The following is a 114,772-nucleotide window of genomic DNA, read 5'->3' on the forward strand; positions in this document are numbered from 1 at the left end:
GGCCGGTCACGGAGAACCGGGCGAGCCTGCCCGCCGCGCTGTGGGGCCCGTACGAGGGCGAGCTCTCGGCCGGCGCCAAGCAGCGGGTGGACGACCAGCTCATGGGCGTCGACCTGCGGTTGCCGCCGCCCGCCGAGGGCGACACACCGGGACCCGTCAAGGCCGGGGTGCTGGCGCACGACGACCGCAGGCCGGACGGGACGCTGCCCCTGCACCCGCCGGCGCGGGTCCGGCGGACCATCGCAGCCGAGCTGTTCACGGAAACGCCCCGTGACGTCGCCGACATGGGCGGTGCCACCCGCGCCACGACCGGGACGCTGATCGACCAGTCCCGCGACCGGCTGTTCGCGGCGATGGGCTACCTGGGCGTCAGCCCGGGCACCAACGGCAGGCTCACCGCCGGCGACACCCTGGTGGCGGGCGACGTCACGGCGAAGATCGCCGATACGGTCCCGGGCGAGCCGACCGTCAGCGAACGGCTGTACGTGCTGGGCGCCGGGCGGACCGTCACCCCGGTCGACGCCCAGGGGCTGACCGCGTACCCGGCCTTCACCCTGCAGCGCCAGGGTCCCACGCACCTGGCCGTCAGCCCCGACGGCAGCCGGCTGTGCGTGGTCGGTGCCGAGGAACGGGCCGACGCCTTCGACACCACGGCCGACCAGCCCGACAAGGCGGTCGCCCTGGACACGAGTTCCGTCTGGCTGGCGCAGAACGCGCGCGGGGCGTCGTTCTCGCCTGACAGCAAGTGGGCCTACGTCACCTACCCGCAACCGAACCAGATGGTGATCCTCGACCTGCGGGGCGACGTGCCCAAGAGGGTCCGCGAATACGGCACGGTGACGAAGGACTGGCAGCAGGCCATCCCCGCTGACGTGATCCCCGCCCTCCCGTGGGACGAGCAGCACCAGCTGGTGTACATCGCCCTCCCCGACAACGGCACCGTCGTTCGGGTCGACGTCTCGAACCTGGTGAACCCCACCGCGCGGGACTGGCTGCCCGCCGGCCCGTCCCCCACCCGCCTGGCCGCCGACCCCAACGGCCGCTGGCTCTACGCGCTCAACGCGGGCAGGTCCACCGTCACCGTCGTCGACGTCGCCTCCGCCACCCCCGGTGTGGTCACGACGCTGCGCACCGGCACCGACCCGAGTGCCCTGGCCGCGTCGTCCGACGGCACCCGGCTGTACGTGACGAGCGCCGTCACGGGCACGGTCTCGGTGTTCGACACCTCGGGTGACACGCCGGTGGAGGCGGGCGAGCCCGTGTGGGTCGGCCCGCAGCCCGTCGCGCTCGCCGTGTCCACCGCCGGTGACCGGCTCTACGTCGCCCTGGCGAAGGACCAGGAGCTCCGGGTCGTCGACGCGGCCGCGAACCCGCCCGCCCTGCTGCCCGGCACCGTCAAGCTCGACGGCGCCCCGCTGGCACTGGCCGTCACCCTCCCTGCCGCCGACAACTCACGAACCAAGGAAGGCGGTGCGGCGTGAGCCACCCCGAGCACCCTTCTGAGCCCGACCCCGCGCTGAACGTCGAGTTCCGCGACTCGCTCGTCCCGCGGATCACCGCGGGCGGCTACACCCTCACCGCTTACCAGACCCTGACCGGCGACCACGACCCGGTCTACCTGCCACCCGCCGACAAGCCGGTCACTCAGCACATCACGGTGCGGGCACCCCGCTTCGCCGTGGAGCCCGAGTGGGTGCACGGCGCCTACCCGCCGCCCGGCGCCACCGGCCTGTACGACGACGTGCTGCCCCATCTGACGCTCAGCCGGCCCACCCTGCCCTGGGAGCGGGAGGAGCACACCGACGGCGACGGGAAGCGGGTGCCCTGGCTCGCCCTCCTCGTCTTCGGCGAGGGCGAACTGCCCGGCGACCCGCACTGCCTCGGGCAGACCGACCAGAAGACCGTCGCCCAGCTGACCGGCCACGAGGGCGACGTCATACTGCCCGACTTCGACACGGCCACCGAGCCGATCGCGGACGACGAGACGAAGCGCGTCTGCCGTACCGTCCTCGTCCCCCGCGCCGTCTTCCATGCCGTCGCACCCACCCGGGACGAACTGCCCCTCCTGACCCACGTCCGCCACGTCAACCAGCAGCACCAGGGCGTGACCCTCACCGAGGACCGCATCCAGGTCGGCGACTACGCCGTCGTCACCGGCAACCGGCTGCCCGGCCCCGACGGCGGCCGCTACGTCGCCCACCTGGTGTCCCTGGAGGGCTGGCTGGACCGCCTGCCCGACGGGAGCGAGGACAAGGAGGCGTACACCGGCCCGGCCGAGCAGCTGCGGCTGATCTCCCTGTGGTCCTGGTCCTTCGAGACGCTCGCCGACCACGCCCCCGGCTTCGCCGCCCTGACCGAGCATTTCGTCGACACCGAGGGCAAGGACGGGACCGAGCTGCTGCTGCGCGTCCCCGTGACCGACCTGCCGTCGCCCAGCACTGAACAGCGGGAGGTCACCGAGCGGCTGCACGACGGATACCTGCCGGTCTCGTGCCGTACGGAGTCGGGGCGCGACACCTTCGCCTGGTACCGGGGGCCGTTCGTCGCGAGTCCCGTCACCCCGCAGCCCGCACAGGACCGGCGCCGCTGCGCGGCCGAGACCCTGATCCACCTGGAGCAGTACGGCGTCTTCGACGTCAGCCTGGCCACCGCCTTCACGGCGGGCCGGGGCGTGGCGCTCTCCGACCACCAGTTCGCCGCGGCCCTGCTGCGGCTGCGCGGCAAGGTGCGCACGGCGGCCGGGAAGGCCCTGACCCCCGCACCCGCCGGGGCCCGGGCGCGGGTCGGACAACTGGTGGCGGGCGGTCTCGTCGGCCACCTCCGCGAGCTCCACCAGCAGCCCGCCGCCTCCCTGGCCGCCCATGCGGCCCGTACGGCCACGGCCACGGCCACCACGCCGCGCCCAATGGTCACACCGGCGGCGGAGGCCACCAAGCTGCCCGCCCTCGCCGACATCACCGTCCAGCAACTGCGCACCGACGCCGATCTGCGCGCCCGGCTGGACGAGGCCGTCGGGGACATCACCGGCGGCAGCGGGAAGCCGGCCGGCCCGGACGAGGACTTCACCGCCGTGCGCGACTGGCTGCTGCGGCTGCGGAACCTCACGGGCGTACCGTTCGCCCACCTCGTGCCGGACGCCCGCATGCTCCCGGCGGAGAGCCTCCGCTTCTTCCACGTGGACGCCGACTGGACGACCACCCTGGTCGAAGGCGCCCTGAGCGTGGGTCTCGCCCACCGCTTCGACTTCACCGGCGACGACCTGCTCTTCGGCCCCCTGGGCGCGCTGCCGGAGCCCGCCGCCCCGGTCACGGGCCTGCTGCTGCGGTCCAAGCTGGTCAGCGGCTGGCCGGCGCTGGAGATCCGCCCGTACGCGAACCCCACCGAGACCGCCGGCGAAAGCCCGCTGCCCGTCCTGCGCCGGGAGGCGCCGGCCGAGGACGTGCTGCTCGTCCTCTTCGAGGGCGTACCGGGCCGGGTCGAGATCGCCGAACCCCAGCAGGGCGTCCACTTCGGCATCGACAAGCCCGACCACCACCGCCGCGGCGACGCGCCCCTGGACGAAGGCTTCATCCGGCTGCGGTCGGTCGCCCAAACAACCGGGCCCATCGGCCAGGAGATGAAGGACGCGCACTTCCCGAAGGACGGCGGGCTGCGGGACTACGTGCGCAAGCCGGGGGAGGGGAACCCCGACACCGTGCTGCGCACCGGCAAGCTCGCGAACGGGCTCGCCGGCGCACTGGGTCTGCAACCACCCCTGAGCCCCGCCCGGTTCGCCATCCAGATGATCAACGCCGCCCAGCGCCGCACCTTCACCACCGCACCCGTCACGACAGGAGACCACCGCAATGGCTGACCGCGACGACACACTCATCGTCCCGGTGACCGTGGACGCCCTGGTGGTCAATCAGACCTTGCGCCAGCGGGATGGGCAGGGCTTCCGCCGCTGGCAGCCGAACTTCAACCTGCTGCGCCACAACCTCACCCCCGAGCCGGACCCGTTCACCAACGATGACGCGTGGAACGCCCCGCAGGACGACCCCGGTCAGCGCGACGGCGTGTACGTGCGCTGGGAGCTGCCCGAGGCGCTGCGCCGGGGGGCGTCCCGCACACCGGGCGGCCGCACCGAATTCCCGCTCGTCCCCAACCGCTGGCTGGTGGTCCGGTACGTCAAGGACCGGCCCGAGCACCTGGCGGCCTGGGTGGTGGAGAGCGACTTCCTGCACCCCGAGGACGGCACCTCGCGCTTCGTGCACCCCTTCAAGCCGGGTGTCCGGGACGTCACGGTCACGCCGTACCGCTCCACGATCATCACGACGAAAGCCGGCCGGGCCCTCGACACCGGCCCGGACGGCACGGAGTGGCGCGAGCCGGCCGATGAGTCCCGCAAGGAGCTGTTCCTGACGGCGGTCGGCCCGGGTCTGATGACCTTCCACGCCTACCAGCCGTACCACGAGAACGTCTTCTCCTTCCACGATCTGCTGGAGGGCATCGACGAGGAGATCGTCGACTACCAGGTCATCGGCTGGTACTCGGACCCCGCGCGGGAGGAGCTGCGCCGCCTGCTCGCCGCGCCGGACGCGACCGTGAAGGGCGTGCTGGCCGGGCTCGGGTGGACGGTGGACGGACTGCCCCAGGGCTGGACACCCGGCAGCACGACCTACTGCGGCCGGGTCGCCGGCGTGGACTGGAAACGTGACGGCGACGCCCCCGACTCGGACCGCCCCGACAAGAACAAGAACAGCGTCACGATCGCCGTCGGCAGCAGCGCGGACGAGGCCCACGCGGCGCTGACGGCCCTTGCCCGCGCCACCCTGCCAGAAGGCTCCGGCAACGCCCTCGAGCACACCGACCACGCTCTGCTGCACGCGCTGGGCAGCGGCCTCACCGACACCCTGGACGGCCCGGACGGCCCGGTCCGTACCGCGCAGGAGCTGCACAAGGGCTGGTTCACCCAGGTGCCCGGCGGCCACGTCTGGCGGCTCGCCGACAGCACCGGCCAGGGCAACGCCTCCGGCGACCCGAAGTCGGTCACCTGGTCCGGGGCGGCCCCCGAACACGAGCAGTGGCTGGCGCGGCTCAACAGCCTCCAGCACGACTACGACAAGAAGGCACGCGAACTCTCCTACCTCCAGCAGCGCCTGTACGCGCTGTGGTGGATGCACGGCCTGCCCCTCATCCCGCGGCACTACACCCGCGAGCGGTTCCGCGCCGAGATCGACCCGGCCGGCGCGGACGGGCTCGCCGCCAAGGTGGCCGAGCGAAAGACGGAGCTGGCGGAACTGGAGACCGCCCTCACCGCGTACACGGCCGGGCGGCCCGACGGCTGTGAACTGCGCCGGGAGTCCCTGCCCCCGTTCTGGCAGGTGACCGACCCGTCGGTGGTGCTGTCCGGGACCAAGGACCACGCGGCACCGCACGCCGCGCTGTCGGGCAGCAAGGACGGGCTCCCGTGCCGGATGCCCGGGCAGATCACCGGGGGCGTCACCCCCGGCGGCGAGCTGCCCGCCCCCTTCGCCGCCCTCAAGGCCGGCGGACTGCCCCCCGTCGTACCCGCCCTGCTGGGCGAGTTCCTCCAGCTGCTCGACACGAAGGCGCTGCCGCAGTGGCGGCAGCCGTGGAAGCCCCTGCTGTACCAGTGGCAGGTCCGGCACTGGAACGTCCCCTACGGGGACTGGGAGTTCGACGGCACCCGCTACCACTGGCAGAGCGGCGAGATCGCCAAGGACAGCTACGTCGAGACGACCGGGCGGCGCTTCCTCGTACCCCTGCCCCAGCACAACCTCGGCGGCGCCCTCGAAGCCCACGGCGCCACCGCCGCCGCCGAGCAGGCCACGGACCTGGACCTGCTCTCGCAGAAGCTGGACGGCCTCACCGACAGACTCGCCTGCCGGGACAAGGCGCCCAACCTCAGCCCGCCCGGCGCGATCGGCGACCTCGTCGGCGACGTCCGCGGCCACCTGCCGCGCACGGGACAGGTCCCGGTGCCGTTCGAGGGCTGGCTGCCGTCCGGGTTCGCCCAGATCCGGGCCGGCCAGATTGCCATGGCCGCGCTGAGCGTCGTCGACGAGTTCGGCCAGACCCTGGACGTCCTGCTGCCCGGCGACCAGGACTACCTGCGCCCAGCCGTGGGTGACAGCTTGCTGCCCGGCGAGAAGCGTGCTGACCAGGAGCTGAAGGACCGCTTCGTCCAACTGCCGCCGCGTCTCCTCCAGCCCGCCCGGCTGCGCTTCGACTTCGTCGACGAGCGGCAGGACGACAAGCTCGTCGACCTCGAAGCCGGCACCACTCCGGTGTGCGCCTGGATTATCCCCAGCTACGTGGACCGCTCGCTGCTCTGCTACGCCCCCGACGGCACCCCGCTCGGCGAAGTGCGCCTGAAGCTGCGCGCGGACGCGGCCTCGCCCGACGGCGTCACCACCGTGCTCGGCTGGGACCCGCTGCCGGACTCGTCCGTCCGTACGCTCGACGACCTGGGCGCCGCGCGGCCGCAGCTGTACGCGTGCCTGCGAGAGCTCGTCGCCAAGGGCCCCGACGCCTTCGCGGACCTGCTGTCCACCGTTGACCGGTCGCTGACCGGCATCGACCCGGGCAACCCGTACGGCGACGAGGTGCTCGGCGCGCTCCTCGGCCGGCCCCTGGCCCTCGTCCGCGCCCGGCTCGGCTTCGAACTGGACGGGCCGCCCATCGCCGACCCCGGCTGGCAGTACGCGCTCGACTGGCGGACCCCGCTCGTGTGGGAGGAGGCCGGGACGACCGGGCAGCCCGTACCCCCGCAGATGGATCACTTGACCTACCGGTGGCCCGTACGGCTCGGCAACGCCGGGCAGCAGGGCGACGGCCTGATCGGCTACTTCACCGAGACCGACTACACGCAGTTCCACGCGGTGGCCACGCCGGACACCACCACGCCCACGGACTACGTGAGCGAGATCGGCGAGGCGAACTGGCCCCGCCTGGCGGCCGACTCCAAGCAGCACACGCACCTGACGCTGCTGCTCGACCCCCAGGCCGCCGTCCACGCGACGACCGACCTGCTGCCCGTCACCGACCTGCGCCTGCCGACCCGCTTCACGCGCAACGCGATGGCGGCCATGAAGCCCGCCCTGCGGCTCAGCCCCGTGCTGACCACGACGCGCAAGCTGCCGGCCGACCAGGCGCCCGCGCCCGCCCCGCTCGCCCTGCCGCACCCCACGTCCCCGCAGGGCACGTGGGACTGGGCCGAACTGACCGTCCCCGACGCGGCGGCCGGGGACACACCCGGCCCCCAGTGGGCCCACCGGTCCGTCGTCCAGATCGACCAGAAGGCCCGCCTGGACGAGGACGGCCCGGTTGTCCGCACCGGCTTCCTGCGTCTGACCAACCCCTTCGACGGCGGTGCCGCCCAGTGACCCCTTCCCCGAAAGGAACAGCACCTGTGAACGAGTCGGCCTTCGGCCAGCCGCTGCTGGACTACGCCATCATCACCGAGCCGTTCCCGCTGTACGCGGCGACCGACGGTGCCCCGCCGACCACGCTCCACATCGTCGTCTCCAACGGTGGCGCCGAATCCGTCTACTGCCGGGAGATCATCTTCTCCCTCCCGCACGGCGACCTCGCCCAGAGCCTGGTGGACGGCGACAAGGACGGCAAGGGCAGCGCCGACGGGTGGACCGTGGAGCAGCTCCAGCCGGGCGCGGTCTCCGCCCTGCCGGAGGGCGACTACGAGCACTTCCGCGCCACGCACCAGGACGAGAAGGCGGCGGTGGACCGCTCCGGCATCACCATCACGCTCAAGGACCTGCGCATCGGCAAGCAGCCGGGCACGGCCAGGGTCGAGATCCGCGAGACGGCCACGAAGGACTTGGGCAACTGGCCGCCCAGCGTGGGCTACACGACGTGCGCGATCACGAAGTTCCCGGCGCCGGCGCCTACGGCCCGGGATGTCTATGACTTCCACGCCGAGAAGCCCGAGGTCACCTCGGGCGGCGCCGTCCACCTCACCTGGCGCGGCCCGCGCACGCTCGACTACACCGTCTCGTACGGCTCGGGCGCCAAGGCGGCCGACGGACAGAAGGACACGGTCCGCGACCTGCAGTGGGACGGAACGGTCACTCGTGACACAACCTTCTACCTGACGTACGTCATCGCCGACGCCACGTACTGCCTGACGACGACGGTGACGGTGCCGGACCCGCAGCTGACGGCGCTGCATGTGGACGGTGACGCGACTGTCGGCGGTTCGACGACGCTCGGGGCGCTCACGGCGAAGGGCACGGTCACGGCGAAGGACACGCTGACCGTGGCGGGCGCGCTGACCGCGCAGGACGCCCTCTCCGCCGAGAAGGGCGTCAGTGCCGGCGGAAGCCTCACCTTCGGCAAGTGGGCGATCTTCAAGAACCAGTACGAGAACCTGAAGGTCCAGCACGACGGAACCGACATGTTCGACGTCCAGAGCAGCGACAAGCTGTTCACGGTCTACGGTCCGCTCCTGGCCTCCGACACCACGGACCTCGTCGGCCCGAGTCAGAGTTTCGACCTCACCTGGGGCTCCACGGTCCAGTTCACCGCTCCCACCTCCGGACTCCTCATCGGCGTCGTCAATTCGAATGGCGGGAGCAGGATCCCGAAGATCGAGATCTCGAGCGATGGGCACACGGCGTCGGCGAACGCGCGGCGTATCAACGACCCCGGCGCGAACGGGATCTCCAGCACCTCGCTCGCGATCCGCAAGGGCCACACGTGCACCATCTGGTTCGGTGACGAGGCCGGTTCCGACGGGGGCAAGGACTACAAGTACGCCCACGTCATATGGTGCCCGCTGGGGAAGGGCCCGATCACGCTCCAGCCGGCCTGATCACGGCGCGGAGGGTCCCGCCGTGTGCCCACGGCGGGACCCTCTGCGGTCTGCGGTCACGCTTCCCTGCGCCTCGATCCGGAACCGCAACCGGCAGATCACCGCATCCGTGCGCTGGAACAACTCCCACAGATTCTCGGGCACCATCCGCTTAACGAGCGAGGCTGCCACCACTCCAGACTGTCGCAAGATCACGCCAAACGAAATGGATTCTAAGATACCGAAATCTGCCGGTGCGGTAATTCAGGATTCAAGCGAGCCGGTCTTTTCCTGATCCATCGAACGCGGGTCCGATAATTAATCGGAGGGGGTCGATATCACTTCTGTGGAAGTGATTGACCCTGCTCACCGGGCACTGCTACCAACAAGGGGCACGAGCCCACCCCCCCCCCGCAGATGAGGAGCATCGGCATGCTGCGCATTGACGTCAGTATTTTCTCCGGCCGTCCCGACCCGTCCTGGATCATCACTGACGAGAGCGCGGCGAGCAGCCTGCTGTCGGATGTGGCCGATGCGGCGGAAGATGCGGTGGGGTTACCCGGGGCGGGGTTTGACGGCCTGGGATATCGCGAGGTCGTGGTCTCGGCTGTCAGCGACGACGAGCCCTGGCCCGAGGCCGTACCCCGCAGTTTCGCCCTGGGCACCCTGGGCGCCCGTGATCCCGGCCGCTCGGCCGAGCTGGCCCGCCGGGTCGTGGAAGGCATGACACGCCACGCGGACACGCAGCTGGCCGAGCACGAGCAGACGCCACTCGGTGATGACCTGCGCGACCTGGTGCTCGGCGAGATCGACGCCTTCGCGGCCGAGCCGCCGGCCTGGACCCGGTCCCCGGCGCTCCCCGCGCACCCCCTGCGCACGACCGCCCAGGAAGCCGGGCCGGCCGCCACCTGCTCCATCGAATTCGGCCAGTTCAACCCCGGCTTCTGGAACACCCCGCAAGTCCAGCCCCGCAACAACTGCTACAACTACGCGCGCAACCTCCGCACCGACACCTTCGCCCAGCCCGGCCGGGCGCACGGCGCCCAGGCCGGGACCATGGCCTGTCCGAACGTCACACAGGCCGCCCTCGCCGACGGGTTCGTCCGGCGCTTCCAGTGTCTGCCGGACAGCGAAAAACCCCGTTGGCTCACCGCGCTCGTTGTCTGGCCGGGTCGGGATTACCACTGGTACAGGTTCCACAGCGGAAATTTCTGGGGGCACAAGCCCGGCCAGACGCAGGCCCGGGACTACGACAACAGCGGTAACCGGATCACGAATCCGGAAACGTGCAACCGCGGGGGTTATCGTGATTTCTGCGGGTACTTCTACGCCGGACGCTCGGTCGTCATCAGGTGAAGGCGAGCCGGCCGGGCCGCACCGGCCGAATCCGAGCAGCCTGAGGAGAGCAAGCAGAACATGAAGAGAGACGACCGATGCTGGTGGAACTGGACCTGTTCAGCGGTCGCCCCAATCCTCGTTGGCGCCTCGATCCCGGGGATGCCGAGGAATTCCGCGCGCTGACGGCTGCTCTCCCGCCCGCGGGCCCGGTGGCCCGGCTCCCGTCTCCGGGGCTGGGCTACCGCGGCTTCACGGTCACGGACGCCGACCGCGTGATCCACGTCTTCGCCGGCCGGGTGACCGAGGGGACCACGTCCCGGACCGACCGGGACCGGTCCCTGGAGCACTGGCTGCTGACCCGGCTGCCCTCGTCGCTGCGCGACCTCCGCTCCTTGGTGGCCCAGGCGCTCGAGGACGGGCGGGACGACTGACGACCCCTGGCAGAGGAAGGCTGCGGCACGGAATCCGTTCCGCTGACTGTGCGTGTGCGACGCGTTTCTGAGAGGAGACGGTGTCGGTGTCGTCGTCCGGGGAAGCGGACGGGGTCAGGGCCCGGCACATCGGGCCCTGCGCCGGGCGGCCGGTCCGGAGTAGCCATACGATCTCCTCAAGAGGTGACCACGTCCACGTCCTCACCTCCAGGGTCCGTCCTACGCCCGCGGCGGGCGACGGCCGAACGGCCCCACCCGCACGATCCGGGCGTCGGCGACTGCCACTCCCCGGCCGAGGGATTCTCCGCTGGCCGTTCCGCCCCGACCGGATACACGCTGGAAGGTGGGAGGCGCGGGGACCGGACTCAGACCAGGCGATCCGGGTGATCGCGCGGAGGTGACCGATATGGAGCAAGCACCCATCACCGTCGGACTGGACGGTTCCCCGGAGAGCCTGGCGGCCGCGCACTGGGCGGCGGCCGAGGCCGATCGGCGTGGACTGGGACTGCGCCTTCTGCACGCGTGGATCCTCCTGGCCACCCAGCCCGCCGACGTCCCGCCCGGCAGGGACCAGAACTACTGGGCGAAGCGCATTGTGCGTGCGGCCGCGACCGCGGTCCACGACGGGTACCCCGGTCTTTCCGTCACCGAGGACCTGGTGGCCGAGGAGCCCGAGACCGCGCTGCTGCGGGCCGCCGAGGAGTCGACGATGGTCGTCCTGGGCTCCCGGGGGCTGGAACGCGTGGAAAGCTTCTTCCTGGGTGACGTCAGCCTGCAGGTCGCGGGCAGGGCCGAGCGGCCGGTGATCCTCGTGCGGACCGGAATGGGAGAAACGCAACGGCCGACCGCTGCCCACGAGGGAGGCGTCGTGGTCGGCCTCAGCTTGCACGGGCCCTGCGACAGCCTGCTGGACTTCGCCTTCGCCGCGGCGGGCGCACGGCAAGCGCCCTTGCGGATCATTCACGGCAGTCCCCTGCCGGTCCAGGCGTACGCGCCGTGGGGAGTCGATCCCGACGTGGCCAAGGAGATCAGGCAGGACGTCGAGGCGAAGCTCTCCCAGGCCGTGCGACCGTGGGCCGAAAAGCACCCTGACGTGACCGTGATCAGCACAGTCCGGCTGGGAAGCCCGGCTCGGGTGACCGTGGACGCGGCGAAGAACGCCGATCTTCTGGCGGTCGGCCGACGCAGGCATCACCCGGCGCTGACACCGCGCCTGGGCAACGTGGCCCAGGCCTGTATGCACCATGCTCCGTGCCCCGTCGCGGTCGTCCCGCACGACTGAGCCGAGGCAGCGCTTCGCCGGTCCGCGGCGCGTGAGGAGAGAGCCGGTCATGGCAGGTGACGGTGCCCCTGCCCGAGCAGGCCGAACGGGCCGCAGTCGTCACCGTCCACACGCGCGGAAAGAACCTCGGCCCCGGGGCCGGCCGGGGCGCCGTCGTCCGCGCCACCCCGCCGCGGACCGCCCGTGCTGAGCCTCAGGTGCTCCCTTCCCCGTTCCGGTCGGTGTGCCGTCGGTCCGGGCGCTCGCTCGCGGGGCTCCCGTACCCGCCTCCGCCCGGTGTCTCCACCACCAGGACGTCACCGGGCAGGACTTCGGCGGAATCGCAGCCCGACATCGGGGTGGTGGTGCCGTCGGCCCGCTCCACGCGGTTCGAGCCCAGGGCCCCGGGCAGACCGCCGGCCATGCCGTAGGGCGGGATCCTGCGATGGCCGGACAGGACGCTCACCGTCATCGGCTCGCGGAAGAGGATTCTGCGCACGGTGCCGTCGCCGCCGTGCCACCGGCCTTCGCCCCCGCTGCCGGGACGGACGGCGAACTCCTCGAGCAGGACGGGAAGGCGCCATTCCAGGACCTCGGGGTCGGTGAGCCGGGAGTTCGTCATGTGGGTCTGGATCGCCGAAGCCCCGTCGAACCCCCGGCCCGCGCCGGAGCCCGAGGCTACGGTCTCGTAGTACTGGTGCCGGTCGTTGCCGAAGGTGACGTTGTTCATGGTGCCGCTGCCCTCGGCCTGCGCGCCCAGTGCGGCGTAGAGGGCTCCGGTGATCGCCTGGGAGGTTTCGACGTTGCCGGCCACGATGGCCGCGGGGTATTCGGGCGCGAGCATCGATCCGGCGGGGACGACGATGCGCAGGGGCCTCAGGCAGCCGTCGTTGAGCGGGATGTCCTCATCGAGGAGTGTCCGGAGGACGTACATCACGGCCGCGTTCACCACGGCGGTGGGTGCGTTGAAGTTCGTCTCCAGCTGCGGCGACGAACCGGTGAAGTCGATCGTCATCGATCGCCGCCCACGGTCCACCGTGACCCGTACGGAGATGATCGCGCCGGAATCCATCTCGTAGCGGTACGCGCCGTCGGTGAGGGAGACGACCGCCCGGCGGACGGATTCCTCGGCGTTGTTCCGAACGTGCCGCATGTATGCCTGCACGACGTCCAGCCCGAAGTGGCCGATCATCCTGCCGACTTCCTCGACGCCCTTGCGGTTGGCGGCGATCTGGGCGCGCAGGTCGGCGAGGTTGGCGTCCGGGTTGCGGGAGGGGTAGGGCGCCTCGGTCAGGAGCCGCAGGGTTTCGGCTTCCCGGAGTCTGCCGTTCTCGACGAGCAGCCAGTTGTCGAAGAGCACCCCTTCCTCGTGAATGTCATGGCTGTTGGCCGGCATGGATCCGGGCGTCAGCCCGCCGATCTCCGCGTGGTGCCCGCGGGAGGCCACGAAGAACAGGATCTCCGTGCCGGGGGGTCCGCCGCCTCGTTCGTCGAAGACAGGAGTGACCACGGTGATGTCGGGGAGGTGTGTTCCGCCGTGGTAAGGATCGTTGACCGCGTAGGCCTCACCCGGCCGCATGGTTCCCGACCGGCGGCGAATCACCTCTCTGACGGCGGTTCCCATCGAGCCGAGGTGTACGGGGATGTGCGGTGCGTTGGCGACGAGATCGCCGTCGGGAGCGAACAACGCGCAGGAGAAGTCCAGCCGTTCCTTGATGTTGACGGACTGTGCCGTGGACTCCAGCCGTGCCCCCATCTGCTCGGCGATCGAGACGAAGAGGTTGTTGAAGATCTCCAGCATCACCGGGTCGGCCTCGGTTTCCACGCCGGCCTGTGCGGGCGGAGCCACGCGTTCGACGAGCAAGTGCCCCGTGGCCGTCGGGGACGCCTGCCAGCCGGGGTCCACGACCGTGGTCGCGTTCGCCTCGGTGATGACGGCGGGGCCCGCCACGACGGTCCCCGGGCGCAGGTGTTCACGCTCTCGCAGGGGGACGTCGTGCCATGCCCCGTCCGTGCAGAGGGGGACGGTGCCCGTGACCGCGGCCGGCCCGTCGCCGGCCGCCGGACCGGCTTCGGCGATGAGGTTGAGGTCGGGCTGCCGGGTGAGCCCTGTCGCTTCGACCGAGAGGGCTTCGACGATGACGGGGCGGTCCAGGAGGAACGAGTACATCGCCCGGTGACGTGTTTCGAACTCCTCGGTCATGGCGGAGGGATCGGACAGCGTCACCTGCACGGCCGTGTCGGTGCCGTCGTAGCGCAACCGCGCGCGCCGAGCCGCCCGGATGCGCTCGGCGGGGACGTCCTCGTCGTGGAGGACAGTGCGGGCCGCCGCCTCCAGTTCGTCGGCCAGGTCACGGATCCGCTGCATGCTCGCGTCCTCGAGAGGCAGTTCCACGGATCGTTCACGCATGGTGGTGGTGTCGGCGAGACCGATGCCCAGTGCGGAGAGCACACCGGCCATGGGCGGTACGAGGACGGTGCGGATGCCGAGGGAGTCGGCGACGGCGCAGGCGTGCTGGCCACCGGCTCCTCCGAAGGTGGTGAGGGCGTACTCGGTGATGTCGTGGCCCTTCTGCACGGAGATCCGTTTGACGGCCGCCGCCACGTTCGCCACCGCCACCCGCAGGAAGCCTTCGGCTACCTGCTCGGGCGTGCGCCGGTCGCCGGTGCGCGCGCGGATCTCCTCCGCCAGGCCGGTGAACCGGAGCCGTACGACGTCGCGGTCCAGGGGCCGGTCGCCGTCCGGCCCGAAGACGCGCGGGAAGTAGGCGGGCTGGATACGGCCGAGCATCACATTGGCATCGGTGACGGTCAGCGGGCCTCCGGCGCGGTAGCAGGCGGGGCCCGGTTCGGCCCCCGCGGAGTCCGGGCCGACGCGGTACCGGCTGCCGTCGAAGTGCAGGACCGACCCTCCGCCGGCCGCGACCGTGTGAATGTCCAGCATGGGTGCCTGGAGCCGGACCCCCGACACCTGGGAGGTGACCACCCGCTCGTACTCACCGGCGAAGTGGGACACGTCAGTGGAGGTGCCGCCCATGTCGAAGCCGATGACCTTGTGGAAGCCGGCCAGTTGCGACATGCGCGCCATGCCGACGATGCCGCCCGCCGGGCCGGACAGGATGGCGTCCTTGCCACGGAAGTGGCCGGCCCCGGCCAGACCGCCGTTGGACTGCATGAACATCAGCCGGACGTCGCCCATCCGGTCCGCCACCTGCTCCACGTACCGGCGCAGGCCGGGGGAGAGATAGGCGTCGACGACGGCGGTGTCTCCGCGCGGCACCAGCTTCATCAGCGGGCTGACCCTGCTGGACAGCGAAATCTGCGGGAAGCCGATCCACTCGGCCAGCTCCGCAACCTCCTCCTCGTGCTCCGGGTGGAGGGAGCTGTGCATGCACACGACGGCGACAGCCCGGATGCCGTCGTCGTAGGCGCGCTGCAGTTCGACGGCGAGGCCGCGGATGTCGGGCGGACGCAGCACCGTTCCGTCAGCGGTGACGCGCTCGGAGACCTCGATGACCCGCTCGTACAGGGCCTCCGGGAGGGAGATCTCCCGGTCGAAGATCCGGGGCCGGTTCTGATAGCCGATGCGCAGCGCGTCCCGGAAGCCACGAGTGATCACCAGTGCCGTCCGCTCGCCCTTGCGCTCCAGCAGCGCGTTGGTCGCCACTGTGGTGCCCATCCGTACCGCCTCGACGGCACCGGCAGGAATCTCCTGGTGCTCCCGCAGACCGAGCAGCTCCCGGATTCCCGCGACCGCCGCATCGCGATAGCGGGCCGGATTTTCGGACAGGAGTTTATGGGTCAGCAGGCGGCCGTCCGGGCGCCGGGCGACGATATCGGTGAAGGTGCCTCCCCGGTCCACCCAGAATTGCCAGCCGTGACCGATGCCGGACGCCATGTCGCCCCTTCCTCCGCTGCTCGCCGCCGACCGAGGCACGTAATGAGCATGGCCCGTCAGCCGTGCTCATTCGCGCTGCAACTCATTTCACAGGGGATTCATGCTGAAAAGCGGGATGCTTCGGACGGAGGCAGGCCGGCCATGACCGGTATGACGGTGGGCGTCCGCAGGGAGACCTTCCCGGGCGAGCGGCGTGCCGCGCTCGTACCGGAATCCGTCGGCGCCGTGCAGGGCTCGGGGCTGGACGTGGTGGTGGGATCGGGGGCCGGTGCATTGTGCCGACTGCCCGGCGACCTTTACCGGAGTGCGGTGCCGGCATCGTTGTGTCCGACGGACTTCTCGACCGGGCGGACATCCTCGTGGGAGTACGCCCCCAACGCCGTCGCCTCCCAGGCACGGCTCACCGGCCACAAGGCCGCACTCCTGGCCGCCGGCTGCCTGGACCGGCCCCTGCCGGACACGGTCGGTCCGGTGCCGTCCGGACCCGCGCGGGCCCTCGTCCTCGGCGCGGGCGAGGCGGCGCAGCTCGCGGCCGACACCCTCCGGAGCCTGGGAGCGGCAGTGAGCATCAGTGATCGCTGTCCTCCGGAAATGCCGGCGGCCCACGAGGCGGAGACGGGATCGCCGGCCGACGCCGACATCCTCATCACCACCGTCCGGCCCCGCTCGGGACGGCCGCCGCCAGTGCTGGTGACGGCCCGGGAGCCGGCGGGCATGCGGGCGGGAGCCGCGGTCGTGGATACGGCCGCCGGACCGGACGGGGGAAACGTCGAAGGCCGACGTACATGTCGGTGATGACGGAACGGACGTCCGCCTCCGGTGCCGCTCCCGTGGCCAGGCCTGACGAGGTGCTCTCCTCCGCTTCCTGCCACAGTTCACTCAAGGCCCTGTCGACGGCGGTTATTCCCTTCTCCGCCCGTGCTCGGGAAGCGGGGAGTACGGCTGTGGCCCGGGCCAGTGCGGTGTGGGCCAACCGAAGCACGTGTGCCACGCGACGGACGGCCTCGTCCGCCTCTGCCCGGCCTTCCTCGTCCACTGCGAGCTCCTCATGCCAAGATGGACTGACTGGTGGCTTCCGCAACCGCAAAAGAATGTCAGAGGACTCGTACCCTCCGAATGGCGGCACGCCGCCGAGATCGCACGACGGCCGAGTCACGGTGGACGCCTCGGACGACCTTGCGTCGGCCTACCGGCTCTTCCGCCGTCAGGACATCCGTCGCCTGCCGGTGCTCGACGACGACCGTCTCGTGCGTCCTGACCATCGACGATCTCTTCGGTGACGTCCTCCAGCGCCTGACCGACCTTCTGGGGCCTGTGTCATGGAGTGCGCTCCGCGAGCGGGCGTACACCGACCGGCCGGAACACGACGGCCCGCCCGTGCACGAGGCCGAACTGCACGCCTCAATCATCAGACGGCCGTCGCCTCCAAGTGCGCGCGGTGCGTCATCGCCGCCGCCGGACACCCGGTCGTGGACTTCTTCGTTGCGGCGCACCCACGGCGCCGGCGCCGGATATCACGCCACCCGGCTGGGCGGGATGGTCGGCTTCGCCGGAACCAGCAACGTGGCAGCTGCCCCGCTCTCACCGGTGCGGGATGACGGCGACAGCTTGCCCTCGGCGTCGACGATAGGGCGCCTCCCGGCTGACGGCCACGATCGTCCGCGTCATCACGTCGCTGACGGTGCGCGGTGCGTCAGATATCTCCGGCTCCCCGGGTGAACCCGCCTCCCGTGTCGTCGCCCATGTACGTCAGGCACTGGTGGACGGAGACGACACCGCACTTGGCGCCGGTGTCCGTGCGGGGAGGGTGACGGCGAACGTTCAGGTGCCCGCCCCCCCCCGCCGAAGGCTCGGCGCAGGGCTTCGGTGTGTCGGTGGTTCGGGCGATGCGCGGGCCCTCAGGCCGGCACGGGAGGAATGGAAGCGAGAGTTACCGTCGCGCCCGCCAGCGTCGCGCTGAGGGCCAGTGCATTGTCCTTGGAGGTGTAGAGGAGTTTCACCTGTGAGGAGAACCCGTCGGCGGACGGGGCGAGCCCGGCGAATTCCTTGACGAGGTCGGGGACGCCGAGTGCCTGGCCGATGTCGGCCGGTGTGAGGCCTTTGCCGGACCATGCCACGGAGATCGAGGTCCTTTCCTCGGCCGAGTGGATCAACGTGCCACGGAATTCCAGACGTTGGGCAGATGATCTCTTGAAGATCAGACGCGTGGCGGCGGAGAACTGGCGGCTCTGCCCCTGCCGGACGGGCTTTCCCCCGCTCTCCTTGCACTTGAACTCGATCACCAGTTGTGCGGGAGTGTCGTCCAGGGGGAACTTCACACCCACATCGAAGGAAAGCTCCCATTGCGTCTTGTCGGCGATCACTGTCACATCGAGGCGCTGGAACGTGAGCCCGGACACCTCGCCGGGCACGGGGACGTTGTAGCGGTCCTGCAGCCACTTGGCGAGCTTGAGGAAGTCCAGCCCGGTGGTGATCCCGCCGGTGCCCTTGGACCGCCCGTCGGGAAGCCGGCCGGGCTTCAGCGGGACTGTACAGCCTGCCACATCGATCGACTCGGGGATCCGGATGTCTTCCGTCATGCGTTTCTCCTGGATTGCGATCGGGTCAGAGCCAAGCACCGCCGACAATTCCGGGTGCCGACATTTCATTGATGCTGAAATGGTCCCAGTGCACCTCACGCTTCGCCGGGTCAAGGCCGAGCAGCACCTGATACCCAGCATTTGGCCAGGTGATGGCGGCGCAGAGGAGACGCGGTTCGAGGTGACGGGTCAGGACCACGGGGGTGGTCCCTTTCGTAGGCGAGTCCAGGAATTTGAGTACGTCGACCTCGATCACATTGTCACGGGAGATGGAATTCGTCGTGGTGTCGAAGCACAGGAACCCGATCTTTCGGTTGTCGTCACGCATGATCAGGGGGTAGCAGGCGTAGTCCGCGCCTCCGTTGCGGGCGAAGCCGAAGCGGGGGCAGTTCTCGTAGCTCGGGCCGACCCATGGACCAGGAACATCGAAGGTTCTCGTACTCGCGACCTCGCCCTGCGATCCGTACGTGAGCCGGGTGATGTTGCTGGCGTAGTCACCCCTGGCGGAGTGCGCGACGAAGACGCGCTTGGGGTCGGGACCCACCGCTACAGAGGTGCCGTACGCGATCGGGTAGCTGAGATACGTACCACCGTCGTCCGGCCCCTGTGACGAGGAATTCCGTGTCATGGTGAAAGTGATGAGCTTCTTCGCGGTCGCCACGTAGAGATGGCTCTTCGGTGACGGGCCGCCTTCATAGGAGACATCGACGGCGATTCCTCGCTCTTCGAGTTTCTCCTCCGCCGGGGACACCTGGGCGCGTGACCCTTTCTCGGCACGATAGGCGAGTGCCCGCGGAGTGTCGCTCCAAGGCCCCCGCATGAGGTAGAGGGTGTCCGACCCCGGCACGTAAGCGGCTGGGTGGGTGCCGCTCCCGAGGCTGATCGGGCCCATCGCCACGCCGAGGTTGCCCATGTTGCCGACCCAGGTCAGTGCTCCAGTGTCCCGATCCAGACGATATTCGGCAAGATATTCCATGTCCCCCCGTGGATGCCGGGCCTTGTCCACCCGATAGAGGCGGGCGTTCCTGGAGTCGTAGACAGGGCCTCCGTACATGCTCCGGGAAGAATCCGTAAGCGTGCAGTAGTTCTTGACGCCGACGGTGTGGGAGCTGTCAGTGATCTTGTCGAATCCACTGACGATGCAACCCCCGTTCCACCCCCACAGGAACATGTCGGTGCCGCTGCTGAGTTCTTCGGTGGGCTGTGCGTTCACGGTCATGACCTGCCTGTAGTGGGTCCGGGCTGCTGGGCTGCTGTCAGGTGGGGATGTCGAGGGAGCCGGTCCCGATCGGTGACCACTCCGCGTGGAGCCGGTAGTTGATGAGTGTCTTGCGTGCGTCGTGGCGCTCGCCGGTCGCCATGAGGGTGACGCGGTGCCCGTGCGGGACGGGCATCACAGCCCGGTCGCGGCCTTCCTGGTCAGTGCCGGTGAGTTTGAGGATGTGCAGCATGCCGCCGTCCGGTCCGAGCAGGTGGATGTGCAAGGTGGTGGCCGTGCCGGGCGTGAGGTTGCGGACCTGGGCGGTCAGGAGTCCGTCGGACGTGGCCTGGAAGGTGGTTTCGCGTACGAGGGTGAGGGAGGAGCCGTGGCTGAAAGAAGCGCTCCGTGACGCGCCGAGTCCGAAACCCCGTACTTCGGTGTGCCGCCGGCCGAAGAGGCGCGTGGCGTGCCCGACCGTGAGTTCGGTCGCGGTGAGGCGGGGTTCGGCAACGGTGACGAAGGTGTTCAGCGAGTGGGCGAGGGGGCGCCCTCCCGGCCCCGGGAGGGTGGCGGTCAGGTTGAACGCGGTGTCGTGCCACACGGATACTTTGTGCGCCTGCTTCGCCGAGACATTCTCCTCGTGAAGGGTGTCGTCGGTTCCCCAGGAGAGCTTGCACAGCGGGGTGAGGCCGGCCTTCTCGATGTACCAGCGAAGATCGACATTGATGTCGCGTTCGAGGTCGATGAGGTATTCGGAGGGCCGGAAGTCCTTGAGCGTGAAGCCGGCGGCGAACTTGGATACCGGGATCTTGTGTTCTCCGGGGTTGCCGCCTCTTGCCGTCTCGACGATCGTGACGTTCGGGATTCCTGTCCGTTTGTTGACGCGGATGTTCTTCAGGGTGAGCCGGAGCTCCTGGCCCTCGTCGACGCGGATCCCGTCCCTGCCTCCGGTCGCGACGGCCACATACCGGGTTTCCTCGTCGTCGTCCTTCGTGAAGTGGACAGTGCCTGTGGCATCGCGTGTGACCTCGGTGCTGATGGAGTTCGGATCCGAGGTCAGGTCGTCCGCACCTGCGCCGACGGGAAGGCGGACGGAAATCTCTTTGACGGTCTGAGTCGAGGATGCGGTGACGTTCAGCGTCAGGGCTGCCTGGGTTCCGGCGGTCACCGCCGTGGGGAAGAGAGTGTAGGTCAGCAGGGTCTTTCCGGTGACCGGCATGAGGAGTCGCTCGCTCTCTGTCGCTGTGCCCGCTACTTGACGGACAGCCGGCCCTTGTCCGGGGCGCTCAGGCAGCCGAAGGGGAACCACGTCGCGTCGAGTTTCGCGGTCGGGCCGGTGTTCTCGACGCTGACGGTGATCCTTACGCGGTCGCCGTCGCGGACCACGGCGGTCAAGTGGCCTTCCCTGCGCGCCGGAAGGGTGATGGTGTGGTCCGTGGCACTGGAGGGGGCGATGACGGTGAGTTTGGCTTTGCCGGACGCGCCGGACGGCCCTTCCGTGCGGAGGGTTGCGAGCAGCAGGCCGCTTGTAGGCGCCGGTGCCGATTCCAGGGGGGTTTCCTGGCCGGGGTCCGTGCTGCGTTTGGCTTCCGGGACCAGTTTCTGCGGGCTCCCGAAGATGCGGGTGGTGCCGTTGACGGTGAGCTTCCCGACCTGGAGATCCCCTTCGGCCACGAGGACGAACACGGCTTTTGTGTCCGTGCGGCTGTTTTTCTCCGCCGTCAGCACGAAGACGGTCCGCTCCGTCAGCTGGTCGGTTTCGTACGTACACAGGCCGGAGTCCGGATCCCGGTAGTAACGAGGTGTGCTCTTCTGGGCCGGCTTGGTCCTCCTGGCCTTGCCCCCGGCGGTCCAGGTGAGGGTGTAGTCCGGTGAGGGCTCTTTGGGTTTGTCGTTCCAGGTGAGCTTGACGCTCTTGCCCCGCTCGGCGTTGAAGGGCGTGGCCTTGAGGTTCTGGATCAGGGAGCCGACGGTGCCAGGGCCGATCAGATGGCTCTCCCTGGCTGTAGTGGCGGACTGGCCGTCGACGGCACCCGCCACGGTGGTGACGGCCTGGACGACGGCTTCGGTGATGCGGGGCAGGGCCAGGGTGAAGTCGACCTTGCCACCGGCAGGGATGACCCGTCGCGAGGGCCCGGGCGTGGCGGTGAAGCGGGCCTGTTCGTCCTCGGCCGTAATGCTCCAGGTGTCGGTACCGCTGTCCTCCTCACCTTGGAACGCAACGCCATCGGTGCCGAAGGGCGTGCATTCGCCGTCGTCCTTGCCGTCCCGGGCGAGCGTGAGGGTGACCTGGTCGCAGCGGAACGGCTCCGCGTCGTGGTTGGTGAACGTCACGGTGTACGTCGCGCTGTCGCTGCCGTCTCCGTCGTCCGGGTGCGGGGCCAGCTCGCAGAAGATCCGGGGCGGCCTGGCGGCGGTGGTGGTCATGGCCGGGGCTCCTGCTGGGGGGTGGAGTGACGCTTGGCGGGCGCGGGTGGCGTGTGGGTGAGGTAGCCGCTGGTGGCGACGGGCGGGGAGTCCCCGTAGGCGACCAGGGCGTCGGCGGCCTCCACGGGCCGTTCGGTCCAGGCCGGCGGCAACCAGGGCTGCGGCAGGGGCAGGTGTTCGGGGGCGGTGCGTTCGCCCCAGGACCACGTACCGGGCCGGCCGGCGGGCACGGGGAGGACGGCGGAGGCCGGGGTGGAGTCCGGAAGCTCCGGCGGCGCGGGGCGGGTGGTGAGGAGTACGGGTCCCGCGGGGATGCCGATCCGAAGCCGTGCGAGGACCTCGGTGACCAGGGCGGGCGGCAGGCGAAGGCTGCCGGTGGGCAGGATCCCGGTGTACGCGCCGACGGACGCGAAGGGATCCATCAGCAGAGTCGGATACGCGGCGGTGAGCGGGTCGGTGTCCTCGCTCGTGGCCATCGGCGCCCAGCGCGCGAGCACCGTGAGGGGGTCGTCGTCGATCCACTTGAGCCAGGTGGAGGCCTTCGGCGGCTTGTGCACGACGTGCAGGTGGGTATAGCTGGGGATGGCGCGGGGGAGGTCGCCGACGGTGGCGTAGTAGCCGATGAGTCCGTCACGGAGGTCCCAGCCGGCGCCGAGCACGACCGGCCACGCACTCGTCCACAGCGGGTGGCCGTCTCCCGGCTCGGGCGTCTTGAGCGCGGCTTTCCAGCCGTCCTCGCGGGGATTCGCGAGCGGTGGCCCGTCCAGTTCCAGGCCGACGCGGGCGCGCACGAGGGCCAGCGGTCGTCCGGCGAGGACGCACAGGGTGCGGTCGCGGTCGCCGACAGGTGGTGCGACCGTGTGCAAGCCGCGGTCGATGGCGGCCAGGAGTTCACGGAACCGGTGGGGCTTGACCCGCTCCCCGGAGGGGAGGCTCCGGCCGGCTCGCCGGTCGGCGTCCTTGTCGATGAGGTCGCGCAGGAAGCCGGCGAGGTGCGGGTATTCCACGGCGAAGCCGGCGCTCAGGACATCGGCCGGGGTCAGCCAGGGTGACCCGGGCAGCGGCAGCCAGCCGACCGCCTGTTGTTCGGGTTTCCCGGTGGGACCGATGAGCCGGACCTCGCCCAGGCCTTGTCCGTGCGGGCCGTGTACCAGCAATGATCGCGTTGCCATGGCGTGGGGCGTGCTGTGCGCCAGCAGCCATCCGCACACCGGTGTGTCCTCGGTCAGGGCGGGGTCGGTGTGGACGTCCAGGACGGGTGTGGGGGCGGTCGACCGGTGAGGCAGGAAGTCCAGGCGGAGCCGGGCCGGTTGTGCGAGCCGGGGGGAACGCTGGATGAACCGGTGCGCGTTGTCCGACTCCGCCGGGTAGCGCGGTGTCATGCCGGGCGACCGGCGCGGGATGAGGCTGAGCGCGTCCTGTTCGTCGCCGGGTCTGATGATGTCGAAGGCGTGGCCGAAGCGGTCGGACACCGCCAGCCTGGTGAGCGTCAGCTGGCCCGCGCAGACGGGCTGGAAGCGGCTGTCCCTGCCGCGTGGGTCGGGGACAGCGATGTTGGGCACACCGAGCAGCGGGTTCAGGTCCTTGTGCGCCGGCAGCGGATCGCCGCCGGAGCCCCGGCGACGCTGCGTACACCAGGCGTGCAGGCCGTCGAGGCTCTGGGAGAGCAGGTCCCATCCGGCGACGCGGTCGTTGAGCGCGTTCAGCTCCTTCGAGGGCGCGTCGGGGTAGGTGCTGTGATGGTCCTTGATGCGTTTGTGCCAGGTGAACAGTGGTACGGACGACAGCAGCACCTTGCCCTTCGCCACCTCCTTGAGCCTGGCGGGCCGGTGCTTTTCGGTCTGGTGGTGTTCGACGCCGTCGAGCTTCCAGTGCTCCTTGCCGTGGGGGAGGGGGTAGTAGTCGACCTGCCAGTGCAGGTGCAGTGGTTGCCAGGGCTGCTGCCACAGGAACGTCCGGGCCGGCCAGGCAGCGGCCTCGGGGATCACGGCGTTGTGTTCGGCCATCACGGTGTCCAGGGCGCGTCGCGCTCTGGGCAGCACACTCTTTGACGCGTTTCCGAACCCGGCAGCCGTCTCGCTGATCACGGTGAACTCCGTGAGCAGCTTCTGCAGCGCGGAGAAGGGCAGGCGAGTGGTGGGCGTCTCCAGAGCCTGTCGCAGCGCGGCGAAATTCGGCGGCTCGGGGGCTGCTTTCCCCGTAATGTCCGTGCCCTTGACAGTGATCTTGTCGATGAGCTGGCGGGGCAGCCTGCAGGGCAGGGGTTTCTCCGCGGCAGGCGAAAGTTCCTTCTCCAGCCCTGCTCCGCGGACGAGGAGGACGGGGTCGGCGGCCTCGAAGAAGGAGGGCCGGGGGACACGCGTGAGTGTCCAGCCCTTCCGCAGCCACTTCGGCCGGGTTTTCTCGCCACCGGTCAGCAGTTCCCGGACGGCTCCGGCGGCAGATCGCGTGGCCTCGGCGGCGTCTTTGGCCCTGCGCGCCACAGTGCCGGTCCCGGCGGGGTCCAGCGCGCGGGCGCACTGCGCGGCGAAGTCCTTGGGCGGCTGTCCCAGCCCGGACATCCACCACAGGTCGTAGAGGTGCCGCCGGAGCTCGGCTTCCTTGCGTTCGGCTCTGTCGAGCCGTTCCTGCCGCTGGTTGAGTTCCGCCAGCGTCGCCTGCTCGTGCTGGGTGAGCCGCAGTTGTTCCGGCCCGGCGTCGGGATCGACGGGCGGGGCGGCCTGCCAGGCGTATCCGCCGTGCCCTGCGTGGAACCCGGTGCGGTGCACGGCGGCGTCCAGAGCCCGCACACCGTCGTCCATGGCGGTGTCCAGCGTCTCCAGCTCTCCGGTCTGGAAGGCGTTGAGCAGGAGCATCGCATCCTGCAGTGCCTTGCCCTGCCACTGCCCGGAGGTGGACTTCCTGTCCTCGACGCAGTCCTTGACCAGCGCTGCCATCGCGTCCGCAGGGCCGTGACCGACAGCGATCTTGGTCGCTGCCGAATCGGTCGGCCTGCGGGACGGCAACGGCAGGTCGGCCCCCCAGCGAAGCCCCACCACGGACCCGACGTACAGCGATCGCTCGCGTACCGAGGCGTCCGGGGCCTGCCACTGCAGCAGGTTCAGGAGCTGGGTATAGCGGTCCGACGCCCCGGCCAGTTGCTGCCAGGCCGCGGAGTCCTGGTCCTCGGCCCCGAAGTAGAACTCCAGCAGATCCGTGGCCTGCCCCTGATGCAGCGGGTCGTCCTCGGCGGCGCTGTGCCAGCCGACGACCAGGTAGTCGATGCTGCCGTCCGGCAGGCTTCCCGGGGAGGACGCGTCGCCCCTGCCGGTGGCGAGGTCGTGCAGGGAGAAGACGTCGGCGTTGTAGGGCTGGTAGGCCGCGAACTCCGGGATGCCGGGCCCCATGGAGGTCAGGCGTACGCGTGGGGCCCGTGGGTCTTCCTGCCAGGGAGCCTTGGCGAGGTCGTGCCGGCGGCCGATGTAGCACTCGTGACCGAACGGCGAGGTGGCGCCGTCGCTCGCAGGGGTCTTCTGCCGGGTGCTGGTGTAGTCGCTCTCGATGACCCAGCCGGTGACCACAGGCTTGCCGACCGTGTCCCCGGAGGGCCGGAAGTGGCGCACCACCAGCCACCGGTTGGGGGCCGGCGGGTGGACGGGAGCAGCCGCCGCGCGGTCCCCGGCGCGCATCCGCCCCGCGCACAGGGCATCCGGGAGCTGCCAGTGCACGTAGACGCCCAGCCCCGGGGCCGTGTTGCTGAAGGGATCCTGCTGGGGATCCTTGCGCTTCTTCTGCTGGAAGAACAAAGGGGCCCTGTAGAACGTGTGGCCCACGACAGGCCGGCTGACGACCAGCGCCTCGACGTCGACAGGGACGACGAGCGGATCCGGGTGGTCAGCCATGATCTCCTCCGACAGCGGTATTGACGATCAACTTCTGTGCTCCGTTGAAGAACTGGAGCCCGAGGCCTGCGGGCGTCAGCGTCGCCTCGGGTGACAGGCCACCGTCCTTCCGGAGCAGGGCTTCCATGACCTGTACCAGCGTTCTGCCTTCGGGCGGGGGCTTGGCGCGGTCGTCGATGTTCAGCACCTCGGTGCTTCGGGAGGGGGCTGCGCCGGTGCTCGCGGCAGGGCCCCGTGTGCAGGCGTACACGCCGGCGAGTGCGCCCGCCGGGGTGCCGACGCCCTTGTCCGCGCCCGCGGCGGTCACCCGCCGGAGGTGGAGCGTGCCGTTGCCCTCGGTGGAGTCGATGCCGAAACTCAGTGCCTGTGGAGGCTCGGACAGCACCACACGGTCGGGCCGGCCGGTGAACAGCAGGAGGAGGACGTCGGGGGCGGGCCGGCGGGTGAAGAGCTTCAGGTGGGGATCGGGCTCTTTGCGGGAGACTTCGCAGGTCAGCTCGGGCCAGTGACTGATCAGGGCCGAACGGACCAGCATGCCCATGACCGGTGCCCGTTGCCCGTCCCGGATCTCCAGCAGTCTCCGGGCCAGATGCCGGTCCAGCGAGGTGGCGATTCCCAGGCTCAGGGCTCCGGCGCGCAGTGCGTCCAGCCAGTGCCGGTCGACGTGGAAGAGGCGCAGACTCTCGGGCGGCAGCATCCGCAGGTTGGGTACGAGGAAGTGGAACGGCACCGCGTCCAGCAGTTTCGCGCGGTCGCTCCCCGCGGCGGCGAGGTCGGCAGAGACGTCGTCAGCGGTCTGCGCCAGGACGGACGCGTACGCCTGGTTCAGGACGGCGTCCTCGGACGGGTGCGAATCCGGGGCCTGCTCGCCGGGGCCGTCGCGGAGCAGAGCCGACAGCGCCGCGGTCCAGTCGCCCTCCGAGCCGCCCGGGTCGCCGGCCGCCACGCTGACCGTCTTCTCCGGTACGGATCCCTTGCGCCCGAGACCGCTGGTGATTCTGGCCCCGACGTCGTCGGCGGTGAGCAACTTGCGGAAGCGTGAGAGGGCGGGCCCGGTCCCGCCGACGCCGCCGTCGACCGCCACCGCGGCAACGAGGCGCTGCATGGCGCTCATGGCCTTGCCCCGCGCGCGCCCCAGGGCCGTGGCCAGGTCGATATTGGCCAGTGCCAGCAGGCGCCCTGCCTCGAAGGCACAGGCGTAGCTGGTGTCGAAGACTCCGTCTTCCTTCACGTAGATCAACGACGAGGCAGCGGACGGGAGGGGCGGTGGGTTGCTCCCCGGGCCCTGTGCGGGTGACGGGGTGAACGGTCCGCGGTACCAAGCGGTGGTCTCCTCACCCGATGGCAGCCGGGAGGCCAGCGCCACGTAGCCGTGGGCCCGGCGCTGCCGTACGCGCTCGTGGACCGGCTCCTTCCCTGAGGATGCGGGGGTGGGCAGCCGCAGCGACGGTTCCTTCTTCGCGCTCTTGAGCAGGCCCTTTGCCAGTGCCTGGAAGTCGGCGGCCTTCGCGGTGCATTCGAATGACCAGGACCACAGGGAGACGAACCTGACCGCCTCGAACGTCGTGGATCTCGTCGGCCCCTGGAGGAAGTCGTAGGTGCCATGGCCCTCCAGAGAGACCAGGTGCGCGGTGTAGCGCACACCCTGGCTGCGCGGGAAGCGGTTGCCGATCACCACACCGAAGCGGCCCTCTTCCAGTTTTCGTTCGACGGCCTGGTACGTGGAGTCGGCCTGCGCCGCCACGATCTTCACGTCCCGGACATGGGCGAGGAAAGGCAGTTCGTTCCGGCGGGGGAGGAGCTCGCCGAGCGCGTCCCGCTTCACGTCGATCGTGCGGCAGGCCGTGCCGGCCGCCGCCGGGGGGAGATCGCCCAGCAGCGGCAGCAGGACCGGTCCCTTCTGCCGCGCGGTACCGGCCACCTCGGCAACCGGGCGTACGGGGCTGAACTGCTTCCGCGTCGGGTCTTCGCGCAGGTCGTGCTCGGTCACCAGCATCACGGCCAGCCAGGGCTCTCCCTTCGCGGGCTGCCTGTCGCCTCCGATCCGTCGTGCCCAGGGAAGGGAAGCCGACCTGACCGTGATGTGCGGCAGCACCAACTGGTAGCTTCCCGCCGTGTCGGCCGGCGGATACACGCCGAGCACTTTTTGCGGGTCGAGGCCGAACCGGGGAGCGTCCACCACGACCGGTTGCTCGGCCACAGGCAGCGGCTCGGCACCGCCCTGGGGTCCGACGGCCACGGTGTGCGCCGCTTCGATCGTGTAGGTGCCCGCTGCCAGGCTCGGCGTCAGGTCGTCCCGGAAGTCCACCTGGAGCTGCCTGGCGGTCGTGCTGGGGGACATGGTCATCACCTCGTGCCTTCGACAAGTGCCGGGTCGGCAGGCAGATAGGTCCACAGGCGGGACGAGTAGTGCTCCAGACGGCCGGTTCCCGGCCGTCCACCGGCTCCGCCTCCGGGCGCCATTCCTTCCTGGTCGAGTGCCTTGACCAGTTCCGTACGGGCCTTCGCGGCGGCTGTGGTGCTCAGTTGTTCCGCGAGGTCCCCGCGCCTGGCCCGCACAGGCGATTTCCACGGCGGCGCGGCGTCGCCCACCGGGACCTTGTCCTCCGCGACCCCCTTGCCCATCAGGACCTTCTCCGCGGCAGGGCCGACCGAGGCGCCCCTGACCTCCGGTCCCGGAACACTGATCCGCACGCCGAGGATCCGGTCGTCCAGCAGCTCCTTGGCGTCTGCTCCCGGGACCGGCGGCCTGGTGCCGGGCTTGTCGAGCGGTGCTCCCCACAGACTCGTCGGCACGTTGCCGGTCACAGGAGTGACGGCCCAGTTCTTGATGTCCGCGATCTCGGTGCCGCCGCCTCGCTTGTGGCGGCGGACCGTCAGAGTGTGCACCGAGGCCCGGTCGGCCGCCCCCATCGGCCGGATGGCGATCGGCGGACGGGTGAGCCCGGGGGCGAGGTCGAGCTTGCCGCCCGAGCGCGAGGTGCGTTCGACGGCGGAGATCGGGACCTTGGAGGACGTGGCGAAGCTGAAACCGTCCGTCGAAGCCAGCCACGCACCCGCGGGCGCGGTGGTGGCGCCCGACTCGGGGACCAGCCCTGTCAGTGCCGCCACCTGTACGGGATGTTCGCCGAGCGTCGTGTCCCGGAACGTGCCCCAGGGCAGCCAATCCGGCCTCGAGGGGTAGTCCTCACCGAAACGGATCCGCACCGTGCCCACCCCTGCGGGCAGCCGCAGCTTGGCAACCCCACCGGTCGGCGGCCCCCATACGTTCAGATCGACGTCGAGACTGAGCCGGATCGTCGCGAGCGCGCTGATCTCCACGCCCACGGACACGCCGACGTCGAGGTCGAAGAAGAACGGCTGCCACTGGACCATGGCATTGACCCGGGCACTGAACCACGCCTTCACCCGGCCCCGGTGGAATTCCGCCCGCCACAGGCCCCCGATCATGAACGCGGACGGGGTCACGGCCGCGTAGCACTCGCCCCGGATCGAAAGGGAGGAGGCGACCGCCCATGCGTAGCCGATCCGCCGCACCTCCGGGTAGTGCGGACGCCTGGCGTAACCCGGGTGATAGCCCCCCAGCGAGACGACGAAATCACCAGTGTGCGGGGACGGATCGGCCCAGGTGTAAAAGGCGAATCCGCCCTTGAGCTTGCACTCCTTCGAGATGAGGTACGAGTCCTTGCCGAGCTGCCCCTCCAGTGAGAGCTCGCCGCGCCGTGCCGCGTATTCGGCCTTGAGCTGGAGGGTGGCCTTCGCGTAGGGGCGTTTCGCGTCCTTGGGGAACTGTGCCGTGGCCGTCCCCAGCAGACTGAGGACGAATTCGTTGCCCGCTTGGAGGATCAGCAGCGCCCTCCCATCGATGAACCCGAAGCAGTTGAACGTCATTCCGGCCATCAGACAGATCTGACCGGGGGCCGGGTGGACGACCTTCGAGAGCTTGCGGAGCACCTCGGTAGGTTCAGGAGGCTTCTTTCTTCCCTTCGTCTTGCCGGTCAGGCCGTCGACCAGCGGGAACTTGGCGACCTGTTCGAGCGGAGGGCGATCGACGCGCATGTTGTAACCGAACCCGCCCATCAGGCCCGTCACCTGGAAAGGCGGTGGCCCTACGCGTAGTCCGCCCAGCTCGCCGAAGACGAAGAGGGCGACACCATCGGGACCGTGGGCGTAGAAACCGGCGGCCCCGACGGTCAGCTGGGGAATCCGTGCACTGACGTTGGACACCGTGGCCGTCGCGAGCCCGCCCAGCATCAATGAGTAACCTGCCGGTGGCTTCTGTCGCAGGAAGGCCCCGGACAGGGTCACGGGGCCTGCGGAGAACGCCAGGCCTACGCCGTCGAGACACCCGACAGTGTCGTAGCGGCCGTCGAGACTGACGCCCATGCCCAGTCCCACCGACTGCAGTGAGATCACCGACAGACCGATGCTGCCGTCCACCAGCAGCCACATCCGGTTTCGCGCGGCTGCCAGCCCGACCCGCCGCACCCGCAGCGGACCCAGCGTCGCGTCGACCTTTTCCCACACCGCGCCGGCCGTCGGCGCCGGCTCGACGCCCACCGATCCTGGGCCGGCCCCGTCCGGATGCCCCGCAGCAGCACCCTGTTTCGTGCCGAGCGGAGCGAGCAAGGGGTATTTTCGTTCCAGGAGCTTGACGGTCGCCCCCAGCCCTCCCCTCCCGGCGAGCCCTTCTTCCGGCAGCAGAGGCGCCTTCCGCTCCCCGATTCCTCCGTGCGCGGCCTTCTTGATCAGCGCGTTGATCTTCTTGACGTCGCGGGGAGCGACACCCTTGTCGGATGAGCTCACCATGAGCTGCAAGGACTCCAGCCCGGCGGTTCCGTCGGGGATCTGGGGTCCGACCACCGGGAGTTCCGACAGTCCCTTGCCGACGTCGATGCCGGCCACCAGCACCCAAAGGCGCTTACCAGCAGTCTCGCTCATCCGTCACTCCTGCCGACCCGGCAGAGCCCTTCAGCCGGCTCAGCCGATGGAACTTCCAGGGAACTCCAGAACTGATCTGTGCCTCAGGCTGGCGTATGCCAAGGCAGGCTTCGGCTTCCCCCAGACGACAGAGCCTCGTATTCACCAGGACGGCGGTCCTTCACAGCCCCGATGGCCCATTCCGTCACCCGGACGGACTGCGGGCGGCTTGAGTCCGCGGTATCTACGGCACACTGACGAGATCTGCATTCTCCGTCGACGCAGCGAGGGAAACGGCATATGGCCATGGAAGCGGAACCCACCTCGGTGTCCGTCACCTCGCGCCCGAGCGGGTGCGTTTTCGGGATTCCCCGCACCCCCGGCGAACAGCGTTTCAAGAGCCCTTGGTGCTACCCCGAGGTCGTCGGCCAGCGTGTCGGGTTCTGGTATCAGAAGAAGGTGGGTGAGAACGGAGTCTGGCTGGCCCGAGGGGAAGAGTACGTGAACGGGGACAACGAGCCCCAAGTTGCTGTCGTCCCGCCCAACAAGGATTTCTGGTCGAAGTTCTGGCCGCGTATTGCCACGTCACTCCCGGACGCGGGGGCTGCCGCCACATTCGTTCTCCATCAGCTGTTGCATCTTGTGTACTGGGACGCCGGGCAGAAGCGGTACGCGTATCTGTCCATCGATCCGCACGACCTGCGGTCCCCAGGAGGGAACCTCGCCTGCAATCCGCTGACAGGCCTGCTCGACCGGAACGGTACGGACAAGGAGACCCTCGACAAGCCCGGCTTCGTCACCGCGATCGTCGAGAAGGACGAGAAGAGCGACTGGGTCTTCCTCCTCAGCAACGACAAGAACCCGGGCATGCCGGTCCGCTACTACTGCTGCAACACCCAGACCGCATCGGGGCTGGGCAAGGCCCGGACCCTGCCGGGCCTGACAGGCCCACTGACCACGGCCTACCGCGATGCCGCCGGCACCATCATCCTGAGCACCGAGTCCGCCGACTACACCTGCAGTGTGCGCGGCAACGGCGACAGCGGCTACACGCTGACTCCGAAGAGGAAGGCAGGCTGAGCTCGGCGCTCGTCAGCGATGCTCATTACGTTCGGTAACCATCCACGGATACGGGCCTCAAGCTGACGGTGCGTAGGCCGACCGGCGCTGCGCCGTCCGTATCTGTTCTCGCTGTCGTCGCTCCTCGTACAGAGGTGACCACTCAGGGTGTCGAGCGTTGAACCCTCCATGGGAGGCCAAACATCTGTCCGGGCAGCCTCTGTCCGTGCTCGCGTCGCATCCGCTTCATCGGCGAGTGACACGCCGATCTTTCACGAGCTCGCGGCGCGCTGGAACGCCGCAGGGCGGTTGGTGCCCGGACGCGACGATCCCGAGTGGGACCGGCTCGCCACGGCCGTGCAGCTGCCCAAGTGCCGGCCGGGAAGATGGGAGCGGGTGCAGCGGCTCGGGTGACGACACTGTTCGCGACTCCGGACCGGATGCTGTTTCTGTGGCCGGGGTGATGTGGATGTTGACGGTGGTGTTCGGATTCCCGTGCTGGTCTGGTGCTGACTTTGGGGCCCGTAATGAGGAAATCCGCAGGCCCTAGCCCTGTGCGGATGGTTTGTCGCACTACTCGCCAGTGATGCCGATGGGGCTCGCGATGGCGATCGGAAGGGGTGATCAGGAGACGCGCTTGAGGGCCCAGGCGTTGTTGCTGAAGCCGGAGTTCGGGAAGGCGACGCACGAGCCGCTGTAGTACGAGCTGGTCTGGACCCAGCCGGTCGGGTAGTACGCGGACCCGCAGGCCTGGACGACGGTGCCTATGGGCAGGCCGGTGAGCTGCTTGATCTGCTTGATGTTCGGGGCGAAGTTCTGGCCGCCGCAGCTGTTGCTGTAGCCCCAGTTGACGTCGACGTAGCCTGGCGGGGTGGCGGTGCTCGCGCAGGTGGTGGTCACGTCACCGGGGGCTGCCTGGGCAGGCGCGGCGGTGAGGGCGAACACCGCAGCAGCACCGGCGAAAGCGATCACGGTGGTGCGCAAACGGGGCATAGTGGGCTCCTTGGATAGGAAAAAGACCAACGCGAAATGACATCCCGTTTCTACGGCCTGGCCACGAACCGCAACAGCCGGTTTCCGGCCTGCAAGATCACGCCATCACCTCGAAAAGGGCGATCGCCACATCGGCCGGGTCGCCGTACCGCGCCATGTCGTTGAGTGCTTCGTCGAGGGTGGTGGGGGTCGGTGGCCGGGTATCGGCGTAGGCATTGCCGGGCGCCGGCGTCGGCAGACGAGGTTTTGTCTGGTCAGGAAAGGGGCGGTCGCAGGGTGTGATCCAGCAGGCGTTCCATGGCGTGCCGATCAGGCCCCGGGGCGAAGTGCCGCAGTGCGGCTCGTGCCTGTTCGGCGTGCTGGGACGCCAAAGTCCGTGCTGCTGTGTCGCCGTGGCCCTCTTCGATGAGCCGGATGACGGGACGCGCGTCTTGGTTCGTGCCGGGGCGTCTGACGATCAAGGTCTTCAATCGGGTGCTGAGTTCGCTGTCGTTGTGCAGTACATGGAGGACGGGGATCCCGAAGATTCCGGATGCCAGGTCAGAGGCCAGTGTTGTGCCCAGCCGGGTTGGTTGACCGGTTGCGCTGCGGGCTTCCTCGGTGAGTTGGAAAGCCAGTCCGAGGTGGCGACCGTACGCCTCCAGAGCGGCGGCTTCGGCTGTTGTGGCGCCGGCGAGCAGGGCGCCCAACTTGCAGGGAAGCGCGAAGAGCGTAGCGGTTTGCTGGGTCAGGATGGAGAGGTGTTCGGCCTTGGTCAGGTGGAGGTCGTGTGCGTGGCGCACGTGGCGGATTTGACCTTCGGTGGCGGTAGCGAGCGATTGGCCGAACAGCCGGCTCACGGCGGTGCCTGCCCGGGCCGCAAGCTCGTTGGCTTTGCCGAGCAGGAAGTCACCGACCATCAGGGCCAGCATGTTGCCCCAATTCGCCGGCTTGTCATCATGCTGGGGATCCCCGTCGCGGATCTCCTCGACGACGCTGAGTCCAGCCAGGGCAGCCAAGTGACCGAGTTCGACCGAGGCCGTGGCCAGGACGGCGGTGTCCGGCGTGCGGCCGGGGACGATGAGCCGACCGGCGAGCAGAACGAAGAGGGCCGGTCGCAGGGGGATGGCGGGCATGCTTCGCCCCATCGCGGTGATGCGGCCGAGGAACGGCCAGTCGGCACGTACGGCGTCAAGGAGTACCTCGCTGACGGCGAGCAGATCCGCTCGCAGCCGGGGCGCCTTGTCGGCAAGGAGGCTCGTGGCGTCGTCCAGGACGCGGGTCACCCGGGCCTCGTCGAAGCCGTCCGGGAAGAGGAGCGCCTGCCGGCCCAGTGTGAAGAGGGGCCGCTCGCTGTCGTAGGTGCTGTGCAGCGTCCGCCAGACCAGCAGGTGGCGGCGTGCGGATCGGTTGCCGTCCTCGAAGTGGCCGACGTAGCTGTTCTTGAGGCTGCGGATGTAGTTTGAAAGATCCGGTGCGGACGGTGCCCCGGGGCGAAGCCGGGCGTGGATGGCGAGGGCTGCCAAGCGGCCGGATTCCATCGCCGGGCCGATCCCCTGGCCGGTGAAGGGGGACGTCATCCCCGCAGCATCGCCCACGAGCAGCAGGCCCGGAGCGGCACACCGTTCAGGGACGAAGTCGAAGCGCATGGGAGCGCTCTGCGGGGAGCCGTCCTGACGCAGTCCCGTGAACCGCGGGTCGGTGTCGCGCAGCGTACGGACGAAGGTGTCCCAGAGGGTGGTCAGGTGGTCGTCCGGGCATGGTCCGAGGACTCCGACGCCGGCATTGGCGGTCGATGAGCCGGTGGGGAAGACCCACCCGTAGGAAGGGGGAAGCCCGCATCCGGACGGGGACGTGACAGGGGTGTGGATCTCCAGCATGTGGGTGAGCCCGGTCAGGCCGGACAGATGGCCCCGGACGGCTTGTCCGCGGCCCGCTGCGGCGCGGGCGGACGCGGTGGGGATCAGGGCGTCGACTGCGGCCCCGCAGGCAACCACCACGACCGGGGCCCGCAGCCGGGTCCGGCGGCCGGCCCGCAACACCTCCACACCCACCACAGTGCCCTTGTCCCGCAGAAGGCGGACGGCTCGTGTGCGGGGCAGCATGGTGGCTCCGGCAGTCACCGCCTGCTCCCGGACGGCCTCGTCCAGGATGATCCGTGGCACGAGCAGCCCCGAGCGCCCTCTTTCGTGAGTGAAGGTGCGCCATCGCTGGTGCATGCGCACCCGCGTGCCACGGATGTGCCGCATATCCCCGTGCTCGTTCTGCAGGCGGTGCAGCACTCCCATCTCTTGCAGGAGGTTTACGGCCGACGGGCCGAGCGCGTCCCCGCAGGTCTTGGGCCGGGGAAACTCCGCTCGGTCCAGCAGCAGCACGCGCCGACCGTAGCGCGCCAGCCAGTACGCCGTGGTGGCTCCGGCCGGTCCCGCACCCACCACGATGACGTCTGCATCCATGCTGTGACCCGCCCGTCAGCTCGATCTGATGAGGACGTGCCGGGCAAGGTTCTCCAAGGACTGGCGTGGTGGCCCCTCGGGGAGAGCCTGGAGGGCCTCAAGGGCCCTTGTCGCGTGGGAGCGGGCCACTTCGAGTACGGCTGAGCCGGCGTCGGTGCTTTCCACCAGCCGGTATACCTCGGCCACCTGCTCTGCGGTCATGTCCTCCCGGCCGAGCAGGTCTTTGAGCCGCGCGGCGATGGCACTTCCGGTGCGTACGGCGCGCAGCACCGCCAGGCAGTAGACGCCCTCGCGGACGTCGGTGCCCGCCGGCTTGCCCGACTCGCGGCCTCGACCCGGCAGGTCCAGCACGTCGTCGGTGAGCTGGAACGCCAGGCCGAGGTCCTGTCCGTAGGCCTGGAGCGCGGTCGCATACCGCCGTGGTGCATTGCTCAGCAGAGCACCCAACACGCACGGCAGCTCGAACAGCGTGGCGGTCTTGCGGGCGAGGATCTCCAGGTGCGCCGCTTCGGTGAGGTCGGTGTTGTAGACGTTCTCCACTTCTTGGAGTTGCCCGGTGCACAGCTCCAGGAAGGCCCGGGCCGCGACGTGATGGGGCTCATTGCCCAGGTTCACGAGCAGGCTGTTCGCCCGGGCGAACAGGTAGGTGCCGGTGAGAGCGGCCAGTTCGTTGCCCCAGCAGGCATTGACGCTGAGCCCGTGCCGCCGCATGGACGCCCGGTCCATCACGTCGTCGTGATAGAGGGAAGCGATGTGCACCAGTTCCAGGGCCGCTGCCGCGCGCAGCAGCCGGGTCCGCTGGTACGAGCCGTAGGAGGCGGACAGCAGCAGCAGGGCCGGTCTGAGCCGTTTGCCGCCTCGTTGCAACAGATGGCCGGCCATCATGCGCAGCAGCGCGTCGTCCGCGGCGGTCGCCTCGCGCAGGATGCCGTCGAGCCCGGTGAGGGCCGTTCGGGTGCGTGCGCATGCGAGCCAGTCCTCGCCGGTGGTCCGGCTGGTGGTCACGGTTCGGGCTGTTGGAGGAAGTCGATCCGGGAGACCAGTTGTTTCACCTGGTTGTACACGCCGGGGTTGTTGAGCGCCTGGAGGACCTCTCCGGGCTTGAGTCCCTGGGCGCGTTTGGCGAGGTCGAAGAATCCGTCCGCGACCGCGGCTTCCTGTGCGGTCATGTACTTCTTGGTGAGTTCCAGGGCCTGCCGTGCTTCGGTGAGATGCTCGGCCGACAGGCGCGTCTCATCGGCGTAGGGCCGGGCCATGATCCGTGTGATCAGCTCGGAATAGCGGTCGTACAGACTGCGCGCGTGGGCCCGGTCCTCTTCGCTCGGCCGGACCTGCCGCGCCCGGTTCACCAGCCGTTCCTGGTTGTGGAAGAACACGTCGATCAGGTATTTACCGACGCGGGTCTGACTGAGGTACCGCTCCCGGAACTCCTTCTCCAGTTGCTGGTGAACGGAAAGGTCCTCACCGAGCATGCTGGACGCCATGGAGGTGAGGAAGCAGCCACCGCAATGGTCTTCGTTGCCGCCCGCACCGCCCTGGCAGACGAGGGACCCGGAGTCCCCGCCGTCGCTGAGCCAGGCGGTGGCGATCTGGCCGTCGAACGCCGCCTGGCCGAAGTTGTAACTGACCTTCGTGGTGACGTCGATTTCCTGGACGGTCGAGGTGGTGTACTCGGTAGTGCGCCCGACCTTCTCGACGTTCATCCCGAGCTCGGCGGTGGCGGTCGAGTCGGCGCCGGCGGGGAAGGCGATGTTCAGCTTGGTCAGGACGTCCTGGATCGGGTTGAAGAACGTACGGTTGCAGCCGCCGGCGAAGAGCAGGCCCACGGCCGGGTGACGAGGGCTCGGGACGGGCATCAGGTTGTTCATCATCTGGTCCACGACGTCGCTCGGGGTCGTCACCTGGGCGATGGCGGCATCCACTGTGTTGCCGGACATGCCGATGGTGATGAAACGCTTGAGCGTGGCGATGGTGTCGTCAGGCGTGGTGCCGCCGTCGTAGGCGCCCGGCTGGACGATCGCGTCGCCGGGCGTGGCCGCGTTCTCGTTGGCCAGGATGTGGTTGTTGCTGAGGATGCACAGACTTGAGTCGGTGTTGTCCCGTACCAGGCACCCCAGGGTCCCGGCGGTGACGAGGGGGTGACCGATGCTGGTCCCGGAGGGTGCCGGCCGGGTGCGTCCCGTGAACGCCAGCGGATAGACGGGCCCGGTCTCCACCACGTCGACCTCGATGTGATCCCCTCCCACGGGCAGTCGCTGAGGCAGCTGACGGGAAGGAGGGAGAAACCGAGAGGAAATCTTCCGGGCAACGTAGATCAAGACGGCTGGTTCGTCGGTCCGCTGCCCGGCGGTGATGCGCTGCCCGAAAGCCATGCCCACGATGTTGGGGTCTTGCTCGTAGGCAGGCCAGTACGTCCTTTTCGCGGCCTGGGACAAGGACCGGGCTTTCGCATATCGCTCGTCCACGACGGGTCTTCTCTCGTTTCCGCCCACTGCTACCGGCTTAAAGCATTACATTCAGCATATTTCGTGACTTCTTTTGATCGACCATGCTAGTGACGGCCTCGCATATCCGCTACGTCCCGGCCATCCGGGCAGCACGACAAGACGGCCGGTACGCTCGGAAGCCAAGGCCCGCAGGTCCGTCGCAGGCCAGGCCGGAGAGCCCCCGCATGAGCGAGCCGAACACCCTTGACCACGTCCGCCGCGTGCTCGACCGGCACAAAGCGCACATCCTGGCGACCTATCGGGCCGTCGGAGTCGGGATCGGACAGGCGACCTCGCCCGGCACCGCGTACGTCATCACCGTGTATCTGCAATCGAGCACTGACCGTCCCCAGGAGCCGGTGACCATGGACGGAGTGCCCCTGCGGTTCACTGTCACCGGCCCCGTCCGTCCGCTGCACCCGGGTGAGGCCTCGGGATAGCCGGTGGCGAGCGGATGACAGTCCGCGCGCCCCAGTGCAACAGCATTCAGGCTGTCCACCCGTCCTCGGGACGCAGGGCCGTGGAGACGAGGTGGAGACGAGCGGGGCGCCCACTCGTTGGTCGTAGCATCCTCCTGGCCCGGTAGGCGGACAGCTGCATCCGGGGCACCGTGCGGGCCGCTGGCCGCCGCGCGGGCACCCGAACGGACGCAAGCGCGGCGACCAGAACCGACCCGGGTCGTTACCCATGCCATGACGGACTTCACCGAGTGGATGACCGAGGTAGCAGCGCAACCCGGCCCGGGCGAAGCACGCCTCGACCAGCTGCGCGCCGGCGGCAACCTGACAGACGACGAGGCCGCGGCCTGGCTGGTGCAGATCATGGCCGACTATCACCGGCAGCCCGTCGGCTGGAAGGTGGACGTGGCGGTGGGGCGGCACGAGGGACCGGAACGCACCCGGTCCATCTCGGTCAACGGCCGGCTCCCGCAGATCGTCGCCGCCGTCATGGACCAGGCGCAGACCCTCGCCAACACGACGCGCAGGCCTGTGAAAGTGATCCATGGTGTGGACAGCAAGCCGGAGCATTTCCTGCGCACGCTGGCCGAGTGCGGCGCCGACACGGACACCTTCACCTCGCCGGTCTGGGTAGCGCTCCCCGAACCGCTGCCTCACGACGACGAGCACACCACCACGCCGGCCTTCCAAGGACTTGCTCCGGCGGCGGAATGACCGGCCGCAGGCCGGTGGCAAGCATCGTATGCACCGCTGCCTGCCCGGGTGCCTGCCTGGGTGCCTGCCTTGGAACTCGCCGATCCGCGTACACCAAAGGGGCGGAGCGGATCCGGATCGCTGTCGGCCGGGTACAGGCCGACGCCGCACGGGGACGAGTCGGGGCCGATGCTCAGGAGCAGGCCCGGTTGGGCGACTTCTTCGACTTCTTCTTCGACTTCTTCTTCGACCGTGCCATCGGCCCGGCACACGAGTGGGTGACCGGCTCGAATCAGGTTCAAAGCCGGATGGGATGCGGTGTGCCGCAGTTCGCCATAGACGAGTGAGACGAAGCATTCCTCGCCGGCCGTCCGATCCGTCAGAGCGGCGTTGACGGCGGTGACCATGGCCGCCGGGTCTTTGAAGAGACGGGCGGCGGCGCGTGCGCCGTAGCAGGATCAAGCTGTGCCGGCATGACCGATCAGGCTGTCCGGCATGACAGGGAAACCCTCTCCCGCGTCTTCACCCGCGCCGTCGCGCTGTACCTCCGCTCTGACACATCGCTGCGCGGATTCCCCGGGCCCGGTCCCGGGCCGGTGGAGCGCGGACCATGACGTGCTCACCGGAACCATCAGCCTCCGGCCGGCGCCGACGAGGTGCGCCCGCCACGGCTTCTTGCTGTCGTCACCCGGACGACCGCGAATGTCCCCCATGCGGCGACCCGCACCTGCCCGGCGCGTCATCGCTTGGCGGACCTGATCGACCACGGGGAAAATAGTGATCATGAGCTCTCTCGGGGACACGAGCTCTCCAGGCGAGAAGCGGAGATGAATGCAGGGGTGAAGCTCATCGGTGGTCCGGCCGAGTCCGCCGCGCCGCTCGCGCCCGGCCCGGGCGCGGGCGAGAAGGGGCTCAAGGCAGGTGCCCTGGGACTGGCCTCCTCAGTCGCCATGGGCCTGTCCTCCACCGCCCCGGCGTACAGCCTGGCGGCGACGCTCGGCCTGATCGTCGCGGGGGTCGGCCTCCAGGCCCCGATCATGACAATGCTGGCCTTCGTCCCGATGCTGCTGATCGCGTACGCCTACCGGGAGCTCAACGCGGCCGACGCCGACTGCGGAACCACCTTCACCTGGGCCTCCCGCGCCTTCGGCCCGCGCATCGGCTGGATGGGCGGCTGGGGCATCATCGTCGCCGACGTCATCGCCATGGCGAACCTCGCGGAGATCGCCGGCATCTACGGCTTCCGGCTGCTGGGGTTCGACTCGCTCGCCGAGGACCGGCTGTGGACCACCGCCGCGGGGGTCACCTGGATCGCCGTGATGACTGCGGTCTGCTACGTGGGCATCGAAGTGTCGGCGGTCCTCCAGCGCTGGCTGGTGTGCGCCGAGCTTGCGGTGCTGGTCTTGTTCGCAGTGACCGCCCTGGTCAGGGCCTACACAGACGGGCCGCCGACGGCGATCCACGTCTCCGTCTCCTGGTTCAACCCCCTCCATGTGCCGTCGGCCAAGGAGCTGACCGCGGGCTTCCTCGCCGCGGTCTTCATCTACTGGGGTTGGGACACCGCCGTCGCGGTCAACGAGGAGACCGCCGACAGCAGGAACATCCCCGGACGGGCGGCGGTCGTCTCCACCGTGCTCCTGCTGGGCATCTACGCCCTGGTGGCGACCTCGGCGCAGGCGTTCGCAGGGATCGGCACCGAGGGCACCGGCCTGGGCAACACGGCGAACTCCGGAGACGTGCTCTCCGGCCTGGGCGGTGCCGTCTTCGGCACCACGGGCCCCGGCTGGTTCTTCACCAAGTTGCTCATCTTCACGGTGCTGACCTCGGCGGTCGCATCCACCCAGACCACCATCCTGCCGCTGGCCCGCACCGTCTTCTCCATGGCCGCCCACAAGGCCGTCCCTTCGCGCTTCGCCCGGGTGCACCACAGGTTCCTCACCCCGACCTGGTCGACCGTCGGCATGGGCCTGATCTCCATCGGCTTCCTCGTCCTGCTGACCGTGATCAGCCACGACGTACTGGCCGACTCCATCAAGGCGGTCGGCCTCGCGATCGCCTTCTACTACGGCCTCACCGGCTTCGCCTGCGTCTGGTGCTACCGCGGGCGGCTCACGCGCAGCCCCCGGGACCTGCTGTTCAAGGGGGTGCTTCCGGGGCTGGGCGGGCTCCTGATGCTCAGCCTGTTCTGCTACGCCGCCTTCGTCGTCTACGCCGCCCCGGAGTACGGCTCGACCTCCTTCGACCTGCCGCTCCTCGGGCGGACCGGCAGCGTGAGCGTCGTGGGCCTGAGCGCCCTGCTGGTCGGTGTCGTCCTGATGTTGGTCATCACGCGAGAACACACCGCGGCCCTCAAACTGCAACGCGGTCTGCTGCCCCACGACCTGCCGTCGCTGACCGGTGCCGAGGCGGCCAGCCGCTACGTGCCCGCCGACAGCCGCTCCGGGGTGGGCGGCGACTGGTTCGACGTCATCCCGCTGTCGAGTTCCCGGGTCGGCCTGGTGGTCGGGGACGTGCTCGGCCACGGGCTGCGCGCCGCCGCCACCATGGGCCGGCTGCGTACGAGCGTACGCGTCCTGGCCCGGCTCGACCTCGCCCCGGACGAACTGCTCGCGCGCCTGGACGACGTGGTCGGGCGGACCGCCGAGGAACACGCCGCCGAAGAGCGGGCGCACGGCCGCGGCGGGGGCACGACGGGGGCCGGCGGCGACGAGGCCCTGGGGGTCACCTGCCTGTACGCCGTCTACGACCCGGTGTCCGGGCAGTGCAGTATGGCGCGGGCGGGCCACTCGCCGCCCGTCGTCGTCGACCCCGCCTGCGGTGCCGTCAGCCTTCCGGGCCTGCCGGAGGGGCCGCCCCTGGGCATGGGCGGCGCGCCCTTCCAGAGCGTGGAACTCCAGCTGCCCGCCGGCAGCCTGCTCGCCCTGTTCACCGACGGTCTCGTCCAGGCCCCGGGCCACGACGCCGAGACGGCGCTCGGCCTGCTCACCGGCGTCCTCACCGAGTGCCGGCGCCCCCTCGAGGAGCTCTGCGACCGCACCGTGGCCGAGCTGCTGCCCGGCCCGGTGGACGACGACGCGGCCCTGCTCCTGGTCCGTACCCGGATGCTCAGCGAGCACCAGGTGGCCGTCTGGGAGCTGGACGCCCACCCCGCGAGCGTCGCGCGGGCCCGGTCCGTCACCAGTGGGCAGCTGAGCGAGTGGGGGCTCGAGGACCTGTCGTTCACGACCGAGCTCATCGTCAGCGAGCTGGTCACCAACGCCGTCCGCTACGCCTCCGGCGGGCCGGTCCACGTCCGGCTGATCCGCGACCGTAGCCTCGTCTGCGAGGTCGCCGACACCGGCCACACCTCGCCCCACCTGCGCTACGCCGCCGCCGACGACGAGGGGGGCCGGGGCCTCTTCATCATCGCCCAGCTCACTCAGCGCTGGGGCACTCGCTACATCCCCACGGGCAAGACCATCTGGACCGAGCAGCCTCTGCCGACTGCGGAGTGAGCTCCCCCGGGGCAGTCGTTGCGGCGAAGACGTCCTGGTACTTCGGCCCAGCTGACGGTTGGCTCCGTCGTCCAGTAGCCATCAGCCCATCCCGCTCCGCGAGGTGTGCCGGGCGGGGGGCGGAGCGGTACCGGCCCCACCGACCCCGTTCACGCCGGTCCAGGGCCTGGATCTGCGACTTCTCGTCCACGCACAGCACCAGGGCCCGCTCCGGCGGGTCGAGGCGTTCGGTCCAGAATGCCCCGCTGCCCGAGCCGGAGCACCAGGAGGCGGGCGAGGGTGAGGCGCCGCTGGTGCTTGAGGAGCTGACCCGGCAGCAGGTCATTGGCCGGCGGGCTCGCGCCGAGCGCGACCACCAGTTGGTGTTCGACCACATCGGCGAGTAGGGCAAGCTCTCGGCGAGGCGGCTGTTCACCAGCCGGTTCGTCGACCAGGTCCTGCGCCTGGCGGGCGCCCGTCACCTGGTCCTCGGGCACACCAGTTGGGGGAAGGCGTGAGCGGCAGCGAGATGTCCGGGTCGGCTTGGCCCGGGTCGCGCTGCGGGCCGTGAGGGAGGCGGCGCCCGTCGCCGGCCACAAATCTCTCACCATGCTCGCCCTCTTCGACCACGACGCCGAAGGCGACATCAAGTCGACCATCGCGGCCTGCGAAACACCGGTCAGTGACCTGTTGTGGCACGCCACGGCCCCTGGTCTTCGCACCGACGGAGGTCGTCGGCACACTGTGGGACTCTCCGGCCACCGAAAACGCCCGGGCCCGCGGCACTTCCACCAGCATCACCCCGGCCACCGTCGCCGAGGCGACCAGGCCACTGCCCGACGCAGGCTGGAAACACGTCCTCGACGGACGCTGCGTCACGTGGGAAGCCCCCGTCGCCCTTGCCGCCGGCGAACAGTCCGACGCCTCCGCCTCCAGCAGACCAACGGCCCTCTTCAGCCGCAGGGCGCACACCCGCTGGCGAACCCGAACAGAATCCGGCCGCACGGATCAAGAGGTTCTGCCATGCGCGTCTTGGCCGGGGCGGCGTCTTGAGCCTGCCGCGGCCGCCTCGCTGGATCTCCTACAGCCGGGTGACCGCCGCCCGAATGGGGCTGTTCATCCCGGTCGGCAACGACGACATCGACCGCGCCGTGGAGCTCCCGAACAACATCGGATCCCCCATGCCGGGCCGGACCGGATGCATGGCCAGAACCGCCTTAGTGGCAGGTTGGCCGGTTTCAAAGCCGTGATGTTGCCGGGGAGTTAACACGGGGACATGATCACTGTTCGTATCGACCTGATCACTAATCCAGGGAGTGAGAAGTGATACGCAGAACCGCTCTCCGAACCCTCACCACCCTCGCTGTGACCGCAGCCCTCGCCCTGCCCCTCACTCAGGGAGCCCAGGCGGCCACCCCGGCCACGACCGCCCCGGCGACCGCCGCCACCCCCGCCACGATCAACGCGGACGACAACCCCTTCCGCTGGATGGAACTGGACGGCCTACGGGCCGACTTCCGGTTCATGTGTCCCGCGGGCCACTGTGTGGGCTTCTGGTCCCTGGTCCTGACGGACGACATCGCGCAGCAGAAGTTCGAGGGCGGCAAGTTCTTCGTCTACGCCCCGGCCACGGGCGAGTTCAGCTTCTTCCTCGACACGGACATCGCCGTGCGCACGGTTGACCACCCCGAACAGGTCCGCCTGGTCGACACCGTGTTCATGCGCTCCCACCCGCGCGTCGAGGTCCGCTACGGCGACCCCGGCCACCCGGACCGGGCCCGCGTCGTCGCTTCGGCAACGACGCTGATGTAGCGCCGGCCCCGCCCGGCCCCGGCCGACCAGCCCACGCCGGGCCGGCGACCGAGTCGCGCCGGCCCGCTCGGCGACCACCGCGGCCATGACCGGCGACGAGCGCGCCGCCACCGCCATCTCCCGTATTGCCGCATCTCCTTCCGCCCCGCGGCGGCGGCCTTCCTGTCGTCGGCACAGTGACGCAGGCCAGGGCGGCCAAGGCCCTGAACGGCAGATCTCCAAACCCCCTCCAATGCGCCGTGCTCTCGCATGCGCCCTCGTTTCACGAGATTCACCACAAGGGAGTTGTTGATTTTCATGTACAAACGTCGGAGAATTCTCACCTTCGCCACTGCGGGTGCAGTCATATGCACCGCCGGACTCATCCCGTCGGTCAGCCAGGCCGCCGGCAGCGGCGACAGGGGAGAGAAAGGGTCCTACGCCGAAACGCACGGCCTGACGGCGGATGACGTCAAGAACATCAACGCACTCAACGAGAGCGCCCTGACTCCGGAGCAACCCGGCAGGTCACCAGGGGAATTGCCTCCGAGTGCCAGCCCGTCCTCCCGGGCCCCCGGCTCTACCGACGACAGGGAAACCCCTCCGGCCGAGCCGCTCGAAAGGATGCCTGATGCGTACCGGGCCTACGGAGGCAGGGCCACTACGGTCATCAACAACTACATACGCAAGTGGCAGCAGGTCTACAGTCACCGCGACGGCAAGAAGCAGCAAATGACCGAAGAGCAGCGAGAAAAGCTGTCCTACGGTTGCGTCGGCGTCACCTGGGTCAATTCGGGTCCCTACCCGACGAACAAATTGGCGTTTGCGTCCTTCGACGAGAACAAGTACAAGAACGACCTCAAAAACATCAGCCCCCGACCCGGGGAAACGCGGGCAGAGTTCGAGGGCCGCATCGCCAAGGACAGTTTCGACGAGGAGAAGGGCTTCAAGCGGGCGCGTGATGTGGCGTCCATCATGAACAAGGCCCTGGAAAGCGCCCACGACGAGGGGGCGTACATCGACAACCTCAAGACGGGGCTCACGAACAACAATGACGCTCTGCTCTACGAGGACAGCCGATCGAACTTCTACTCGGCACTGAGGAACACACCGTCTTTCAAGGAAAGAGACGGAGGCAACTACGACCCGTCCAAGATGAAGGCGGTGATCTACTCGAAGCACTTCTGGAGCGGGCAGGACCAGCGGGGCCCTTCTGACAGGAGGAAGTACGGCGATCCGGAAGCCTTCCGCCCCGCCCAGGGTACCGGCCTGGTCGACATGTCGAAGGACAGAAGCATCCCGCGCAGTCCCGCCAACGCCGGCGAAAGCTGGGTCAATTTCGACTACGGCTGGTTCGGGGCTCAAACGGAAGCGGATGCCGACAAGACGGTATGGACCCACGGCGACCACTACCACGCGCCCAATAGTGGCCTGGGCCCCATGCACGTATACGAGAGCAAGTTCCGGAACTGGTCTGCCGGGTACGCGGACTTCGACCGCGGAACCTACGTGATCACGTTCATACCCAAGAGCTGGAACACCGCCCCCGCCAAGGTGCAGCAGGGCTGGCCGTAACAGAACCGGGCGGGAGGGCCGGGTCGCCCGGCCCTCCTCCCTCATCTGGGCACGACGATGACCAAGGACAGAGGCGGTCTAGGAATCGGGCGGCTTGGGGATGACTTCGCGTAGGCGGTCGAGGAGAACCCGGGCCGCGGGGCTCGAAGGACCGCCGGCCTGCCAGGCGAGCGCGATGCGGGCACGCATCTCGGGCCGGACGATTCGCAGCGTGCGAAGCTGCCCGTCGAGGGGGGACTCGTCCTCGCCGGCAGGCAGCACGGCAATGCCCAGGCCCCGCGCGGCAAGGCGCGAGAGTACGTGTGGGGCTGCCGCCTCGAAGGCAACGCGGGGACGGAATCCTGCCTGCGCGCAGCCGCGTTCCAGCGCCGCGCGCACCCCGGTGCCGCGCGGCAGGCAGATCAGCGGCCGATCGCGCAGATCGGCAAGTGGGACGCTCGTACCGTCGCCGTGGTCGAGAACCGGATCACCGGGCGCGACGACGGCAACCAGCGGGACGTCGATCACCGTCTGGAAGGCTATTCCGGGCGGGGGCACCTCCTCGGCCGTTCCGAGGACGGCGATGTCGAGCTCGCCGGTCAGGAGCGCGGCCAGCATCCGCTCCGTGGTGTCCTCGGTGAGGGCCGCCTCCACCGAGGGGTGGGCGTCGTGGAAGTCCGCGAGTAAGGCGGCGATGTCGAAGGCGTGGCTGGTGGCGCCGGAGACCAGCCCGAGCCTGACCCGGCCGCGCAGCAGCCCCGTGTACGCATCGACCGTCTGCCGCACCGACTCCGCCGCCGCCAGTGCGGCGCGGGCGTACGGCAGGACCGCCCGGCCCACCTCGGTCGGCGTCACTGACCGGCCGGAGCGGTCGAGCAGCGGCTGCCCCAGTTCCTTCTCCAGCTGGCGGATCTGGGCGCTGAGGCCGGGCTGGGCCATATGCAGCCGGTCGGCGGCTCTTGTGAAACCGCCCTCCTCGACGATGCAGACGAAGTAGCGCAACTGACGAAGCTCCATAAGCGGTGATTCTAGATGGCAGCAGAACTATCTACTGGCCCTATCGATCCGTCGGTCGCAGACTTGATCACATGGAGAACGAGACAGCCCGCAAGCGGAAGAAGGACGAGGTCAGGGCGGCGATCGCGGCGGAACGCCGAGAGCTGGCCGACCTGTTCGACACTTTGCGGACCGACCAGTGGAACGAGCAGAGTCTCTGCGCGGGATGGCGCGTTCGCGAGGTCGCGGCGCACATGACAATGGGCTTCCGCCTCTCCTTGCCCGCGACGCTCGGCGAGCTGGCCAAGGCGCGCGGCAACCTTCACCGCATGACCGACAGGGTCGCGCGCCGGGATGCGGCCGCCCATTTCACCACCACGCTCGCCGCCTTCCTGCGGGACAACGCTCACCATCCCTGGACGCCACCGGTCGGCGGGCTCGCGGCGGCGCTCGGCCACGACGTCGTGCACGGGCTGGACATCACCGTCGCCCTCGGCCTCGACCGGCGTGTCCCCGAGAACCGGCTGCGCATCCTGCTCGACGGCATCCGGCCCAGCAGCCTGAAGTTCTTCGGCGCCGACCTTGACGGAGTGCAACTGTGCGCCGAGGACCTCGACTGGTCATACGGCTCCGGCTCGCCCGTGTTCGGCGCCGCCCAGGACCTCCTGCTGCTGGCCTACGGCCGCAGACCTCCGGACGGCAAGCTCCGAGGAGCATCCAGCAACCGCTTCACCCAACCCGCCGAGAAAGCATGAACCAGATGCGCACCCGCCTCCTCCTGGGCCTGTCCCTGCTCTCCACCGGTCTGCTCGCCGGAGCCTTCGGCTACGGCGCCGCCAACCTCGTCCCGACCTTCAACTCCGTGCCGATCGAGATGAGACTCGACTTCCACACCGAGCTGATGAAGATGAACGGGATCACCATGCAGGGGGCGATGGCAGTCTCGGCCCTCAGTGCCCTCGCTCTGGCCGCCCTGACACGCGAACGGGCCCGAGTCCTCGCAGCCACGGCAGGGCTCCTCACCATCGCGTCCTTCCTGATCACCCGGTTCGGGAATGTCCCGATCAACGGCCGCATCAAGCAGTGGGCCGCCACCGCGCCACCAGCCGACCATGCGAAGATCCTGAGCCGCTGGGAACTGTTCAACGATGCCCGTACCTGCACTGCCATAGCCGCCTTCGCCGTCCTCATCTCTGTTGCCCTGCGCCAGGCGGGCAAGCGAGCGACCGAACACCACTGAACTCACCGCAATCATCACTGGATTTCCAGGCCCAGGCGCCGCCGCCTCTGTGTCGCGGTCTCGCAGGAGGAGGGAAGCGTCGTCTCCGGCTGCCAGAGCCCAGGCCCGCAGGATGCACACCCCGGCCTGCGACTGCGCTATGGGACGGACGGCTGCCGGCTACCTGCGGGCCGCGGTGTCGGAGGGCAGTTCGGCGAAGCGGCCGCGGTACTCGGCCGCGAAGCGGCCCAGATGGGAGACACCCCACCGGTAGGCGATCGTGCCGACGGAGTCGGTGGAGGCGAGGATGTCCGCACGGATCCGGTCCAGCCGCAGGTTGCGGACGTACGACAGGGGCGAGAGGCCCAGCCGGTCGCGGAATGCGGAGCTGATGGTCCGCGGGCTGCATGCGGCGGCCTCGGCGATGTCACCGAGGGTGATGCGCTCGGCGAGGTTCGCCTCGATGAAGGCGAGGGCCGTGCGCAAGGAGCGTGGATGACCGGGGTACGAACCGTCACGCAGCTCGTCGGTGTGCGAGTGCGGTTGGGCCAGGAGCAGGGCGGTGACGATGCACCGCAGCTGGCTTCGCTGCAGCTCCTGGCGCTGGAACAGGGGGTCTCCCGAGTCCAGTTGTTCCAGCAGCGAACGCACTAGCAGCCGCACCGCCCGGCCCTGGGAGCCGGCCACATCGAGCGCGAAGTCGAATCGGACGGTGGACATCGGCGGATGCCCGGTCAGCGTGGTGAACTCCTGCTCCACGAGTGCGGCGTCGATCCGCAGCCCCACGAACCCCGTCCGTGCGCTCCGCACGGGCCGCAGCTCCTGGGTGTCACCGGGATTGACGATTCCCGCCGTCGTCCTGTCGAGGGTCGCCGGCAGGCCGCCGCGCGATGCCGCAATCGCGCCGGTCACCCCGAGGTTGACGAAATAAGAGCTGCGGCCGCCGGCGGAGGCGATGCGCACATCGAGTGGCGAGGCGAAGTAGCCGACCGCGAAGTCATCGGCGACCACGCCGCGTAGTTCGTGGTCTGCGCTGTTCAGGCCGTTCAGGGGCGACGTGGTGATCGAGCCGCCGAACAGCCGGGTGGCGGCGTTGAGCAGGTCGACGGGGTTCCGGGACTTGGCAATGAGGTGGTTGCGCAGCAGCTCCGGCACGGCGTTCACCTCCCTTGGGGTCCTGCCGCGGCGCTGAGGAGCGGATACGACGGACGAACAGAATCCAGTGTGTCAGGCATGGTCGACCGGCCAAGTCGATATGGCCTGGGTGCCTTTGCGCAGCCACAGGTTGATGACCTGCGCACCGGCGGTGGTCTGCAGATGGGGAGCAGTCGTCGTCGACGGCCGGTCGCCGGCGGTGTGCCCGGTGACGACGCATGGCAGGTGTGTGCGGCGTAGCAGATGATCGCGCTGCAGGCGTCGGCCTTCTCGCGTGGGCTGCCATCGTCGAGCGAGGGAGCCGACGAAGCGAACCCGGTCCGTCCGCGTCGGGTGGGCGCTCATCGTCTCGCACATGCTGCCGCGGGCCTACGTCTGTGATCGGACCGCACCGCAACGTGTGGTGGCTCTGTCAGGAGGTGAGGATGGAGATGCCGTCTCCGAGCAGTTTCAGCCCGAGGACGAAGAAGAGTACGGCCATCACTGCGACATTGTGCTGAGCTGCCCAGTCTTTCCAGTTTCCGAGCGTGGTCCTGGCCCGCGTTCCCCCGAGGAGGAAGACTCCGAGCGGGACCAGCAGGCCGAGCGTGGCGATCACGATGAAGATCGCCAGTGATGCGATCTGCTGCCCGACCGGCAGTCCGGCCGAGCCGATCGCGGCGCCCGCGGCGATGGTCAGCGGGGCGTTCTTGGCGTTGAGCGCGGCCAGGGCCGTGCCGAGTCCGAAGACCTTGACCGGCGTGAGGCGGTCGATCGCGCTCATCCACTTCGGCAGTTTGGCCTGCGAGGGGTCCTTCGGGCGCCGACGCCACTGCCGGGCGCCGAAAACGAGGAGCAACACGCCCAGAGCGAGCTTGAGCGCTCCCACCCAGGTGGCCGGGTGCTTGTGGGCGGAGGCACCTGCGGGGGAGGCGATCGCCAGCATCACCGCGCCCAGTGCCGCGAGTCCGAGGATCCAGCCGACGGTGAAGAGGAATCCGTTGAGACGTCCCCGAGGCGTGGCGAGGATGAGGATGACGGCGATGATCGGAAGCGGGCTGACCGCGACGCCGGCCGCGAAACCCAGCACGTCACCGAGAACTGCGCCCATGGTTGCCTCCAGCTGGGGTCAGGGTGGCGATCCGGTCGAGCAGAGGTCCGGCGGAGGCAGATGCCCCGGCCGCCCGTGCGGCGCGACGGGGAGGGGCTTATGCGATCTTATGCGATAGGTTGCGCCGCGGCTTCACGGCCACGTGGGAGCGGCTGACCGAGCGGGTGACGATGACGATCCCGTAGTCAGCACGCACGGCCCAGCTCCATCTTCCTGCGCCTGGCTCGATCTGTCCTCGGGAGCGCCTCAGGGCGCGGAGACGGCGGCATCGCCCTGTCGCACTCGCGTTGCCCTCTCAGGGGCCAAGATGCGGGGCCGCGCATCCGCGGTGAGGATTGGGTTGTGAGGGCGATGGCGCCCCGTGCTCCGGCGCTTGGTGACCCTCGCGCCGATCCGTGGCAGGGAGTCTCACGATGACTGCAAGGACAGGTGCAACCCAATCAGCTCACCCCGAGCGCCCGGGCAGGTCGGACGGGGTCTGCAACGAGTTCACCGTCTTCACCGAGATCAAGCCGGGCCATGCGGATGCCATGCGTCAGGATCTCGCCATGCTCGCGGACGCGACGAATGACGAAAGAGTTCACGCGGCCTTGCGCCAGATCGGCACCCTGCACGACGCACGGCACGTGATCTTCGACAATGACACACGGCACATGTTCGCCAGCGTCTTCGACGGCTCCTGGGACACCTACATCGACGATTTCGCCCAGACGGACGTCGGGGACCGCTTCGACAAGGTCTTCTCGCACACCGAAGGGTTCCCCGGCGTCAAAGATCCGGGGGTGAAGGACTGGTTCGTCTCCCACCAGGAGCCCGCAGGAGTCTTCGTCAGTTCCTATCCCGATCTGACCGTTCAGCAGGTCTGGAAGGATCAGCGCGTGAGCGAGGCGTTCCAGGCGGTGCTGGACACCCCCGAGTTCCGGGCGGCGCTGGACAACCCGGCCAACGCCGAGTTGATGGCCACGCCTGCCTTCCAGAAGCTGCTGGAAGAAGCCTCCGCCTGAAACCCGGACGCTCCCAACCCCCAGAGCCGACCCACCATCGGTGAACTGCGTCGGCTGGTGCCGGTCAGCCAGTGCAGGGCTTGTCCGGGCACAGACCGATGCGGAGACACAAGCGACCATGAACAGCGCGGACAGCAGCAGCGGGGCCAGTGTGCGCGTCGAGATCGGCGACGTCCAGAGCGGGGCACTGCGCCCGCGGCCCGTCCCGTACGAGGGGAAGTTCATCTTCCTGCGCGTCGACGACCGCCACGCCGGACGTGCCCTGCTGCGGCGGCTGCTCCCCGTGACCTCAGGAGGTCTGCCGAGTGCGAACCGGAGCGGGGACGCCTGGGTCGCTGTGGCGTTCACCTATCAGGGGCTGAAGGCCCTGGGGGTGCCGCAGGAGTCGCTGGACAGCTTTCCACGCGCGTTCCGTGAGGGCATGGCCGCCAGGGCGGAGCTGATCGGCGATGTGGGCGAGAACGCCCCGGCCCACTGGGAGGCGCCGTTCGGGACGGGCGATGTCCACATCGCGTTGAGCGCCCTCTCTTCAGATACGGCGCAGCTGGACCAGGAACTGGAGCGGGCCCGGGTCGCCTATCAGGAAACCCCGGGTGTCCAGGTGATCTGGCAGCAGGACGTCCACCAGCTCCCGACCGGGCGCACCACCTTCGGCTTCCGCGACGGCATCAGCCATCCGAACATCGAGGGCGTCGGACTGCCCGGCTCCAATCCGCAGGAAGCGCCCATCAAGGCCGGCGAGTTCATCCTCGGCTACCCCGACGAAACCGGGAACCTTCCGCCCATGCCCAGCCCCGACGTGCTGGGGCGCAACGGAACCTACGTGGCCGTCCGCAAGATTCACACCAACGTGGCGGCCTGGCGCCGGTACCTGCGCGCCAACAGTTCCAGCGCCGAGGAGGAAGCACTCCTGGCGGCGAAAATGGTCGGGCGCTGGCCGAGTGGGGCACCGCTGACGCTGACGCCGGAGCACGATGACCCGGAGCTGGCGGCGGATCCGCACCGCGTCAACAACTTCCTGTACCGGGAGCACGACGACCGCGGCCTGCGATGCCCCGCCGGCGCGCACATCCGCCGGAACAACCCCCGCGACTCCACCATCATCGGCGACGCACGGATGCACCGCCTCATCCGCCGCGGCACCACCTACGGTCCGCCGTTGCCCGAGGGCGTACTGGAGGACGACGGTGCCGACCGGGGACTGGTGGGAGTCTTTATCGGGGCCCACCTTGAACGGCAGTTTGAATTCATCAAGGCCGAGTGGGTCAACGACGGCAACTTCATCGGCTACCCCGGCGAGAAGGACCCGGTGGCCGGGCACCACGACGGAACCGGCAGCGTCACCATCCCCGACAAGCCGGTCCGGCGCCGCCTGCACAACCTGCCCAGCTTCGTGGTCACCCGTGGCGGCGAGTACTGCTTCGTGCCGGGGCTGCGAGCCCTGCGCTGGCTCGCCGAACTGGAGGACTGACGGCAATTCCTACCCGCTGAGGCCCCATCGCGGTCTTCGAGGAAAGGTCGACGCCATGGCAGCACAGTTCGTCCGCTACACGCCGGACGTCGAAGTCGATGACCCGGACTTCGACCAGAACGTGCAGACGGTGATCGAGAAGACCGAGAGCTACATCGCCGAGTCCGTCGAGGCCGGTGGCACCGGACGGGCTCTCCGCGACGCCCATGCCAAGGGCTACGGGCTGGTACGCGGGGAAGTGGAGATCCTGGACGGGCTGCCCCCCGAGTACGCCCAGGGCATCTACGCGACGCCGGGAACCCACGACGCGCTCATCCGTTTCTCCAACGGCTCGCCGCACGCGGGAGCCGACGCGCGACTGGGCGCAGCCACCGGACTGGCGTTGAAAATGTTCGGCATCCCCGGCCCGACCCTGCTGGAAGACGAACCGGACACGGGCACCTTCGACTACGCCAACATCAACGGACCGATCTTCTTCTGCAACACGGTCGAGCACTACCTGTTCATCCAGGAACTGTTCCTGAACGCGCCGGCGTACTTCTCCCAGGGCCGGCCCGGAGCACATCGCTTCTTCACCGAGTTCGTGACAGGCAAGGGAACGCTGGGCCAGGACGACTGGGCGTGGGACGAGTTCCTGGCCTTCCTCCGCCTGTCGAAGACTCCTCCCGCCAACCTGCTGCTGTCGAGCTACTGGACGATGGGCGCGGTCCGGCACGGAGACTACATCGCCAAAGTGCGCATCACCCCCGACCCCGACTCCGCCGCCGCGGTGGTCCGGCGCACCATCGACCCGGCCTCCGCTCAAGAGGTCTTCCGACCGGCCCTGCAGGCCGAGCTGCAGGAGCGGCCCTACGTCTTCGACATCCAGGTTCAGCTCTGCACCGACCTGGAGCGGATGCCGGTGGAGGACACCACCGTGGAGTGGCCCGAGCAGCTCTCGCCGTCCGTCACCGTGGCCAAGCTGCGGCTGCCGCAGCAGGACATCTCCGGCCCGGAGAACCTGGCGAAGATGGACTCACTGTCCTTCACACCCTGGCGGGTCACCGCCGAGCACGCCCCCCTCGGCAACATCATGCGGGCCCGCAAGGAGGTCTACCGGCGATCCTCCATCCAACGCCACAAGCTCAACCAGCAGCCCCGCACAGAGCCCCGCAGCGCCGACGAGGTGTTTGACGCGCCCCATGAGCCTCAGTGAGCCTCCGCCCAGCTTGACCGGTCACGCCAACTCGTGAGCAGTGTCTCTGAGTTGGCGGAGGATCAGTCCGGTGCATCGTGCGGCCGGGCCGGGCGGTGGAACGATGGGGCGGAGGTGAAGACCTTCCCATCGGTCAGTTGCCGGATGCCGGCGAGCCGGGTTGCGCTGTCGTTCCACGGTGGCTCTCCCCTTCGGCTGTCGCTGCGGGCGCCGTCACATCGGCGGGGCGTCGAACAGCCCAGGGTCGGCGTCGTTGTGGGACTTGGCGGCGATGAACTCGTCCATCTCGTTCGCCGTACCCCACTGATCAGCGTTGGCGGGGTCGCGCAGGTCGTAGAGGTGGGGGTGCCAGGTGTCCTCGTCCAGGACCTCCAGCTCGGTGGTGTACTCGACGGTGTTGCCGGCCCGGTCGAGGAAGTAGCTGAAGGCGTTGTCACCGGCACGGTGCCGCCCCGGCCCCCACAGACTCTCGACGCCCAGGCGCCGCATCCGGCCGGTGCCGCGCATGAACTCGTCGATGCCGCGCATCTCGAAGGAGGCGTGGTGGAAGGCCACGTGCGGCCCGCGCACGATGCCGAAGCTGTGGTGGAAGGCGTTGCATCGCAGAAACCAGATGATTTCGCCGCGGCCGCCGAGGCACATGGTGTCCGAGAGGCGGAACCCCAAGTACTTGATGTACCAGGCGACCGTGGCCTCGGGGGCGGGGGAGTTCATCAGCACATGCGACAACCGCACCGGGACCGGCTCGCGGGCCTCGACCCTGCGGTGCCGGCGCGGGGTTACGTCGGCGGAGACCTCCACCACGCGGCCCTCGTTGTCGAAGAAGCGGACCCCGTAGCCGCCTCCCGGGGTGTCCAGCGGCTTCGGCTCGTGGACGAGCCGAACGCCCCCGGCGGTCAGTCGCGCGGCCAGGGTGTCGACGTCGCCGACGCCGGCGGCACCGAAAGCGATGAGGTCGGTGCGCTTGCGGGCGTCCTCGCGCAGCCGCACCACGTACTGCTCCGGTGAGCCCTCCGCGGCCAGGAACGAGACTCCGGTGTCACCGGCGGTTTCCGTCAGCCCCCACAGTCCGGTGTAGAAGCGGCGCTGCTCGGCGAAGTTCGGCATGGCGATGTCGATGTGCCGCAGGTGGGTGATCAGGCTGCTGTTGTTCATGGTGTAACTCCTCGTCATCATGCGGGTTCGGACATCTGCTGGTGGCAGGCATCGACCAGCGCATACGCGTCGTGGTGGCGCTGCGCCTGCTCCAGGCCGGCGATCGCCACGGAGGTCTCCACGAGCGTCCGGCACCGCTGCCGGCGCCGGCCGGTGAACGCCGCAAGCCCTTCGCCGACCGACAGGTGCCGCCCCAACTCCTCTGCCAGCACGAGGCCGTCCTCGATGGCCAGTGCCGCGCCGCTGGCCATCTGCGGGGCGGGCGCATGCGCGGCGTCACCGATGACGACGCCGTTGCCGCGGTGCCAGGGGCCCTCCAGGAACGTCGTCCGCACCGGGCGGCGTACGACCGACTTCGACACGGCAACCAGGTGGCGGAGCTCCTCGACCCGGCCGGGAAACGGTTCCAGTAGCTGCTGCAGCCGCGGGGCGAGCTCGGCATTCGGAAGGTAGCTCTGCTCCACCCCGTTCTCCGTCAGGAACACATACGCCAGGCTGCCCGAGATGGGTACGAAGCCGGCCGTGTTGGGCTTCCCCGCGAACTGATGGATCCCGGTGGCCCACGGCGGGCGCGGCACCAGCGCCCGCCACACCATCTGCCCGTGGTAGTCGACCGAGGCGTCGAGACCCAGCCGGGTCCGCACCGACGAGCCGATCCCGTCCGCGCCTACGATCAGCCCTGCCTGCCTGATCGTCCCGTCCGACAGCCGCACGCGGACCGGCTCGGACGGCGCGGAGGCCGCCGCCCGCGCGTTCTCCACCTGCTCCACTGCCACGACCGTCAGTCCCCGGTGCACCACCACGCCGCACCGTTCGGCTTCCGCATGCAGGATGCGGTGCAGTACGGGGCGCGCGATGCCCGCCATCGCCGGCCGCCGCGCACCGATCAGGCGCGGCAGCCGGATCTGGTCCACGGGTTCACCGGTCACGTCCACGTGCGTGACCGTGGTCATGCCGTGGCCCTCGGCCAGACATGAGTCCGCCAACCTCAGTTCGGCCAGCGCGCGCAGCGAAGGACCGGTCAGGCACAGCCCCCAGCCGGAAGTCGCCTCAGCCGGGCTGATCTCGGCGATCTCGACTTGCCACCCGCCACGCGCCAGGGCAGTGGCCGCCGTCAGCCCGGCAATGCCCGCACCCACGACCACGGCTGTCCGTGCAGCACGACTGCTGTCCATACACGCCTCCCGAGCGCCGATTTCCCCGAAACCGTAGGACCGATCGGCACCCGGCCCTATCCGATTCGGGAAGCGACCATCCGTATTCGGCAACCACTTGCGCTGGCCCGCGAGCATCTTCCTTGTCGGGCAAGGCCCTCTTCCATGTCGGCGGCGATCAAGCGCATGGCCAGCGGCTAGGTCGCCGGGATCTGCTCGGCCTCGAACTGCGCGATGACGGGCTCCGCCACCCTGTTACTCACCGTCAGCTGAGTGCGGTGCGGCCCTGGGCTGTCAGGATCTTCTGCATCCGCTGGATGAGCCCGAAGGCCTCCATCGGCCTCAGGGCGTCTGCCGGCTCGGGGCGCTCCTTGCGCCACTGCTAGGTGCTCAGGTTCACCGCATCGGTCATTGAGGATCTCCTCCCGCGCCATTTGTTTCAACGCTAAGAAACTTGCCGTCGAAGGATAGACGTGGTTTTATTTCAACGTCAAAAGACCGTGGTGTTGAAGCACTTGCCCGGAGCGCCACCATGCAGCAACCCGCCCCCGCCGCTCACGCACCATGACCAGTTCCAAAACCCTTACGGAAGGCCGCAATGTCCTACCCCACCCCCCGCTACCACGGCGACAAGGGCGAAGTGAATGCCTCCTTCCGTGCCGCAGACACCCCGCCGGACCTCACCTCGCCCCGCGGCGACGCCTACCGCTACCTCGCCACGCACGAGTCCACCGGTGGAGAGTACGGGCTGTACCAGGTGGACCTGGCAGCACGGGCCGCCGGTGCCAAGACCCACTTCCACAAGGCGATGTCGGAGGCCTTTTACATCCTCTCCGGCGAACTGGAGCTCTTCAACGGCGACAAGTGGGTGACGGGCCGCACCGGCGACTTCCTGTACGTTCCGCCCGGCGGCCTGCACGCCTTCAAGAACGTGACGGACGAGCCCATGTCGATGCTCATGCTCTTCACCCCGGGCGCCCCGCGCGAGGAGTTCTTCGAAAGGGTCGCGGAGATGTCGCAGCGCGGCAGCGAGGAACTCAAGGAGTTCCGTGTGCGGCACGACAGCTACTTCGAGGAGGACTTCGGGACGGGGGCGGTGTAGTGGACTGCGGTTAAGGATTTCGGCGGGAAGGGCAAAGTACCGCCACCGCCTCCGGGAACCGGGCAACCGGCACCGTACGAGCTGTCAGCGTCTCGACCGGCTCGCCGCGGCCACGGCCACCGAAGTGCAGGACCTGGTCCGCGACGGCTTGTCGAAGTCGGTATCGCTACGGTCGCGAGCCCGGAGCGACCGGGGGGCCTGATTCCGGCATCGGAATCAGGCCCCCGGAGCTGCGGTGGCGAGGGTCAGGGCGTGGTGGTGAGGGTGGGCCAGAGGGTGGTGGCGGTGAGGGGCCGGGCCAGGCGGAGGGCCCAGTAGGTCTCGTCGCCGTCTTCGTCGCGCCAGGACCACAGGCGGGTGGTGGCGAGGTGGAGCGGGCTGAGCAGGGTGATGCCGATGGCGCCGTGCAGTTGGTGGGCGATCCGGGCGATCTCGGCGGCCGAGGCGGACGCCTGGGCCTTGGCGGCGGCGACGGCGAAGTGCGCGGCCGGGCCGCCGGTGTCCAGCGGGGCGGCAGCGGCCTGGACGGCGGCGCGGACCAGGGCGGCCTCCTCGATCAGTCGTGCTTCCTCCTGCTTGACGGCTTGGAAGCGGCTGAGCGGACGGCCGAACTGGGTGCGGGCGGCGGTGTGGGCGACCGTCAGGTGGACGCAGCGTTCGGCGGCTCCGGCTATCAGGGCGGAGCGGGCCAGGGCCGCCCGGAGCCGGGCCTCGGCCAGCAGTTCCGGGGAGATCCGGCGGACCTGGGAGGCGGGGATCTCAAGGGCGGCCAGGTGCAGGTCGTCGCGCGGTTCTCCGGCGAGGTTGCCGCCGGGAGTGAGGACGGCCTGGTCGGGGGTGAGCGTGAACAGGACGGGACCGGAGGGGGCGCCGGCCAGGACGACCACCGCGGTGGCGGCGCGGGCCCAGGGCACGCGCCGCAGGGTGCCGGTGACCAGCAGGGTGTCGTCGTCGCCCAGACAGCCGGCAGAGCCGACGGGGGAGGCGGCCGGGTGGGCGTAACGGATGACGAGCTCGGGGGCGATGGCGTAGCTGAGCGGGCCGTCCGGGACGGGCAGACCGGCGCGGCGCAGCAGCGGGCCGGCGACCAGGGCGGTCTCGGCGAACGGGGCGGGGACGGCACGGCGTCCTGCCTCCTGGGCGGCGGTGAGGAGTTCGGCCGTGGAGGCGTTCGGGGCCGGGAGGGGCACGGCGTCGGCGGCGGTGGTGTTGGTGACGACGGCTATGGCGTCCGGGTCGGCGTAGAAGGCGGTGGTGTCGTAGGCGTCGGCGGGGATGACGGGTGTGCCGGTGTCGATCGTGCGGGAGTTCATCAGCGCTGCTCCAGACCGCGTGTAATGATGCCGCGAAGGATTTCGTTGGTGCCGCCGCGCAGTGTGTAGCCGGGGCTGTGCAGCAGGGCGAAAGCGAGCAGTTCGGGGTGGCTGCCGGGGGTGGCGTGCGGGTCGGCCGGGGTCGGCAGGACACTGCGGACGGTGTCGACCAGCGTGACTTCCAGGCGGGTGCCGAGGTCCTTGACCAGGGCGGCCTGGGTGTCGGGCGAGGATCCGGCGTCCAGGGCCGCGGCCACGCCGAGGGACAGCCGCCGTATGCCGTGCAGACGGGCCGTCAGGATGCCGACCCGGGTGAGCTGTTCGACAGTGGCCGAGCGCTGCTCCAGTTCACGGAGCAGGGAGACCAGTAGGGGGAAGGTGGACAGATAGCGTTCGGGGCCACTGCGTTCGAAGGCGAGTTCGCCGGTGACCTGCTTCCATCCGTCGCCCCGCTGCCCGAGCAGCATGCCGTCGGAGACGCCGACGCCTTCGAGGTGGAAGGCGTTGAACCGGTGCTCGCCGCTCATCAGCCGGATCGGCTCGACCCGTACGCCCGGGGCGCGCAGGTCGACGATGAACTGGCTGAGGCCGGAGTGCTTGTCCTCGGCATCGTCGGTGCGCGCCAGCACGATGGCGTAGTCGTTGACGTGGGCGCCGCCGGTCCACATCTTGGTTCCGGTCAACCGCCAGCCGTCGGAGGTGCGTTCGGCACGGGTGGCGACCGAGGCAAGGTCGGAACCGCTGCTCTTCTCGCTCATGCCGATGGAGAAGAAGCACTGCCCGGCGGCGATCCTCGGCAGGAAGAAACGGCGCTGCTCCTCGGTGCCGTGCCGGAGGATGGACGGGCCGGCCTGCCGGTCGGAGACCCAGTGGGCGCTGACCGGGGCGCCGGCGGCGAGCAGCTCCTCGATCACCACATAGCGCTCCAGGAAGCCGCGGCCCGCGCCGCCGTACTCGGTGGGCAGGGCCATGCCGACCCAGCCGCGCTCGGCGAGGCGGCGGCTGAAGCCGGGATCCCAGCCGGCCAGCCAGGAGTCGGGACGGCCGAGCACGGTGCCGCGTGCGCGCTCCTCGTCGACGAAGGCGCGGACCTCGGCGCGGAGCCGGCGGGCCGATTCGGGCAGGGTGACATCGGGGAATGCGATCGGTGAAGGCGTAGAAGGAGACATGGGTTATTCGCTCCCGGGTCAGGGAATCAATTGATGCATTTCTTTTCGCTACGGAAATCGGTCAGCCCGTGGGGCGCAGCAGGGAAGGGTCGAAGCCGGCTTCACGGAGCACCTCGTCGGTGTGCTGGCCGATGCCCGGGCAGGGCCGCAGCTCCGGCTCGGGGTCGGCCGAGTAGCGGACCGGGCGGCCGATCACCCGGTAGGGGCCCTCGGTGGGGTGGTCGGCCTCGTGCAGCAGGCCGCCCTCTTGGGCGTAGGCGGTGGTGGCGGCGGTCTCCAGGTCGAGCACGGGCGCGGCGGCGATGCCCGCCCGTTCGCAGAATTCCTGCCATTCGGCGCTGGTGTGATGCCGTGTCAGCTCTGCGAGCAGCGGATAGAACTGGTCGGCGTTACGAGCCCGGTCGGGTCCGGTGGCGAAGCGCGGGTCCTCGGCCAGGTCGGGGCGGCCGACGAAGGCGGTGAAGTCCCGCCAGTTGCGGTCGCTGTGCGGCAGGATGCACATCCAGCCGTCGGCGGTGCGCTGGGCGCGGCGCTCCGGGCTGAGCGAGCGGGCCGAGCCGAACGCCCCGTCGGCCTCCAAGGTGGCCGCGCCCAGGTGTTCGACCAGGTTGAAGGCGAGCATGGTGTCCGCCATCGGGACCTCGATGTGCTGGCCGGTGCCGCCGTGCTCCCGGTAGTACAGCGCGGCCAGCACCGACAGGGCGATCTGCATGCCGCAGACCTTGTCGGCCAGTACGGTGGGAACGTAGTGCGGCCGGCCGGAGACCTGGTGGTTGAGCCAGACCAGGCCGCTGGCCGCCTGGATGATGTCGTCGTAGGCGGCGCGGGTGCCGTAACGGCTGTCGCTGCGGAAACCCTGGGCGCTTGCGTAGATCAGCCGGGGATTGACGGCCGCGACGTCGTCGTAGCCGAGGCGGAGCTTCTCCAGAGCCTGCGGGCGCAGGTTGGTGATGAAGACGTCGGCGGTGCGCAGCAGGGCGAGCAGGGCGTCGTGGCCGTGCGGGGCCTTGAGATCGATGACGGCGCTGCGCTTGTTGCGGTTCAGGTTGAGCGCCGTGCCACCCATGCCGGGGTGGCGCCGCGGAGGGTAGTGGCGCGTCATGTCACCGGCGGGCGGCTCGACCTTGACCACGTCAGCGCCCAGGTCGCCGAGCTGCTGGGCGGCGTACGGCGCCATGATCACACTGGCCAGTTCGATGACGCGGACTCCGGCGAGGAGTCCACGGCCGGACGGGCCGCTCGGCTTCTGGGACATCTTCCTGTGCCTCCTGGAGTATCGGGTGGGACGGGTAAACGGTGGACCGAGCGGGCCTGACGAAGTCCGGTGCGGTTCGGCAGCGCCCCGAAGGGGCGCGGGGAACTGCGCGACCAGCCACGACGTACCCGCAGTTGACGTACCGGTTTTGCAGCGGAGCGCTTAGCGCCACCGGAGCGCAGCAGACCCGAGCGGGGAACGCCGGCCGGGCTGGGGGACCGCGCGCCCGCTGTACGCGAACGGCGTAGCCGGTTCGGTGAGCGGGCCGAAGTCGGTTTCGGTGGTCGACAGCGCGGCGAACGGCGCGCGCCCGGGCCGGGGCAGGCCGAGTACGTCCTCCCGTGCCAGCAGCCCGAGTTCCTGCACCCAGTGACACACCCCGGCCAAGGTCACGCGGATCCGCCATGAGCCGCCCTCCGTCGCACGCCGGCGCAGGACCGTTGCGACGGCGGCGGCCCCGAGGTAGGCGGCGAGGTAGTCGTTGAGCAGGTACGTCGGCGGCAGCGACGGCCGGTCGGTCCACTCCTCGATGGCGAATCCGGTTGCCGCGCAGGCGAGTTGGTCGAAGCCTCCGCGTTCGCCCCAGGGGCCTTCGGTGCCCCAGGCGTGGTATTCGAGGGTGATGAGTCCGGGGCGGCGCCGGACGAGTTCTTCGGTCGACGCCCCGTGCCGGGCGAGTCCCCGGTAGGCGTTCACGAAGACGTCCGCGTCCTGGAGCGCGTCGTGGAAGGCCGCACGGTCGTGAGCGTCGCGCAGGTCGCAGTAGGCGTTGCGCTTGCCGCCGCCGGTCATGGCGATCATCGGGATCGGGTCGGGGCGGTCGGGACGCGTCAGGTGCAGCACGTCGGCGCCGAACTGGGCCAGGAGTCGCGTCGATACGGGACCCGCGATGACATGCGTGAGATCGAGTACCCGTACGCCCGCGAGCGCCTCATCGGCCTCACCGATCGGCGCCAGAGGCCGGACCGGTCCGTCACCGACGCGTTCGATCTCGACGACCGGGCGCTGCGCGACATACCGCCCCGCGGGGTGCGCGAGCCACTCGTCCCGGCTGCGCACCGCGCAGGCGACGCCGCCCCGCGCGCAGATGGCCTCCTCCAGCGTGAAGGCGTCCCAGTCGGCCGCGGCCTGCGCGATCCCCACCTTGTCGAGCCCGCACTTCAGCACGGAGCAGACCGCGTCCCGCAGATGCGGATAGGTGGTGATGATGAAGATCCACCGGCCGTCGCGCGCCCGGTAGAAGTCGTTGTTGCCGAGCAGCGCCGGATCGTCGAGCAGGACACCGATCGGGCGCCCCGACAGCGTCGTGTGATACGTCGCCATGAGCTGGTCGATCGCGGCTCCGGCTTGCACTTCCACCTTCTGGTGCCGGTGACCGCGCTGTTCGCCGAGCGCCGCCGTCTGCCGCCCGAAGACCCCGATCGCGGCGGACATGGCATCGGCGAGGCGGTGCACCGAGGGCACCAGGGGATCGGCCCCGACGACGGTGATGTCCTCGGCCCCCCGGGCCGGATCGAGGTCGCCGAGGGTGTGCAGCAGCCGGGAGACGATCTCGCCGGTGGGTATCGGAGGCTTCGGCTTGGTCGTGGTCAGCGTGTTCGAAGTCATGCCGGGATGCTCGTTCGCAGCAGTGCACGAGCGCCCGGATTCACGGATATCCGTGAACCGATGCGGACGTCACGTCCGCCTCTCCTGGATGTGCGCCAGGAGCCGGGCCGCCGCCCGGTCCAGGCACAGCCGCTCCGAGCGGCCGCGACGCCGGTGCATCAGAGCGAGGGCTCCCGTGACGACGGGGCCGTCGGTGACGGGGATCGCGAGTGCGCTGACCTCGGGGTCGGCCAGCCCCTCGCTGCGGCTGATCCGCGACGCGCGGATCGCCGGAAGGGCGGAGCGGAACTCGGCGACCGCCTCGGGGTCGTGGCGGGCGAGCTCGTCGAGCAGCCCGCGGCGCTCCGCCTCGTCGGTGAAGGCCAGCAGCAGACGGCCCGCGGCGGTGCGCAGCAGCGGCCGGGCCATGTGCCGGTCGGCGAGCGGCACGAGGCGGGGAATCTCGTCCTCGCCTCCGCGCGCCAGGTACACGGCGTCGAGCCCGACCCGCACCGTGAGCAGCACCGGGGTACCCGCGACGCGGCTCAGTTCGCTGAGCTCGGCCTGACTGATCCGCGGGACGACCCGGCCGGCGATGAGGTTGAGGACGTGCGGGGCGGGCCCGAGCCTGAAGCGCCGGTGCTGTTCCAGCAGAAAGCCGGTCGCGACGAGGCCGTTGACCAGGTCCTGCACCGAACTCGCCGGCGCCCCGGTCGTCCGCGCCAATTCGGCCACGGTCACCCCGCCCGGTGCCCGCGCGGCGGCCTCCAGGATCCACGCGACCCGGTCCACCGTACGGTGACGCTGCCGTCGGCCGTGCTCGCTCATCCCGCCCCACCTTGTCCTTCTCGTGCATCGCCGGCCGCTCGCGCCGACACGGCCCGCCGATCCCTTTCCGCACCGCACCACCCCGACGAGTTCAGCGACCACCCCGGGACCCGGTCCGGTGATCTGCTGACTGCGAAGGATTCTGGACGCGTTTGGTCACCCACCACGCGAACCATTGTCGATGATCAAGGTTCGGCGTGCCACCGCCGACCATGCACGAGCTGGCTGGAAGAAGAGCCTCAGCAGCAGTTGGGGAAGTCCCAAGTCCACCAGTCCGCCCCGAGGTCGCGGCGCGTCTTGCTCACGGTGGCGCCGTTGCTGTTGCGGAGGACGATGGTCGTTCGGAATTCACCCTGGGACGGTGCATCCACCACGTTGATAGCGCTCGCGGCGCGGGCAGAACCGAGAGGATCGGGCTTGCCCATGGACACCCATCCGGTCCACTGCTTGCTGATGGTCCAGCGCGTCCACACCGCATAGTCGAGGCCGACCAGGAACTGTTCCTTCTCGCCGTTCGGCAGCGCGTGGTCCTTGATGCCGTAATCACATATGTACTTGCCGCCGCCCCCCGCAGTGCAGGTGTCGGCTGCCTGCGCCGGTGCGCCGGCCACGGCCAGTCCTGCCAGGGCGGCGATCGCGACCACGGCGGTCTTGATTCTCTTCAAGCTGAGCATCCTGTTCTCTCGGTACGACCCGCGCGGGCCAGGCACCAGGCTCTGACCACGACGTCCCGTCAACTTACGGATACCGGCTAACTACTCGCTAACGCAGTGCTGACGTCGCCCTGATGTCCCGCTGAGGTTCGTTGATGGGCTGTCAATCGAGCGGTGAACTCATCCACCTACGGTCCGGGCACCACCACCCGCACTCGTAGATGGATGGAGCATCCGTTGCGCAGACATGTCGTCACGCTGGCGCTCGCCACAGCCGGTCTGGCCGCCGTTCTCCCCATGGCCCAGGTGTACGCCGCCACCCCGCCGCCAGGTCCCGCGGCATCCGCGCCGCGCACGGGGGACGGCGGGGTCCAGGCCCGGGCCACGGGCACCGACGCCCAGCAGCGCGCCTTCTGGGCCGAGCACGAAAAGAACGGCTCCCTACGGCAGTTCACCGGGAAGCTGCCGGACTGGAAGCCGAAGGCCGATCCGCCGCGGCCGAAGGAGCCGGGCGCCGGGCGGACCGTGGAGGCGCCCGCTGCCGCTCCGCAGCAGAAGGGGAAGAGCCGGTTCGCGGCCGGCTCCCCGGCCGAGACCAGGTTGCGCGCCACCACCGGCCGCATCCAGATCTCCTGGCCCGACGAGGAGAACCCCTCGACGTGGTGGGGCAGCGCGTGCACGGGGAATGTGATCAACAGCGAGAGCAAGGACGTCATCGCCACGGCGCGCCACTGCATCCCCCACGACAAGCAGGGCCGGATCATCTCCAAGGCGCAGTACCAGTTCATCCCGGGCTACTCCAAGGACGCCGACGGCACCGAGCACGCCCCGTACGGCACGTGGACCTTCCGCTCCGTCGGTGTCGTCAGCGACAGCGCCGGCCAGCAGTCCACCGACACCGCGTTCCTGGCGTTGAACACCCAGAACGGCACCCACGTCCAGGACAAGGTCGGCGCCTCCGGCTACCGGTTCGGGACCACCTCCCTGCCGAACCAGGTGGTGATCGCGGGGATACCCGCCAATTCGAATCAGTTTCACACCTGCGTGAGGCAGCCGTACTGGGGTCCGGACAACCCGCCGCAGATCCTGGGACGTGGCGGGCCCTGCAATGGTGACAGCGAGCTCTCCGGCGGCGCCAGCGGCGGCCCCCTCCTCGACGGCGACACCTTCGACAGCGGTCCCGTCCAGATCGGCGACTTCTCCGGCAGTCGGCTGGACGACGCGGCCGCCGCGGTCTGGCGCGACGCGGCCCTCGCCGTCTTCCGCTCCGTGCAGGGCACGGACGGCGGACAGCCGGGCCACGACAAGGTCACGACCCTGACCAACGCGAACAACAACCTGGCCGACCTCTACGCCTACCGCACGGACAGCGGCGCGCCCGTCCACACCTACCACGCCACCGGAGGCCAGAACCAGCAGTGGCACCTGTGGGACAAGGGCGAGGGCTACTTCCTCATCGAGAACCGGTACACCGAGCAGCAAGGTGTCACCGGGGCCGAAGCCCGCGTTCTCGACTACAACTTCTCCAACGGCACCGCTTGGTCGCACCGGGTGAACGGCACCGGATCCGACAACCAGCTGTGGCGGTTCCGCGCCACCACCGGCCGGCCCGGCTGGTACACGATCCGCAGCAAGCGGGGCGATCTGTGCCTGGGCGCCCCCGAGGGCGAGGGCCAGTTGACGGTCGCCCCCTGCGGCACCACGGACGGCCTCGACTCCCAGCAGTGGAAGCTCCAGTAGCGGAGCTCGACGCCCGCCCGTAGTCACACGTACGGGTCCGGTACCGGCCGGACCCGCTTCCGCCGGCGCCCTTCGTCCGCAAAGGGCGTTCTCTCTCCCTCCTCTCTCCCTCCTCGCCGAAAGGCACGTTCATGCGCATGCGCAACCTCTCGGGCACGGCCGCCGTGCTGGCCGTCGCCGCCGGTCTCACCGGGGGCCTCACCGCCACGGCGGCCCACGCCGCCGAACCCCTGCCGGAATCCGGCGGCACCTACCGGATATCCAGCCACGCGGGCGGAGCCCTGCAGTGGGACAGCCCCCTCAACGGCGCGGGCGTGCGCGTCAGGGACTGGAACGAGAACCTGACCGAACAGACCTGGACCGTCACCGACGACGGCACCGGGAGCTGGAGCGTCAGGATTCCCCGCACCAACTACGCCGTCGACCGCGACCTGGGCAACAACTCCGTCGCCGCCTGGAACGACATCGGCAGACCCAACCAGCGGTGGTGGCTGCAGAACCTCCCCGACAGCCGCGCCTGGCTGCTGCACAGCGGCGACCGCACCGGCGGTGACACCTGCCTGACCCGCCTCCCCGACCTGGGCACCGCGGCCCGCCCCTGCAACGCCGGCGACCAGGCCCAGCAGTGGAACCTCGACAAGGCCACCGCCCAACCGCCCACGCCTGCCGTCCCCGTCACGCTGCAGATGGTCGACTCCGGCGGCTACGACCCGAACGCCCTGCGCTCGTGGTTCGACAGGAGCAGAGGTCTCCTCCAGGACCAGTACGGGAAGATCAAGCAGTTCATGACGGGCGGCGCGTACGAGGTGAAGCCCGGCATCAACGTCGTCTTCGACGCCCGGCACGAGAGCTTCAGCAACCCGGGCGTCGCGGCCGTGTTCGAGCCCAACGCCAAGCCCCGGTACAACAACGAGAAGTCGATCATCCTGCGCCCCGGCTATGTGATGAACAACCCGGGCGACACCGGGTCACTCATCCACGAACTCACTCACCAGGTGCAGGACGCCGCCAACGGGGGCTGGCTGAACGAGGGTCAGGCCGACTACTACCGCAAGTACGTCTACAACGTGAAGGAAAAGCCGGGCCTCGACCGCATCCGCGGCACCGACTACAACCGCGGCTACGACTCCACCGCCTACCTGCTCAACTACATCGCCCACAAGCACCCGGCGGGCGAGAACGTCATCCAGAGGATCAACAACGAGGTGCGCCGGCAGGGCTTCGGTGCCGACGGCGACCGCGTGCTGTCCGCGATCACGGGCAAGGGCGGCCGGCAGTGGTGGACCGAGATGTGGAACGACATCCAGGCCAGCCCGACCAGGTGGACCAACCCGGCCTTCCGCGACTAGGCCGTTTCTTTTGGATCAGCGTGCTGACCAGAGGAAGATGCCTGCGAGGTGGAGTCCGGCGAGGTAGACGGTTGCGGTCTTCTCGTAGCGGGTGGCGATGCCGCGCCATTGCTTGAGGCGGTTGATGCAGCGTTCGACGGTGTTGCGTTGCTTGTATGCCTCGCGGTCGAAGGCCGGTGGCCGGCCGCCGTGGCTGCCGCGTCGCCGGCGATGGGCCTGCTGGTCGGCGGGGATGGGGATCACGGCCTTGATCCCGCGCCGTCGCAGATGATCGCGGATCGCGCGCGACGAATACGCCTTGTCGGCCAGGACCGCATCCGGCCTGACGCGCGGTCTTCCGACGGGCCGCGGCACCCGGATCGCGGCCATGACCTGTCCGAAGGCGGGTGCGTCGCCGGCCTGTCCGGGTGTGAGGACGAAGCACAACGGGCGGCAGCGACCGTCGGCGGCCAGGTGGATCTTGGTGGTCAGCCCGCCGCGGGACCGCCCGAGGGCACGATCGACTGGTTCGCCGGCCGGGGCCCCTTTTTGCGGGCCCCGGCCGCGTGCTGGTGCGCGCGCACGATGGTCGAGTCGACCGCGACCACCCACTCCAGGTCCTCATCCGCGTCGGCCTGGGCGAGCAGAGCGGTGAAGACGCGTTCCCAGGTGCCGTCGATCGCCCAGTTCCGCAGCCGCGTGTAAGCGCCCTTCCACGAGCCGTACTTCTCCGGCAGATGGACCCACTGCGACCCGGTCTGGAACTTCCAGGCGATCGCATCGATCACCTCACGGTGATCACGCCACCGACCACCCCGTTTCGGGGCCCGGTCCGGCAGCAGCGGCTCGATCCGCGCCCACTGCGCGTCCGTCAACGGCACACCGGACCAACGATCAGATGATCCGAAAGAAACGGCCTAGAAGACCGATGGCCGAGGCAAACACCCCGGGCCGACCGCGCCCCGGGGCCACCCAAGGAGTGAGGAACGGGCCAGTGCAGATATCGACCAAGAAGTCACCCACCAAGCCGCTCAAGAAGTCCCACATATGGGGCGCCCTCGCCCTGGCCGCGTTCGGCCTCGCCGCCCTGCCGGCGCCGGCGCAGGCGGCCGCACAGTCCGGGCCGCTCGTCGGGCTTGCCGGCAAGTGCCTGGACGTGCGCGGCGGCGTCCGCGACAACGGCACGCCGGTGCAGCTCTTCGGCTGCAACGGCACGGAGTCCCAGAGTTGGATGTACGTCGAGCAGCCCGGTGACATCGGCGCCACGATGACGGCGTTCGGCAAGTGCCTGGACGCCGCGTCCAGCGGCACCGCCGACGGCACTCCCGTCCAGTTGTGGGACTGCAACGGCACGGGCGCCCAGAAGTGGGTCCGCTACCAGGGCGACGTCCTCGTCAACCCGCAGTCCGGCAAGTGCCTGGACGTCCGCGGCGGCAACACCGCCGACGGCACCCCCGTCCAGATCTACAGCTGCAACTACACCGCCTCCCAGGTCTGGAGATTCGACGGGGGCAACCCGAACCCGAGCCCGAATCCGGGCACGACGCTGCAGCGCCAGGTCTTCGACCTCGTCAACGACTACCGTGCGCAGCACGGCAAGGCGCGCCTGGAGTACGACCCCGTCGTCGAGCGCGCCGCCCAGGACGAAGCCGACGAGCAGGCCCGGCGCCGGCAGCAGGGCCACTTCATCAGCACGCAGGACTCGCTCAGCAAGTACGGCTACTCGCGCCCGTGGCACAGTGTCGCCGAGAACGCCGCGGGCGCCCGCGGCTTCTGGAGAGACGCCCGGTCGGTGGTCGACGCCTGGATCAACGAGCCGCTGCACGAGCGGAACATCCTGGGCGACGGGTACAAGTACACCGGCGTCGGCGTGACGATCGACGGGGACGGCACCCATTGGTGGGCGCAGGACTTCGTCGGCTGACCAGCGGCTCGGTGTCCGGCCGGGGCGGGGACCCGTACTGCCGCTGGGCAGCCGGCAGCAGCAGCCCCGTGTACGAACGTCACCCCTTCGCGCCGTGGGGCGCGGCGACTGCGGACGCGGCCTTGTGCGCGGAGGGCGTGCGTGCGGAAGACGTGCGCGCGCTGGCTGACGACGGTCCGCCCGCCGGGTCGGCCGACTGGGCGAAGTCGTAGACGGCCTGCTCTTCGGCACCGAGGTGGGTGGAGCTCAGGTTGGGGCCCTGCAGCCAGCCGAGGATGCCGATGATCTGCCCCGGGTCGTCGTAGCGGGAGAAGACCCCGACCTGGACGCCCTCGCCGGTGGCGGGGTCGAAGCCGCCCAGCAGGGGGCCGCCGCTGGTTCCCGGTGACAGCGCGCCGCGCATCACGTCGCTGTAGTAGACCGGGTCCGCCCAGGAGGTGCCCTGCGCCACCATCAGGGAACGGCCGTCGAAGGTGCGCTGGAGGGCCGAGGACACATTGCCGGGACGGTAGTAGTTGCGCTCATTGATGGTGGGGTAGCCGAAGATGTGGTGCCGCTGGTTCTGCGGCTGGTCGAAGGCGATCCGCTGTGCGCCGGTGACCTGGGCGATCGGCCGCGGCTCGGCGGGGTTGTCCACCAGGATCGCGGCCATGTCGTGCCCGAGCATCCAGTCGGCGCTCTGACTCCAGGTGTTGGTGAAGAACTCGCGCGTCACGCCCCAGACCCCGTACGGCGCGATGTCCTTGCCGGGAAGTGCGGTGCTGGTGGTGCGGCGGGGCAGGTTCGCCCCGTTGAACCCCGGCACGAAGACCATGTTGGTGACGACCGTGTTTCCCCACCCCAGGCCGAAGGGGGTGTGGACGCGCACGCAGTGTGCGGCCGTGAGCACGGTGCTTTCGTTGGCGCCGGCGACCACGTTGCCGGAGCAGGCGGACCGGGCGACGGTGCCGTTGTCCAGGTCCTTGGTCTCCAGGAAGATCTTGCCGGCGGTGCGGGAGATCAGCCCGGCCTTCCGCGGCCACGGCTTGCTGAGGTCGTCCCAGCCTCCCGGTGGCGGGGCCGCGTCCTGGTCCTCGTGGTTGAGGCCGGCGGCGGCCATCTTGTCCAGGGTCCAGTACTCGACCTCGGCCCTGAGCCGCTGGTCGTAGTCCGCGCCGGCCGGGACCAGCGGACGCAGCTCGAAGGCCGGCACGGCGGCACTGGCGGGCGGCGCCGCTGTGAGCAGTGCGGCCATCAGCCCGAGCGCGCCGAGCACGCTCGTTCTCGTACGTCTTGACCATTTCCCGAGGGACATCGTCTTTCCCTTCGAAGGGTTTCCGGGGTTGCTGCGGGCGGGTCAGGCGGCGGAGGCGAAGGCCGCTTCCGGGCGCGGGCCGTGGTCCATGAGGCCCTGTGCCCGGCAGGCAACGGCAGACCCGGCGGAACGAGAACCGCAACGGCCACTGCGGCGACGACGACAGCCACGGCATCCACCGCCCCCGCGCACGAGGCGGCCGGAGGAAGGGAAGCCGGGAGACATGAGCCAAGAGGGCAGGACTGATCTCATCGGAGTCCTCGCGTTGGGCGGGGTGCCAGGGAACGGTGGTTCGACCGGACACCGGGAATCTCATCGCAGCGGTCGGCTCCGCGCCATACGAGGGGGCGGCCTACTTGGGCCACTGGCGCAGGTGTGCCACTCCGTCTTGCCACGCAAGTCGCGGCGGGTGACCGCGTAGGTCACGGTCGTGGCCAGGCCGGGGCGAAGGACGGTCGGGATGAGGGGGGCGGACCGGCTCCTGCCGGGCCGGGCCAGCATGATCGTTCGCGTCCACATGCCCCGTACGTCCCGGGCGGATGCCGCGGAACGGACGCGCGCAACCAGCACGCGGCATCCGGTATCTGGAACCCGGGATGGCGCTGCCTCCGCGGCTGTGTCCCGCGGGGTTCCGGATCCGCGGGACACAGGGCTCAGCGGGACGCAGGGCTCAACGGGCCCGGGCTCAGCGCACGAACTTCCAGGTGATGCCGTTGACCACGCCCCGGTCGAGTGGTGCCAGCTTCTGGAAGGCCGGCCGGCCGAGGTCGATGTGGGTGCGGTCGCACGAGAGGCACTTGTCCCTGACGGGCACCCTGATGGTCTTGCCGTTGTAGCTGACCTCGACCGATATGCCCTGGCAGAGCGGGTCGTTGTTGGGATTGGCGGAGGTCCACCACGAGGGCGAGACCGCGACCAGGTCCTGGGAGTTCGCGTCGATGGCCGTCCCGCAGGCGCCGTACCCCTTGTCGGTGTAGTAGGTCATCTTTCCGTTCACCGGCTGGCCGATCGGAACGTCGGCGGCCGCCGGTCCCGCGGCGACGGCAATTCCGGTGGCCGCGGCGGCCAGGACGACGGCCGCGGAGCGCACAGCTCTGCTTCCACGCATGGTCTCTCCTCGTTCGGGAGTAATGGCGGGCGGGTGTACTCCACGGACCCGTGGAGCGAGCGCCCCGGAAACCGGCATCACGGAGCCGTCACGGCTCGCCGGTCAGGAAGATGAAGGACAGCGGCATTTCTTCGGCACGCGTCCGGCTTTCGGTCCATGAGTGCCATGCGGGACGACGCGGACGCAAGTCCCTGCAGCGACAGTTGTCCGGAACCGATTGCCAAATGCACCTGGTTTGGCCGCCCATGATGCATGTCGTTGACAACGATGTTGAAGAGTTATTCACTGCGCAAGGGCGACGGCCGCAGCGCCTTCCCTCCGGCCCCGTCGCGCCTTAAGCAAGCGAGTGCCACCTCAGCGATCCGACCCCACAGGAGCCGCCGTGAGAAGAAACCGCTTCGTCACCCTGCTGCTGGCCGTACTGGCTCTGGTCGGTGCGGCCCTCCTCGTGCCGTCCGGCACGGCGAGCGCCGCCGGCCCGTGCGACAACGCGTCCAATTGGACGGCCGGCACCTGGTATCCGGCGGGCACGGTCGTCCGGTACACGGACGGCAAGTACTACGTCGCCGAGCACGACAATCCCGGCTACGACCCGCTCATCAGCACGTGGTACTGGGACCCGTATACCTGCCAGGGAGGCGGGACCCCGGGGGCCGGAAAGTTTCCCGTGACGGAGGCCCAGTTCCAGCAGATGTTCCCGGGCCGGAACGCCTTCTACACGTACAACGGGCTGATCGCGGCGCTGGCCGCGTACCCGGGATTCGCCGGCACCGGCAGTGACCAGGTCAGGCGGCAGGAGGCCGCCGCCTTCCTGGCCAACGTCGACCACGAGACCGGGGGCCTGGTCCACATCGTGGAGCAGAACACGGCCAACTATCCCCACTACTGTGACGGGAACCAGCCCTATGGTTGCCCGGCCGGTCAGGCCGCCTATTACGGCCGCGGTCCGCTCCAGCTCAGCTGGAACTTCAACTACAAGGCGGCGGGCGACGCCCTCGGAATCAACCTGCTGAACAATCCGTCGCTCGTCCAGACCGACGCGGCCGTCTCCTGGAAAACCGCCCTGTGGTACTGGAACACCCAGCGCGGCCCCGGCACCATGACGCCGCATGACGCGATGGTCAACAGCCGCGGATTCGGGGAGACCATCCGCAGCATCAACGGCGCCGTGGAGTGTGACGGCCGCAACCCCGCCCAGGTGCAGAGCCGGGTGAACAGCTACCAGCGATTCGCCCAGATGCTGGGTACGGCTCCGGGCGGCAACCTCTACTGCTGAGTCCGGCCGGCAGGTCTATGACGGCGACGGCTGGGGGCCCGGGAACAGCAGGGCCTCCTGACGTCTTCCCGATTGAGTGTAACTCCCCGGCAGCAGCTAGGCTTTGGCTGTTCTTGGGAAGGGGCGCTGATGGGCACCAGATTCATTGAGGTAGACGAATCACGGCAAGGCGAGCCGGGCGTGCGGAAGGGAGGCAGAACATTGACAGTGGGGGACCAGTCCGTCACCCAGGAGACATGGGTGAAGGTAGAAGCTTACGACGACCTTGATCCGACCGTGACGGGGGACGTCCATCTGCACACGTTCGCAGTCCCCGGTATGGAAGTGCGGGTTGGGGCCGCGAAGGACGACGAGGACGAAAGCAGCGAATTCGAAACCAGGCTGGTCCCATCTGTCCAGTATTACCAGATCGAGCTCGGGCCCGACTCGCTGAACGAGCTCCATGATGCGCTCAAGCCCTTTATAGCGGCCGCGCGGGAATGCGAGCCGCCGAAGGGTCGCAAGATACGCGCCAAATAGCCCACAATGCCCCCTCGTATGAGGGGGCATTGCCATGTGTAAGGCCGAGGCGGAGCAGAGTGTGGTTCGCCGCTCACTCAAGGCCTTCCAGGAACGGGACGAGCGCATCGATGAAGGGCTCGTTCCGGTCACCGGCCACCATGTGCCCGGCGTCGGCCACATCGACGTACCGCGCGTGGGGAACCCTGTCGCAGAACTCCTCGGCGATGTCCTCGCGCACCACGTCGCTGAGCCCGCCGCGGACGAGCAGGATCGGCACGTCGGCGTGGTGGGCGGCGTCCAGGAGACGCTCCGCCCTGCCGGGCGGGTCTATCCGGCCCTCGAAGCTGTCCAGTATCCGGGGGTCCCAGTGCCAGAACCAGCGATCGCCGCGGCGTCGCAGATTGTTGCGTAGTCTCTCGGGGTCGTCCGGTCGCGTGCGACGCGGCAGGTAGGCGGAGACCGCCGCGGCCGCGTCCTCGACGCCGGCGAATCCGTCCGGCCGACAGCGCATGAACTCGAGGATCCGGCGAACTCCGCAGGGATCCGGTCGATGGGCGACGTCGACGAGCACCAGGCCGCGAACCGCCGCCCGGGGCGCCTCTCCGGCGGCGAGCAGCGAACTCAGACCGCCGAGCGAGGCTCCGACGAGCAGCGGGCGGTCGCCGAGTTCGGCGACGAGTGCCCGGACGTCCCCGGCGAACAGGCCGAGGTCGTAGTCTCCGTCGGCTGACCATTCGCTGGTGCCGTGCCCGCGCAGGTCCGGAGCGATGACCCGCCACCCCAGCGTGGCCAGCCGGGGGCCGGCCCGGTCCCAGGCGTGTCGTGTCTGGCCGCCGCCGTGCAGCAGGACAAGAGGTGGCGAGGACGCCTCGCCCCACATGTCGGCCGCGAGCAGGATCCCGCCATGGCCCACGAAGGTTCGGGGCCGTGACGGTGCGCCGGCCGTCATCCCGTGCCTCGGGTCCGCAGCGGCGCCAGCAGCTGGTCGCGGTGGGGGTCCGCGGCCGCCGCGGCGAGCACGACGTCCAGTGCGAACAGAGCACGCGCGAGGAACCGGTCGTCGTCTATCAGGGCGGCGACCCACTGATGCAGTGCGCCCACGCACGAGGTGCCGACAACGGCGGCCAACGCGTCAGTATTGACGTCGGCGCGCAGGATGCCCTGTGCCTGCGCCCCGGCCATCGCCCGGCGGAGCTGGGTGAGGGGACTGCGGTCGAGCACGAGGCCGCTCTCCTCCCACTCGCGCACCATGCGGCGCGACACGACCGGGTCGCTCACGAAGAGATGGACGGTCGACCGGACGACCTCACGCGGGTCACCGGCTCCCAGCGCCATCAGGCGGTGTTCGAGTTCGTCCGTGAACCCGGCGGCCAGCGCCTCCCAGATCTTCTCGCGCGGTCCGATCAGGTTGTAGACAGTGGCCGGGGCGACCTCCGCCCGCTCGGCGATCCGCTCCGTACTGATCACTGATTCCGGGTTGTCCCGCAGGAGTTCGCGCGTCGCTTCGAGGATCCGGATCCGTCGCCGGGCCTTGTGCTGCTCACGCAGCCCTCCTTCGGCCGTCTGCATGCGCGCCCCCTTTCGTGGAAACTTAGAGAGACCTCTAAATTTAGAGAGGTCTCTGAACGGGGGCAAGTGCTGTGGCGGCGCAGACCGCTGGGACGGAAAGCCGCTACCCGGCCCTTGGGGAGGACCAGAAGGAGGCGGGCAGCATGCCGACTTCGCGGGCGGCCTGGTCCAGGTCGGCGGCAACCGGCTCCAGCGCCGTGTAGACCGGGTCGCCGTCGGCGGCCATGCGGCGGATGACCTCCGCGTTGGTCCTGGCCCGCGCGGCCACCACGGTTCCGAACGCCGAGCGGTCGCCTTCGTACCCGTAGGCGTCGAGCAGCAGGTGCAGCCGCCGGGAGCGGTCTTCGAAGGCGGTGAAGCCGGTCCGCTCGGCAAGCCGGCGCGCGTGCAGGGGAACCCAGGTCAACGCCATGAAGGCCAGGTCGAACTCACGCGTTGACGGGCCGGCGGTGTCCCAGTCGAAGAAGCCCGCCACGCGCCCTTCGCGCCGGACCGCGTTCCACGGGGCGGCGTCATGGTGGCCGATGACCAGACCGGGCCGCCACGACTGCCCGGCGAGCCAGCGCGCATCCTGTTGCGGGACGAACGACCGGGTCGCGTCGTGCAGCCTCCGGGCCCACCGGCCCACGTCCTCCAGCGCGGTCGTCGAGTACACCCAGGCGGGCCAGGGAAGGTCTTCGCCCGCCGTCTCGCCGTCGAGACGGGTCAGGACCTCACGCCCTTGGCCGTCCACCCCCAGGACCCGGGGCACGCCCTCCAGCCCGACCGCCTCCAGATGGCGCAGCAGCGCGTGCACTGCGGGGGTCCACGGCTGGACGGGCCGGTGGACCGCGTCACCGCGGCGCACCGCTCCCACCGTCCTGCCGCCGGGCAAACGCTCCTCGTCGTCCATGAGTCGGTTCTAGCGCGGCCCGCCCGCTCGCGCAGCTGCATTTTCCGGGGCCCCGCGTGCCGGCGGATTGCGAAGCGACCCTGCCGACGACGGGGTGTCGACGGGGTGCCTGAAAGCCCCGGCCTGCGGCGCAGGCGCGTCCGGGGCGTTTGGTGCCCCCGGGACTCCGGCATCCTGGTTCTTTCTTACGAGGAGGCTTTGGATCCGTGGAATTCCGGCTGCTCGGCACGGTGGCGATCTGCACCGAGACCGGCGACATCCCGCTCGGCCCCGCCAAACGGCGCAGCCTGCTCGCCGCACTGTTGCTGAGGCCCAACTACCCGCTCTCGGTCGAGCAGCTGACGGCGGCTCTCTGGGACCATGAACCGCCGCTCCACGCCCGCGGAGTCATCCAGGGCCACGTGTCGAGGCTGCGGAGCTTGCTGACGGCCGCCGGCGCCGGGACGTACGGGGCCGAGCTGATCACCCAGGGCGCGGGCTACGTCCTGCGGATGCCCGAGACGCTGCTGGACGCGCACCGCTTCGAAGAGCTGGTGGCCCTGGCCCGAGAGCAGCGCGCCCCGGCCGATGCCGTGGCGACGTACCAGGAGGCGCTGTCGCTGTGGCGGGGGCCCGCGCTGGCCGACGCGTATCCGAGTCCGCCCCTCCAGGCCGCCGCGCACGCGCTGGAGGAGCTCCGGCTGGCTTCGGTGGAACAGCTGGCCTGCGGTTACACCCGGCTGGGCGAGCACGCCCGGGCCGCCGCCGTGCTCCGCGCGGAGGCATGCGCCCATCCGCTGCGCGAATCGCTGTCCGCCGCCCTCATGGGGGCGCTCCAGAGGGCGGGCCGCCGCTCGGAGGCGCTCGACTGGTTCCATCGCACCCGGCGGTTGCTCGCCGACGAACTGGGCGTGGACCCGGGCCGGGAACTGGCGGACGCCTACGCCTTCGCCTTGCGCGGCGGGGAGGGAGACGTATCGGGTGACAGGACGACGGCCGCCACCGCGGTTCCGGATCCGTGCCCGGCCACCGCGGCGCACGCCCCGCTCCCCGCCCCCGTACCGGCCGCCGTTCCCCATGCCGGTGCGCCCGATCTGCTGCCGCGCGCGCCGCGCGGCTTCCACGGGCGGGCGGCGGAGCTCGCCGCCCTGTCCCGGGCCACCGCGGGCGAGGCGCCCGTCTGTCTGGTCACCGGGCCCGCCGGGGTCGGGAAGACGGCCCTCGTGTTGCATTGGGCACACCACGGCCGCGCCGGATTCCCCGACGGGCGGCTCTACGCCGACCTGCGCGGCTTCAGCGACACGGGCGAGCCGGCCCTCATCGAGGTGCTGCGCGATTTCCTGCCGGCGCTCGGTGTCGCGCAGCACCGGATACCGGAGTCGGCGAACGGCGCGGCCGCGCTGTTCAGGTCGCTCGCCGCCGGCCGTCAGCTCCTCGTGGTGCTCGACAACGCGCGCGACTCCGAGCAGGTCAGGCCGCTCCTGCCGGGCGGTCCCCACTGCGTCACCGTCGTCACCAGCAGACACCGGCTGCCGGGGCTGATCGTCACCGACGCCGCCCGTTCCGTTCCCGTGGACGTGCTCGGGCCGGAGGACGGCACGGCGCTCCTCGCCGGTGTGCTCGGCACGGAACGGGTGCTCGCGGAGCCGGTGGCCGCGCGACGGCTGGCCGAGCTGTGCGGCGGGCTGCCGCTCGCGCTCCGGGTGGCCGCCGCCAGACTGGTGCAACGGCCCGGCTGGTCGCTGGGCGCGATGACCGCCGAGCTGTCCGACGAGACGCGCCGGCTGAGCCTGCTGGACGTGGAGGACACCGGCGTACGAGCGGCGCTGCGCCTGACGCTGCAGCAGCTCCCCGGGCACGTCTCCCGTCAGTTCGCCCATCTCGGCCGCCACCCCGGCACGCACGTCGACCGGTACGCGGCGGCGGCCCTGGCGGGCACGGACCCGGCAGTCGCCGAGACCGCCCTGGAGCGGCTGGCCGTCGCACACCTCGTCACGGAGACGGCGCCCGGCCGCTGGACACTGCACGACCTCGTACGGCTCTACGCCCGTGGCCTGGACGCCGGGCCCGACGCGCTCAAGCGCCTGCTCGACCACTACATCGTCACGGCCCTCGCGGCCGTGGCGGCGGCCGAGCCCGGCAACGAGGATTGCTTCCCGCTGCCGGCGGACTTCCTGCCGCCCGCCGCCGTACGGGAGTTCGGTGACCGGTCCGCCGCCGTGGCCTGGTACGCGGCCGAGCGGGACGACCTCGTGCAGGCGGTGGCCGCGGCGCGCGCCGCCGGACTGCACGGCAGGATCTGGCGGATCGTCCTGACGCTGTGGCCGCTGATCGTGTGGCGCGTGCGGGACGGCTGGGTCCCGCTCCTGGAGACCGGGCTCGAGGCGGCACGGGCCGACGCCGATCAGTACGGCGAGTCGCGGGTGCTGAACGTGCTCGGCTGGGTGCTGATCGAGGAAGGGCGCGTCGAGGAGGCGCTGACCCGCATGGGGGCCGCCTCCGCGCTCGCCTCCCGGGCGGGCGACCTGAACGCCGAGGCGAACGCGCTGATCGTCCTGGCCATGGCGCAAGCGGCGCTCGGCGCCCCGGACGAGGCGGCGGAGGGATGCGAGCGGGCGGTGGAACTGGCCCGCGAGGCCGGCGACCGGACCATCGAGCGACTGGCCCTGCAGCACCTCGCCCGGCACCGGGTCGACGCCGGCGAATGGCGCCCGGCCCTCGACACGGCGACCGAGGCCCTCGCCTTCGACGACCGGTCGCCCACGGCCGACGTGCCCCGGATGCTGCTGCTCATGGTGAAGGGAGAGGCGCTGCTCGGGCTCGGCGACGAGGCCGAGGGCATCCGTCAGCTCGACCTGGCGGCCCGGCTGGCGGAGTCGTCCGGCTACGAGGACGGAGAGGTACGGGCACTCGGTGCGCTGCTGCGGGTGTCGGCGGACGAGGGGTTCCGGGCACGGTACGACGCGGCGCTGGGGCGGCTCACGGCCCGTCCGTGACCGCGCGTCGGTGGGGCGGCGGGGTGGCGAGGGAGGCGGGGCCGTGGGACGCGCGTGGACGGAACACCGGTCCGTGGGCTCCTGGGCGTGGTGCGGCGCGGCGCCGGCGCGGCTGACGGCCCCGAAGGGGAACGCCGCCGGACGTGAGCGGGACATCAGCCGAACGTGAGCGGAACATCAGCGGGCCGGGCAAAGATGAACGGATCGCGGGAACGCACCGCGAGATCCACATCTTTACCCGGGGGCCCCGCGCTTTTGGTTAGGGTCCGGGTTTGGATGAAGTCGTTCGGTTTCCCGACCGGAAAGCCGAATTTCAATGATGGTGCGGGCACTCCTGTTTCGTCGTGCCCGTAATCCTGGGAATGGAGGAACCATGAAGATGGTCAAGGCGTTTGTGAAGCGGTTCAAGAAGGACGAGGACCTCGCCAACCACGCGTGGGTGCTGCACGTCATCTGACGCACCGCCGCCGGCGGAGGCCGCGGCCGTGCCGCTGCCTCCGCCGGCGCTGCTCTCCGCCTGCCGCGGGGGAACGCAATGCATCGCCAGGTCAATGGAGACGGGATTCTCGTGGAAGAAATGGCACCGGCGGCAGTGCGCGGCCATTCCGTCGTGTACGCCCCGCGGATTCAGGAACTGCTGGCCAGAGAAGAGAAAGTGTTCCGGATCGACGCGACCACGGTCGGCGTCTCCGACTGCGACCTGATGGCCGAGATCGTCGCCGCGCGCCCCGTGCTGGCGACGGAGCGCTCGGTCTACAAGCCCGCCGCAGGGGCCGAGATCCACCACGACAGCGCGACACGGACGATCCGCGCGCTGGGGCAGGACGTCATGGCGGGCATCCGGACTCCGCCGCCCCCGGCGCGCGGGCTCTCCGGCGCCTGGCCCTACGCGCCCACCTCCTACCTGAGGCGGTGGCTCTTCTCGTCCGACCCCCTGCCGGTCTCCCTGTTGTCGAAACGCGGCGTCACGCGCTCCGACACGCTCTCCCGGATCGTCGACCGCGCCGTCACCGTCTGGCCCGGATCCCCTGCCGGGGGCGGGTGCACCGCGCTGGCCGAGCAGATACGCGGCGCTTCCGGCACCCGGGACAGGAAACAGGCCATCGCGCTGTACCGGCGAGCGACGGCCACCCTCTGCGACGGCGTGGCCGCCCTGGCCGGCAACGCCCTGTGGCTCATGGGGCCGGCACGGGAGGAAGAGGGAGCCCGCGCCGATCTCACCACGGTCCTGTGGGAGACGCTGCGGCTCCTCCCGCCCGCGTGGATGCTGTATCGCAAGGGCGGGGACGCGTACACCGGACTGCACCCCGAGATCCGTCCCACGGACAACGTCGCGCTCTTCCCACTCCTGATGCACCGTCATCCGGACTACTGGTCCGACCCCCTGGAGTTCCGGCCCGAGCGGTGGGCCGGGGTGGCGGACCCGGAGAAGACGCCCGGGTTCATGCCGTTCGGCTTCGACGGTGCCCGCTGCTGGGCCAAGCACCTGGTCGTGCCCCTGGCCGAGCGCCTGCTGACCGTCGCCTTCGACAACCGGCTCGTCATCCGCAGCCCGCAGCGGGACGCGGAGGTCCCCCTGCGCTCCCTGCTCTCCGTGCGGTTCGACGCGGCAACCGGGGCGTGACCGGCGCCACGCCGCCCGCCTCCCGCCGCGAGCACCGAACACCCTGACACCACGGGAAACACCATGGAATCGCCCACGCTGGCCGGCTGGGTCGGCGACGTCACGAGCTTCACCGGCCGCCAGTGGCAGCGCGAGCCCGCCGTCTTCACGCCGGAGACGCTCGCCTCGCCGTTCGGCCTCGACGAGCTGGACGCCGCCTTCGACGGAGGACTGCTGCGCACCCCCTACCTGGAGATGGTCCGCTCCGACAAGGTCGTCGTCCCGCCCGCTGCCTACACCACATCACGCGTGGTCAACGGCACGACGCACCATGGCTTCGCCGACCGCGCGAAAGTCGTCGCACTCCTGCGCTCAGGGGCGACGCTGCTCCTGCGCTGCGTCGATCAGTGGCACCGCCCGACGGGCGACCTGGTGGCGCGGTTGACCGAGGAGCTCGGCCGCCGCGTGGAGGCATTCTTCTTCGTCACACCCGCCGGCGGTCAGGGGCTCGCGGTGCACCGTGACGACGCCGACGTGTTCGTCCTCCAGGCGGCCGGACGCAAGACCTGGTACGTCCACGACGCACCGGCGGTGGCGGACTGGTCGCTGGGAGAGCTCCCGGACGACGAACGCTCCCCGCTGCTCCTGCACAGCGTCCTCGAGCCCGGCAGCGTGCTCTACGTCCCGCGCGGCTTCGCGCACCGCGCGGTGGGCGCCGCCGGACTGTCCGCCCACCTGTCGCTGACGATCCGCGACGTCTCCCTGCAGGACCTGCGCACGGCCCTGGAGCAGCAGTTGTCCGAAGGGCTGGACCTCCCGGCGCGCCCGCTCGGCGAGACGGCGATCGCCGACGCCTGCGCCACGCTGCTCAGCCACGCCCGGGCGAGGCTCGACACGATCGCACCGGAGGACCTGCTGGCCGCCGCACGGGCCGCGCAGGCGAGGCAGCCGGTCGCGACGCCGCAGACGGAGACGTTCGCCGAGACGGCCCGGAACTGGCCGGACGGCGGAGCCGGCGCCGGGCGTGCCGGGCCGGCGTCCGTCAGCCGCACGTGGCGCCGGTTGCGCGACGCGGCACGCAGCGCGCGCTGACGCACAGCCATGGCGTTGGCGGCCGACGGCGGAGCCACCGCCCTGGGGCGGGGCCGGGAGCTCGTGTCCGCCGACGGCGTGACGCGAGACGGCCGGGCCGGGCGGTTCGGCGGGGGACCGTTCGGATGCTCAGCTCGATACCGGCTACCAGAACTGCGGGCGCCATTCGAAGAGCAGGATGGTCGCGTCGTCCCGCAGCTGGTTGCGCTGGTAGTCGAGGATGGCGTGGATGAGCAGCCGGAGGACCTCGGCAGGGCGCTGGCCGGCGGCGGAGGAGCGGATGATGAAGTCGGTGAACCGGTCCAGGCCGAACTCCGCACCGTCCGCGTCGCGGGCTTCCACGACGCCGTCGGTGTAGAGCAGGACGCAGTCGCCCGGTTCCAGTGTCGTCTCGTGAACCTGCCGGGTTGCCGGGACGAGCTGGCCCGCCAGGCCGATCGGCGGCTGCGGAGGGCTGTCCAGCACCCCGCCCAGCACCCGCTCGGCCCGGATCAGCAGCGGTGGGGGATGACCGCAGTTGACCCAGCGCAGCACCCCGGTGAGCGCGTCGAGCCGGCACAGCACGCCGGTGCAGAAGTGGTCGGGCAGCCACTGGGCGAGGGCCTGGTCCACGGAGCCGACGATGTCGGCCAGGTCGCCACCGCCGCGGCGGGCGTTCCGCGCCGCCGCCATGGCGACCGACGTGGTCAGACCGGCGACCAGATCGTGGCCCATGGAGTCGAGGATCATGGTGTGCAGTACGTCCTTGACCACCGAGTGGTCGAAGGCGTCGCCGGCGACGTCGTACGCCGGCTCCAGGACCGCGGTCGAGACGCACCTGCTGCTGCCGATGGTGTGGGACGGCAGGAAGGCCCGCAGCATCTCGGTGGGCAGCCGCATGGTCGCGGTGCGGGCGCGGGCCGCGAGCCAGTCGCTGTAGGTGCGCTTGGAGGTGATCAGCATGGCGAACAGAAAGGCCAGCATCCGGCTGCGGCGCATCCGCACCCCGTCGAGCGAGGGCATGCGCACCCCCAGCACGCCCAGCCGCTCCGCACCGTCGACCAAGGGCATCCAGACCATCACGTCTTCGTCGGCATCGGCCACTCGCGGAGTGACCGTGCGGTACGCCCAGCCGGCCAGCGAACGGTCCACCGGCAGCGGCTCCAAGGCCTCGTCGAGCGGGATCAGGAGCTGTTGCTGCAGGTCGACGAGGTAGACCAGCGCGGTGCCCAGGCCGAGGGCCGAGGCGCACCGGTTCGCCAGGTCGGGCAGTTCGAACGGCAGGGCCGTCTGCGCCTCGGCGATCAGCTCTTCCAGCCGGTTCTCGTCGACGGCGGTGTCGGAGCCGGCGGACGCATGCGGCGGGTCCGGCACGGAGATCACCCCTTCCGTTCCCAGTCTCACACCGATCCCGGCCGCTCTCATGTCGGGCACGATCCCACTGATCACGGTGAGTCGTAGCGCCGGATCCCTCCGTTACGCCCGCTGCCCGCGCCCGAAGACTCTGAAATTCCGTAGCCCGCTCCGTGATTCCGTGAGCCTGCCGACCGTTGGGTGAGGACTTGCGGCCCTCGACCGGCTTTGTCCGTGGCAGTGAAAGGGGACCGAATGTCCAAGCGCGCGCTGATCACCGGAATCACCGGCCAGGACGGCTCTTACCTCGCCGAGCATCTGCTCGCCGAGGGCTACCAGGTGTGGGGCCTGACCCGAGGGCAGGCCAACCCGCGCAAGGACCGGGTGGCCAAGCTGATACCCGATCTCTCCTTCGTGGACGGCGACTTGATGGACCAGGGGAGCCTGGTGTCGGCCGTGGACCTGGTGCAGCCGGACGAGGTCTACAACCTCGGGGCCGTGTCCTTCGTGCCCATGTCCTGGCAGCAACCGGAGCTCGTCACCGAAGTCAACGGCACCGGGGTGCTGCGCATGCTCGAAGCGATCCGGATGGTGAGCGGGCTGGGCAAGTCCACGGGCGGAGGCGACGGCCACGGCCACATCCGCTTCTACCAGGCCTCCTCCTCGGAGATGTTCGGGAAGGTGGTGGAGTCGCCGCAGAGCGAGCAGACCTCCTTCCATCCGCGCAGCCCCTACGGGGTGGCCAAGGCCTACGGCCACTACATCACCCAGAACTACCGCGAGTCCTACGGGGTGTTCGGGGTCTCGGGGATCCTCTTCAATCACGAATCGCCCCGCCGCGGTGCGGAGTTCGTGACCCGGAAGATCTCCCTCGCGGTGGCGCAGATCAAGCTGGGCCTGCAGGACAAGCTGCTGCTCGGCAACCTGGACGCGGTGCGCGACTGGGGCTTCGCGGGGGACTACGTCCGCGCGATGCACCTGATGCTGCAACAGGACAAGCCCAGGGACTACGTGGTGGGCACCGGCCGGATGCACTCGGTGCGGGACGCCGCGCGCATCGCCTTCGAGGCCGCGGACCTGGACTGGGAGGAGCACGTGGTGGTGGACCCGGCGCTGGTGCGGCCCGCCGAGGTCGAGACGCTGTGCGCCGACTACGGCGACGCCCGCCGGGAGCTGGGCTGGGAGCCCGCGGTCGGCTTCGAGGAACTGATGCGGATGATGGTGGAGTCCGACCTGCGGCAGGCCGGCCTCGAGCGTGACCACGGCGAGCTGCTCGCCGCGGCGAGCTGGTAGGGCTCGCCGGAAGACACCTGCTCACCCCCATCGCGCAGCCGGAGCCGGAGCCGGAGCCGGAGCCGGAGCCGGAGCCAGGGCCGGAACCGGGACCTGGACCTGGACCGGGACCGGGACCGGCCGACTCTACGGGTTTCCGTGGACACGCCCGCCGAGACTGGGCGCGTGGTGTGAGGGAAGCCGAGCAGTGCCCCGTGCGGGGCCTCCAGATGACTCATTCGCTGTGGGAAAGCCGTCCCGGGTACCGGATGCCCACATCGAAATCCCCTGCTGTCCGTCGGTCTTGAGATGGGTTGAGTTGAACGTGGCGAAGGTGGACAAGGAACAGAAGCTCCGGGACTACCTGAAGCGGGCGAGCGCGGATCTGCGGCGTACGCGGCAGCGGGTGGGCGAACTGGAGGCCGCGGCCCGTGAACCCATCGCGATCGTGGGCATGAGCTGCCGTTTCCCCGGGGGCGTGACGACCCCCGAGGAACTCTGGTCCATGCTCGCCGCCGGCGAGGAGGGCATCACGGAGTTCCCCGCCGACCGCGGCTGGGAACCGCTGACGGAGGACGCCGGGGAACCGCAGGAGTTCTCCGGCGGGTTCCTGCACGACGCGGCCGAGTTCGACGCCGGATTCTTCGGGATCTCCCCGCGCGAGGCGCTCTCGATGGACCCCCAGCAGCGGGTGCTGCTGGAGTCCTCCTGGGAGGCCTTCGAACGGGCCGGCATCGACCCGGCCGCGGTCCGCGGCACCAGGACGGGCGTGTTCGTCGGGGCCATGCCCCAGGAGTACCGGGTGGGCCCGGACGACGACGCCCAGGGCTTCGTCCTGACGGGCGGCGCCACCAGCGTCCTGTCCGGCCGGCTCTCCTACTTCTTCGGGGCCGTCGGCCCGGCGGTGACGGTCGACACCGCCTGCTCGTCCTCCCTGGTGGCCCTGCACCTGGCCGCCCACTCCCTGCGCCAGGGCGAGTGCTCCCTGGCGCTGGCCGCGGGCGTCACGGTGATGTCCGCACCCACGACGTTCGTGGAGTTCAGCCGTCAGGGCGGACTGGCCGCCGACGGGCGCTGCCGCTCCTTCGCCGACTCCGCCGGTGGCACGGGCTGGGCCGAGGGCGTGGGCGTACTGGTCCTGGAACGGCTCTCGGAGGCCCGGCGCAACGGGCACGAGGTCCTGGCCGTCGTCCGGGGCTCCGCCGTCAACCAGGACGGCGCCTCCAACGGCCTGACCGCCCCCAACGGCCCCTCCCAGCAGCGGGTGATCGAGCAGGCGCTGGTCAACGCGCGTCTCTCGGCCGACGAGGTCGACGTCGTCGAGGCGCACGGCACGGGCACCACCCTGGGCGACCCGGTCGAGGCCCAGGCGCTGATCGCGACCTACGGCCGGAACCGCGCCGCGGACCGCCCGCTGCTGCTGGGGTCCGTGAAGTCGAACCTCGGCCACACCCAGGCGGCGGCCGGCATGGCCGGCGTCATCAAGATGGTGCTGGCCATGCGGCACGACACTCTGCCCCGCACGCTGCACGTCGACGCGCCGTCCTCGCACGTCGACTGGACGGCCGGGACCGTACGCCTGCTGACCGAGCAGGTCCCGTGGCCGCAGGGCGGACAACCGCGGCGGGCCGGCATCTCCTCGTTCGGGCTCAGCGGCACCAACGCGCACACGATCCTGGAGGAGGCGCCGGACGCACAGGTCACCGAACCCGTAGACGAGGGCGCGGAGGAGACGACCGCGGCCGCCGGCCTCGCCGGCCCCGCCGCGGCTGCCGGGCCCGCCGGTCCCGCCGAGGCTGCCGGCCCCACCGGCCCCACCGGCCCCACCGGCCCCACCGGCCCCACCGGTCCCGCCGAGGCCGTCGCCGCAGGCCCCGCCCCGTGGCTGGTCTCCGGCCGCACCCGGGAGGCCCTGCGCGCCCAGGCCGCCAGGCTGCTGGACCTCCTCACCTCCCGCCCCGGCCTCGCGCCGGCGGACGTGGCCTACTCGCTGGCCACGACCCGCTCCGGCTTCGAGCACCGCGCCGCGTTCATTGCGGCCGACCGCGACCGGGCCCTCGAAGCCCTCGCCGCGCTGGCCGGCGGCGAACCGGCGCCGAGCGTGGCCCAGGGCACCGTGCAGGGCCGCGCCAAGCTCGCCTTCCTCTTCGCCGGCCAGGGCTCCCAGCGGCCGGGCATGGGGCGTGAACTCCACGCCCGCTTCCCCGCCTTCGCCGCCGCGCTCGACGAGATCCTCGACCACTTCGACCAGAGCCCCGACCAGGGTTTGGAACGTCCGCTCAAGGACGTGCTGTTCGCCGCCGAGGGCACGCCCGAGGCCGAGCTGCTGAACGAAACCGGTTACGCGCAGCCCGCCCTGTTCGCGATCGAGGTCGCGCTGTACCGGCTGGCCGAGTCCTTCGGCGTCAAGCCGGACTTCCTCGCCGGGCACTCCATCGGTGAAATCGCGGCCGCGCACGTGGCCGGGGTCTTCTCGGCGGCCGACGCCGCGGCCCTGGTGCTCGCCCGCGGCCGGCTCATGCAGGCGCTGCCCGCCGGCGGCGTCATGGTCTCGCTGGAGGCGACGGAGGACGAGGTCCGGCCCCTGCTCCGCGACCGGCAGGACCGCGTCTCGATCGCGGCGGTCAACGGCCCCGCTTCCGTGGTCGTGGCCGGCGAGGAGGGTGACGTCGAGGCCGTCGCCGCGCACTTCGCGGAGCTGGGCCGCCGGACCAAGCGGCTGCAGGTCTCGCACGCCTTCCACTCCCCGCTCATGGAACCGGTGCTGGAGGAGTTCCGCGCGGTCGTCTCCGGCCTCGCGCCGCAGGCGCCCGTCGTTCCGGTCGTCTCCGGCCTGACCGGCACACTCGCCACGGTCGAGCAGCTGACTTCCCCCGGCTACTGGGTGGACCACGCCCGCCACGCCGTCCGCTTCGCCGACACCGTGGCCTGGCTCAGCGGCCACGGCACCGGCACATTCCTCGAACTGGGCCCCGACGGCGTCCTGTCCGCCATGGCCCGGGCATGCCTCGACGGCACCGGTGACACCACCGCCGACGGCACCTCCGTGACCGCCCCCGCCACGCTCGCCGTGCTGCGCCCGGGCCGCCCCGAGGCCGAGACGCTCACCACCGCGCTGACGGACCTGCACGTCCTGGGCGTGCCCGTCCAGTGGGAGCCCTGGTTCGCCGGCACCGGCGCCCGGCGCACGGACCTCCCCACGTACGCCTTCCAGCGCCGCCGCTACTGGCCCAAGGGCATGCCCGCACAGGGCGCCGACGTCCGCGCCGCGGGCCTGGGCGCCGCCCGCCACCCGCTGCTGGCGGCGGCCGTGTCGGTCGCCAACTCCGACGGCCTGCTGCTGACCGGCCGCCTGTCGCTGCGCACCCACCCCTGGCTGGCCGGCCACGCGGTGCGCGGCACGGTGCTGCTCCCGGGCACCGCCTTCCTGGAGCTGGCCGTCCGAGCGGGGGACGAGACCGGCTGCGGCCGCGTCGAGGAGCTCACCCTGGCCGCACCCCTGGTCCTGCCCGCGGAGGGCGGTGTCCAGGTGCAGGTGTGGGCCGGCAGCCCGGACGGGTCCGGCCGCCGCGCGCTGAGCATCCACTCCCGCCCCGACGGGCCCGAAGAACTCCCCTGGACGCAGCACGCCGCCGGCACCCTCGCCGCCGGTGAGCAGCGCGCCGACTTCGACGCCACCGCCTGGCCCCCGGCCGGCGCCCAGCCGCTCGACCTTGAGGGCTTCTACGACCGCATCGCCGACGGCGGTTTCGCGTACGGCCCCCTGTTCCGCGGGCTGCGCGCCGCCTGGCGCAGCGGTGACGACGTCTACGCCGAGGTGACGCTGCCGGAGGCGGGCGCCTCCGACGCCGCTTCCTCCGCCGGGTCCTTCGGCATCCACCCGGCCCTCCTGGACGCCGCGCTGCACGCCACGGCCTTCGCCGGCCTCGGCGAGCAGGGCCACGGCGGCCTGCCCTTCTCGTGGCAGGACGTGACCTTGCACGCGAGCGGGGCAACGACGGTCCGGGTGAGGCTGACCCGGGCCGACGACGACGCGGTGGCGATCGCCGTCGCCGACACCACGGGCGCCCTCGTGGCCTCCGTCGGCTCGCTCGTCCTGCGCACGATGCCGGACGAGCGGCTGACCGCCGCCGCTTCCCTCGCGCGCGACGCCCTGTTCGAGCTGCGCTGGACCCCGCTGCCGGAGCCCGCCGCGCCGGAGCCCGCCGCGGTCGCCGTCCTCGGCCCCGACCTCTTCGGCCTCACCGAGGCACTGACCTCGCCGGGCCGCACGGTCACGGCCCTGCCCGGCCCGGACGCCGCCACCGACGTCCCGGACGTCGTGCTCGCCCCCGTCGCCGGTACCACCGGTGACGAGCCGGTCGCCTCCGCGCACGCCCGCACGGCCCACGTCCTGGAACAGCTGCGGAGCTGGCTGGAGAACGAGCGGTGCGCCGGCTCGCGGCTGGTCTTCGTCACCCGCGGCGCGGTCACCACCGACAGCCGTCAGGCGCCGGACCCGGCGGCCGCCGCCGTCTGGGGCCTGGTGCGCGCCGCACAGGCCGAACACCCAGGCCGCTTCGGCCTGCTGGACCTCGACCCCGCCGACCCCACTGACCCCGACAACCCCAACGACCCCGCCGCGCCGCAGCTCGCCCGGGCCCTGGCCACGGAAGAGCCGCAGACCGCCCTCCGCGGCGGTGCCGTGCTCGGCGCCCGGCTCTCCCGGGCCCAGGCCCCGGAGAGCGACGCACAGTGGAACCCCGAGGGCACCGTCGTGCTGACCGGAGCCACCGGCGGCCTGGGCCGCGTACTGGCCCGGCACCTGGTCGCCGAGCGCGGCGTACGGCACCTGCTGCTCGTCAGCCGCCGCGGCGCCACCGCCGAGGGCGCCGGCGAGCTCGTCGCCGAACTGGCCGGGCACGGCGCGCAGGTCGCTGTGGAAGCCTGCGATCTCGCCGACCGCGCCGCCGTGGAGCGACTGCTGGCCGCAGTGCCCGCCGAACACCCCGTGACCGCCGTCGTGCACAGCGCCGGCACCCTCGACGACGGCGTCATCGAGTCGCTGACCCCCGAGCGGATCAGCACGGTGCTGCGGCCCAAGGCCGACGCCGTGTGGCACCTCCACGAGGCCACCCGGGGGCTGGACCTGGCCGCCTTCGTCGTCTTCTCCTCCCTCTCCGGCACCGTGGGAGCGGCAGGCCAGGGGAACTACGCCGCCGCGAACGCCTTCATCGACGCCGTCGCCCGGCTGCGCCGCGCCGAAGGACTGCCGGGGCTCTCCCTGGGCTGGGGCCCCTGGGCGCCCACCGGCGGCATGACCGGCGGGCTCACCGAAAGCGACCTCCAGCGCCTGGCCCGCATGGGTACACCCGCGCTCACCGAGGAACAGGGCGTCGCGCTCTTCGACGCCGCGACCGCCACGACGGCCGCCGTCCTGCTGCCGGTCAGGCTGGACCTGTCCGTCCTGCGGGCCCGGGGCGACGTGCCGGCGCTGATGCGCGGCCTCGTCCGCACCCCCGTCCGCCGCGCGGTGGTCTCCGGGTCGGAGACGGCCGTGAGCCTCGTCCAGCAGCTGTCCCGGCTGGAGGAGGCCGACCGCGACGAGGTGGTGCGCGACCTCGTGGCAGGTCAGGTGGCCGCCGTGCTCGGCCACTCCGCCGCCGCCGAGATCGACGCGGAGCGCCCCTTCCGTGACCTGGGCTTCGATTCGCTCACCGCCGTGGAACTGCGCAACCGGCTCCGCGCGGCCACCGGACTGCGCACCGCGGCCACCGCGATCTTCGACTACCCGACCGTCGCCGCGCTCGCCGCGCACGTCCTCGGCGAGCTCATGGGCTCCGAAGCCGCCGCCACCGCGGCAGCCCCCCGGGCCGCCGGCGACCAGGACCCCGTCGTCATCGTCGGCATGAGCTGCCGATACCCGGGCGGCGTCGCCTCGCCCGAGGACCTGTGGCGGCTCGTCAGCGAAGGCACCGACGCCGTCTCGGGCCTGCCCGCGGACCGCGGCTGGGACCTGGAGGCGCTCTACGACCCGGACCCGGACCACCCCGGCACCTCGTACACCCGCTTCGGCGGATTCCTGCACGAGGCGCCCGAGTTCGACCCCGCCTTCTTCGGCATGAGCCCCCGCGAGGCGCTGGCCACCGACTCGCAGCAGCGGCTGCTTCTGGAGGCGTCCTGGGAGGCCTTCGAACGCGCCGGCATCGACCCGGTGTCCCTGCGGGGCAGCCGCACCGGCGTGTTCGCCGGCGTCATGTACAACGACTACGCCCAGGCCCTCGCCGGCGGGCAGTTCGAGGGCCACCAGGGCAGCGGCACCTCGCCGAGCATTGCTTCCGGCCGCGTGTCCTACGCCCTCGGGCTGGAGGGACCCGCCGTCACCGTCGACACGGCGTGCTCGTCCTCGCTCGTCGCCATGCACTGGGCGATGCAGGCGCTGCGCGCGGGGGAGTGCTCGCTCGCCCTGGCCGGCGGTGTCACGGTGATGTCCACGCCGGGCGCCCTCATCGAGTTCTCCCGGCAGCGCGGCCTGTCGCCCGACGGCCGCTGCAAGGCCTTCTCCGACGGCGCCGACGGCGTCGGCTGGGCCGAGGGCGTGGGCGTGCTCGTCCTCGAACGGCTCTCCGACGCCCGGCGCAACGGGCACCGGATCCTGGCCGTCGTACGGGGCTCCGCCGTCAACCAGGACGGCGCGTCCAACGGGCTGACCGCCCCCAACGGCCCGTCCCAGCAGCGGGTGATCCGCCAGGCGCTGGCCGGCGCCGGCCTGTCCGTCGCGGACGTCGACGCGGTGGAGGCGCACGGCACCGGCACCACGCTCGGCGACCCCATCGAGGCCCAGGCCCTCCTCGCCACCTACGGACAGGACCGCGACCCGGCACGCCCGCTGCTGCTGGGTTCCGTGAAGTCCAACATCGGCCACACCCAGGCGGCGGCCGGCGTGGCCGGCGTCATCAAGATGGTCATGGCCATGGGCCACGGCGTGCTGCCCCGCACCCTGCACGCCGACGAGCCGTCCTCGCACGTCGAGTGGGACGCCGGAGCCGTACGGCTGCTCACCGAGGAGACGCCCTGGCCGCAGACCGGCCGGCCGCGCCGCGCCGCCGTCTCGTCCTTCGGATTCAGCGGTACGAACGCGCACCTCATCGTCGAGGAGCCGCCGGCCGTCGCCGCGCAGCGCGAAGAGCCGGCGCTCACCCCGGCCGTCGTGCCCTGGACGCTGTCGGGCAAGAGCCGGGCCGCGCTGCGCGACCAGGCCGCCCGCCTGCGGTCCTTCCTCGACGAGCGCCCCGCCCTCGACCCGGCCGATGTCGCGCTCTCCCTGGCCACCACCCGCTCGGCCTTCGACCAGCGCGCCGTCGTCATCGGCGATCGCGACGAACTGCTGCGCGCCCTCGCCGACCTGGCCGCCGACCGGCCGGGCTCCGCGCTCACCGAGGGCGAGACCGGCGGCGCGGGCAAGCTGGCCGTGGTGTTCTCCGGGCAGGGCAGCCAGCGCCCCGGCGCCGGCCGTGAACTCGCCGCCCGCTTCCCCGCGTTCGCCCAGGCCCTCGACGAGGTGACCGCCGCCCTCGACCCGCACCTTGACCGCCCCCTCAAGGACGTCCTGTTCGCCCCGGAGGGCAGCCCAGAGGCGGCGCTGCTGGACCGCACCGAGTGGACCCAGCCCGCGCTGTTCGCCGTCGGGGTCGCGCTCCACCGGCTGCTGGGCAGCTGGGGCATCCGCCCCGATGTGCTGCTGGGCCACTCCATCGGCGAGATCACCGCCGCGCATGTCGCGGGCGTCCTCTCGCTGCCCGACGCGGCCCGCCTGGTGACCGCGCGGGGACGGCTCATGGAGGCGCTGCCCGCCGGCGGTGCGATGATCTCCCTTGAGGCCGGCGAGGACGAGGTCGCGCCGCTGCTCGCCGGGCGCGAGCACGAGGTCTCCATCGCCGCCGTCAACGGCCCCCGCAGCGTCGTGGTCGCCGGAGAACTGGCCGCCGCCGAGGAGATCGCGGCCCACTTCGCCGTCCAGGGCCGCAAGACCAAGCGCCTGACGGTCAGTCACGCCTTCCACTCGCCGCTCATGGAGCCCGCGCTCGACGGGCTGCGCGAGGTCGCCGCCGGGCTCACCTACCACGCGCCGGACGTGACCGTCATCTCCGGCCTGACCGGACGGCCCGCCACCGACGACGAACTGCGCTCCGCGGACTACTGGGTCGCGCACGCCCGCGGCGCCGTCCGCTTCGCCGACACCATGCGTGCCGCGCACGACCGCGGCGCCGGCACCTTCCTCGAAGTCGGACCCGACAGCGTGCTGTCGGCCGTCGCCGAGGACGCCCTCGGCGACGCGGCGGACGCGCACATCGTCCCGCTGCTGCGCGCCGGGCGCGGCGAGGAGCGCTGCGCGGCCACCGCGCTGGCCCGCCTGCACGTCCACGGCACGGCCGTCGACTGGCCCGCGTACCTCGCCGGCACCGGCGCTCGTACGGCCGACCTGCCCACGTACGCCTTCCAGCACGAGCGCTACTGGCCCGAGGCCGCCCAGGCCGCGCCCGCCCCGCAGGCCGCCCCCGACCCCGCCGACGCCGAGCTGTGGAGCGCCGTCGAACGCGGCGACGCCGCGGGGCTCGCCGGCCTCCTGGGCCTGCGCGACGAGCAGCACGCCTCCCTCTACGCGCTGCTGCCCGCCCTGTCGTCCTGGCGCCAGCTCCGGCAGGAGAAGGCGCTGCTGGACTCCACCCGCTACCAGGTCGCCTGGCGGCCCGTCCGGGCCTCCGCCGCACCCGTCCTCGACGGCACCTGGCTGGTCGTCACCGCCGAAGGGACCGACAGCGACGAGATCCTGGACGCGCTGCGCGGCCACGGCGCCCAGTTCGAGACCCTCGTCCTGGAGCACCGCCCCGACCGTGCCGGGCTCGCCGCCCGGCTCGACGCCGCGCGCGGCGACGACCGGGCCTTCTCCGGCGTCCTGTCCCTCCTCCCGCTCGCCGACGAGGCCGGGCACCCGCTCGGCGCCGAGCCGCCGGCCGGGCTCGCCCTCACCCTCCTCCTGGTCCAGGCCCTCGCCGACACCGGACTCGGCGTCCCCGTACGGACCCTGACCCGGGGCGCGGTCACCACCGGCCCGGCCGACCCGCTCACCAGCCCCCTCCAGGCGGCCGTCTGGGGCCTGGGCCGCGTCGCCGCCCTGGAGCACCCGCAGCTGTGGCGGGGCCTGATCGACCTCCCGGCCGTCCTCGACGCGCCCGCCACCCAGCACCTCGTCAGCGCCCTCGCCGCGCGCGGCGGTGAGGACCAGCTCGCGATCCGCACCGAGGGCGCGTACGGCCGGCGCCTGGTGCGCCACCCGCTCGCCGAACTGCCGCCGGCCGGCGCCTTCACCGCCCGCGGCACCGTGCTCGTCACCGGCGGCACCGGAGCGCTCGGCGCCGAGGTGGCCCGCTGGCTCGCCCGCAGCGGCGCCGAGCACCTCCTGCTGACCAGCCGCCGCGGCCCCGGCGCCCCCGGCGCCGGCGAACTGGCCGCCGAACTGGAGGACCTGGGAGCCCGGGTCACCCTCGCGGCCTGCGACACCGCCGACCGCGCCGCGCTCGCCACGCTGCTGGCCTCCGTACCGGACGAGCACCCGCTGACCGGTGTCGTGCACGCGGCCGGTGTCGGCCAGGCGGCCCCCCTCACGGAGACCCCCCTCGACGAGGCCGCGGCGACGATGGCCGCGAAGCTGCTCGGCGCCGCCCACCTGGACTCCCTCCTCGACGGCCACGACCTCGACTTCTTCGTCCTGGTCTCCTCGATCGCCGGAGTCTGGGGCAGCGCCGGACAGAGCGCCTACGGCGCCGCCAACGCCTACCTCGACGCCCTCGCCGAGCACCGGCGCGCCCGCGGCCTGCCCGCGACCTCCGTGGCCTGGGGCCCCTGGGCCGAGGCCGGCATGGCCACACACGAGGGCTTCACCAACCAGCTCCGCAAGCGCGGACTGCGCCTGCTCGCCCCCGCCGCGGCCCTCGCCGAACTGCGGCGCGCGGTCGTCCAGGAGGACGTCACCGTCACGGTCGCCGACATCGACTGGGAGCGCTACCACCCCGTCTTCACCTCCGCGCGCCCCAGCGCCTTCTTCGACGAACTGGACGACGTCCGGGCCCTGGCGCACACCGGCGCCGAGAGCGCCGCGCCGGAGTTCGCCGCGCGCCTGCGGGGCCTCGACGAGGCCGGCCAGGAGCGGCTGCTGACCGACCTGGTGCGCGCCGAGGCGGCCGTGGTCCTCGGCCACGCCTCCGCCGAGGGCGTCACCGAGCGGCGGGCGTTCCGCGAGGCGGGCTTCGACTCACTGACCGCCGTCGAGCTGCGCAAGCGGCTGGCCGCGCTCACCGGCCTGCCCCTGCCCGCCACCCTGGTGTTCGACTACCCGACCCCCGCGGCCCTCGCCCGCCACCTGCGCGCCGGACTCCTCGGTACGGACAGCACGACGGCGGCCCCCGCGGCCGCGGCGAGCCTTGACGAGCCCATCGCCATCGTCGGCATGAGCTGCCGCTTCCCCGGCGGCGTCCGCTCCCCGGAGCAGTTCTGGGAGCTGATCGCAGGCGGCGCCGACGCCATCACCGACTTCCCCGTCAACCGCGGCTGGGACACCGGCCTCCACCACCCCGACCCCGACCACCCCGGCACGACGTACTCCACCCAGGGCGGCTTCCTGCACGACGCGGGCGAGTTCGACGCCGGCTTCTTCGGCATCTCGCCGCGCGAGGCCCTGTCGATGGACCCGCAGCAGCGGCTGCTGCTGGAGACCACCTGGGAGGCGTTCGAGCAGGCCGGCATCGACCCCACCGGCCTCCACGGCAGCCCGACCGGCGCCTTCATCGGCTCCACCTACCAGGAGTACGGGTTCGGCGTCGACGACAGCTCCGCCGGCCACCTGGTGACCGGCACCAGCCCCAGCGTGCTCTCCGGCCGGCTCTCGTACCTCTTCGGACTGGAGGGCCCGGCGGTCACCGTCGACACGGCCTGCTCCTCGTCCCTGGTCGCCCTGCACCTGGCCTGCCAGTCGCTGCGCAACGGCGAGAGCTCCCTCGCCCTCGCCGGCGGCGCCACCGTGATGACCAACCCCGGCCCGTTCATCGCCTTCAGCCGGCAGCGGGCCCTCGCGGGCGACGGCCGCTGCAAGGCGTTCGCCGACGGCGCCGACGGCATGACCCTCGCCGAAGGCGTCGGCATCCTCGTCCTGGAACGGCTCTCCGACGCCCGCCGCAACGGCCACGAGGTCCTCGCCGTCGTCCGCGGCTCGGCCATCAACCAGGACGGAGCCTCCAACGGCCTGTCCGCGCCCAACGGCCCGTCCCAGCAGCGCGTCATCCGCCAGGCCCTCGCCAACGCCGGGCTCGCCCCCGCCGACATCGACGCCGTCGAGGCCCACGGCACCGGCACCGCCCTCGGCGACCCCATCGAGGCCCAGGCCCTCCTCGCCACCTACGGCAAGGACCGCGACCCCGAGCGCCCGCTGCTGCTCGGCTCCGTGAAGTCCAACATCGGCCACACCCAGTCGGCGGCCGGCGTCGCCGGCGTCATCAAGATGGTCATGGCCCTGCGCCACGGCGCACTGCCGCGGACCCTGCACGCCGACACCCCCTCCACGCACGTGGATTGGACGTCCGGCACGGTCTCCCTGCTGACCGACGGGGCCGGCTGGCCCGAGGGCGAGCGCCCGCGCCGCTGCGCGGTCTCCTCCTTCGGCATCAGCGGAACCAACGCCCACACGGTCCTCGAAGAGGCCCCCCGGCCGCAGGAGACGGCCCCCGCTCCGGAGACCGGGCCGGTGCCCCCGGCCGGCGGCGTCATCCCCTGGGTGCTGTCCGCGCGGACCCCCGGAGCCCTGCGCGCCCAGGCCGCCCGCCTCGCCGCGCACCTCGACGGCGCATCCGTGAGCGCCCTCGACGCCGGTCACTCCCTGCTGACCTCGCGCACGCTCTTCGAGCACCGCGCCGTCGTCATCGGCACCGGCGGCGACGAGGCGAGGGCCGCCCTCGGCGCCCTCGGCGAGGGACGCTCGCTCCCGGGCGTGGTCCAGGGCGTCGCCGACACCGACGGCAAGACCGTGTTCGTCTTCCCCGGCCAGGGCTCCCAGTGGGCCGGCATGGGGGCGCGGCTGCTGGAGGAGTCCCCGGTCTTCGCCGAGCGCCTGACCGAGTGCGCCACGGCCCTGTCCGCGTTCACCGACTGGTCGCTGCTCGACGTCATCCGCCGGGCCGAGGGCGCACCCACCCTGGACCGCGTCGACGTCGTCCAGCCCGCCTCGTGGGCCGTCATGGTCTCCCTGGCCGAGATGTGGCGCGCCCACGGCATCACCCCCGACGCCGTCGCCGGCCACTCGCAGGGCGAGATCGCCGCGGCCGCCGTCGCCGGCGCCCTGTCGCTGGAGGACGCCGCCCGCGTGGTGGCGCTGCGCAGCCGGGCCATCGGCCGCCTGCTGGCCGGATCCGGCGGCATGATGTCCGTCCCGCTGCCCGTGACCGACGTCGAGCGGCGCCTCGGCGCGTACGAGGGCCTGTCCGTCGCCGCCGTCAACGGCCCCCGGTCCGTCGTCGTCTCCGGAGCCCCCGGCCCGCTGGACGCCCTCCAGGCCGAGCTGACCGCCGAGGACGTCCGCGCCAAGCGCGTCGCCGTGGACTACGCCTCGCACTCCGCGCAGGTCGAGCTGCTGCGCGACGAGCTGCGCGACGTCCTCGCGCCGGTCCGCCCGCGCCCCGCGCACCTGCCGTTCTTCTCCACGGTCACCGGCGACTGGCTGGACGCCGGGTCCGCCGGCTTCGACGCCGGCTACTGGTACACCAACCTCCGTACGACCGTTCGCTTCGAGCCCGCCGTGCGCGAGCTGCTCGCCCAGGACCACCGCTTCTTCATCGAGGTCAGCTCCCACCCGGTGCTGTCCATGGCCGTCCAGGAGACGGCCGAGGACGCCGGCCGCCCGGCCGTGGTGCTCGGCACGCTCCGGCGCGACACCGGCGGCACCGACCGCTTCCTGACTTCCCTGGCCGAGGCGTTCGTCCGGGGGGCCGGCGCCGACTGGACCCGCGTCCTCGACGGCACCGGCGCCCGCCGCGTGCCCCTGCCCACGTACGCCTTCCAGCGCGAACACCTGTGGGCCGTGCCCGCCAAGCCGCGGGGCACGCACGAAGAGGCCCCCGCCGACGCGGAGTTCTGGACGGCGGTCGAGGAGGAGGATGTCGACTCCCTCGCCTCCAGCCTGCGCCTGGACCGCGGCTCCCTGGCCCCGGTGCTCCCGGCGCTGTCCCACTGGCGCAAGCGCCGCCGCGACCTGTCGACCGTGGACTCCTGGCGCTACCGCGCCACCTGGAAGCCCCTGACCGGGCTGCCCGCCGCGGCCCTGACCGGCACCTGGCTCGTCGTCACCACCGAGGGCGCAGCCGCCGGCGAGCTCACGGAGACCCTCGCCGCCCACGGCGCCGAGCCGCGCACGCTCGTCCTGGACGACACCTGCGCCGACCGCACGGTCCTCGCCGCACGCCTCACGGAGCTCGACGGCCTGGCGGACCTCACGGGCGTGGTGTCCCTGCTGGCCGCGGCCGAGGAGCCGAACCCGCAGCACCCGGCGCTCACCGCCGGGCTCGCCCTGACCGTCTCGCTCGTCCAGGCACTCGGCGACGCCGCCGTCGACGCACCCCTGTGGTGCCTGACCCGGGGCGCCGTCTCCACCGGCCGCGCGGACCGGCTGACCCGGCCCGCCCAGGCCCAGATCCACGGCCTCGGCTGGACGGCCGCCCTCGAACACCCGCAGCGCTGGGGCGGCGTCGTCGACCTGCCCGAGCACCTCGACCGGCGCGCCGCCGAACGCCTCGCCGCCGTCCTCACCGGCCGCACCGGCGAGGACCAGCTCGCCGTCCGCGCCTCCGGCGTCCTCGCCCGCCGCGTCGTCCGCGCCGCTTCCGCCGCCGCGGACCCGGCCCGCCCGTGGTCGCCCCGCGGCACCACCCTCGTCACCGGCGGCACCGGCACCCTCGCCCCCCACCTGGCCCGATGGCTCGCCGGGCAGGGAGCCGAGCACATCGTGCTGACCAGCCGCCGCGGCCCGGCCGCGCCCGGTGCGGCGGACCTCCTCCAGGAACTGGCCGAGCTCGGTTGCGAAGCCACCGCCGTCGCCTGCGACCTCACCGACCGCGACGCGGTCGCCGGCATGCTCGACGCGCTCAAGGCCGACGGGCACACCGTCCGCACGGTCGTGCACACCGCCGTCACCATCGAGCTCGCGCCGCTCGCCGAAACGACCCTCGACGCCTTCGCGAAGGTCCTCGACGCCAAGGTCGCCGGCGCCCGGCACCTCGACGAACTCCTCGACGACGACGAGCTCGACGCCTTCGTCCTGTACTCCTCCACGGCGGGCATGTGGGGCAGCGGGGCACACGCCGCCTACGTCGCCGCCAACGCCCACCTCAACGCCCTCGCCGAGCACCGGCGCGCCCGCGGCGCCCACGCGACGGCCGTCTCCTGGGGCATCTGGGCCGACGACCTCAAGCTCGGCCGCGTCGACCCCGGCCAGATCCGCCGCAGCGGACTCGTCTTCATGGACCCCCAGCCGGCCCTCACCGGACTGCGGCAGGCCCTCGACGACGACGAGACGGTCCTCGCGATCGCCGACGTGGACTGGGAGCGCTACCACCCCGTCTTCACCTCGGCGCGGCCCGCCCCCCTCTTCGAGGATCTCCCCGAGGTCCGGCGGCTGACGGAGCGCACCGCCGAATCCCCTTCCTCCGCGAACGAGTTCACCACCAGGCTCCTCGGACTGGCCGCCGCCGAGCAGGACCGCCTCCTGCTGGACCTCGTCCGCGGCGAAGCGGCCACCGCGCTCGGCCACGCCTCTCCGGACACCCTCTCCGAGCAGCGGGCCTTCCGCGACGTCGGCTTCGACTCGCTCACCGCCGTCGACCTGCGCAACCGGATCGCCGCCGTCACCGGGCTCGCCCTGCCGAGCACGATGGTCTTCGACTACCCCGACCCGCTCGCGCTCGTCGCCTTCCTGCGCGACCGGATCGCGGGCGCCCGCACCGGCTCCGCCGCCGTCGCCCAGGCGCCCGCGGCACCCGGCGCCGCCGACGAGCCCATCGCCGTCATCGGCATGGGCTGCCGCTACCCGGGCGGCGTCGCCTCCCCGGAGGACCTGTGGCGGATCGTCGCCGAAGGCGTCGACGCCACCGGCGAGTTCCCCACCGACCGCGGCTGGGACACCGAGGGCCTCTACGACCCCGACCCCGACCGCCCGGGCCGCACCTACTCCACCCGGGGCGGCTTCCTCCACGACGCCGCCGACTTCGACGCCGCCTTCTTCGGCATCTCGCCCCGCGAGGCCCTCGCCATGGACCCCCAGCAGCGCCTGCTCCTGGAGACCTCCTGGGAGGCGCTGGAGCGCGCCGGCATCGACCCCGCCACCCTGCGCGGCAGCAGCACCGGCACCTTCATCGGCGCCAGCTACCAGGACTACGCCACCCGGGCCGCGAGCCCGGAGGGCGCCGAGGGACACGCCATCACCGGCACCATCTCCAGCGTCCTGTCCGGCCGCCTGTCCTACACCTACGGCTTCGAGGGCCCGGCCGTCACCCTCGACACCGCCTGCTCCTCGTCCCTCGTCGCCCTGCACCTGGCCTGCCAGTCGCTGCGCAACGGCGAGAGCTCCCTCGCCCTCGCCGGCGGCGTCAGCATCATGGCCACGCCGTTCCCGTTCGTCGGCTTCAGCCGGCAGCGGGCGATGGCCGCCGACGGACGCTGCAAGGCGTACTCCGACCAGGCCGACGGCATGAGCCTGGCCGAGGGCGTCGGCCTCGTCCTCGTCGAGCGGCTCTCCGACGCCCTCCGGAACGGGCACGAGGTCCTCGCCGTGATCCGCGGCTCCGCCGTCAACCAGGACGGCGCCTCCAACGGGCTGACCGCCCCCAACGGCCCGTCCCAGCAGCGCGTCATCCGCCAGGCCCTCGCCAACGCCGGAGTGTCCGCCGCCGAGGTCGACGTCGTCGACGGACACGGCACCGGCACGGCCCTCGGCGACCCCATCGAGGCCCAGGCCCTGCTCGCCACGTACGGCCAGGACCGCGACCCCGGGCGGCCGCTGCTGCTCGGCTCCGTGAAGTCCAACATCGGCCACACCCAGATGGCGTCCGGCGTCGCCGGCGTCATCAAGATGGTCATGGCCCTGCGCCACGCGTCCGTTCCCCGGAGCCTGCACATCGACCGGCCCTCCTCGCACGTCGACTGGACCTCCGGCGCCATCCGCCTGCTCACCGAGCCGCAGGACTGGCCGGGCACCGGGCACCCGCGCCGTGCCGGCGTCTCCTCCTTCGGCCTCAGCGGCACCAACGTCCACGCCGTCCTCGAACAGGCCCCGGACCAGCGGCCGGAGGAGGTGCCTCAGGAGGAGACGACGGATCCGGCCGGGGTCCTTCCCCTGACGCTGTCCGGACGCACCGAAGCGGGCCTGCGCGCCCAGGCCGGCCGGCTCCTGACCCACCTCGCCGACCACCCCGGGACGCCGCTCACCGACCTCGCCTTCTCCCTCGCTACCACCCGGTCCGCCCTGGAGCACCGCGCGGCCGTCGTCACCGACGGCACCCACGACCGCGCATCGCTCGTCCGCGCCCTGACCGCCCTGCGCGACGGCACCCCCGACGCCGGCCTGATCACCGGCGACCGCAGCCGCGGCCGTCTGGCCTTCCTCTTCACCGGCCAGGGCAGCCAGCGCCCCGGGATGGGACGCGAGCTCTACGACCGCCACCCGGTCTACGCCGAGGCCCTGGACGCCGTACTGGCCCGCTTCGACCTCGAACTCGACCGCCCGCTGCGCGAGATCCTTTTCGCCGGGCCGGGCACCCCCGAGGCCGCGCTGCTCGACGACACCGGCTACACCCAGCCGGCCCTCTTCGCCCTCGAAGTGGCGCTGTTCCGGCTCGCCGAGTCCTGGGGCCTGCGCCCCGACTACGTCGCCGGGCACTCCATCGGCGAGTTCGCCGCCGCGCACGCGGCCGGAGTCCTCTCCCTGGAGGACGCCTGCACCCTCGTCGCGGCACGCGGCCGGCTGATGGCCGCCCTGCCCGCCGGCGGCGCCATGGTCTCCGTCGAGGCCGCCGAGGACGAGGTGCTGCCTCTGCTCGCCGCGTACGAGGGGCGCGTCTCCGTCGCCGCCGTCAACACCCCCTCCTCCCTGGTCGTCTCGGGCGACGAGGACGCGGTGTTCGCGATCGCCGCCCGCTGTGAGGAGCTCGGCCGCCGCACCAAGCGCCTGCGCGTCAGCCACGCCTTCCACTCGCCGCACATGGACGTGATGCTGGAGGACTTCGCCCGCGCCGCCGCCGGCGTCACCTACGGCGAGCCCACGCTGCCGTTCGTGTCGACCGTCACCGGCGCGCCCGTCACCGCGGACGAACTCCGCTCGCCGGAGTACTGGACCGGCCAGGTACGCGGCACCGTCCGCTTCGCCGACGCCGTGCGCCTGCTCACCGGGCACGGCGTGACCACCTTCTTCGAGCTCGGCCCGGACGGCGTGCTCTCCGGGGCGGTCCGCGGGACCGCCGGCGAGGAGAGCGGCGCCGTCGCCGTCCCCGCGCTGCGCCGCGACCGCCCCGAGGAACCGGCCCTCACCACGGCCCTCGCCCGCCTGCACGTGCGCGGCGCACGGGTCGACTGGAGCGCCGTGTTCGCCGGCACCGGTGCCCGCCGGACCACGCTGCCGACCTACCCCTTCCAGCGCGAGCGCTACTGGCCCGAGGCGGCCGCCGGGACCGCTGCCCCGGGCGGCCCCGCCGATGCGGCGGACGCCGCGTTCTGGTCGGCGGTCGAGCGCGCGGACCTCGCGTCCCTGGGCACCTCCCTGGACCTGGACGACGACACCCTCACCACCGTCGTGCCCGCCCTGGCGTCCTGGCGCCGCAAGCGCCGCGAGCAGGCCACCGTGGACGGCTGGCGCTACCGGGTCACCTGGAAGCCCCTGACCGGCGCGTCGGCCTCCGGCCCGGCGCACCCGGCCGGAACCTGGCTCGTGCTCGCACCGGCCGGCGCCGCCGACCCGGCCTGGCTCGACACGGTCGCCGGATCCCTCGGCACCGGCACCGTACGCGTCGACGTCACCACTCCGCGGCGCGCGGACCTGGCCGACCGGCTGCGCGAACTGGCAGGTGAAGGCCGGGAGTTCACCGGCGTGCTGTCCCTGCTCGCGGCGGACGACACGTACGGCGAGGACGGAGTCCCCGCCGGCCTGCTGCTGACGACGGCGGCCGTCCAGGCCCTGGGCGACGCCGGCATCGAGGCGCCTCTGTGGTGCGTCACCCGCACCGCCGTGGCCGTCGGCCGCTCCGAGCGCCTCGCCCGCCCGGCCCAGGCGGCCGTCCAGGGCCTGGGCCGCGTCGTCGCCCTGGAGCACCCCGAGCGCTGGGGCGGCCTCGTCGACCTCCCCGACGAGCTCGCCGGCACCACCTTGCACCGACTGGCCGGCGTGCTCGCCGGAAGCGGCGGCGAGGACCAGCTCGCCGTACGCGCCACCGCCACGTACGCCCGCCGGCTGGCCCACCACCCGGTCGGGGACGCCCCCGCACCCGGCGAGTTCCGGCCCGGCGGCACCGTCCTCGTTACCGGCGGCACCGGCGCCCTCGGCGGCCGTGTCGCCCGCTGGCTCGCCGAGCGCGGCGCCCGGCACCTGCTGCTCGTCAGCCGGAGCGGCCCCGATGCCCCGGGAGCCGGCGAACTGCGCACCGCACTTGAGGACGCGGGTGCCCGGGTCACCCTGGCCGCCTGCGACACCGCCGACCGCGACGCGCTCGCCGCCGTCCTGGCCGCGATCCCCGAGGAGCACCCGCTCACCGCCGTCTTCCACACCGCGGGCACCGTGGACGACGGCGTCGTGGACGCCCTCACACCCGAGAAGTTCGCTACCGTCCTGCGCGCCAAGGTCGCGGCCACGCTCGCCCTGCACGAGGCGACCGGGGACCACGACCTGACCGCCTTCGTCCTCTTCTCCTCCGTCGCCGGCACCCTCGGCGCACCCGGCCAGGGCAACTACGCCGCCGCCAACGCCTTCCTCGACGCCTTCGCCGAGCACCGCCGCGCGGCGGGCCTGCCCGCGACCTCCCTCGCCTGGGGCCCCTGGGCCGAGGGCGGCATGGCCGCCGACGGGGCCGGCATCGAGAGCCGCGTCCGCCGCGGCGGCTTCACCCCCATGGCACCCGCACAGGCACTCACCGCCATGCGCCACGCCATCGAACACGGAGACACCGCCACGACCCTCGCCGACATCGACTGGCCGCGCTACGCGGACGCGTTCACCGCTCTCCGCCCCAACCCCTTCGTCGGAGACCTCCCCGAACTGCGCCGCGGCGGCGCAGCGCCCGCCGCAGGAGCACCGGAGGCCGCCCTGCGGGAACCGGCACTGCGCCGGCAGCTCGCCGGGCTGTCCCCGTCCGGGCGCCCCCGCTTCGTCCTCGATCTCCTGCGCGGGCAGGTGGCCGCGGTCCTCGGGCACTCCGGCACCGGCGGCATCGGCGCCGACCAGCCGTTCAGCGACCTCGGTTTCGACTCGCTGACCACCGTCGAACTGCGCAACGCCCTGACGGCCGCCACCGGGCTCAAACTGCCCGCGACGCTCGTCTACGACTACCCGACCCCGCTCGCCCTCGCCGGCTTCCTGCTCACCGAGCTCCTCGACACGCTCCTCGACACGCTGCCCGGCACCGGCCCGGCCGCCGCCGCCCCGGCCCCGGCCGAACGGGCGGCGGACGACGACCCGGTCGTCATCGTCGGCATGAACTGCCGCTTCCCCGGCGGCGTACGGTCCCCCGAGGACCTCTGGCAGCTGCTGGTCCGCGGCGGGGACGCGATCTCCGGATTCCCCGCCGACCGCGGCTGGGACCTCACCGAGCTCGCCCGGGGCGCCTCGGCGACCCTCGACGGCGGATTCCTCGACGGCGTCGGCCTCTTCGACGCCGCCTTCTTCGGGATCTCGCCCCGTGAAGCGCTCGCCATGGACCCGCAGCAGCGCCTGCTGCTGGAGACCGCCTGGGAGGTCTTCGAGCGCGCCGGGATCGACGCGACCACCCTGCGCGGCAGCCGCACCGGCGTCTTCGTCGGCACCAACGGCCAGGACTACGTCAACCTCCTGCGCCGGGGCACCGCCGACGTCCGCGGCCACGTCGCCACCGGCAACACCGCCAGCGTCATGTCCGGCCGGCTCTCGTACGCCTTCGGCTTCGAGGGCCCGGCCGTCACCGTCGACACGGCCTGCTCGTCGTCGCTCGTCGCCCTGCACATGGCCGCGCAGTCCCTGCGCTCCGGCGAGTGCACGCTGGCCCTGGCCGGAGGCGTCTCGGTCATGTCCGGCCCCGACTCCTTCACCGAGTTCACGGTCCAGGGCGGGCTGGCCCCCGACGGCCGCTGCAAGCCCTTCGCCGACTCGGCCGACGGCACGAGCTGGTCCGAGGGCGTGGGCGTCCTTGTCCTGGAACGCCTCTCCGACGCCCGCCGCAACGGCCACGACGTCCTGGGCGTCGTACGCGGCACCGCCGTCAACCAGGACGGCGCCTCGAACGGCCTGACGGCCCCCAGCGGCCGGGCCCAGCAGCGCGTCATCCGCCGGGCCCTCACCGACGCCGGCCTCGCCCCCGCCGACGTCGACGCCGTCGAGGCGCACGGCACCGGCACCCGGCTCGGCGACCCCATCGAGGCCCAGGCCCTCATCGCCGCCTACGGCCGGGAGCGGCCCCGCCCCCTGCTGCTCGGCGCGGTCAAGTCGAACCTCGGCCACACCCAGGCTGCCGCCGGCGTCGCCGGCATCATCAAGATGATCCTGGCGATGCGGCACGGTGTGCTCCCGCAGAGCCTGCACATCGACACCCCGACCACGCACGTCGACTGGGCGGACGGCGCCCTCTCGCTCATCACGGAGCGGCAGGAGTGGCCGGAGACCGGGCACGCCCGGCGGGCCGGCGTCTCCGCCTTCGGCGTCAGCGGCACGAACGCCCACGTCATCGTCGAGCAGGCGCCGGAGGAGGCGGAGCCGGTCACGGACGGGCCCGCTGATGTGCCGGGCCCGGTGCCCTGGCCGGTGTCGGCCAAGTCCGGGGCCGCGCTGACGGCACAGCTGGAGCGGCTCTCCGCACTGCCCGGCCGGTCGCCGGCCGACGTGGGGTACTCCCTGGCCACCGGCAGGGCCGCGTTCGCCCACCGCGCGGTGCTGCTGGCCGACGGCGAGCGGGTCTCCGAACTCGCCCGCGGCACCGCCCAGGACGACACCGGGAAGCTCGCGGTGCTCTTCTCGGGCCAGGGCTCGCAGCGGGCCGGCATGGGACGCGAGCTGTACGCGCGCTTCCCGGTGTTCGCCGAGGCCCTCGACGCGGTGACGGCCCACTTCGACGCCGAGCTGGACCGGCCGCTCCACGACGTGATGTCCGGCGACGGGCTGGACGAGACCGGGTACACGCAGCCGGCGCTGTTCGCGATCGAGGTCGCGCTGTTCCGGCTCGTCGAATCCTGGGGGATCCGCCCGGACTTCGTCGCGGGGCACTCGATCGGTGAGATCGCGGCGGCGCACGTGGCGGGGGTGTTCTCGCTGGAGGACGCCTGCCGTCTGGTGGCGGCGCGGGCCCGGCTGATGCAGGCGCTTCCGGCCGGCGGTGCGATGGTCGCCGTCCAGGCGGCCGAGGGCGAGGCGGCCGCGCGGCTGGTGGACGGGGTGTCCATCGCGGCGGTCAACGGTCCCGAGGCCGTCGTCCTCTCCGGGGACGAGACCGAGGTGCTGCGCATCGCGGGGGAGTTCGCGGCCGAAGGCCGTAAGACGCAGCGGCTGCCGGTCAGCCACGCCTTCCACTCGCCGCTGATGGAGCCGATGCTGGACGGCTTCCGCCGGGTCGCCGAGAGCCTGTCCTTCGACGCCCCCCGGATTCCGGTCGTGTCGAACGTGACCGGCGAGCTCGCCTCCGGGGAGGTGCTGTGCTCGGCGGAGTACTGGGTCCGGCACGTCCGGGAGACGGTGCGCTTCGCCGACGGCGTCCGCGCTCTCGCCGCCGAAGGCGCTTCCGTCTTCCTGGAGGCGGGCCCGGACGGTGTGCTGACGGCGATGGCCCAGCACATCCTGGAGGACGTCCCCGTCGCGGTCCCGGCGCTCCGCAAGGACCGCCCCGAGGAGGAGGCCCTGCTGACCGCCCTCGCGCGCCTTCATGTGACGGGTATCGAGGTGGACTGGGCCGGGTTCTTCGCCGGCACCGGTGCCCGCCGCGTCGAACTGCCGACGTACCCGTTCCAGCGCGAGTGGTACTGGCCGGAGCCCGCCCGGGCGGGCAGCCAGGATCCCCTGGACTCCGAGTTCTGGGCCGCGGTGGAGCGCGGGGACCTGGAGGCGCTGTCGGCCGGCCTCGGTCTGGACGACACCGCGCTGTCGGCCCTGGTGCCCGCCCTGTCCACGTGGCGCCGCAAGCGCGTCGAGCGCTCGGCCGCCGACGGCATGCGGTACCACGTGACGTGGAAGCCGCTCACCGGGACCGCCTCGCGCGCCCTCCCCGGGCCGTGGCTGGCGCTCCTCCCGGCGGGAAGCGCCGACGACGCGTGGACCGCAGCCGTGGTCGCGGCCCTCGGCGACGGCGCCGTACGCGTCGAGACCGACGTGACGGACCGGGCCGCGCTGACCGGCCGTCTCGGCGAACTCGCCGCCGGGGAAAGCGGTTTCGCGGGCGTCGTTTCGCTGCTCGCCGCCTCGGCCGCCGACCCCGTACCCGTCGGCACGGCATGGCCGGACGAGGTCGTACGGGCCCTGGCGGACGCCGGTGTCGACGCCCCGCTGTGGTGCGTCACCCGCGGTGCGGTGTCCGTGGACGACGCGGACGCCGGCGTGAGCACCGCCCAGGCCACGGTGTGGGGGCTCGGCCGCGTGGCGGCCCTGGAGCACCCGGAGCGCTGGGGCGGTCTCGTCGACGTGACGGACGTTCTCGACGGGCGCTCGGCCGACCGGTTCCGCGACGTGCTCTCCGGCACGGACGGTGAGGACCAGGTGGCGCTGCGGCCCTCGGGCGCCTTCGGGCGCCGCCTCGTGCGCGCTGCGGCGGACGCCCGGGCGGTGCCGTGGCAGCCCTCCGGTACGGTCCTCGTCGTCGGCGCGGCGTCCGGCACCGGCGGCCACGTCGCCCGCCGGCTCGCCGGGCAGGGCTCCCGGCACGTCGTGCTGGCGGCCGGCCCGTCCGCACCGGACGCGGCGGAGGACCTGAGCGCCGAACTCGACGCCCTGGGCGCCCGGTTGACGCTCGTCGCCTGCGACCCCGCCGACGGCGATGCGCTGCTGACCGCGCTCGCCTCGACCCCGGAGCCCCTGACGGCGGTGGTGTACGCCGACGGGCCCGGCTCGTCCTCCGCCGACGACCCGGCCACGGCCCTGGCCGCGCTGCACGCGTGCGTCGAGAACGTGGCGGCCGTGGCGAGCGCCGCGGCCGGTGACCGGCCCCTGGACGCGTTCGTCCTCTTCTCCACGATCGCCGGCACCTGGGGCGCGAGCGGCAGGGGAGCGGAAGCGGCGGCCGGGGCCCTGCTGGACTCCCTGGCCCTGCGCTACCGCGCACACGGATTGCCTGCCGTGGCGGTCGCGTGGGGCGCCTGGGCGGACACCACCGCCGGCGGCCTGGCCGCGCACTTGCGGGCCAACGGGCTGCCCGCGATGGATCCTGGGCTCGCCCTGACCGCGCTCGCCCGCTCCGTCGGAGACGACGCCGCCTCGGTGACGGTCGCCGACGTGCGGTGGGACGTGTTCGCACCGGCCTTCACCCGTAGCCGTCGCAGCGCCCTCTTCACGGACCTGCCCGAGGCCCGCGAGGCCCTGGCGGGCTCCGGCGGCACCGGGCCGGACACGGCGGCCGCCGCTTCCGGGCTCCGGGCCGGCCTCGCGGCCCGCCGGGCCGAGGAGCGGACCGAGGCGCTGCTGGCCGTGGTCCGCGCCGAGGTGGCCTCGGTGCTCGGATTCGCCGACGCGGGCGCCGTCCCGACCGGAGCGCCCTTCAGGGACCTCGGCTTCGATTCACTGACCGCGGTCGACCTCCGCAACCAGCTCGCCACCGCGACGGGCCTGTCCCTGCCCGCCACGCTCGTCTTCGACTACCCGACGGCCGAGGCGCTGGCCGCCCACCTGCTGGCCGAACTCCTCGGCGAGGACGGCGAGGACGGGGAGGAGGACACCGGGACGGGGGCGGTGCGCCCGCGCGGCGCCGCCACGGCAGACGACCCCGTCGCGATCGTCGGCATGAGCTGCCGCTACCCCGGCGGGGTCCGCTCGCCCGAGGACCTGTGGGACCTGCTGGCGGCCGGCGGCGACGCCATCGGCGGCTTCCCCACCGACCGGGGCTGGGACCTGGACCGGCTGCTGCACGGCGACCGCGACGGCCGCGGCGCGACCGTCGCCAAGGGCGGCGGGTTCCTCCACGACGTGGCGGACTTCGACGCCGGATTCTTCGGCATCTCACCGCGCGAGGCCATGGTCATGGACCCGCAGCAGCGCATCCTGCTGGAAGCCTCCTGGGAGGCCCTGGAGCGGGCCGGCATCGACCCGGCCGGGCTGCGCGGCGGTGACACGGGCGTGTTCATCGGCGGCGGCTCGGGCGACTACCGGCCCGAGGCGGGCCAGCTCGGCCACGCGCAGACCGCGCAGTCGGCCAGCCTGCTCTCCGGCCGGGTGTCGTACTCCCTCGGCCTGGAAGGCCCGTCCGTCAGCGTCGACACGGCCTGCTCGTCCTCGCTGGTCGCCCTCCACCTGGCGGCCCAGGCCCTGCGCAACGGCGAGTGCCCGCTCGCGCTCACCGGCGGCGTGACGGTGATGTCCACCCCGGTGAACTTCGTCGAGTTCGGGGAGATGGGCGCCCTCGCTCCGGACGGCCGCTGCCGGGCCTTCTCGGCCTCGGCGGGCGGCACCGGCTGGTCCGAAGGCGTGGGCGTCCTCGTCCTCGAACGCCTCTCGGACGCCCGCCGCAACGGGCACGAGGTCCTCGCCGTCCTGCGTGGCTCCGCCGTCAACCAGGACGGCGCCAGCAACGGCATCACGGCGCCCAACGGGCCCTCGCAGCGCCGCGTCATCCGGCGCGCGCTGGCCGACGCGGGCCTGGCACCGGCCGACGTGGACGCTGTGGAGGCCCACGGCACCGGCACCACCCTGGGCGACCCGATCGAGGCCCAGGCGCTGCTGGCCACGTACGGTCAGGACCGCGAGCGGCCGCTGCTGCTGGGATCGCTGAAGTCCAACATCGGCCACACCCAGGCGGCCGCCGGCGTCGCCGGAGTGATCAAGATGGTCCTGGCGATGCGGCACGGCGTCCTGCCCAGGTCCCTGCACCTGGACGAGCCGTCGGCACACGTCGACTGGACCGCCGGCGCGATCGAGCTGCTGGCCGCCGAGGCCGCCTGGCCGGAGACCGGCCGCCCGCGCCGGGCCGGCATCTCGGCGTTCGGCGCCAGCGGTACCAACTCCCACGTCGTCATCGAGCAGCCCGGGCCGGCCGCGAAGGCTCCCGGGCCGGCGGAGGAACCCCGCGGCCTGCTGCCCGTACCCGTCTCGGCCGCCGCGCCGGACGCGCTGCGGGACCAGGCACGGCAACTGCACGCCTACGTGACGCGGCGCCCCGGACTCCCCGTCGCCGAGCTCGCGCTGTCCGTCGCGACGACCCGGTCGGCCTTCCCGTACCGGGCCGCGGTCCTCGCCGACGGCCGCGACGACCTGCTCCGGGGCCTGGCCGCGCTGGCCGACGGCACCGACGCACGGCAGGTCGTCCGGGGGGACGCGGAGGCGCGCCGCGGGAAGCTGGCGGTGCTGTTCTCCGGCCAGGGATCGCAGCGCGCAGGGACGGGCCGCGAGCTGTACGCGCGCTTCCCGGTGTTCGCCGAGGCCCTCGACGCCGTGCTGGCGCACCTCGACGGTGAACTGCGGGACGTGATGTTCACCGACGCGGAGCGCCTGAACGAGACCGGCTTCACCCAGCCCGCGCTGTTCGCGGTCGAGGTGGCGCTGTACCGGCTCGTCGAATCCTGGGGCGTCCGCCCGGACTTCGTCGCCGGGCACTCCGTCGGCGAGATCGCGGCGGCCCACGTCGCCGGGGTCTTCTCCCTGGAGGACGCCTGCCGGCTGGTGGCCGCACGGGCGCGGCTGATGAACGGTCTGCCCGCGGGCGGCGCCATGGTCGCCGTACGGGCCCCCGAGGACGAGGTGCGGGCGCACCTGACCGACGGCGTGTCGATCGCCGCGGTCAACGGCCCGGAGTCCGTCGTCCTCTCCGGCGACGAGGCCGCCGTCCTCGCCCTCGCGGAGAAGCTCACGGCAGACGGGCGGAAGACTACGCGTTTGCGGGTGAGCCATGCGTTTCACTCCCTGCACATGGACGCCATTCTCGAGGACTTCCGGCGGATCGCCCGGGGCATCGCCTACGACCCCCCGGCGATCCCGCTCGTGTCCAACCTCACCGGCGAGGCGGCGGACGAGCGGCAGGTGTGCTCACCGGACTACTGGGTGCGCCACGTCCGCGAGGCCGTCCGCTTCGGCGACGGCGTGCGGACCCTCGCCGAGCGAGGCGTGTCCGTCTTCCTGGAGCTCGGCCCCGACGGCTCGCTGAGCGCCATGGCCCAGGACACCCTCGACGCCCTGTCCGCGCGGGCGGTGACCGTATCGGCCCTGCGCAAGGACCGCGGCGAGGAGGAGTCCGTGGTCACCGCGCTCGCCCGGCTGCACGTCGGCGGCCTGAGCCCGCACTGGCCCGCCGTCCTGGGCACCGACGCGACCACGCCCCGCCACGCCGACCTGCCCACCTACCCGTTCCGGCACCAGCGGTTCTGGCCGGAGACACCGTCCGCCACCGGCTCCCGTACGGCCGGGGGCGACGACGACGGCTTCTGGTCGGCCGTGGCGGACGAGGACTTCGCCGCGCTGGAAGCGACCCTGAACGTGGACGGCGACGCGCTGTCCAAGGTGCTCCCGGCGCTCGCGGACTGGCGCCGCCGCCGCGGTGACGAGAGCACCGTCGACGGCTGGCGGCAGCAGATCACCTGGAAGCCGCTCACCCTCGCCCCCTCCCGGGCGGCGGCGGGCAGCTGGCTCGCCGTGATCCCGGCGGCGCACGCAGACGACCCCTGGGTCGACGACGTCCTGACCGCCCTCGGCCCCGACGTGACGCGGCTGGAGGCCCACGGCCCGGGACGCGGGGAACTGGCCGGCCGGCTGCGGGAGACGTCCGCCGGCGGACGCGCGTTCACCGGCGTGCTCTCCCTGCTCGCCCTGGCGACCGCGCCCGCCGGCGAGGCGGACGCCCCCGAAGGCCTGGCGCTCACCACCGCGCTGATCCAGGCGCTCGGCGACGCGGACATCACCGCACCCCTGTGGTGCGTCACGCGCGGCGCGGTCGCGGCCGCGCCCGCCGAGCCCGTGCCCGGCGCCGTCCAGGCCGCGGTGTGGGGACTGGGGCGCGTCGCCGCCCTGGAATACCCGCAGCGCTGGGGCGGCCTGATCGACCTGCCGGAGACCCTCGACGCGCGGACCGCGGACCGCTTCGCCGCGGTCCTCGCGGCCCCCGGTGACGAGGACCAGATCGCGGTACGGCCCTCCGCCGCCCTCGGCCGCAGGCTGGTGCCCGTACCGGCCGGGCGCACCGCGCGGGAGTGGAACCCCACCGGCACCGTCCTGATCACCGGCGGCACCGGGGCACTGGGCTCCCGGGTGGCACGCGAACTGGCCCGCGCCGGGGCACGGCACCTGCTGCTCGTCAGCCGCCGGGGCCCCGACGCACCCGGCGCGGCCGGACTGCGGGCCGAACTCGCCGCGCTGGGCGCGGAGGTCACGCTCGCCGCCTGCGACGCCGCCGACCGCGACGCGCTCGCCACTGTCCTCGCCGCCATCCCCGCCGAGGCGCCCCTGACCGGCGTCGTCCACACCGCCGGCGTGCTCGACGACGGCGTGCTCGACGGCCTCACCCCGGACCGCTTCGAGGCCGTCTTCCGCGCCAAGGCCGGCTCGGCCCTCGCCCTGCACGACCTCACCCGCGACCTGGACCTCGCCGTGTTCGCCCTGTTCTCCTCGACGTCCGCCGCGGTCGGCAACCCCGGACAAGCCGGCTACGCCGCCGCCAACGCCTTCCTGGACGCCCTCGCCGAGCAGCGCCGGGCCGACGGCCTCCCCGCGACCTCGATCGCCTGGGGAGCGTGGGGCGGCGGCGGAATGGCCGGCGACGACCGGGCGGCCGCCGCGGCCCGGCGCACCGGCATCCGCCCCCTGGACCCGGACCTCGCCGTCACGGCGCTGCGCCGGGCGGTCATAGGCGGCCGGCCCACCGAGGTCGTCGTGGACGTCGAACACGACCTGTTCGTACGGCACTTCACCGCCGTACGACCCAGCCCGCTCCTCGCGGAGCTGCCCGGCGGCACCGCACCCCGTCCGGCCGGACACGCGGACGAGGAGCCTCCCGCCACCGCCCTGCGCGAGCGGCTGACGGGCCTGCCGCCCGCGCAGCGCTCCGCGGCCGTACTGGACCTGGTGCGCACCCGGGCCGCCGCCGTGCTCGGACACCCCACGGCCGACGCCGTCGGCGCCGACCGGGCGTTCCGGGACCTCGGCTTCGACTCCCTCAGCGCGGTCGAGCTGCGCAACCGGCTCAACGCCGCGACGGGACTGAGCCTCGCCGCCACGCTCGTCTTCGACCACCCGAACCCCGCGGACCTGGCGGGCCACGTCCTCGGCCTGCTCCTCCCGGAGGACGGGGCGGGGGAGACGGACGCCGACGACCTCGACCAGCCCGGCATCAGGGCCCTGCTCGCCTCCGTCTCCGCGGCCCGGCTGCGCGAGATCGGCGTCCTCGAACCCCTGCTGAAGCTCGCGGCCGAGCAGAGCGCCGCGTCCGGCGGCGGGGCCATCACGGAGGAGGCGCACGCCTACGACGAGTCGATCGACGCGATGGACGTCGACGACCTGGTGCGGGCGGCACTCGACGGCAATTCCCACCACGAGCGCTGAAAGAACGGACCATGACCACATCCAGCGAAAACGTCGTCGCGGCCCTTCGCGCCTCGCTGAAGGAGGCCGAGCACCTGCGCCGGCAGAACCACAAGCTCGTCGCCGCGGCCAGGGAGCCGGTCGCGATCGTCGCGATGAGCTGCCGCTACCCCGGCGGCGTGCACTCGCCCGAGGACCTGTGGGAACTCCTGGCCGCGGGGAAGGACGCGATCGGCGCGTTCCCCACGGACCGCGGCTGGGACCTGGACGCCCTGCGGGACGCCGGGGCCGACCGGCGCGGCAACGCCGTCAGCCAGGAAGGCGGCTTCCTCGACGGCGCGGGGGACTTCGACGCGGACTTCTTCGGCATCTCGCCGCGCGAGGCCGTCACCATGGACCCGCAGCAGCGGCTGCTCCTGGAGACCTCGTGGGAGGCGATCGAGAGGGCCGGCATCGACCCGCTGTCCCTGCGCGGCAGCCGCACCGGCGTCTACGTCGGCACGAACGGCCAGGACTACGCCTACCTGCTCGTCCGGTCCCTGGCCGACGCCACCGGCGACATCGGCACCGGAATCGCCGCCAGCGCCACGTCCGGCCGGCTCTCCTACACGCTGGGCCTGGAGGGCCCGGCGGTGACCGTCGACACGGCGTGCTCCTCATCCCTCGTGGCCCTGCACACGGCGGTCCAGGCCCTCCGGGCCGGCGAGTGCTCGCTGGCCCTGGTCGGCGGGGTCAACGTCATGTCGTCCCCCGGCTCCCTGATGGAGTTCAGCCGGCAGGGCGGACTGGCGGCCGACGGCCGCTGCAAGGCGTTCGCGGACGCGGCCGACGGCACCGGGTGGTCCGAAGGCGTGGGCGTCCTCCTCGTCGAGCGGCTCTCCGACGCCCGCCGCAACGGACACCCCGTCCTCGCCGTCGTCCGGGGCTCGGCCGTCAACCAGGACGGCGCCTCCAACGGCTTCACCGCGCCCAGCGGCCCGTCGCAGCAGCGGGTGATCCGCCAGGCGCTGGCGAGCGCGGGGTTGTCGGCCTCCGATGTGGATGTGGTGGAGGCGCACGGTACGGGCACCCCCTTGGGAGATCCGATCGAGGCGCAGGCGGTGCTGGCGACGTACGGGCAGGGCCGGGATCCGGCACGGCCGTTGCTGCTGGGTTCGGTGAAGTCCAACCTCGGCCACACACAGGCCGCCGCCGGGGTGGCGGGAATCATCAAGACCGTCATGGCGATGCGGCACGGGGTCTTGCCGAAGACCCTGCACGTGGATGCGCCGTCGTCGCACGTGGACTGGTCGTCCGGGGCGGTCGGGCTGCTGACGGAGGCCCAGGAGTGGCCCGAGACCGGCCGGCCGTGGCGGGCTGGTGTCTCGTCGTTCGGGATCAGCGGCACGAACGCGCACGTGATCGTGGAGCAGGCAGAACCGGAACCGGAACCGGAGACGGCGGCCGAGGACCCGGTAACGGATCCGTCGCCCGGCCTGGTGCCGTGGCCGGTGTCGGCCCGGTCCGAGGCGGCGCTGGCGGCGCAGATCGAGCGGATCTCGGCGCTGCGGGGCGTGACGTCACCGGTGGACGTGGGGTTCTCGCTCGTCTCGGGCCGCTCGGCCTTCGAACACCGGGCGGTGCTGCTGGCGCAGGGGCCTGACGGCGAGCTGTCCGAACCGGCCCGGGGGCGCGCGGAGACGGGCCGCCGGGTCGCGGTGCTGTTCTCGGGTCAGGGTGCCCAGCGGGTGGGTATGGGCCGGGAGCTGGCCGCGCGTTTTCCGGTGTTCGCGGAGGCGCTGGATGTGGTGCTGGGGCATTTCGACGGTGAGCTGCGTGAGGTGATGTTCGCCGATGCGGAGCGGTTGGACGCGACGGGGTTTACGCAGCCGGCGTTGTTCGCGGT

General features: G+C 71.5%; 64 protein-coding genes and 1 pseudogene (1 of these 65 running past the window's edge). 34 read left to right on the forward strand and 31 right to left on the reverse strand.

All coding sequences use genetic code 11. From position 1 onward, the window contains the following. From IF61_RS0109585 to IF61_RS0109620, 7 genes are all read left to right on the forward strand, one after another. Positions 1-1,481, forward strand: the end of a protein-coding gene (locus tag IF61_RS0109585) for a DUF6603 domain-containing protein (RefSeq protein WP_030365861.1). It extends 3,208 nt beyond the left edge of the window; only the last 1,481 of its 4,689 coding nucleotides appear in the window; its start codon lies beyond the left edge, outside the window; it ends in the stop codon at positions 1,479-1,481. After that, the gene (locus IF61_RS0109590; RefSeq protein WP_030365862.1) at positions 1,478-3,853 is read left to right on the forward strand and encodes a hypothetical protein; all 2,376 of its coding nucleotides are present in this window, start codon (positions 1,478-1,480) and stop codon (positions 3,851-3,853) included. The genes IF61_RS0109585 and IF61_RS0109590 overlap by 4 nt, the downstream gene beginning before the upstream one ends. After that, entirely contained in the window at positions 3,846-7,388 is a 3,543-nt protein-coding gene (locus IF61_RS0109595) for a hypothetical protein (protein WP_030365863.1), read from the forward strand. The genes IF61_RS0109590 and IF61_RS0109595 overlap by 8 nt, the downstream gene beginning before the upstream one ends. Positions 7,389-7,414: 26 nt before the next feature. Then, positions 7,415-8,833 carry a hypothetical protein gene (locus tag IF61_RS0109600; RefSeq protein ID WP_030365864.1) on the forward strand — a complete coding sequence of 473 codons (1,419 nt, stop codon included), beginning with the start codon at positions 7,415-7,417 and terminating at the stop codon, positions 8,831-8,833. 411 nt (positions 8,834-9,244) lie between these two features. Further along, positions 9,245-10,168 carry a hypothetical protein gene (locus IF61_RS0109610; RefSeq protein ID WP_030365865.1) on the forward strand — a complete coding sequence of 308 codons (924 nt, stop codon included), beginning with the start codon at positions 9,245-9,247 and terminating at the stop codon, positions 10,166-10,168. 77 nt (positions 10,169-10,245) lie between these two features. Next, complete coding sequence (locus tag IF61_RS32145) at positions 10,246-10,581, forward strand: hypothetical protein (protein WP_043188296.1); 336 nt, start codon at positions 10,246-10,248, stop codon at positions 10,579-10,581. A 406-nt stretch (positions 10,582-10,987) separates the two neighbouring features. Beyond that, complete coding sequence (locus IF61_RS0109620) at positions 10,988-11,863, forward strand: universal stress protein (protein ID WP_030365867.1); 876 nt, start codon at positions 10,988-10,990, stop codon at positions 11,861-11,863. A 193-nt stretch (positions 11,864-12,056) separates the two neighbouring features. Here IF61_RS0109620 and IF61_RS0109625 read toward each other — a convergent pair whose 3' ends face one another. Then, positions 12,057-15,740 carry a hydantoinase B/oxoprolinase family protein gene (locus IF61_RS0109625; protein ID WP_052392554.1) on the reverse strand — a complete coding sequence of 1,228 codons (3,684 nt, stop codon included), beginning with the start codon at positions 15,738-15,740 and terminating at the stop codon, positions 12,057-12,059. A 141-nt stretch (positions 15,741-15,881) separates the two neighbouring features. On the opposite strand from IF61_RS0109625, the gene IF61_RS35790 reads away from it, so the two are divergent. The 3 genes and pseudogenes from IF61_RS35790 to IF61_RS36905 form a co-directional block, all read left to right on the forward strand. Then, positions 15,882-16,535: a Rossmann-fold NAD(P)-binding domain-containing protein gene (locus tag IF61_RS35790; protein ID WP_030365869.1), complete on the forward strand. Its 654-nt coding sequence runs from the start codon at positions 15,882-15,884 to the stop codon at positions 16,533-16,535. A gap of 296 nt (positions 16,536-16,831) precedes the next feature. Continuing rightward, on the forward strand, positions 16,832-17,020 hold the full coding sequence (locus tag IF61_RS37560) for a CBS domain-containing protein (protein WP_342667980.1): 189 nt from the start codon (positions 16,832-16,834) through the stop codon (positions 17,018-17,020). A gap of 117 nt (positions 17,021-17,137) precedes the next feature. Next, positions 17,138-17,315: pseudogene (locus tag IF61_RS36905) on the forward strand (nicotinate phosphoribosyltransferase); the annotation flags it as partial. A gap of 323 nt (positions 17,316-17,638) precedes the next feature. On the opposite strand, the gene IF61_RS0109635 reads toward IF61_RS36905, so the two are convergent. From IF61_RS0109635 to IF61_RS0109665, 7 genes are read right to left on the reverse strand one after another with little or no spacing between them, the layout of a single operon-like run. Then, positions 17,639-18,319, reverse strand: a complete 681-nt coding sequence (locus tag IF61_RS0109635) for a hypothetical protein (protein ID WP_030365870.1) — start codon at positions 18,317-18,319, stop codon at positions 17,639-17,641. Between the two features lie 25 nt (positions 18,320-18,344). Continuing rightward, a complete protein-coding gene (locus IF61_RS0109640) occupies positions 18,345-19,538 on the reverse strand; it encodes a hypothetical protein (protein WP_030365871.1) in 1,194 nt (397 codons plus the stop codon). A 37-nt stretch (positions 19,539-19,575) separates the two neighbouring features. Beyond that, positions 19,576-20,739, reverse strand: coding sequence for a hypothetical protein (locus IF61_RS0109645; protein WP_030365872.1), 1,164 nt, complete (start codon positions 20,737-20,739; stop codon positions 19,576-19,578). Positions 20,740-20,771: 32 nt separating this feature from the next. Then, positions 20,772-21,947 (reverse strand): hypothetical protein, encoded by a 1,176-nt coding sequence (locus IF61_RS0109650; RefSeq protein WP_030365873.1) that lies wholly within the window; start codon positions 21,945-21,947, stop codon positions 20,772-20,774. Further along, on the reverse strand, positions 21,944-25,828 hold the full coding sequence (locus tag IF61_RS0109655) for a hypothetical protein (RefSeq protein WP_030365874.1): 3,885 nt from the start codon (positions 25,826-25,828) through the stop codon (positions 21,944-21,946). Before IF61_RS0109655 ends, IF61_RS0109650 begins: the two co-directional genes overlap by 4 nt. Beyond that, the gene (locus IF61_RS0109660) at positions 25,821-28,169 is read right to left on the reverse strand and encodes a hypothetical protein (RefSeq protein WP_157848575.1); all 2,349 of its coding nucleotides are present in this window, start codon (positions 28,167-28,169) and stop codon (positions 25,821-25,823) included. The genes IF61_RS0109655 and IF61_RS0109660 overlap by 8 nt, the downstream gene beginning before the upstream one ends. Positions 28,170-28,174: 5 nt before the next feature. Then, positions 28,175-30,769: a DUF6603 domain-containing protein gene (locus tag IF61_RS0109665; protein WP_157848576.1), complete on the reverse strand. Its 2,595-nt coding sequence runs from the start codon at positions 30,767-30,769 to the stop codon at positions 28,175-28,177. A 279-nt stretch (positions 30,770-31,048) separates the two neighbouring features. Here IF61_RS0109665 and IF61_RS35795 point away from each other — a divergent pair, with 279 nt between their 5' ends. Beyond that, complete coding sequence (locus tag IF61_RS35795; RefSeq protein WP_157848577.1) at positions 31,049-31,828, forward strand: hypothetical protein; 780 nt, start codon at positions 31,049-31,051, stop codon at positions 31,826-31,828. A gap of 603 nt (positions 31,829-32,431) precedes the next feature. Here IF61_RS35795 and IF61_RS0109675 read toward each other — a convergent pair. From IF61_RS0109675 to IF61_RS32150, 4 genes are all read right to left on the reverse strand, one after another. After that, a complete protein-coding gene (locus IF61_RS0109675; RefSeq protein WP_030365878.1) occupies positions 32,432-32,800 on the reverse strand; it encodes a hypothetical protein in 369 nt (122 codons plus the stop codon). A gap of 254 nt (positions 32,801-33,054) precedes the next feature. Beyond that, positions 33,055-35,235, reverse strand: coding sequence for a geranylgeranyl reductase family protein (locus IF61_RS0109680; protein ID WP_030365879.1), 2,181 nt, complete (start codon positions 35,233-35,235; stop codon positions 33,055-33,057). A gap of 15 nt (positions 35,236-35,250) precedes the next feature. Beyond that, on the reverse strand, positions 35,251-36,240 hold the full coding sequence (locus IF61_RS0109685; RefSeq protein ID WP_052392555.1) for a polyprenyl synthetase family protein: 990 nt from the start codon (positions 36,238-36,240) through the stop codon (positions 35,251-35,253). Beyond that, positions 36,237-37,607, reverse strand: coding sequence for a chymotrypsin family serine protease (locus IF61_RS32150; protein WP_449657285.1), 1,371 nt, complete (start codon positions 37,605-37,607; stop codon positions 36,237-36,239). Before IF61_RS32150 ends, IF61_RS0109685 begins: the two co-directional genes overlap by 4 nt. A gap of 299 nt (positions 37,608-37,906) precedes the next feature. Here IF61_RS32150 and IF61_RS0109695 point away from each other — a divergent pair, with 299 nt between their 5' ends. The 6 genes from IF61_RS0109695 (at position 37,907) to IF61_RS0109735 (ending at position 45,711) form a co-directional block, all read left to right on the forward strand. Next, entirely contained in the window at positions 37,907-38,161 is a 255-nt protein-coding gene (locus tag IF61_RS0109695; RefSeq protein ID WP_030365882.1) for a hypothetical protein, read from the forward strand. A 252-nt stretch (positions 38,162-38,413) separates the two neighbouring features. Continuing rightward, positions 38,414-38,893 carry a hypothetical protein gene (locus tag IF61_RS0109700; RefSeq protein ID WP_030365883.1) on the forward strand — a complete coding sequence of 160 codons (480 nt, stop codon included), beginning with the start codon at positions 38,414-38,416 and terminating at the stop codon, positions 38,891-38,893. Positions 38,894-39,081: 188 nt separating this feature from the next. Further along, positions 39,082-39,219, forward strand: coding sequence for a hypothetical protein (locus tag IF61_RS37565; RefSeq protein WP_342667981.1), 138 nt, complete (start codon positions 39,082-39,084; stop codon positions 39,217-39,219). 480 nt (positions 39,220-39,699) lie between these two features. Further along, positions 39,700-42,366: a SpoIIE family protein phosphatase gene (locus tag IF61_RS34015; RefSeq protein WP_169748807.1), complete on the forward strand. Its 2,667-nt coding sequence runs from the start codon at positions 39,700-39,702 to the stop codon at positions 42,364-42,366. 1,344 nt (positions 42,367-43,710) lie between these two features. Next, complete coding sequence (locus IF61_RS0109730) at positions 43,711-44,157, forward strand: hypothetical protein (protein ID WP_030365884.1); 447 nt, start codon at positions 43,711-43,713, stop codon at positions 44,155-44,157. Positions 44,158-44,454: 297 nt separating this feature from the next. Further along, entirely contained in the window at positions 44,455-45,711 is a 1,257-nt protein-coding gene (locus IF61_RS0109735; protein ID WP_030365885.1) for a protein-glutamine gamma-glutamyltransferase, read from the forward strand. Positions 45,712-45,789: 78 nt separating this feature from the next. Here IF61_RS0109735 and IF61_RS0109740 read toward each other — a convergent pair whose 3' ends face one another. Further along, on the reverse strand, positions 45,790-46,707 hold the full coding sequence (locus IF61_RS0109740; protein ID WP_030365886.1) for a LysR family transcriptional regulator: 918 nt from the start codon (positions 46,705-46,707) through the stop codon (positions 45,790-45,792). Positions 46,708-46,778: 71 nt separating this feature from the next. On the opposite strand from IF61_RS0109740, the gene IF61_RS0109745 reads away from it, so the two are divergent. Further along, positions 46,779-47,441 (forward strand): maleylpyruvate isomerase family mycothiol-dependent enzyme, encoded by a 663-nt coding sequence (locus IF61_RS0109745; RefSeq protein WP_030365887.1) that lies wholly within the window; start codon positions 46,779-46,781, stop codon positions 47,439-47,441. Between the two features lie 5 nt (positions 47,442-47,446). Beyond that, on the forward strand, positions 47,447-47,926 hold the full coding sequence (locus IF61_RS0109750; protein WP_043188305.1) for an anthrone oxygenase family protein: 480 nt from the start codon (positions 47,447-47,449) through the stop codon (positions 47,924-47,926). 159 nt (positions 47,927-48,085) lie between these two features. Here IF61_RS0109750 and IF61_RS0109755 read toward each other — a convergent pair whose 3' ends face one another. The 3 genes from IF61_RS0109755 to IF61_RS0109760 form a co-directional block, all read right to left on the reverse strand. Continuing rightward, complete coding sequence (locus tag IF61_RS0109755) at positions 48,086-49,069, reverse strand: helix-turn-helix transcriptional regulator (RefSeq protein ID WP_030365889.1); 984 nt, start codon at positions 49,067-49,069, stop codon at positions 48,086-48,088. A gap of 63 nt (positions 49,070-49,132) precedes the next feature. After that, positions 49,133-49,417: a hypothetical protein gene (locus tag IF61_RS35800; RefSeq protein WP_157848578.1), complete on the reverse strand. Its 285-nt coding sequence runs from the start codon at positions 49,415-49,417 to the stop codon at positions 49,133-49,135. 55 nt (positions 49,418-49,472) lie between these two features. Next, positions 49,473-50,150 (reverse strand): GAP family protein, encoded by a 678-nt coding sequence (locus IF61_RS0109760; RefSeq protein WP_030365890.1) that lies wholly within the window; start codon positions 50,148-50,150, stop codon positions 49,473-49,475. 413 nt (positions 50,151-50,563) lie between these two features. Between IF61_RS0109760 and IF61_RS0109765 the strand changes: the two genes are divergently transcribed. The 3 genes from IF61_RS0109765 (at position 50,564) to IF61_RS0109775 (ending at position 53,820) form a co-directional block, all read left to right on the forward strand. Beyond that, positions 50,564-51,154, forward strand: coding sequence for a hypothetical protein (locus IF61_RS0109765; protein ID WP_245684460.1), 591 nt, complete (start codon positions 50,564-50,566; stop codon positions 51,152-51,154). Positions 51,155-51,272: 118 nt separating this feature from the next. Beyond that, entirely contained in the window at positions 51,273-52,625 is a 1,353-nt protein-coding gene (locus IF61_RS0109770; RefSeq protein ID WP_052392556.1) for a Dyp-type peroxidase, read from the forward strand. A 55-nt stretch (positions 52,626-52,680) separates the two neighbouring features. Then, complete coding sequence (locus IF61_RS0109775; RefSeq protein WP_030365893.1) at positions 52,681-53,820, forward strand: catalase family protein; 1,140 nt, start codon at positions 52,681-52,683, stop codon at positions 53,818-53,820. A gap of 213 nt (positions 53,821-54,033) precedes the next feature. On the opposite strand, the gene IF61_RS0109780 is transcribed toward IF61_RS0109775, so the two are convergent. Continuing rightward, positions 54,034-54,975 carry a VOC family protein gene (locus tag IF61_RS0109780; RefSeq protein WP_030365894.1) on the reverse strand — a complete coding sequence of 314 codons (942 nt, stop codon included), beginning with the start codon at positions 54,973-54,975 and terminating at the stop codon, positions 54,034-54,036. A 17-nt stretch (positions 54,976-54,992) separates the two neighbouring features. Beyond that, positions 54,993-56,150, reverse strand: coding sequence for an FAD-dependent monooxygenase (locus tag IF61_RS0109785; RefSeq protein WP_030365895.1), 1,158 nt, complete (start codon positions 56,148-56,150; stop codon positions 54,993-54,995). A gap of 577 nt (positions 56,151-56,727) precedes the next feature. On the opposite strand from IF61_RS0109785, the gene IF61_RS0109790 reads away from it, so the two are divergent. Further along, a complete protein-coding gene (locus IF61_RS0109790) occupies positions 56,728-57,231 on the forward strand; it encodes a cupin domain-containing protein (protein WP_030365896.1) in 504 nt (167 codons plus the stop codon). Positions 57,232-57,476: 245 nt separating this feature from the next. Here IF61_RS0109790 and IF61_RS0109795 read toward each other — a convergent pair whose 3' ends face one another. The 6 genes from IF61_RS0109795 to IF61_RS0109820 all read right to left on the reverse strand — a co-directional run bounded on the left by IF61_RS0109795 (position 57,477) and on the right by IF61_RS0109820 (position 64,057). Beyond that, positions 57,477-58,544: an acyl-CoA dehydrogenase family protein gene (locus IF61_RS0109795; protein ID WP_052392557.1), complete on the reverse strand. Its 1,068-nt coding sequence runs from the start codon at positions 58,542-58,544 to the stop codon at positions 57,477-57,479. Continuing rightward, positions 58,544-59,713 (reverse strand): acyl-CoA dehydrogenase family protein, encoded by a 1,170-nt coding sequence (locus IF61_RS0109800; protein ID WP_052392558.1) that lies wholly within the window; start codon positions 59,711-59,713, stop codon positions 58,544-58,546. The genes IF61_RS0109795 and IF61_RS0109800 overlap by 1 nt, the downstream gene beginning before the upstream one ends. A 61-nt stretch (positions 59,714-59,774) precedes the next feature. Beyond that, a complete protein-coding gene (locus IF61_RS0109805) occupies positions 59,775-60,968 on the reverse strand; it encodes a CaiB/BaiF CoA transferase family protein (RefSeq protein WP_043188309.1) in 1,194 nt (397 codons plus the stop codon). Positions 60,969-61,130: 162 nt separating this feature from the next. Further along, positions 61,131-62,576 (reverse strand): CoA transferase, encoded by a 1,446-nt coding sequence (locus IF61_RS0109810; RefSeq protein WP_030365900.1) that lies wholly within the window; start codon positions 62,574-62,576, stop codon positions 61,131-61,133. A 69-nt stretch (positions 62,577-62,645) separates the two neighbouring features. Next, entirely contained in the window at positions 62,646-63,383 is a 738-nt protein-coding gene (locus IF61_RS0109815; protein WP_078660081.1) for a helix-turn-helix domain-containing protein, read from the reverse strand. Between the two features lie 239 nt (positions 63,384-63,622). Beyond that, positions 63,623-64,057: a hypothetical protein gene (locus IF61_RS0109820; RefSeq protein ID WP_078660082.1), complete on the reverse strand. Its 435-nt coding sequence runs from the start codon at positions 64,055-64,057 to the stop codon at positions 63,623-63,625. 216 nt (positions 64,058-64,273) lie between these two features. Here IF61_RS0109820 and IF61_RS0109825 point away from each other — a divergent pair, with 216 nt between their 5' ends. Beyond that, positions 64,274-65,776: an RICIN domain-containing protein gene (locus tag IF61_RS0109825; protein WP_030365903.1), complete on the forward strand. Its 1,503-nt coding sequence runs from the start codon at positions 64,274-64,276 to the stop codon at positions 65,774-65,776. A gap of 137 nt (positions 65,777-65,913) precedes the next feature. Then, a complete protein-coding gene (locus tag IF61_RS0109830) occupies positions 65,914-67,125 on the forward strand; it encodes a basic secretory protein-like protein (RefSeq protein ID WP_157848579.1) in 1,212 nt (403 codons plus the stop codon). Positions 67,126-67,140: 15 nt separating this feature from the next. On the opposite strand, the gene IF61_RS34025 is transcribed toward IF61_RS0109830, so the two are convergent. Further along, positions 67,141-67,985 (reverse strand): IS5 family transposase gene (locus IF61_RS34025; protein WP_397945268.1). Its coding sequence is split into 2 segments (ribosomal slippage): positions 67,141-67,646 and positions 67,646-67,985, totalling 846 coding nucleotides; the frame shifts between segments, so codons are not numbered across the junction. A 113-nt stretch (positions 67,986-68,098) separates the two neighbouring features. Here IF61_RS34025 and IF61_RS33295 point away from each other — a divergent pair. Further along, positions 68,099-69,028, forward strand: coding sequence for a CAP domain-containing protein (locus tag IF61_RS33295; RefSeq protein ID WP_030365907.1), 930 nt, complete (start codon positions 68,099-68,101; stop codon positions 69,026-69,028). A 79-nt stretch (positions 69,029-69,107) separates the two neighbouring features. Here IF61_RS33295 and IF61_RS0109850 read toward each other — a convergent pair whose 3' ends face one another. Together IF61_RS0109850 and IF61_RS0109860 are read right to left on the reverse strand one after the other, a co-directional pair. Continuing rightward, a complete protein-coding gene (locus IF61_RS0109850) occupies positions 69,108-70,283 on the reverse strand; it encodes a trypsin-like serine peptidase (protein WP_030365908.1) in 1,176 nt (391 codons plus the stop codon). A 724-nt stretch (positions 70,284-71,007) separates the two neighbouring features. Next, complete coding sequence (locus IF61_RS0109860; RefSeq protein WP_030365909.1) at positions 71,008-71,430, reverse strand: cysteine/serine endopeptidase inhibitor; 423 nt, start codon at positions 71,428-71,430, stop codon at positions 71,008-71,010. 382 nt (positions 71,431-71,812) lie between these two features. Between IF61_RS0109860 and IF61_RS0109865 the strand changes: the two genes are divergently transcribed. Together IF61_RS0109865 and IF61_RS0109870 are read left to right on the forward strand one after the other, a co-directional pair. Further along, the gene (locus IF61_RS0109865; protein WP_030365910.1) at positions 71,813-72,706 is read left to right on the forward strand and encodes a glycoside hydrolase family 19 protein; all 894 of its coding nucleotides are present in this window, start codon (positions 71,813-71,815) and stop codon (positions 72,704-72,706) included. A 129-nt stretch (positions 72,707-72,835) separates the two neighbouring features. Further along, on the forward strand, positions 72,836-73,225 hold the full coding sequence (locus tag IF61_RS0109870; RefSeq protein WP_157848580.1) for a hypothetical protein: 390 nt from the start codon (positions 72,836-72,838) through the stop codon (positions 73,223-73,225). Between the two features lie 73 nt (positions 73,226-73,298). On the opposite strand, the gene IF61_RS0109875 is transcribed toward IF61_RS0109870, so the two are convergent. The 3 genes from IF61_RS0109875 to IF61_RS0109885 form a co-directional block, all read right to left on the reverse strand. Then, positions 73,299-74,120, reverse strand: a complete 822-nt coding sequence (locus IF61_RS0109875) for an alpha/beta fold hydrolase (protein ID WP_211264853.1) — start codon at positions 74,118-74,120, stop codon at positions 73,299-73,301. Between the two features lie 32 nt (positions 74,121-74,152). Further along, positions 74,153-74,776 carry a TetR/AcrR family transcriptional regulator gene (locus IF61_RS0109880; protein ID WP_030365913.1) on the reverse strand — a complete coding sequence of 208 codons (624 nt, stop codon included), beginning with the start codon at positions 74,774-74,776 and terminating at the stop codon, positions 74,153-74,155. Positions 74,777-74,879: 103 nt separating this feature from the next. Then, a complete protein-coding gene (locus IF61_RS0109885; RefSeq protein ID WP_030365914.1) occupies positions 74,880-75,668 on the reverse strand; it encodes a phosphotransferase in 789 nt (262 codons plus the stop codon). Positions 75,669-75,874: 206 nt separating this feature from the next. On the opposite strand from IF61_RS0109885, the gene IF61_RS0109890 reads away from it, so the two are divergent. From IF61_RS0109890 to IF61_RS0109905, 3 genes are all read left to right on the forward strand, one after another. Continuing rightward, positions 75,875-78,643 carry an AfsR/SARP family transcriptional regulator gene (locus IF61_RS0109890; RefSeq protein WP_030365915.1) on the forward strand — a complete coding sequence of 923 codons (2,769 nt, stop codon included), beginning with the start codon at positions 75,875-75,877 and terminating at the stop codon, positions 78,641-78,643. Positions 78,644-79,220: 577 nt separating this feature from the next. After that, positions 79,221-80,267, forward strand: a complete 1,047-nt coding sequence (locus IF61_RS0109900; RefSeq protein WP_030365916.1) for a cytochrome P450 — start codon at positions 79,221-79,223, stop codon at positions 80,265-80,267. Between the two features lie 63 nt (positions 80,268-80,330). Then, positions 80,331-81,338: a JmjC domain-containing protein gene (locus tag IF61_RS0109905; protein ID WP_052392561.1), complete on the forward strand. Its 1,008-nt coding sequence runs from the start codon at positions 80,331-80,333 to the stop codon at positions 81,336-81,338. A 144-nt stretch (positions 81,339-81,482) separates the two neighbouring features. Here the strand turns inward: IF61_RS0109905 and IF61_RS0109910 are convergent, their stop codons facing one another. Further along, positions 81,483-82,721: a PP2C family protein-serine/threonine phosphatase gene (locus IF61_RS0109910; protein WP_043188318.1), complete on the reverse strand. Its 1,239-nt coding sequence runs from the start codon at positions 82,719-82,721 to the stop codon at positions 81,483-81,485. 204 nt (positions 82,722-82,925) lie between these two features. On the opposite strand from IF61_RS0109910, the gene IF61_RS0109915 reads away from it, so the two are divergent. The 3 genes from IF61_RS0109915 to IF61_RS0109925 all read left to right on the forward strand — a co-directional run. Further along, positions 82,926-83,963 carry a GDP-mannose 4,6-dehydratase gene (locus IF61_RS0109915; protein ID WP_030365919.1) on the forward strand — a complete coding sequence of 346 codons (1,038 nt, stop codon included), beginning with the start codon at positions 82,926-82,928 and terminating at the stop codon, positions 83,961-83,963. 313 nt (positions 83,964-84,276) lie between these two features. Next, a complete protein-coding gene (locus IF61_RS0109920; protein ID WP_030365920.1) occupies positions 84,277-112,908 on the forward strand; it encodes a type I polyketide synthase in 28,632 nt (9,543 codons plus the stop codon). A gap of 11 nt (positions 112,909-112,919) precedes the next feature. Beyond that, a partial coding sequence (locus IF61_RS0109925; protein WP_030365921.1) for a type I polyketide synthase occupies positions 112,920-114,772 on the forward strand: 1,853 nt, incomplete at its 3' end.

The sequence above is a fragment of the Streptomyces roseoverticillatus genome (assembly GCF_000719265.1).
In the GTDB taxonomy this organism is placed as follows: Bacteria; Actinomycetota; Actinomycetes; order Streptomycetales; family Streptomycetaceae; genus Streptomyces; species Streptomyces roseoverticillatus.

Bases quoted from the DNA above. Each gene is read 5' to 3' on its own strand.
- IF61_RS37560 (WP_342667980.1), top strand. From the start codon at position 16,832: ATGTCAGAGGACTCGTACCCTCCGAATGGCGGCACGCCGCCGAGATCG.
- IF61_RS0109880 (WP_030365913.1), bottom strand. From the start codon at position 74,776: ATGCAGACGGCCGAAGGAGGGCTGCGTGAGCAGCACAAGGCCCGGCGA.
- IF61_RS0109820 (WP_078660082.1), bottom strand. From the start codon at position 64,057: ATGCTCAGCTTGAAGAGAATCAAGACCGCCGTGGTCGCGATCGCCGCC.
- IF61_RS0109795 (WP_052392557.1), bottom strand. From the start codon at position 58,544: ATGAACTCCCGCACGATCGACACCGGCACACCCGTCATCCCCGCCGAC.
- IF61_RS0109735 (WP_030365885.1), top strand. From the start codon at position 44,455: ATGTACAAACGTCGGAGAATTCTCACCTTCGCCACTGCGGGTGCAGTC.
- IF61_RS0109810 (WP_030365900.1), bottom strand. From the start codon at position 62,576: ATGACTTCGAACACGCTGACCACGACCAAGCCGAAGCCTCCGATACCC.
- IF61_RS35795 (WP_157848577.1), top strand. From the start codon at position 31,049: ATGGCCATGGAAGCGGAACCCACCTCGGTGTCCGTCACCTCGCGCCCG.
- IF61_RS0109700 (WP_030365883.1), top strand. From the start codon at position 38,414: ATGACGGACTTCACCGAGTGGATGACCGAGGTAGCAGCGCAACCCGGC.
- IF61_RS0109635 (WP_030365870.1), bottom strand. From the start codon at position 18,319: ATGACGGAAGACATCCGGATCCCCGAGTCGATCGATGTGGCAGGCTGT.
- IF61_RS0109680 (WP_030365879.1), bottom strand. From the start codon at position 35,235: ATGGATGCAGACGTCATCGTGGTGGGTGCGGGACCGGCCGGAGCCACC.
- IF61_RS32150 (WP_449657285.1), bottom strand. From the start codon at position 37,607: ATGGCTTTCGGGCAGCGCATCACCGCCGGGCAGCGGACCGACGAACCA.
- IF61_RS0109780 (WP_030365894.1), bottom strand. From the start codon at position 54,975: ATGAACAACAGCAGCCTGATCACCCACCTGCGGCACATCGACATCGCC.
- IF61_RS0109905 (WP_052392561.1), top strand. From the start codon at position 80,331: ATGGAATCGCCCACGCTGGCCGGCTGGGTCGGCGACGTCACGAGCTTC.
- IF61_RS0109900 (WP_030365916.1), top strand. From the start codon at position 79,221: ATGGCACCGGCGGCAGTGCGCGGCCATTCCGTCGTGTACGCCCCGCGG.
- IF61_RS0109675 (WP_030365878.1), bottom strand. From the start codon at position 32,800: ATGCCCCGTTTGCGCACCACCGTGATCGCTTTCGCCGGTGCTGCTGCG.
- IF61_RS0109610 (WP_030365865.1), top strand. From the start codon at position 9,245: ATGCTGCGCATTGACGTCAGTATTTTCTCCGGCCGTCCCGACCCGTCC.
- IF61_RS0109740 (WP_030365886.1), bottom strand. From the start codon at position 46,707: ATGGAGCTTCGTCAGTTGCGCTACTTCGTCTGCATCGTCGAGGAGGGC.
- IF61_RS0109640 (WP_030365871.1), bottom strand. From the start codon at position 19,538: ATGACCGTGAACGCACAGCCCACCGAAGAACTCAGCAGCGGCACCGAC.
- IF61_RS0109595 (WP_030365863.1), top strand. From the start codon at position 3,846: ATGGCTGACCGCGACGACACACTCATCGTCCCGGTGACCGTGGACGCC.
- IF61_RS0109620 (WP_030365867.1), top strand. From the start codon at position 10,988: ATGGAGCAAGCACCCATCACCGTCGGACTGGACGGTTCCCCGGAGAGC.
- IF61_RS0109790 (WP_030365896.1), top strand. From the start codon at position 56,728: ATGTCCTACCCCACCCCCCGCTACCACGGCGACAAGGGCGAAGTGAAT.
- IF61_RS0109645 (WP_030365872.1), bottom strand. From the start codon at position 20,739: ATGCCGGTCACCGGAAAGACCCTGCTGACCTACACTCTCTTCCCCACG.
- IF61_RS0109765 (WP_245684460.1), top strand. From the start codon at position 50,564: ATGACTGCAAGGACAGGTGCAACCCAATCAGCTCACCCCGAGCGCCCG.
- IF61_RS0109655 (WP_030365874.1), bottom strand. From the start codon at position 25,828: ATGGCTGACCACCCGGATCCGCTCGTCGTCCCTGTCGACGTCGAGGCG.
- IF61_RS0109860 (WP_030365909.1), bottom strand. From the start codon at position 71,430: ATGCGTGGAAGCAGAGCTGTGCGCTCCGCGGCCGTCGTCCTGGCCGCC.
- IF61_RS0109785 (WP_030365895.1), bottom strand. From the start codon at position 56,150: ATGGACAGCAGTCGTGCTGCACGGACAGCCGTGGTCGTGGGTGCGGGC.
- IF61_RS0109775 (WP_030365893.1), top strand. From the start codon at position 52,681: ATGGCAGCACAGTTCGTCCGCTACACGCCGGACGTCGAAGTCGATGAC.
- IF61_RS0109660 (WP_157848575.1), bottom strand. From the start codon at position 28,169: ATGTCCCCCAGCACGACCGCCAGGCAGCTCCAGGTGGACTTCCGGGAC.
- IF61_RS0109745 (WP_030365887.1), top strand. From the start codon at position 46,779: ATGGAGAACGAGACAGCCCGCAAGCGGAAGAAGGACGAGGTCAGGGCG.
- IF61_RS0109870 (WP_157848580.1), top strand. From the start codon at position 72,836: ATGGGCACCAGATTCATTGAGGTAGACGAATCACGGCAAGGCGAGCCG.
- IF61_RS0109625 (WP_052392554.1), bottom strand. From the start codon at position 15,740: ATGGCGTCCGGCATCGGTCACGGCTGGCAATTCTGGGTGGACCGGGGA.
- IF61_RS0109885 (WP_030365914.1), bottom strand. From the start codon at position 75,668: ATGGACGACGAGGAGCGTTTGCCCGGCGGCAGGACGGTGGGAGCGGTG.
- IF61_RS35790 (WP_030365869.1), top strand. From the start codon at position 15,882: ATGACCGGTATGACGGTGGGCGTCCGCAGGGAGACCTTCCCGGGCGAG.
- IF61_RS0109665 (WP_157848576.1), bottom strand. From the start codon at position 30,769: ATGAGCGAGACTGCTGGTAAGCGCCTTTGGGTGCTGGTGGCCGGCATC.
- IF61_RS0109805 (WP_043188309.1), bottom strand. From the start codon at position 60,968: ATGTCCCAGAAGCCGAGCGGCCCGTCCGGCCGTGGACTCCTCGCCGGA.
- IF61_RS0109770 (WP_052392556.1), top strand. From the start codon at position 51,273: ATGAACAGCGCGGACAGCAGCAGCGGGGCCAGTGTGCGCGTCGAGATC.
- IF61_RS0109830 (WP_157848579.1), top strand. From the start codon at position 65,914: ATGCGCAACCTCTCGGGCACGGCCGCCGTGCTGGCCGTCGCCGCCGGT.
- IF61_RS34015 (WP_169748807.1), top strand. From the start codon at position 39,700: ATGAATGCAGGGGTGAAGCTCATCGGTGGTCCGGCCGAGTCCGCCGCG.
- IF61_RS0109915 (WP_030365919.1), top strand. From the start codon at position 82,926: ATGTCCAAGCGCGCGCTGATCACCGGAATCACCGGCCAGGACGGCTCT.
- IF61_RS0109800 (WP_052392558.1), bottom strand. From the start codon at position 59,713: ATGTCTCCTTCTACGCCTTCACCGATCGCATTCCCCGATGTCACCCTG.
- IF61_RS0109815 (WP_078660081.1), bottom strand. From the start codon at position 63,383: ATGAGCGAGCACGGCCGACGGCAGCGTCACCGTACGGTGGACCGGGTC.
- IF61_RS0109760 (WP_030365890.1), bottom strand. From the start codon at position 50,150: ATGGGCGCAGTTCTCGGTGACGTGCTGGGTTTCGCGGCCGGCGTCGCG.
- IF61_RS0109650 (WP_030365873.1), bottom strand. From the start codon at position 21,947: ATGACCACCACCGCCGCCAGGCCGCCCCGGATCTTCTGCGAGCTGGCC.
- IF61_RS0109695 (WP_030365882.1), top strand. From the start codon at position 37,907: ATGAGCGAGCCGAACACCCTTGACCACGTCCGCCGCGTGCTCGACCGG.
- IF61_RS35800 (WP_157848578.1), bottom strand. From the start codon at position 49,417: ATGTGCGAGACGATGAGCGCCCACCCGACGCGGACGGACCGGGTTCGC.
- IF61_RS32145 (WP_043188296.1), top strand. From the start codon at position 10,246: ATGCTGGTGGAACTGGACCTGTTCAGCGGTCGCCCCAATCCTCGTTGG.
- IF61_RS0109750 (WP_043188305.1), top strand. From the start codon at position 47,447: ATGCGCACCCGCCTCCTCCTGGGCCTGTCCCTGCTCTCCACCGGTCTG.